The following is a 115,343-nucleotide window of genomic DNA, read 5'->3' on the forward strand; positions in this document are numbered from 1 at the left end:
CCGCGATCGAATTTGGATCCCAATAAATATTGAAACGGGTATGCGCACAGCGCAAGCAAGATAAGGAACAGCAGCCAACGATTGAGCCGCCGAACGAATTGTGGCAATTTCAATATCCTCCTCAGACATACTCCCTTATGTATATCGGCAAATGGTCCCCTTTTCGTTAGTTAACCTGATTCTCAAGTTAGATTCAGTTAGATGAAGTTAGATAATGTCATCCGCATGCTCCAACTGCAATTGTACATTTGCTTGACCCCTATTCCTCTTCATGTATGCGCTGGACTGCAAAAGTACAGTTAACTTTCTTACAATCTCATAAATAATGGTAAAATCTTCGATTTGAGCTGCACAATTGCAGGTGGAGGGCCGAAAAAGCCGGGTTTCAGCAGAAATAACTGCACAATAGCACGATAGAGCTTGTGAGAAACCCAGAATGTAAAAAGAAACAAGTATGATGGGGTATCCGCTTCCGTCGCTGTTGCATCCAAGTCATTAGGGATGAGGCGGTGCGGGGATGGGGTTTCTCAACAACCTGACAATAGCACTTCGCCGTGTTTGTCCGTATGGATATGCGCTCGTCTGCGGCGTCACGGCAGTGAAAGCTGAGCGATTGGGAGAGTGGGCCAAAGGGCCAAATGATACACTCTTTCCCGAAAGGCATAGCGACTCTCGTTTTCGTTTATGCATCCCCATAACGTCTGCGGGCGTCAACCGGCACATAGAAACGGAATGCCAGAATAACAAGCCGAGTCCGAGCAAAGCTCGTTCCGCCAAAGCGGTCAAGCACACTGATTAAAAAAAAATGAACCTTTTCTCCTGCTTAGTTGTTAACTTAATATAGTAGAGCATAGGAAAGGTGGAGGGCCTGTTGACGGACAGGGAATTTTTTGAGCGGTACAACAAAGAAGTGTATAGGACCTGCTACTATATGCTGCGCGATGCGTCAGACGCGGAGGATATATGCCAAGAGGTGTTCATGAAGGCGTTAACCTCCGGCTGGCAGCAGGTGGAGTATCTCAAAACGTGGCTCATGCGCATTACGGTCAACCACTGCTTGAACCATCTGCGCAGACGCAAGACGAGACGGATGAAAGAGAAAATGCTGCTCTTGTTCCAGCGGGAACAGGCGGAGCCGTCCGCGCTCAGCATGGTGGAGCGGCAGGAGACAGAGGACGAATGGAAGCGCCGCATGGCGCAGCTGCCTGATAAAATCAGGGCAGTGGTGACGCTCCGTTACACGAACGATTTCGCTCTTGCGGAAATTGCCGAGATTTTGGAGATCCCGATTGGCACGGTGAAATCCCGTTTGAATAGAGGTTTGAAGCTGATGAAGGTCATGCTGAACGAGCTCGACGATTCAGAACGTCCGGTGGATAACACGGTAATGAATCAGACGATAAGAGGAAAGGAAGGTGCGGAATATGAACAAGGAGACACACGAGGAGAAAGCCCTTGCTCGGCAACTGGGCGATGAAGTCCGCCACACCTACCCGGACTTCGACGCGATGTGGGTAAGGATGGAGGCAGCCAGACAAGAGCAAGAGGCTACCGGGTCTGCTAGGAGGAAGATGTTCCCTCGCGGACGCCGCTTGGCCGTCCTGTCGGCAGTTGCGCTCGTGCTGATCGCGACACCGGTACTGGCTTCCATGTCGGGACAGTGGGATTTTACGTATCGGCCGGGATTGAAGTCGGCGCTGAACCGCGGATTCGGGCAGACGATTGACAAATCGGTCAGGAGCGGCGGCGTTACGTTTACGGTAGATTCTGCAATGTCCGACGACAATGGAACCACGCTGTTATACAGCCTGGATCTGGGTGACAAGGAGCCGCGGGAATGGAGATTCTCGGAGCTGGAATTGCGCAAGGCGGACGGGGAACAAATCGTGCAGATCAATGACATCCAGACCATGAGAATGAATTGGAAAAAAGGATACTACTCCCATGCTTGGGATAAGGAAAATAAACGATATAACGGTTTTTTTGAAACGGCATGGACATTTGACGGCAATGAGACGGAGTTGCAGCTCATCGTACGAGGACTGCAGGCGTACGATTACGAGCGGACAGCGCTTGCTCTGGATCTGTCCCAGACCGGGGTGCAGACGTTCCCGATCCAAGCGGGGGGCATCGACACGGTGAACATCCAGATCTCGCGGGAAGCAGGAGGAAAAGTGCTGCTCAAGTCCTCCTTTACGTATACGGATGAGCGGACAGCGAGTATGGATCTTCCTGAGATCCGGGTGAAGAAGGACGGGAAGAGCATCAAGCGAGCCGGTATTCGATATGATCCCGTACAAGGGGAACACGGCGATTGGACAACGCAAGAACTGTATCAACTTGACGACATCCATCAGCAAGGCGTCACCTTCGAGCTTGCCTACATGGCGCCAGGCCAAAAGATAGATGGCGAGTGGAATGTCGGCACGTTGCGCCTAAGCAAGGAGAAGGCGTTGAATGCATCAGCTACCCGCAGCTTGGACGTGCCGTTCCGAACGACGGATGGAGATGCCGCCGTCCGCAAGCTGTTTATCCGTCCGACCGGTATTCGGGTCGAGATTGAGCATAAGAAAGCATACGGCCGTTTGCCATATAAGAAGGTGTATTTATCCGTTGGCGGCCGGAAGCTGGAAGGGGAAGCAAGAATAGAGGAGGATACGGGCACGGAATCTTATCCTTACACGCAGTCGTATCTGTTTGAAGCTCCGCCGGATCTTCGCCTTACTCCGGACATGCCGATGGAACTGCTGCTGCAGTATGAAGTGGAGCAGAATTGGCATTACGATCAGCCGGTAATGTTAAAAAATATATCCGGCGAGAAGCAAACGCTAACTATGAACATTGGAGGTTATCCGGTCGAGTGGACCTATTACACAAAGAACGGAGACCTATATGTAGAAAGCGAAAGCGCGGATAAACGGTTCGGCGGAATCAATCAAACGTACTATGGTCAGGGGAATCAGCGCATCCCCGGACAAGTCATATTCGATTCTATGACAGGTGCTGGGTTTGATGATAGCCTCAACAAGCGGGTGGACGTCTATCCCGGCTTTGAAGTAACGGAAGCGGAGCTCTATATCTACATGTATTTTGTCAGACATCCCGAACGGGAGTTAACATTGAAGCTACAATGATTTAAAAGCCTTAATCCTGCGAAATTGCAGCGATTAGGGCTTTTTCTTATGACGAGATTACGGATCAGTGAACCAAATTGTGCCTAGCTGTGTTTATAACATAGAGGCTTGCGCCTAAGGGATCCCAAAGCAATACATTGCGGTCTGGCCTTGAACCGAAGATCGATCCAAAACGAAATGCTGGAGAGGGGAAATAGAACATGAAAAACATGACCAAAGCGGCGATTGCCGCGACGAGCTGCCTGCTGCTGTTCAATTCGATGCACATCGCCGCGGAGGCGGCGCCGGCCAACACGGCCAAGGAAGTGACGGTACTGGCCGCAGCGAAGGCACCTTCCGCCGCGGAGAAGAAAAAGGCGGTGGAAGCGGAAAAAGCGAAGTATGCCAAAATGAAAAAAAATCCGGGTGACTATTACATATTGTATGTAAGCGATAAGTCGCTTAATGGCGGCGATCACTTTTCCAACTATCTGAATATGTACAATTTCAAAAGCTATGAAGATTACATGAAAGTAGCATCCAAGCTGAAGACTCCCGTATTGAAGCGTCCGGACGGCTTGCTGGAAGGGTATAAGTTCACCAAAGCCAACATCGAGCCGCCGATTCTGGCCTATGGCGACAAGTATCAGAAAGAAGTGAAAGCGGAGGCCAAAGACAAAGCCGCTTATTTGAAGCTCATCAAATGGACGGAAGCGGGCCAGGTCGATCTCGAATTCAAGAACGGAAAAGATGTCGTGAAGCTCCAATTTAGCCTGATGAGCGCAGAGATCGCGAAGAAGCGCGGCAAGCAGAAAGGTTACCACTTTACTGCGGCCGACGAATTTGATGAAGAGACGAAGAAAAAATCCCCTCAATCCGTTAAAAATATACTGAGCTGGACAGACAACCAATATCAATTTAACATTTCGACGAATCCGGAAAATCCATTGACGAAAGAAGAACTGATCGAGCTTGCGGAAAGCGCTGTCCAGCAGGCAGCCGGAGCGAAAGCCAAGTAACGTTTCCGCGTGGCGCCAGTAAAGGAGAATGAAAACGATGATGCGACTATCCGCCATTGCCCAAAAAGGCCTGCTTCTGCTTGGGGTCGTCGTCTTGCTCAGCGGCTGCTTCGGGTCGAAGCCCGTCTTGGAAGAGCTTGGCGAGGAGGGCAAGGGAACGATAAAGATTCTTTATTATAACGAAGATGATTTTTACCGGGAATACGGAAATGCGTTCAACGTCAAGTTCCCCAATATCGAGTTCGATATTGTGAGCACGAAGGAGCTTATGACCAAAAGGATAAGCGGCGAGGATTTCGATTACCGGAGCGAGCTGGCGAAATGGGTGGACCTCCATAAGCCCGACGTGCTGCTGCTTGGCGGGGACGAGTATGAAGAGTATGCACAGGCGGGCAAGCTGTTCAACCTGGAGCCGATCATCAAGCAGGAGCAGTTCGATGTGGACGGGTACATGCCCGGCTTGATTGACTCGCTGCGGGAGAAGGGGGGAGGGTCGCTTTATGGGCTGACGCCGAATTTCTTCACCAGCGTCATCTTTTATAATGCCGAGCTGTTCGCCGAGCACGGCATCGAGCTGCCCCGCAGCGGCCTCTCCTGGCAAGAGCTGTTCGATCTGGCCGCTCGCTTCAAGGGCGCCGGAACGGCCGACGAACCCGTGTATGGATTGTACGCTGGCGATGGCGATGCGGCGGAACTGCTGGACAGCATCGCCCGGACGCTGAAGCTGCAGAGGTTCGACGCGCAAGGGGAGAGCGTGCTGCTGGAATCGGAGAGATGGAAGCAGGCGTTCCGCATGACTGCGGATGCGGTCCGCAGCCGTACGGTGAAGGTGCTTGGGGCGGGCGAGGCCGCGAGCTATCTCCCGTCCGATGATCTCTTCATCAACGGGCAGGCCGCCATGGTCATTGCGGGTTCAGGCTTGGCCTACAACATTAACGATACATCGTACAGCAAGAAGGCCAAGAAGTTCGAATGGGGCATAGTTCCGGTCCCTGTAGACCCCGCGAATCCCGGAGAATCACCATTTGCGTTTTATCGAGAGACGTTCGCCATATCGGCGGAGTCCCCGAACAAGCGGGCGGCTTGGGAGTTCATCAAGTATGTCGCCGGTCCGGAGAGAGCAAGCTCGGATGCTCAAGGGATGTTGTACCAGCTTCCGACTCGCATCGGCTACGTCAAGGACCTCAACGGGAAAAGCGCGGAACCGTTGTATGCGCTGAAGCCGATGGATCGGAAATATGAGCGCACAGACAAGAAGATTCCCAAGTCTTTTGACGACGTTTATGCGTCCCTGGTGAACGAAGCGCTGCAAGCCGTGATCGATCAGACGAGTTCGGTGGACGAGGCGTTGGCGAATCTGCAGCAGCAGGCGCAAGCGGCGCTTCAGGCGGCCCGCAGCGGCCAGTAGGGACCGTGGATCGAATGTGGACGGGCGGGCTTGCGTTCGCCTGTCTCAATACATAGGGAAGCTTGCGGCAGGCGGGTCTCCGCCGGTAAAGAGGCAAGACCGCCAGCTAAGGGGGAAGGAAGAAGAGATGAGGTTATCAAGGAAATGGAAGATGACGGGGCTGCTGCTTAGTATTGCGATTCTGTTGAATGGTTGCATGGCAGGCAAGCCCGTACAGGACGAGCTGGGGGAGGACGCCACCGGCAGTCTGAAAATTTGGTACCCGGATGTGGAGCCGTTCCATACCAAATATGGGCAAATGTTTGCCGCCAAGTTCCCCGGCATCCAGGTGGACGTGCTGCAGGCGCGAGAATGGATAGAAGAGGCGCGGCAAGGGGATTACGAGGAGGAATTGAAGAGGCTTATCGAATTGCATAAGCCGGATGTGCTGCTGCTGGACCAGGATGAATATGAAGCGCTGGCCCGGGCGGGCAAGCTGTATAATCTGGACCCGGCGATCATGCAGGATCAAGTCGATCTGAGCGGATATATGCCGGGCATGATCGACATGCTGCGGGAGAAGGGGGACGGTTCACTCTATGGGCTGGCTCCATTCATCCGGCCGCGGGTCATGTATTACAATGCGGATTTGTTCAAAGAGAACAGTATCGATCCTCCCTCCAACAAGATGCAATGGCCTGACATGTTCGCGCTGGCGGCACGGTTCGCGAATACCGGGACAGAGGACGCCCCTGTCTATGGCCTGATTGGCAATGAAGCTCACGATGTGCTGTCCCAGGTTGCGTTGACCTTGGATCTGCAATTATTCGATGCGAAAGGCGAGAACGTCGTGCTGCAATCGGAAGGATGGAAGCAGGCCTTCCAGATCGCGGCCGAGGCGATCCGAAGCAAGGCGATCTCGGTCCGTTCCCCGAAGGAAGCGGGCGAGGGCACGGAGGGTTACGGTTATTTTCTCGCCATAAACAAGTTCCTGAACGGCGAAGCGGCGATGTTGATCAGTGATCATTACTTTGTTTCCCAGCTCCGCAGCAAAGCGAAGACCTTCGACTGGGGCATGGTCACGGTTCCGATTAACCCGGCGCGGCCCGATGAATCGACTTCGGTCTACGTGCCCCAGATTCTGGCTATCGCCGCGGATTCTCCCCGCAAGCAGGCGGCTTGGAACCTTATCCGCTTCATCAACGGACCGGAGGTGGCCAAGGCCAGATCGCGCACGGCCGAGAGCGACCTGCCGGCGATACCCGATTATGTCTCCGGCGGCGATAGCGTCGATACGGAGGTGTTTTATATGCTGAAGCCGGCGCCTCAACATAACGAACGCGTGATGAAGCGGGTTCCGGACAGCTTCTATGAGGCGTATTCATTGCTGGCGAATGAAGCGCTGCAATCCGTTACCGATAATAAGCAGTCAGTGGACGAGGCGCTGGCGGAGCTGCAGCAAAAGGCGCAGGTGGAGCTCGAATTGGCCCGCAGGAATAGGTAAGCGACGAATACAGATGGCCAACCGGCGGAGTCTGGTGCATTGTCTGGCGGCAGCAGACCCCTGTGAATAGGGAGAGGAGAATTTTTCGCATGAAAAACATGAGCAAGGCGGCAATTGCGGCATCCGGCTGTTCGGTTCGCTGAATATAGCCGCAGAGGCGGCTTCGCAGCCAACGAAGGCAAAAAGTGCCGTCACGGCGGACTCCAACGCTTCTTCCGTCCAGAACAACAAAAAGCTTGTCGAGGCGGAGACGGCCAAATTAACCAAAGCCAGTAAAAATCCAGGTGATTTTTTTGCCCTGTACGTAAATGATAAATCGTTGAATCCGCAGGATCATATCACCTTCTTTATGACCCCGTACATGTTTGAAAAATACGAGGATTACGGCATAGAATACCGGATTAAGGTCAATCCGGATAATGCATTGGACAAAAAAGACCTCCTAGAGCTCGCTAAAAGCATGATTCAAGAATAGCGGCATGGGCGTCCAGCCGACCAGCCGGCCAGTGACGATTGAGTAAAACGTGAAACAGCCATAGTCCCGTTCCCATGCGGACTATGGCTGTACTGCGCTCCATTGCCGCTATTTTTTCGCTTTGAGCATCTCGAACACTTGCTCCACATCTTTGTCTCCGCGGCCGGAGATGTTGATGATGACGATCTGATTGCCGTCCAGCGCCGGGATGATGCCTTCCGTCTTGGACAGCACCTGGAACGCTTCGAGCACTTCTTCATTCGTCACCGTCACGTATTCCGCGCGGCCCGATTCTTTCAAATCGCTGTGCTCCGGGCCGATGCCGGGATAATCGAGTCCGGCCGCGATGGAGTAGGTTGGCGCCGGATTGCCTTCCTCGTCGAAGAGAACGAGACATTTGAAGCCGTGCAGAACGCCGGGCACGCCTTGCGTCAGCGTCGGGGCTTGTTCCGGCTCCACGCCAATCAGCCGCACCGCAGGCCGAGCACGTTGTTGATTTTGTGGGATCCGGTATGGTTCAAATCCTCGCGTTTCAAATATATTTTCGCGCCCCCAAGCTTCGCGGTCAAATGCTTGGCAAAGGTAAGCGGGCTGTCCCGTCCGACAAATTCACGCAAGTACGTGTTGTATTCTTCGATAAATTCCGGGTCATCCTTGTAATGACAAAAAGCTTGGGCAAGCCGATTCAGCACTGCTTGCAGCTGCGGCGGGACGAAGCTGCCGCCGAATTGGCCGAACACCCGCAAAAGGGTAGAAAGCTCAGCATATGTGTCCGAATCTTAGATGATGCGCGCAACTTATTGGAACATCCGATAGGCGATGTTATAATGAACAGGATGGAAGCGTTATCGTGCTGCTGCGCGACAGATAGGCAGAATGCGCGGCATTACGCGGATTGGCGGATAACCCCGCCTGAACATCGCAGAGAAGGACAGGCTTGGAGAAGGTGAGGGAGAAACAATGAAACTGCTAGGTGCAATTGAAGGCGGAGGTACGAAGTTTGTCGTCGCTGTAGGCACGCCGGATGGACAAATTCAACATATGGAGTCTTTCCCGACGACGACGCCGGAAGAGACCATGAATCGTACCGTTGAATTTTTCAAGGATAAAGGGGTAAGCGCCATTGGCTTCGGATCGTTCGGTCCGGTAGACTTGAACAAGCTAAGCCCGACATACGGTCATATCGCTAAGACGCCGAAGCCGCATTGGAGCGGCTATGATGTCGTCGGCCACCTGAAGCGCCATTTCGACGTTCCGGTAGGATTCGACACAGACGTCAATGGTGCGGCGCTCGGCGAATTAATCTTCGGCGCGGCCAAGGGCTTGAACAGCTGCCTGTACATTACGGTTGGCACGGGCATCGGAGCCGGCGCGGTAGTGGAAGGCAAGCTCGTGCATGGCTTGGTTCACCCGGAGATGGGACACATCATGGTGAAGCGCCATCCCGAAGATACGTATGAAGGCAAATGTCCATATCACAAGGATTGCTTGGAGGGCTTGGCGGCCGGTCCGGCTATTGAAGCGCGTTGGGGCGTGAAAGCATACGAGCTCGGCGACGATCACAAAGCTTGGGACTTCCAAACGTTTTATTTGGCGCAAGCATTGATGAATTATATTTTGACGATCTCCCCTGAGAAGATCATTCTCGGAGGCGGCGTATCGAAGCAGCTTCACCTGTTCCCGCGCATTCGCGAGCAAGTGAAGGAGCTGCTGAACGGCTATGTGCAGCACCCGGCCGTGCTGGAGTGCGGCGACGATTATATCGTTCCGCCGGCGCTGCAAGACCGCGCGGGAATTACGGGCGCTTTGGCGCTTGCGGTACAGGCGTTGGAAGCGAAGTAACAACGAAAAAGAATGGTGGGCAGGGGCTTTTTCTGCTTCACCATTCTTTTTTTGCTGCTTTCTATTATTGCCGTGGAAAAAGGGGCTGTCCTTCAGGGTCATTATAGACCTTTTGGGACAACCCCTTTTGCGCAGCTGTTGAGCCATTACACAGCGCTGCTAGCTGAACGTTTTTGGCGCGGCGGTCGATTCGCGCGCGATGAGCTTCGTCGGCAGCAGCAGTTCCATGAACGGCTCATGCTTGTGTTCCATGCGCCAGAACAGCTGCTCGACTGCCTTCCGGCCGAACAGCTTCAGATCGATGGCCATCGTCGTCGTCATTGGCGTGGCCAAGCGGGATAGCTGTCCGTTGTCGAAGCTGCAAACGGATACGTCATCCGGCACTTGGAAGCCGAGCTGATGCAGCGTCGAATTGACGAGGAATCCAAGGCCGTCGTTCACGCAAAACCAGGCGGTGGGTTGGGTGCTGATGTTTTTCATCGTCTGCAGTATATATTCTGATTGCTCCAGCGCATCCGTCACGATCCAGTCCGAATTGAGTTCAAGCCCCATATCGCTTAGCGCCAGCCGGAACCCTTCCAGCCGTTCGTAGTAGCTCGGCGAAAAGCTGATATTGCCCATATAGCCGATATGCCGGTGTCCGAGCTCGAACAGGTGCTTAACGGCCCCGTACGCGCTGAAACGATTGTTCGTCAGGATGCAGTCGATTGGAATGGCCGGATGATGGTGGTCAATCAGCACGGTCGGAATTCCAGTGGCGATAACCGCGTTCGTGTAAGCCGTGCTTAGGTGTGACAAAATCAGGATGCCTTCCACGTCTTGATTTTCCAAAAACGGCGGCAAAGCAAGCTCCTGTTCCGATTCTTTGTTAATGGATTGGATGAGAAGATGCTTGCCCCGCCTCCTCGTCTCTTGCTCTACGCTCAAATAGATCTCTCCGAAAAAGCTCTTTTGCGCAAACGCAAAATCCGAGGCAATCAAGGCAATATTGCCAGAGGGCTCAGACAAGCGTTTTTTGCGGGCAGAGGGGTACGTATACCCCATTTGTTCCGCCGTCTCCAGAATGAGCCGCCGCGTTTCTTCACTGACCCCATCCTTGCCGGACAGAGCCTGCGATACGGAATTTTTTGATATATGGAGCCGTTCGGCGATATCCTGCATCGTAATTTTCGATTTCATAAGGGCACAGCCCCCTTTCTTTAACGATCTGTATCCACAATGTGTTGGATTATGGGATAGGTTACAAGGTGAATGAACAATACTAACGATGGACTATTGTAAAAACTCGTTATTTTCTATCATGCCTCATATAGAAATTATGCCAGAAATCAAGGAATTACAAAACAACATTACAAATAATATAATAACGTTACAGTTTTAAATAGTAAAGGTGAATTAATATATGGGGATATTGTGAATTCCATAGTTTTACCTGTAATCTCAGATTGACAAGTTATAAAAATTGATTAATAATGTTGTTACAAACGCTTTCAATAATATTGTAATTTTATTTGTAACGTTACATCAACAAATTGTAATGTGCTTATGAAAAGCTAAACCATCTATAGGAGGTCTTTTTCAATGAAAAAGAAACTGTCAATCTTACTTGCGTTAACGATGGTCTTCTCGATCTTGGCCGCTTGCGCCAAAGGCGAGGCGCCAAAGGAGTCCGCGGACGGAGTTACGACCATTGAGTTCTGGGCTGCTCCAAACCCGCCGCAGCAAGCGTACTGGATGGAAATGGCCAAGGAATACGAGGCAGTCAATCCGAAGGTCAAAATCAATGTGAGCGCAATTAAAGAATCGCCAAGCTCGGAAGCGAGCATTCAGGCGGCGATTGCCGGCGGCAGCGCTCCAGCCATTTCGGAGAACATCAACCGCGGCTTCGCAGCCCAACTCGCGAACAGCAAGGCGCTTGTTCCCCTTAATACGCTGCCGCAATTCAATGATATCGTGTCGAGCCGCAATATGACCAATACACTCGAGCCTTGGGAGTTCGCTGACGGCAATCAGTACGTGCTGCCGATTTACTCCAACCCGATGCTGTTCGGCTGGCGCATCGACATCTTGAAGGAGCTTGGTTACAACGAGCCGCCAAAAACGTATAGCGAAATGTTGGACGTGGCGAAGAAGCTGAAAGCGAAATATCCGGACAAATACGTATGGGGCAAAGGCGCAGACCTCGTGGATCCTACCGCTTGGAAACGCTGGTTCGACTTCTTCATGCTGTATAATGCCGCTTCTGACGGCAATAAGTTCATTGAAGGCAACAAGTTTGTCGGGGACGAGGCAGCTGGCGTGAAGATGCTGGAGTTCGTCGACAATCTGCGCAAAGAGAAGGCGATTCTTGCGAAAAACGTAACCGATCCGTTTGAATCGGGCATCGGCATCTTTACGGATCTTGGTCCGTGGACATTCAATTATTGGGCTGAGAAGTTCCCGGAAATGAAGTACAACGAGACGTTCACGCTTGCGCTTCCTCCGGTTCCGGACGGAATGAATCCCGCTGAAGCGAAGACGTTCTCCGATGCGAAGGGGCTCGTTATTTTCTCCAGCGTGCCGAAGGAAGAGCAGGAAGCGGCTGCCGAGTTCATCAAATGGGTGTATTCGGATGCGAAGAACGATGTGAAATGGTTCGAGAAGACGAACCTGCCTCCGGCGCGCGACGATTTGGCTGATCTGCCTGAATTCAAGACTATCATGGAAAAATCGCCTGAGCTTGAGTTATTCGCGAAATCCGTTCCACTCGGAATTCCGGCTATCGACAATGCCCGCTACAATGAATTGCAGACGCTCATCGGACAAGAGGCGTTCAACAAGGTGGTCATGGGTGAAATCGATCCGAAGACCGGATGGGACAACATGAAGAAGGCGATTGAAGGGGAACTTCAATAATGGTCGATAAGAACAACAATCGGTTGGGCTGGTTATTTGCCAGTCCCTACCTGATTTACTCGCTTATTTTCTTTTTGGGTCCGCTTATTTGGTCGTTCTTTCTCGCATTTACGAACTGGGATTTAATTGCCCCGACCTATGACATTGTCGGGTTGAAAAATTTCATGAAGGCCCTGTCTTCACCGGGTGTCCAGTCGGCCTTCTGGGTTACGTACAAGTTCATGCTGGTGTTCGTGCCGCTCGTGACAGTCATGTCGCTGGGGGTGGCCGCGCTGGTGCAGGGGCTGCCTAAGTTCCGTAGTTTATATTTAATCGGCTTTTTCTTGCCTTACCTGTCATCCGGCGTCGTAGCCTCGCTTATCGTGAAGGGCTTCCTGTCCTTCAACAGCCCGGTTAACGCCTTCCTGCGCGACACGTTCGGACTGGACATTAACTGGCTCGGATCGCCGCTGTCGGCGCTGTGTATCGTGGCGCTTATCATCGCCTGGAAATTTACCGGCTACTATGCGCTTATTCTGACTTCCGGTCTCGAAAGCATTGATAAGGAAGTGTATGAGGCCGCTGCGATCGACGGGGTTACGGACCGTCAGCGCTTTTGGAAAATCACGCTTCCGTTGCTGTATCCAGCGCTATATACGACACTCATCCTGTCATTCGGCGTCACCTTCGGCATTTTCACGGAGGTATACCAATTGACGGGCGGAGGACCGAACTTCGCTACGAACACTTGGCAGATGGAGATTTACAACCAGGCGTTCAAGAACTTGCAGGCGGGTTATGCTTCAGCCGTCGCGATAATGGCGTCCGTTGTCACGTTCATTTCTATCTTCGTCATCAAAAAATTGCTGGAAACGTGGGGTAAACGAAATGGTTGGGTCTAAGCAAAACAACAAGCTCCGTTTGACGGTCCGGTATATCGTTGCGACGCTCCTGCTTCTGGTCATGGTCTATCCGTATTTGTACATGGTATTGAACTCGTTCGCGGACTGGTCTGAGGTCGATCGCAAGCTCGTTCCGGCCAGCTTCTCCCTGAAATCGTACGAGTGGCTCTTTACAGGCGGCGAGGCGGGCATTGCGCGTCCATGGCTGAATGCTTTCTTGAACAGCGTCATCGTCTCGGTCGTGTCGACGGCGCTCATGATGCTCTTTGGCGTCATGGTGGCTTACGCATTATCGAAGCTGAATTTTAAAGGGCGGGACACGGTAAACAACTTCGTCTTGTTCCATATGTTCTTTCCGGCGATCATCCTGCTCATCCCGAACTTCCTCGTCATCCAGAAGATTGGCTTATACGATACGTACTGGGCGATGATTATTCCGAAAGCGGTCAGCTTGTGGGCCATCTTTATGTACACGAACTTCTTCAAGGCGATCCCGACGGTGTTCATCGAGGCGGCGAAGCTGGATGGGGCGTCCGACTTCAAGATTTTATATCGCATTATGATGCCGATGTCGCGCTCCATTACGGCGGTTATCTTCCTGTTCCTGCTTATGGAACGCTGGACGGAACTGCTGTGGGACATGATCGTTGTGCGCAGCGATAATATGTTGACGCTGAACGTGCTCTTGTCGCAAATGTTCGGCCCTTACGGGGGTTATCCGGGTCCGCTGTACGCCGCATCGGTGCTGTTGACGCTGCCGATTATTATCATGTTCCTTGTGTTCGGCAAAAAGTTCAAAGAAGGCATGCAGTTCAGCCTTAAATAACCGCAAGCAGTCGGACTAAGCAATGGGAGTGGGGAAAATGGAGGCACCGTGGTGGAAATCCGCCGTGTTCTACGAAATCTACATGCCGAGCTTCTGCGACGGCAACGGTGACGGCATAGGAGACTTCGCCGGCATCGTGTCGAAGCTCGACGAGCTGCGGGAGCTCGGCGTGGACGGCTTGTGGCTGACGCCCTTCTACCTGTCGCCGAAGGTGGACAATGGCTATGATATCGCCGATTATACCGCTATCGATCCGGACTATGGCACGATGGAGGATTTTGAGGCGTTTATTCGTGAAGCGCATGCCCGTGGCATGAAGGTCATTGTCGATCTCGTGCTGAATCATACGTCCGCGGAACACCCGTGGTTCAGAGAGTCCCGCTCTTCGTGGACGAATCCGAAGCGCGACTGGTATATATGGAAGGACCCGGTGAACGGAGGCCCGCCGAATAATTGGGAATCGTTCTTCGGGGGCCCGGCGTGGGAATTCGATGAAGCGACCGGACAATATTATTACCATGCGTTTGCGAAGGAGCAGGTGGACTTGAACTGGACCCATCCTCATGTTCGCACGGCGATGAAAGAGGTCATGGGCTTCTGGCTCGATAAGGGCATCGACGGCTTCCGGCTCGATGTCATTAACTTTTTGAAAGTATCCGGGGCGTTCCCGGACAATCCGTACGATGCGGCGACAGGCGAGCAGCAGCATGCGCACGACAAGGATCAGGTTGGCGTCTTGGACGCGATCGCCGAGATATGCGCGTACGTGCATGAGCGGGAAGGGGCTTTCATGGTTGGCGAGGTAGGCTCGGAAGATATGGACGTATTGCGCCGCTACAGCGGCACAGGACTGCTTGACGTCGTGTTCAACTTCAATCTGGGCAGCCAGGAGACGTTCTCGCTCGATCGTCTCGACACTGAACTGCGGAAGATGGAGGAGGTTCATGCGTCCGATCAAGTGCCGACGTTGTTCTTCAGCAGCCACGACATGCCGCGGCACATTTCCCGGTTCGGGGAAGGCAATCCCGAGCTGGAGGAGAAGCGGGCGAAGCTGATTGCCGCGCTTATGCTGACTGCGAAGGGCGTGCCGTTCCTCTATTACGGCGACGAGATCGGGATGCGCGATTTCGTGGCTGAGACGATCGAGGATATGCGTGACGTTCAGGGACTGACGGCGTATCGGCTGGCGCTCGCGAACGGCCAGTCATCCGAAGAAGCGCTGCGGGCGGCCAATGCGAAGTGCCGGGACAAATCCCGGACGCCCATGCAGTGGACGGACGATACGTATGGAGGCTTCTCGGCGGTTGAGCCATGGATCGGCATGGGACCGCAGCATCGCGTGTTGAACGTGAGGGCGGAGAAGCAGCGACCGGGCTCCATTTATGCCTTCTACCGCGAGCTCATCGCTCTCCGGCGCCGGCATCCGGCGCTGCATGCAGGAGATTATGCGCGGCTCGAACGCCGGGAGGACACCCTGCTGTACGTCAAGCGCGCGGCCGGCGAAGAAGCGCTGGTAACGATCAACTTCGGCGCGAAGCCGCTGACGCTGCCGTCTGGCGGCCTGCTCGCGGGCAAGCCGCGCTTCGCCTTGTCCAATTGCCGGGAATCGGCTGGAAATATCGCATCGTTCATCCTCCGCCCGTACGAAGCGGCCGTCTGGGTAAGCGAGATTAATCAGTGAAGGAGACATGCCCTATATGGAATTGAACAAAGGCAGTGTAAAGACATGCGAAATGCTGTTGCAGGAATATACGGCGCAAAATCCGCTGGCACGGAACGCTGAGAAGCTGGCGTTTGCCGGGGTCGGCGACAAGGATGTATACAATATTACGGCCCCATTTCTAGACGAAGGCGAGCCGGTTATTGCCGGACGCGTAGAATCGCGCGACAGCGAGTATTCCGAAGTTCGTTTCTTCATTGAACGGAACGGCGAGTGGGTGCCGCGTGAAGGAGCGCCGGCATTCGAGCTTCAGGATCCGTTCCAGACGCGCATCGGCGGCGAGCTCGTGCTCGGCGGCGTGCAGATTTATCCGCATCCGACACAGGAGAACGCGCTCATGTGGCGCACGGTGTTCTACAAAGGGAAGAGCATCGCTGAGCTGAAGCCGTTTTTTAAGGGACCGGACGGGATGAAGGATCTGCGGCTTGTGGAGTTGCAGGATGGCGGCATCGGCATCTTTACTCGCCCGCAGGGAGAGAAAGGCGGCCGCGGCAAGATTGGGTTTGCCCGTGTCAAGCGCTTGGAGGACTTATCCATTGAACTGATTGCCCATACGCCCCTGCTTGAAGGACAATTCATAGACGAAGAATGGGGAGGCGCGAACGAGGCGCATCTGCTGGGCAACGGCCGTATTGGCGTCCTTGGCCATATCGCGAGCTTCGATGCGCAAGGCGATCGCCATTACTACCCGATGGCATTCGCCCTTGACCCGGCAACGGGCGCTTATTCCGATATCGAGCTCATTGCCGTTCGGGATCAATTTCTGCCGGGTGCCGCGAAGCGCACCGATCTGGCAGACGTCGTATTCAGCGGCGGCCTTCTGCGCAATGGGGACGGCACGGCGGTGCTGTATGCCGGCATAAGCGATGCGGAGGCGCATCGGCTGACCATTGCGGATCCGTTCCAAAAATTCGAACAGGCATAATCGTGTTTATTATTATACAGCTTAAGGAGTTCACACCATGAATATTTATCGATATGAAGAAAATCCGCTTATTACGCCGGCCGATGTCAAGCCGCACCGTGACGACTTCGAAGTCATCGGCGCGTTCAATGCGGGCGTCACGACTTACAATGGTGAAGTGTTGTTGCTGCTGCGCGTAGCGGAGCGTCCAATCAGCAGCGACCCGAACATCGTGAAGGCGCCTGTGTTCAACCCGGAGACGAAGAAGCTCGATATCATCAAGCTTCGCGTGGACGACGAGCGTTACGATTTCACTGATCCGCGCGTCATCCGCAACAAGTCTCAGAGCGCGACGTTCGAATATTTGACGTCCATCTCATACATCCGTATCGCGCGCAGCAAGGATGGGCATACCTTTACGATCGACGATGCGCCATTTGTATATCCGTCCACGGCATTGGAGACGTTCGGAATTGAAGATCCGCGCGTGACGCAGATCGGCGATACGTATTATATTTATTTCTCCGCGGTGTCCCCGGTCGGGGTCGGAGAAGCGATGGTATCGACGAAGGACTTCGTGAACGTGACGCACCATGGCATGATTTTCAGTCCGGACAACAAGGATGTGCTTATTTTCCCGGAGAAAATCAACGGTAAATATTTTGCGTTGCATCGTCCGACGACGAAAAGCATCGGCAACCCGGAAATATGGATTGCGGAATCGGATAATTTGCTGTATTGGGGCAATCATCAACATCTGCTTGGCTTGCGTCCAGGCATGTGGGACAGCGGACGCATGGGCGGCGGCGCCGTGCCGTTCAAGACGGAGAAGGGCTGGCTTGAGCTGTACCATGGCGCGACAAAGGAGCACCGCTATTGCATGGGCGCCGTTCTGCTGGACTTGAATGATCCGACGAAGGTGATCGCCCGTTCCGAGCGGCCGGTGATGGAGCCGGAAGCGGATTACGAGAAAAACGGCTTCTTTGGCGATGTCGTCTTTTCTTGCGGAGCTGTCGTGGAAGGCGACAAGGTAAAGATGTACTATGGCGTGGCGGATACATCAATGGCCTGCGCCGAGCTTAGCGTCAAGGAAATTTTGGACAGTTTGACATACGTATAGACTGAATATAGAGCAGAGAGACATGGAGACGCCAAGACCGGGAGGTCTTGGCGTCTTCTGGATAGGAGCGCGATATGAGACTGAACGAGAACTGGAAGCTGCGCGACTTCAATATCGGCGAGGCGCGCGATTTGGAGGTGGCTTCCCCCGATTATATCGATTATTTCTGGATGACGGCGAAGGTGCCGGGGGATGTGCATACCACACTCATCGAAAGAGGCATTATCGATGATCCGTTCTATGGTCACAACGATCAGAAATGCCGCTGGGTCGAGGAGAAGGTGTGGTGGTACCGCACCGTATTCATATGGGATGGCGAACGGGAAGACAGTGAACGGATAGAGCTTGTCTTTGAAGGGCTCGATACGTTTGCGACCGTGTATTTGAACGGGGTGGAATTGGGAACGACGGATAACATGTTCATCAGCCATTCGTTCGAGGCGACACGGGAGCTTAAAAAGGGCAAGAACGTGCTGGCGGTCAAAATCGAGCCCGTCCATCTGCATGCCGGGAGCAAGCAGCAATACTATTGGTCAGGCTTCAGCAAAAAGCGGATTTGGACGCGCAAGGCGCAAAGCCATTACGGCTGGGACTGGGGGCCGCGGCTCGTCTGCGCGGGCATCTGGAAGGACGTGCATCTCGTCAAGCGCCGCCAGGCATATATAGACAGCGTATTTTCCCGTACGGCCGAGGTGAAGGACGGAGAGGCAGTCGTGGATGTTGCCGTCGACGTTCGGGCGTTCGATTGCAGCGAAGCATGCGTCGCAGAAATAGAACTGCTGGATGCGGAAGGGGCTCCTGTCGCGGCGCAATCGATCCGGCTCGACCGCGGCCCGGGCTTCGTGCAGGACGGCGCCATCTGTGCGTACGGGCTATCCGGCAACGCGCGTCTTCATGTTCCGAATCCGGCTTTATGGTGGACGCACGATCTGGGCGAACCGTACTTGTACCGCTTGAAGGTGACGCTTCGGAGCGGCGGGGAAGCGGTCGACACGCGGCAGGAACGGTTCGGCATCCGCACGCTGGAATTGATGCAGCGCGACGAGGCAGGGCATCATGCGTTCACGTTCGTGCTCAACGGCGTGAAGCTGTTCGCGAAGGGCGCGAATTGGATTCCGATCGACAGCTTCATTGCGGCTGTTCCGGATGATCGTTATTCGCGGTTAATCCGCATGGCTCAAGAGGCCAATATGAACATGCTGCGCGTCTGGGGCGGCGGCATCTACGAGCGTAACATCTTTTACGACGAGTGCGATCGGCTTGGCCTGCTCGTCTGGCAGGATTTCATGTTCGCCTGCGCGCTCTACCCGGACTATAACCGCAACTTCATGGATAATGTGCGGCGGGAAATCGAGCAGGTCGTCAAACGGCTGCGCAGCCGGACTTGCCTCGCTCTATGGTGCGGAAATAACGAGAACGACTGGCTGTACGAGGCGCTGCATGCGAGCGGTGAAATAGCGCATCCGTTCTATGGCGAGAAGATTTATCACGAGTTGATGCCGGCCCTGCTGGAGGCGCTTGACCCGACGCGTTTGTTCTGGCCGAGCTCGCCATACGGGGGCAACGACCACAATTCGCGTGAGGTTGGCGACACTCACAACTGGCAAGTATGGCACGGCAACATCGAGCCGCGGGTGTTCGGCGCGCCTCAGGTGCAGGACTATAGCGTGGAAGGCTTGTCGTTCAAAAAATTCAAGGGCGATACGACGAAGTTCGCCAGCGAATTCGGCATGCACGCGTCCTCCAACCGCTACACACTGCGGCGCAACATTCCGGAGAGCCAGTTCTTCTGGGGCAGCGGCGAGATGATGTACCGCAATAAGGATATCCATCATCCGAAGGGCATTTTGCTTATGGAAGGATATACAGGCGCGCCCGCAAATATGGAGGAGTATATGAACTACTCCATGCTGACGCAGGCGGAAGGGTTAAAGTACGGCATTGAGCATTACCGCCGCAATAAGCCGGACACGAGCGGGGCTTTGTTCTGGCAGCTGAATGATTGCTGGCCGGGAACAAGCTGGTCGGTCATCGACTACTATGGGCTGCCGAAGGCGGCGTACCATTATGCCCGCAAATTTTTCGCGCCCGTGCTGCTGACGGCGGATCACGATGCCGGTCAAGACCTGCGCCTCTGGGTGCTGAACGACCGCTTGGACGTTTATAAGGACAAGGTGCTGCTGACCGTATACAAGCTGGACGGAACGGTATTATGCAAGCGCGAATTTGATGTATCCGTGGAGCCGAACAGCAAAATGCAGGCCGCCGTGCTGTCCGAAGCGGAACTAACGAACGGAGCCGCTGCGGCTGATGTCGTATGCGTCTTGTCCTCCGGGAATGGCGTCACGGAGGACAACTTTGTTTACTTGCGCGATTACAAGGATATGCGCTTCGACGAGACGAAGCTGCAGGTTGAAGTGGACGAGGCTGCGGCCGTTATGCGGGTAGCGGCTGATCGTGCGGCGCGCATGGTCAAAATCGAGCTCGATGAGGAGTGGCTCGTGTTCAGCGACAACTTCTTCGATTTACTGCCCGGACAGGTTAAGGAAATACGGATTTCGCAGTCCGAAGGGAAGCGGATTCCGTGGGACACGCTGCGCGTGTCTGCCTTGAATGCGGCTGCAGATTTCATCCGGTAACGGGCAGAGAATATGCGGCGCTGTCACGGCGACGCGGCAACATTACATGAAAAGGGATGAGGAGCATGAAGGCAGCGGTTCTCCGCGGGACATTGAGCATGGAATTTACGGAATGGGCCGAGCGCCCGCTTGCCAAGGGGGAGGTTCGGCTCAAGGTAGCCTGCTGCGGCGTTTGCGGCACAGACCAGCATATCTATCACGGCCATCCGGGATCGGCGGAGGTGAAGCCGCCGATCGTGCTCGGACATGAGCTGGCCGGAACGGTCGAGGCTGTGGGTGAGGATGTTAAGGAGTTGCATCCGGGCGACCGGGTCTCGGTCGACCCGAATATCTATTGCGGGTCGTGCGCATATTGCCGCGGCGGCCGCGCCCACCTGTGCGAGCGGCTTCAGGCCATAGGCGTGACAAGGGACGGCGGTATGGGAGAGCTGTGCAATGTGCCCGCCGCCAACTGCTACAAGCTGCCGGAACACGTCGGCTGGGTAGAAGGGGCGATGGTTGAGCCGCTCGGCTGCGTGCTGCATGGATTCAAGAAGCTGGAGCTGCGAGCAAACCAGCACGTGCTCATCGCGGGCGGCGGCTTTATCGGCCAGCTGTTCCTGCAGCTCGTCAAGGCGGCGGGCGTCGCGCGCATTACAGTGAGCGAACCGGCCGCGCACAAGCGCGAGGCGCTGCTGGCGCTCGGCGCACACGCCGTCGTCTCGCCGTTCGACGCCGGCGAAGCGGGCGGACTGCGGAACTCCGCCGATGTCGTCATCGAATGCGTCGGCCGGACTGAATCGGTCGAGTTGGCGGTTGCGGCGGCACGCAAAGGCGGCCAGGTGCTGCTCTTTGGCGTTGCAGCCCCGGAAGCGCGCGCAAGCTTCTCGCCGTTCGAAATTTTCAGCAAGGAGCTGCGCATCATGGGCTCGTTCATCAACCCGTACACGCATGAGGAGGCGATTGCGCTGATCGCGCAAGGGATCGTGCGCATCGAGCCGCTTATCAGCCACCATTTCCGCTTGGACGAGCTGCCGGATGTCATGGCACGTTATTCCGGGCTGAATGTGACCAAAGCGGTCGCGATGCTTGAATAGGGCGAAGCGACCTGTAACTCAGAGCTCAATCGCGTGCATAGCACCAGAACGGATTGGAAATGGTAACAACAGGTTTCTCATCCATTCTGCAAGTCATGCACATAGTTAGGGGTTGAGTTCTATGTTCAAATCGGCTTTCGGCGTGCTGCAGAAGGTCGGCAAGGCGCTGATGCTGCCTGTGGCCATCCTGCCTGCGGCCGGCATTCTGCTCGGCATCGGCAACGCGCTCGGCAATCCAGATCTGATTGCCCGGCTGCCGGCGCTCGGAGGGCCCGTCCTGTCGACGGTATCCAGCGTTATGGAATCGGCGGGCGGCATCGTGTTCGACAATCTCTCCTTGCTGTTCGCCGTCGGAGTAGCCATCGGTCTGGCCGGCGGGGATGGAGTGGCGGGACTTGCTGCCATCGTCGGCTATTTCGTCATGAATGTGACGATGAAAGTGATAATGAATGTGACGCCGGACATGGTGGAGACCAACTTCGCGTATGCCATCGTTCAGGGCGTGCCCACCCTGCAAACGGGCGTCTTCGGCGGCATCATTATCGGTATCACGGCGGCAGCGTTATATAAGCGTTTTTTCACGATTGAGATGCCCTCGTACCTTGGCTTTTTCGCGGGCAAGCGCTTTGTTCCAATTATTACTGCCGTTACATCGCTTCTGATCGGGATCGTGATGGTGTTCATCTGGCCGCCTATCCAGAGCGGACTGAACGCATTCTCCCATTCGCTCATCGATTCGAATCGCGCGCTGGCGGCATTCATCTTCGGCATCTGTGAACGCGCGCTCATTCCATTCGGGCTGCATCATATCTTTTATGCGCCTTTCTGGTTCGAATTCGGGGAATATGTGAACAAAGCGGGCGAGCTCATCCGGGGAGATCAGAAAATCTTTTTCGCCCAACTGAAGGATGGCGTTGAATTGACGGCGGGCACATTCATGACTGGAAAATATCCGTTTATGATGTTCGGCCTGCCTGCTGCTGCGCTCGCCATATATCATGAAGCGCGCCCGGAGAACAAGGCGCTTGTGGCCGGGCTTATGGGATCGGCTGCATTGACGTCGTTCCTGACCGGAATTACGGAGCCGCTTGAGTTTTCCTTCCTGTTCGTGGCGCCGCTTCTCTTTGCTGTACACGTCGTTTTTGCGGGACTTTCGTTCCTGACGATGCACCTGCTCGGCGTCAAAATCGGAATGACGTTCTCCGGCGGCGTCATCGATTATTTGCTGTTCGGCGTGCTCCAGAACCGGACGCCGTATTGGCTCGTCATCCCGGTTGGATTGGTGCTTGCGCTCATTTACTATTTCGGATTCCGCTTCGCCATCCGCACCTTCAATCTCAGAACGCCCGGAAGAGAAGCGGCCGCACCTGCTGCCGCGGCCAAGCAAGGAACGGCGGCGGAAGAGCTGCCGCGCGGCATCCTGACGGCGCTTGGGGGCAAGGGCAACATCGCCTCCTTGGATGCATGCATTACGCGCTTGCGCGTGCAGGTCAAGGATAAGGGCGATGTGGACAAGGACCGGTTGAAAGAGCTGGGCGCATCAGGTGTGCTAGAGGTCGGCAACAATGTGCAGGCGATATTCGGAACCCGCTCAGAGACGATTAAGCATCAAATTCATGAAATCATCAAACAAGAGGACATGGAACTGGATACGGGCGAATCCGATGAAGACAGGGAGCGCGGGAAGCGTCCAGACGGTGATCGCAGCGAGAACGATTAGAGCGGATGCATATGACCGCTCTCTTTTTTTGTCCAAGCGGATAGCGGAGAAAGCCTGCAGTCTGTTTTTGTCATAACGCCATGCGGTTCACGCTCGTCCCTAAAGCCCGGCTCGGGCAAGGGGTTCGGGCATACAGGATCGAGGCGTATCCAGAGCGAATGGTCCTATTCCGATCCTTTGGTTCACTCTGCCCTTCATTCAGAACACTAGCATATTCCTCCTCCTCGCCATGGCGGATATGTTGTTAGGGCCCTGAACAATGCGTCTTAGATCCGCTCTCCCCCGCAGTCAGGAAAGCACGTAGCGGAACTTCCGTGTTGCATGAAGACAACGGAAATGATTATGCAGCTGAAGCCAGATCACGAGCGGTATCAAGAAATGGGGTAGTGCCAACGAAGCTGGCACTACCCGCAAATTAAATAATATTATCTATAAATAAAATTATTCCGCTAAGCTTTCTCCCAATTGTTTTTCCTTCCACATGACCGTAATACCGAGGCCAATGACCATGATGACAGCAGCGAAAAGAAAAGGATAGTGGATGTTTACATCAAATAGTATACCTGCCATCGCTGGCCCGACGATATTGCCTAAGCTCGTATAGGTTGAGTTCATTCCAGCAACAAATCCTTGCTCTTTCCCGGCAGCTTTTGATAAAAATGTCGTCAATGCCGGACGAAGCAAATCAAATGCGAGGAAGATGAAGCAAGTTACCGCCAGCACTGCCAAAAAGCCAGAGATCAGCGTGGATACCACCGCCAATATTGCACCTGTAATTAAACATAATTGGATCAGTTTCTTTTCACCGAGTTTATCTACCATTTTTCCAAACATAAATACTTGCACAACAACGCCGAAGATTGAGCTTATTGTAATAATGACTGCAATGTCCTTCGGCGTGAAGCCGAATTTATGATCAGAAAACAGGCTAAAAACCGTTTCATATGCTGATAAACCGAAAGCGAGCACAAATACAATGATAAATGCGATAAAGTAAAGCGGATGAAGCGATCTTTTTAAATCGCTTATGAAGTTTGTTTGCTTTGCATTGGAAGAAATTTCTGCAAGCTGTTGCTTTGTCAGCTGCTCTTTTAAAATAAATATGGATGAAACGCATGCTAAAAAGGCAATGGCTGCCGCAAAGAAGAAGGGCATGCGCACACCGTATTCCGCAATAAAGCCACCGATGCCAGGTCCTATAATAAAGCCAGTGCTAATGGCGGCAGAAATATAACCCATCGCTTTTGGCCGTTCCTGAACGGATGTAATATCTGCAACATATGCAGTAACACCCGGCATAACGAAGGCGGCACTAATTCCCCCTAGAATCCTTGCTATATAAAGCACCGATACATTCGTGGCCAACCCAAAGATAAGTTCTGAAACAGCGAAAAGGAATAAGCCGATGATGATGATTTTCTTTCTGCCGTAACGGTCAACCCAACGTCCTGCGAGTGGTGACATAAGCAGTTGTGCCACCGCAAATGCGGCAACAAGATAGCCCATCGTTTTGCCAGATAAATGCATGATATTCATAAAAGACGGCATAACGGGGATGATAAGTCCAATTCCTAGAAATGCAATGAATACATTGCTTAGAAGAATAAGTAATACCGTCTTTTGTTCTTTTATTGTTTTCTTCATGTATCAACACTTTCTTTCTGTAAGAATCATTAATGTGAAATACCTCTCCAGAATACGGTCCAAGAGGCTGCTAATTTATCCTTCAGCCTTCGCTCATCATTGCCGCCGTATACAAGCTCCAGCATAATGGAATCGACTACTCCTAAGAAGGCGAAGGTCGGCGTTTTTGCTGCATCTCCGACTATTGCGTCAGCATCGATCCAATCCTGAAATTTGCTTTCCAGTATCGCCTGCACCTTCTCCTCGATATCGATTACTTCCTTTTCGATTGCTTTCGCAAGATGTGCCGGCGGAAAAAAGGACATGCGCAGCCAAAATTTTAACTGCTCATTTTTTTGGAAAAGATCGATTACCAATTGCAGAAATCCGTATAAATCTTTTTCGGGCTGTTGTGAATCAATGTTGCTGAAATATTGAAGCTTTGAAGATAGCTCCGTCTCTTTCGCATCACGTAAAACCTGCAGAAAAAGATCATCCTTCCCTTTGAAATGGGCGTAAATGGATTGCTTTTTCATGCCGACTTCTTCAGCTATTTGAGAAAGGGATGCTCCTTCATAACCATGAATTGTGAAATATTTTAGAGCGGCTTCCTTAATGTCATTGCTTTTCAATAAAATTCACCTCGAATTTAACGAACGTTCGTCAGTTATAGTAACAAATGAAATAAAGATAAGCAAGCGGAAAATAGATTTAGATATCTAAACAACTTATTTTTATGTTACATCCTTTTTATTTTTGTTTTACTGTCACATTTTTGCGTGGATGATTCGTTGTAGAGAGTGATAGGGGGTGAACGGCTTGGATGAAGCTGAACTGCGTTGTTTCGTACGGTCATGGACGTGAGTCCTCCCGGAAGAAAAGGCGGCGACCTATCTGAAATAAGCGATTGGTACGTACGTGTTCGGAGTCGCAATAAAAAAGCCCGGGAAAGCTTCCCGGGCTTTTCAAGTTACAAAGGGGCTATCTCATCCGTTTCACCCGGCGATGACGGATGTCATCATGCCGCCGTCCTCGTGATTCAAAATATGGCAGTGAAACATCCATTCACCTGCTTCATCGAAGCGGAATGCAATATCTACATACTCGCCCAGAGGGACATTGACGGTATCCTTGAACAATTCCCGTGCCGGCGCTTCGCCGTTGAAGGAGAGCACTTGAAAGTGCGTGCCATGCAGATGCATGGGATGCGCCATATGATGGTCATCGTTGTATATCCGCATCGTATAGATGCGTCCGGTCCCGATGCGAATCGGCTCTGTATCGGGAAAGGCCTGCCCGTTAATCAGCCACGCCATGCGATGGTTCATCATGCCGCCCCCCATCTTTCCGCCGCTTTCTTGATTTCCGCTCATCATGCCCGAATCCAGGCGTACCGTAAAGTCAGGCGACTGAGGCGCTTCCGTCAGCAGCGGACGGGGCGCAGGCGCAAGGAACGGCGATGCTGTGATTACCTCCTGTTGACCGTTGTATATGATCGGCAGACGCATGCCGCGGCCGCGGCCGTTGGTCAGCTCGAAGCTGCCCGCGCTGTAGCTGCCACGCAGTTCGGCATCCACACGTTCTCCGGGACTGATAAGGATGGTATCGGATTCAAACGGCTCCGCCAGCGCCGCTCCGTCCAAATGAGTCACGCGGAATGTATGTCCCGGAAGGTTCAGCTTCTGCGAGTTGACGGTGGAAGCATTGACGAACCGCAGCTTCACGAGCTCCCCTTCCTTTAAGGTTAACGCAGGAATGGCAGAGCCGGTCTTGCCGTTTATCGTGTCGAATTCATCGGTCTTCATCTTCCCCGAAGCTTGTCTCTCTTCTAACGTCCAATCATCCAGCACGAGCACGATATCACGATCATATTTCCTGTCGGCTTCTGTCTTAATGACAAGAGGAGCGTATAATCCTTGCTCGACCTGCTCTTCGACTGGACGGTAGTGCGAGTGATACCAGTATGTTCCGGTCTGGCGGATTGTGAATTCATACTCGTGACGGTTGCCGGGCTGCATGTCGATGCCGGGACCGTCCTGCCGAATCGGAACCTGCAAGCCGTGCCAGTGGATGTTGGTGCCGACATCCAACTGATTATTGACGTCCACGGTGACGCGATCCCCCTCTGCAAATACGAGCGGCGGCCCGGGAACTTGTCCGTTATAGCCCCAAATGTTTGCTTCGCGTCCGTCTCCGAACTTGTGCCGCGCCTGTTGTAATGTCAGTGTGATCGGTTTATTTCCTGGCTGCGGATGGTTGGAGGTCAATTCAAAAACACCGAAGTCATCTGCGGTGCCGGAGGATAGGACTAATTGCTCCTTATCGTTCGAGCCGGACGGCGTAATGTTATTATCTGCCGCGCCCGCGTCAGACGAAGCGTTGAACCGCGTCTCCGATCCGTCTGGCTGCCGGGAACAGCCTGATAATAAGGCCAAGATCAGTACGGTTGCAACCGGGATTGTCAGAAGCGGGCGGAGACGATGACATGGTTGAAAATGACGCATATATGGTTCCTCCTTGACGATAGACATTTGACATTTTAGTGCATGAGTGGCTTTTCGTTATATCGCAAACCTTTCACGGGTCGAAAAAGGCATGATCCCACATCCAACAGCAGTATAGGGAGCGGGCTGAAGAATCGCTGTAAGAACAATGTACCAAAGATGTATGTGGATTTTATGTAGGGAGGCAGTTTATTTATGTTTACCTTATATGCATAATTTTTGGTTAACAAACTCTTGTGCTGATTTCGTCATTCCGGTAAAATGAATGAAAGCAATGTCAACCCAGAGTGTGTATACATAGGTTTACGAAAAAGAAGGTGTGCAAGATGAATACGCAAATGAGGCGTGCGTCGGGGACACACAAAGGCTTGTTCGTGTCCTCAACGGGGACGGGCGTTGGAAAGACGGTCGTCACTGCGGGAATTGCGGCTTATTTCCATCAAATTCGGAAGCGGAAGCTCCAGCTGTGGAAGCCGGTGCAAAGTGGCACCACTATAGGAGATCCGGAGGCAGATACGTATCGCTTGCGAATGGGAAGCGGCATGACCGAAATTTCCGAGGATAAGATGGCGACTTGGACGCTGCCCGATCCGTTGGCGCCCTGGATGGCGTTCGAACGTGCGGGTGTTGCCTTTTCGTTCCCGGCATTGCTGGAGGAAGGGCAGAGACGGCTGGAAGAACAGTCATTGCTGTTGATTGAGGGCGCGGGGGGAATCGCGGTGCCTTTCACGCAGCGGGATACGATGGCGGATCTCGCATATGGGCTCCAAGTGCCATTGCTTCTTGTGTCTTCGTCTGGACTAGGGACGGTAAGTCATACAGTTACGGCGGTGCATTATGCCCGCGCACGGGGGATTACCGATGTCGCCGTAGCGTTGAGCGGTCCTAAGGTGATGGCTGAAGCGAGGGAAGCAGAGGAGAACGCACGCATGATTGAAGCTATGGCTGGCGTTCCCGTGCTGGGACTTGTGCCTTGGCTTCCACAACCGGATCGGGCCAGGGTGTCTGAGTCGTCCGCATGGGCGATATGGCGGGAACAGTGGCTGGCTTCGTTTACTAAGATGAACCGATTTACGCAGTGGCTGTTGGAACGCGAATAGAGATATGAAGAAGGAGCGATGAGGATGAGCGACACGACGACAATGGTTGAGACCGATTGGCGTAATTTGGCCATAAAAGCGATTCAGGGAGAGGTTCTCTCCAGGGAAGAGGCGCTGAGCGTGCTGCGCGCAGACGATGAAGAGCTGCTTGCGATCATGGACGCGGCGTACCGGGTGCGCCGGCATTTTTTTGGCAATAAAGTGAAGTTGAATCTGATTATTAACGCGAAGAGCGGATACTGTCCCGAGGACTGCGGATACTGCTCGCAGTCGCGCGTGTCCGACGCTCCGATTGAGAAGTATACGATGCTCGAGAAGGATGTCCTGGTGGACGGCGCGAAGAAAGCGATGGCAATGCAGGCGGGCACTTATTGCATCGTTGCCAGCGGACGCGGCCCGACGCCGCGGGAATTGGATCAGGTCGTGGCTGCAGTAGAGGAGATTAAATCGACGCTGCCGATGAAGATTTGCGCCTGCTTGGGCATTCTCTCGCAGGAGCAAGCCAACCGGTTGAAGCAGGCCGGCGTGGATCGCTACAATCACAACCTTAATACGAGCAAAGACCATTATTCTCATATTACGTCCACGCATACATATACGGATCGCATACATACGGTAGAGACGGCTAAGCACGCGGGGATGTCACCGTGCTCTGGCGTCATTATGGGGATGGGGGAGACGGACGATCAACTCGTCGATGTCGCCTTTTCCTTGCGCGAGCTGGATGCAGATTCGATTCCGATCAACTTTTTGAACCCGATTCCGGGGACGCCGCTTGCGCATTTGAACGATTTGGATCCGCGCCGCTGCTTGAAAGCGATCGCGATGTTCCGGTTCGTCTGCCCGTCGAAGGAAATTCGCGCATCCGGCGGACGCGAAGTGAATCTGGGCATGCTGCAGCCGCTTGCGCTCTATGCAGCCAATTCCGTCTTCGTCGGTGACTACTTGACGACGGAAGGACAGGAAGCGACGGCGGACCATAAGATGATCGAAGATTTAGGATTTGAGATTGAACAATGCGCGCTATAACTAGCGTTATCAATAATTCAGAACGATGGGCGTGGATGAAAGAGGAATTGGATGAGCGGGAGCGGATGGGGCGGCTGCGCCGCTTGTCGACCGCCGTCTGGTTGAATGATGGATGGATCGAACGTGACGGCAAACGGCTCTTGAATTTGGCGTCCAATCATTATTTAGGCCTGTCCCCTTGGGTATCCGGCAAGGAATGGGAAGCGCTGCGCAGTGAGTCGGAAGCTCTGGGCGAGCCGGGAGTTCGAATCGGGGCCGGCGCTTCGCGTCTTATTGTCGGCCATGATCCGCATCATCAGGCGCTGGAGCGGGAGATGGCGGCATTCAAGCAAAGGGAAGCATGCCTTGTCTTTACGAGCGGCTATATGGCCAATGCCGGCGTCATTGCTGCGCTGGTTGGCCGGCATGACGCCGTATTCAGCGACCGCTTGAATCATGCTAGCATCGTGGACGGCATTGTGTTGAGCCGCGCGCATCATGTGCGCTATCCGCACCGGGACTTGAACCGGCTGGAGGCGCAATTGAAAAAGTGGAGCGCCGGCGCAACCGGTGAAGCGGGGCGGGCGCCGCGGAAGCTCATCGTCACCGATTCCGTCTTCAGCATGGATGGGACGGAGGCGCCCTTGGCCGATCTGGTGACGCTGAAGGAGCGATACGGCGCGATGCTTATGGTTGACGAAGCCCACAGCGGCGGCGTGTATGGGCCGGAAGGGCGCGGGATGTGCCATGAGCTTGGGTTGCATGAGCGCGTGGACGTTATTATGGGCACGTACGGGAAGGCGTTCGGAGCGGTTGGGGCTTATATTGCGGCGGATGACATGGTTATCCGTTATTTGGTGAATCGCGCGCGCACGTTCATATATAATACCGGGCTGCCGCCATTCATGGCAGCCCTCATTCGCGCGCGGCTCCGCGAGGTGCGCGCTGCGGATGCGGCGCGGTCCGAGCTGATGCGCAAGGCGGCGCTGTTCCGCGCGCGGCTGCGTGCCGGCGGTCTGGACACCGGCGAGGGCGCCAGCCATATCGTGCCGGTCATGCTGGGCACGGATGAGCGTGCGGTTGCGGTGAGCGCCGCCCTGGCGGAAGCGGGCATCGCCGGCGTGGCGATTCGGCCGCCGACGGTGCCGGAAGGAGCGGCGCGCATCCGTTTTGCGCCGACGCCGCAGCATCGCGACGAGGATTTGCTGCGGGTGGCGGATACGGTCGCCCGCTTGGCGCAATACATCTAGAGTCGGCAAGACTTAGCGTGAGACAGGCACGCCTTGCAGCGCTCCTATCGCGGACAGGCGGCCTTAACTGGAAGCTGACATTGGCTGATAGGAAGATGGCACGAATGACGCGAGACTGACGATGATGGAGATAGGAAGATATGAAAACGATGGACAGACACATAGAGATAAACGGCACAACGGAAGTGAATGGAGACGGTGATGCTTCCGATGCGAAGGATAAGCGTCTGAAGCTATTATGGGTTCATGGCTGGGGGATGTCATCCGAGACTTGGCGGCATCTTGCTGCGGAGCTGCCTGGCTTCGACCACCGCTATGTATCGTATGCTGCCTGCCGGACGATAGAGGAGCTGCGCGGGGCGGTGACCATGCCCTTGCTGCTGGAGCCGGAAGAGGAGTGGCATGCGATAGGCTGGTCGATGGGCGGCATGCTGCTGCTCGAGGCGCTTGACGCATGGATGGCTGGGCCGGATTCCCCAGCCATCCCAGCTATGCGCAGCATCGTCTTCTGCGGGACGACGCTGCGCTTCGTTGACGACACGGGGCAGGCGGGTTGGCCCAGCCGTGTCGTGGGCCGCATGCGCCGCCGCTTGGCGCATGCGGCCGAGGAGACGCTCCGCGCATTCGCGGAACGTCTCCCTTCTGCTGCGGAGCGCGAGGACGCCGGGCTGCGGCGGCTGCTGGCGCAGCGGGTTGCGCGAATGGCGCGCTCTGCGGCAGCGCCTATGGCAGCGGCGGAGCAAGCCGCGCCGTCTGCTTCCGGCGCGCCTGCATTCGCGCCGGAAGGGCTTGACGCCGGTCTCGCCTACCTGCAGCAGGCAGACCTTGCCGCGGCGTGGGCGCGGGTGACGGCGGCACCGGCGGGGCCGCGCCTGCTGTGGCTGCACGGGGCGGACGACACCGTATGCCCGCTTGGCGCGTTGCAGCGGGCGCAAGCGCTGAACGGGCAGCGCAACGCTGCCCGTTTCACGGTGCTGCCGCAGGCAGGCCATGTGCCGTTTCTTACGCAACCAGCCCGCTGGCGAAAGGAGTTGAAGTCGTGGTATGACAACGACATCGGAGACACCGCGCCCCTTCCCGGGCGCAAATGTGAATAAATCGCTCGTGCAGCGCCGGTTCGACAAGCATGCGCACGAGTATGACAGCTATGCCGAAGTGCAGCGCGTCATGGCTTGCGAGCTGGCCGCGCGCATAGCGAAGAGCCATTCCGGAACAGTATCCCGGATTGCGGATATCGGCTGCGGAACAGGTCTGCTGACGCTTGAGCTGCTGCGGCTGTTTCCAGAGGCATCCGCCGCCCTCGTTGATCTGTCGCCGCAAATGATAAAGGCGGCTAGCGCAAAGCTGGAGCAGACCGGTGCGGCTGCACGGCGCTTGGAGCCAGTCGTCGCCGATGCGGAGGCGTGGGTGCAAGAGGAGGATGATCAGAGAGGAAGACGCAGTTGGAACCAAGCTTACGACATGATCGTTTCCAGCGCCGCCTTTCAATGGTTTAACCGTCCGGCGGAGACGGCAGGCGGGCTGCTGCGCCTCCTCGCTCCGGGCGGAGCGCTGGCCTTTGCTACCTTTTTGCCGGGGACGCTGCAGGAGCTGCACCGGTCCTTCGGCGAAGCGGAGTCGGCGCTCGGCTTGGAGCCGGTTGCCCGCGGGCTGGCCTATCCGGCAAAGGAAGATTGGCTTAGGTGGCTGACGGCGCCTGTACGGGATTCCGCATCTGCGTCCGACGATCAGGCTGCGCATACGGCTGCTCCTGCAGATGAGCTATCATGCATAACTGCGCGGCACGCGGCTCGGACGGCGATATCTCAAGAGGCAACCGATAATAGCAAGACATTGCCGCCATCTATAATATGGGAAGAGGCAACCTACCGCTATGCCTTCCCGGATGTTCCTGCGATGCTGCAGCAGGTCCGCCGGGTCGGAGCCGGCAATGCCGCCGCGAGCAATGCCACCGCCGGCCCGTTGAAACGTGCGCTCTATCGGGACATGATAAAGTGCTACTATGACCGTTACCGGCTTCCCGGCGGGCGGATTCCGCTTACCTACAAGGTTGCATACGTCATCGTGAAGCTGCGGCAATAACGAAAGCAAACGGCCGCCCGCACCTGTCAGGGCAGACAGAGTGCGGGCGGCCGTATATATACGGCAGGGCTGCGGTTACAGAAGCGCTTCCACTTGGATTTGCCGCTTCAGCGTCTCGACATCCTCCAGGCGGACCATACCGGCAGATGGCATGAGCGCATTGGCAGATCCGCAGGCGGCGCCCAGCTTCAACCGCTCTTCCGCCGGCAAGCCGCGCTTGTCAGCGACAATCAGACCGGCGACCATGGAATCTCCGCTGCCGACGGCGTTCAAGGCGTCGATGCGCGGGATGCGGACGCGGTATATCCGCTTATCCATGGCCGACAGCGCTCCGCGCTCGCCGAGCGACACGACGATGTTCGGGATGCCCCGCTCCGTCAGCCGGAACAGAGCGGCCTTGATGGCATCCTCCTCTTCCGCGCTGCCGTCCGTAAGCTTCACGACTTCATGCTCGTTAGGCTTGATAAGATAGGGACGTGATGCGATGCCTGCTACCAATGCATCTCCGCTCGTATCGAGCACCGGGATGGCCCCGGCCTCGCGGGCGATGCCGATAAGCTCGGCATAGAGTCCGGGCAGGCATCCTTGCGGCAGACTGCCGGAGAAGACGACATGAGAGGATTGAGAAGCGAGCGTCGCTATTTTCCCCTTCATTTCCCCGATCGCTTCCGCCGGAATGGCAGGCCCGGATTCCAACAGCTCCGTCTGGGTGCCGTGTTCCGGGTCGATCATATTCAAGCAGAGTCTTGATTCGCCCTGCACCGTGACGAAATCGGACGGAATGCCTTCTTGACGCAGCATCTCCGAGATCGCCATTCCATTATAGCCAGCGACGAACCCCGTCGCGATTACGTCTTCACCAAGCGTGCGGATGACGCGAGCCACATTGATGCCTTTGCCCCCGGCAGTCGTATTCATCTGCTCCGCGCGGTACAAGGAATTCAGTTTGAATCCGGGGATGATGTACGTCTTATCAATCGCCGCATTCAAAGTAACGGTTGTAATCATATCGATTCCTCCAACATGAAGCGGGCTGTCGCAGCGGTTAACGAACCGCGTTCGCTTTGCCGATACAGCCGGCCATTTCCATCTTGCTCATCGCCAGCGCTTTCACTGCCTCTTTCGCAGGCACCATATATTTGCGCGGATCGTTTTCGTCGGGATTTGCTGCAAATACGGCTTTAATCGCATCGGAGAATGCAATGCGCAGCTCTGTGGCAACATTCATCTTCGCCATGCCATACTTGACGCAGCGCTTCACTTGTTCTTCCGGAATGCCGGAGCCGCCATGCAGCACGAGCGGAACGCTCACGCCGGAATAAATTCGTTCCAAACGCTCAAACGCAATTTTCGGTTCACCTTTATAAATACCGTGCGCGGTGCCGATAGCCGGAGCTAGCGTAGGAACGCCGGTCGCTTCGACGAATGCAGCGCATTCCTCAGGAACGGCAAGACGCGCATCTTCTTCTTCGACGACGATATCGTCTTCCACGCCGCCGACTTTGCCAAGCTCGGCTTCGATGTTGACGCCTGCGGCGGCAGCCACTTTGACAACTTCCTTCGTGCGGCTAATATTTTCTTCATATGGATGCATGGATGCATCGATCATGACGGATGTATAACCGGCGCGGATACATTTTACAATGAGATCATAATCCGTGCAATGGTCTAGATGAAGCGCGATCGGAATGGAAGAAAGCTTGGCTGCGGTCTGGGCGGCAGATACGATGTATTCCGGTCCCAAGTGCTTTACCGTACCGACCGTCGTTTGCAGAATGAGGGGAGTGTGAGTTTCTTCTGCGGCTTCCACGACCGCCTGCAGCATTTCCAAGGTGTGGACGTTGAAAGCGGTGATGCCAAAGCCTTGGTCGCGAGCCGCTTGCAGCATCGATGTAGAGCTGATGAGATGTCCCATTTGCGTAACCTCCTGCATATTATGATTGAAACAATCAAAATAATGATTTATAATTTCATTAAGATGATTATAAAGGAGGATTTTGCGGAATGTCAAACCAGAATACGCATACGTATCGTGAAATTAGCGATCAGGCTGCAGCTCTGCAGGAAGCATGGATTCAATTGCGGCAACAGCAGGATTGGATTACGAAATATATAGGAAGCGATAAGTATGAGGAGGTTGTCTTTGTCGGCTCCGGTTCTTCGTGGTATCAAGCGATGACGATGGCGGCAACGTACCGGACATGGACGGGACGAAGCGCGGTGGCGCATCCTTCCTCCGAGCTGTTCTTGTTCCGGGAACAGACGGTTGCGCCTTCGAAGAAGACGCTCTTGGTCGGGGTATCGCGTTCAGGTGAATCTCACGAAGTCATCCTCGCGTTGGAGTCGGTCAAGGATCTGCCGCATTGGACCACTTGCGGAATCACGTGCCATCCTGCAAGCAAGATGGCAGCCATGACGGAGTGCCTCGTGTCGCCGCGCGGCGCGGAGAAGAGCACGGTGATGACGAAGTCGCTCAGCAGCATGACCTTCATGATGCAGGCGGCGATTGCTCTTGGCGCAGGACAGGAGACAGCATACAAGGAACTGGAAGCTGTATTGCAATCACATGCCGCGTCCGTTACAATGTCGGATGAAACGGCAAAAGCATGGGTGAACGGAAATTCATTTAATAAAACGATTTATTTGGGAATGGGGGCGCTGTACGGTTTTGCGCTGGAAGCGTGCTTGAAGTTGAAGGAAATGACTTATACGTGGACGGAAGCATACGGTACGCTGGAATTCCGCCACGGTCCGAAGTCAATTGTCGATCCGGACACGCAAATCGTGCTGTTGCTGTCCGAGCAAGCTCGTTCCTATGAGTTGAAGGTTGCTCAAGAAATGAAGCAATATGGCGCCACGGTCGTCATTTTGACCGCACAAGCCGGTGAAGATACGCAATTTGCTGACAAGGTGATTGAGCTTGGTGCCGCACATATAAGCGATGAAGCGCGCGCTGTTTTGTACTTGCCGTTTATTCAATACAACGGTTACTATACGGCGGTGAAACGGGGGCTTAACCCGGACGATCCGCGCAACTTGACCCAATTTGTGTCTATATAACAAGCGTGAAGCGTGGCAAAAAGTGTCTCTATTTGCGTGAATCACATTCAGGATGTTCGTAACTGGCGCTGCTAACGGGGGTTCGTCCCTGCTAGCAGCTCTTGCTTTGCCGGCACGCCGCTTTTGGACCGCGTTCATCATGGGTTCAAGCCTTTTTTGCCTAGCAACAACACAAACGCATCAACCAGCAAGGAGTGATCGAATGAGTGAATCGTTATCCAAAGGCGAGCTGCGCCGACAGCAAATTTTACAGGTGTTAAAACAGAATGGACGCATTACGATCGCGGAGATGATCGACCGTTTTGAATGCTCGGAAGCGACCGCGCGCCGGGATTTGGATTTGTTGGAGCGGAAAGGCGAGCTGATTCGCACGATCGGGGGAGCGATTTTTGAAGGCGCTGGCACGGTGCGCGAAGTTCCGTTCGCAGAGAAGCGCCAACTGCTATGGTTGGAGAAAGAAGCGATTGCGAAGCGCGCTTTGGATTTCATCGAAGAGGGCGACAGCATCTGCCTGACTGGCGGAACGACGACGTTCCTTATCGCGAAGCTGCTGAAGCAGCGCCAAGGGATTACCGTTGTGACCAATGCGGTGAACATCGCGATGGAGCTGTCTGATTGCGAAGGCATCCAGGTTGTCGTCATTGGCGGCGTGATGCGGAGCAACAGCTTTGAACTGTGCGGGCCGCTCGCGGAGCGCACGATCGAGCATCTGAATATCGAGAAGCTGTTCATGGGCATCGACGGCTTCTCCACCGCCAAAGGGATTACGACGTATTCGGAACTGGAAGCGCAGACCGCCCGCATGCTGATGCGTCAAGCGCAGCAGACATTCGCAGTATTCGATTACACCAAGGTCGGCAAAGCTTCCTTGTTCTCCGTAGCTCCCGTCAATGAGCTGACGGCATGCATTACGGACCGGCTGTTGCCTGGGGATATGGCGAAGGAACTGGAACGTGCGGGAGTATCGTGCTATTATGCCAACCTGTAGAACAACGATAACTCATTAAGATTAACGTCATTTGAAACGCCCTTCCGCTTGTCGCGTATGAAGGGTTATACAAAGACTTATCCGGGTATTTGTGTTGCAGTCAGGAACGAATCGGGTATAGAAGGAATAAGACGGAATAAGTGCGATAGGGCGGTATGAATTATAGCCAGAACGCGCATCTTATGGATACCGCATAACTCATTTGCCAATGCACAGATGGCGAGTATATCTAATTTTACCCAGTCGACCGGCTTGCTTGCACATACAATATCCATCATGTTACAATGAGTGGTGAATTTACACTGCAAGTCAGCGTGTTACTAGTACGACTAGGCATGAGCTAAGGCGGCTGTTCACTGGGTGAACTGCATGCTTCAGCTCATGCTTTTTTGCTTTTCCAAAGTTTGGCACGTCTTGGCTGCCTATGATGTCGGCTGATTTATCCCGCTGGAAGTATACAATAACAGAACACTGACAGTAACGGATTATCCATAGGATAACGGTTCATACAAGGAGGAAATTTTGATGTTTGGATTTGGCAAGAAAAAGAAAACGATCTCCATTACAGCGCCCATTACAGGTAAAGCGGTAGCATTGGAGCAAGTTCCCGATCCGGCTTTCGCACAAAAAATTATCGGTGACGGGATCGCTATCGAGCCTGAACAGGGCGTGCTTGTCGCTCCATTTGACGGCCATGTCGTACATTTGATCGATTCGTATCATTCCTTGGTGCTGGCTCATGATTCCGGGCTTGAATTGCTCGTTCATATCGGCGTGAATACGGTCTCGCTGCAAGGCAAACCGTTCAAGCCTCACGTTAAAACCGGCGATAAAGTGAAAAAAGGCCAAACGCTGATCGAGTTTGATATCGCACAAATTAAAGAGGCGGGTCTGCCGGTCATCACTCCTGTTATTGTGGCTAACGGCGATGTCGTCGCTGAACTCAAAGCGAACACAGGCAGCGTAACAGCAAATTCGAATGAACTGATGGAAATTGTTCTGAAATAACGGAAACGTGGGCGCATCGCGCAAGTAAAAATAACAGTAACTTTTATGGAAAGAGGTCATGAACCATGGAAAAGCAATTTACGATTAAAAATCCGCAAGGGATTCACGCTCGTCCGGCGGGCGCGATTATGAAAAAAGCGACAGAATATGCAAATGCCCAAATTATGCTGGAGTTCAACGGCCGCAAAGTTAGCGCGAAAAGCATCACAGGCGTATTGACGCTCGGCATGAAAGCCGGGGACATCATTACCGTATCTGCGGAAGGCGATCAAGCTGCGGAAGCGATCGATGCGGTAGGCGCAGTTCTGGAAACGGTTCTTGACTAATTCATTTTACGGATACATCAGCTCATCGCAAGAAGGATAGAAGGCAGACTGTGCATTTGAAATAAGCATCAACAAAAGGAGTGGAGAAACCGTCATGCTACTTCAAGGAATCGCAGCAGCATCCGGATATGCCATCGGAAAGGCATTCGTCATGCAGGAGCAAGTGACTGCGGTGGAGCGCAAGGACATTGGAACGGACGCCATCGCAGCCGAGGTGGAGCGTCTGCAGAATGCTGTGCAGCAGGCGATGGACGAGCTGGAGCAGGTCAGAGTGAATACGGCAGCGAAGTTGGGTGAGCATCACGCGGAAATCTTCGCCACGCATATTCTTGTCTTGCAGGATGAAGAATTTATCGGTCAGGCGAAGGAAAAGGTACGCCAAGAAGCGGTGAATGCGGAATTCGCGCTTCAAGAAGTGACGCAGCAGCTTGTGGATATATTCACGAGCATGGATAGCGAATATATGCGTGAACGCGCGGCAGACTTCCGCGATGTTAGCCAGCGCGTGCTCGGCTTGCTGTCTGGCACACAGACGGCGAAGCTTAGTGACTTTGATGAGGCGGTGGTCTTGTTCGCCCATGACTTGACCCCATCCGATACGGCGCAGCTGGATCGCGGCAAGGTGGCCGGATTCGCGACCAATATTGGCGGACGCACGTCGCATTCCGCTATTATGGCCCGCTCTATGGAAATTCCGGCGGTCGTAGGCTTGCAGCAGGCGACGGAAAGCGTCAAAACCGGAGACATGATTATGCTGGATGGATCGAGCGGCATCATCTTGATCAATCCAGACGAGGATACATTGAACCTATACCGCGAGAAAAAGCAGAAGTTCGAGAATCGCCGGGAAGAAATGAAGCGGTACAAAGATAAGCCTTCCGTCACCGCGGACGGTCATGAAGTCGAGCTTGTGGCGAATATCGGCAATCCGCAGGATGCGCTAGGCGCCCGCAACAACGGCGCGGAAGGCGTCGGCTTGTACCGTACGGAATTTTTGTATATGGGCCGTGACAATTTTCCGTCGGAAGAAGAGCAATACCATTCTTATGTGACGGTATCCGAGACGCTCGGCTCCGACAAGCCCGTTGTCATCCGCACGCTCGATATCGGCGGCGATAAAGAGCTGCCTTACTTGGAGCTTCCGAAGGAATTGAACCCATTTCTCGGCTATCGCGCCATTCGGCTGTGCCTGGATCGCAAAGAGCTGTTCAAGACGCAGCTTCGCGCTATTTTGCGCGCCAGCGCGCACGGCAACATCAAATTGATGTATCCGATGATATCTGCGATAACCGAGCTTCGCGAAGCGAACGCCATCTTGGCCGAAACGAAAGCGGAACTCGATGAGGAAGGCATTGCCTATAACAAGGAAATGGAAGTCGGCATGATGATCGAGGTGCCTGCGGCTGCGATTATTGCGGATCAATTGGCCAAGGAAGTTGATTTCTTCTCGATTGGCACGAATGATCTCGTTCAATATACGATGGCAGCCGACCGCATGAACGAGCAGGTGTCCCACCTGACGCAGCCGTTCAATCCGGCGGTGCTGCGCTTAATCCGCATGGTTATCGATGCGGCGCACAAAGAAGGCAAGTGGGCCGGCATGTGCGGCGAAATGGCGGGCAATCTGAAGGCGGTGCCTATCCTGCTCGGACTTGGGCTCGACGAATTCAGCATGAGCGCAAGCTCCGTGCTTCCGGTTCGCGTGCTGCTTTCCCGTCTCAACCGGGATGAGATGAAGCAATTGGCCGAAGAAGCCCTCGCGCTGGAAACGGCTGAAGAGATTCAATATCTTGTGGTGAAACGGGTAGCGGCTGTTCAAGAATTGTCTATCTAGCACGTTGCAAGTGAATAATGCAGGCCGAGAAAGGGGATCCCCCCTTTTTCGGCGTTGCAGGCGATGTGTGATGGTTTGACACTAATTCGACAAAAAAGTTGATTATATTCTAAATTTAGACATAATTCTCTTTTTATGTTGACAATGAATGCGGTTCCAACTACAATGGTTCTACAGTTGAACGTGTTAATGCGAAAACGTTTCCATTCACGTTTTATCTTCGCAATTTCATGAGAAAGGAGCTTCACGTTGTCAGACAAGCGTCGCTTTGAAATTATACGGTCATTAAGCAACAATGTCGTATTGGCGAACGATGTGTTGACGAACAAAGAAACCATTCTCATGGGAAAAGGACTCGGATTCGGAGCTAAGCCTCGAGGAGAGCTTGTTCCGGGCGACACCCGCATTGAGAAGACATTTGCTTTAGAGAGTCAGCAGCATCTGTCGCAATATCAGATGCTTTTGGAACAGATTGATCCGGAAGTCATTACCGTTTCCGAACAGATCATTTCCATGGTGTCTGAAACGCTTACGCCGGATTTGAACGAGCATATTCACCTCGCGTTGCCGAGCCATATTGAATATGCGCTTTACCGATTGCGCCACGACATTGCGATTGAGAATCCGTTTTTGTGGGAGATACGCACTTTGAATCCGAAGGAATATGAGCTTGCCGCACAGGCGGCCGGGCTTATTGACCGGACATTCGGGGTGACCGTGCCAGAAGATGAAATCGGATTTTTGACGATACACATCCAATCGGCCGTTGCGCACGTGCCTGTCGGAAATATGGTTCAGTTCAATCATTTGTTGAAGGATCTGGTTGCGCTGATTGAAGAACGGCGGGGAAGCGGCATTCCGAAGGACAGCATTGACTATCTTCGTCTCATTACGCATCTGCGCTTCGCCATTGAGCGAATTCGCAAAGGGGAGCATTCCCGCAATCCGTTCCGGGATAAGCTGAAGGATATGGTTCCCTACGAATTCGAGGTGGCGCAGGATTGCGCTGCGTTAATGGCACGGCAGCTGAAGACGGAAGTAACGGAAGATGAGACGGCGTACATCGCGATGCATCTGTATCGGCTGTTCAATAAAGACGAGTAATTACTTACTTATTACAACCTTATATCAAGCGTGTTACTAGTTCGACTAGGCATGAGCTTGCCGGCAGGAAGCCTCTCCAGATTGGAGGGGCGGCTTGCTGCAAGTTCATGCCTTATTTTTTTGCATCATGAGGAGTTGACATAAGAGGATGTTCAAATCAATTTTCGGTCTGCTGCAAAAGGTGGGCAAGGCAGTGATGCTGCCTGTCGCCATCCTGCCTGCGGCTGGCATTTTGCTTGGCCTCGGCAATGCGTTGCAAAACCCCGACTTGATTGCCAAGCTGCCCGTGCTCGGCAGCCCCGCAATCTCAATGATAACCAGTGTGATGGAGGCGGCGGGCGGGATCGTATTCGACAATCTGTCCCTGCTGTTCGCTGTCGGGGTAGCGATCGGACTTGTTGGCGGAGACGGGGTGGCGGGTCTGGCCGCCATTGTCGGTTATTTCGTCATGAACGTGACGATGAAAGTGATCCTGCACGTCACGCCGGAAATGGCAAAGACGGACTTCTCATACGCTGTCTTGCAGGGCGTGCCTACGCTCCAGACAGGGGTGTTTGGCGGGATTATCATCGGTATTGCGGCTGCCGTGCTATACAAGCGCTTTTTTACGATTGAGATGCCGTCGTATCTCGGCTTCTTCGCTGGCAAGCGCTTCGTGCCGATTATTACGGCTGTGACATCGCTTTTGATAGGGATTGCGATGGTGTTCGTCTGGCCGCCAATTCAGCATGGGCTGAATGCATTTTCACATTCGCTCATCGACTCGAACCGCGCTCTGGCCGCATTTGTCTTCGGCATCGGTGAGCGGGCGCTTATTCCGTTCGGCCTGCATCATATTTTCTATTCGCCGTTCTGGTTCGAATTCAGCGAGTATGTGAACAAGGCGGGAGATCTGGTCCGTGGCGATCAGAAAATCTTTTTCGAACAGTTGAAAGACGGCGTGGAGCTGACGGCAGGCACTTTCATGACGGGGAAATACGTATTCATGATGTTCGGCTTGCCCGCAGCCGCGCTTGCCATGTACCATGAGGCGCGGCCCGAGAAGAAAAAAATCGTTGCCGGGGTGATGGCTTCGGCTGCCTTGACCTCGTTTTTGACAGGAATTACGGAGCCGCTTGAATTCGCATTTCTATTCGTGGCACCGGTATTGTTCGCCGTGCACGTTCTCTTCGCAGGCCTCTCGTTCCTGACGATGCATCTGCTTAACGTAAAGATAGGCATGACGTTCTCGGGCGGCGTCATTGATTACCTGCTGTTCGGCGTGATGCAGAACCGGACGCCGTACTGGATTGTCATTCCCGTCGGTTTGGTGTTTGCCGCCATCTACTACTTCGGTTTTCGCTTCGCGATCCGCAAGTTCAACCTGAGAACGCCGGGACGCGAGCCAGACTCCCAGGAGGAGGACAGTCCGGCGGCAGAAGCGGGCGAATTGCCCCGCGGCATTTTGGACGCGCTCGGCGGCAAGGACAATATCGGATCGCTGGATGCTTGCATTACGCGCCTGCGGGTGCAGGTCAAAGAAAAAGGTGACGTGGACAAGGAGCGGCTGAAACAACTGGGCGCAGCAGGAGTGCTGGAAGTCGGCAATAGCGTGCAGGCGATATTCGGAACCCGATCGGAGACGATTAAGCATCAGATTCACGAAATTATGCAGCGGGATGATGCGTAATCCGCCCAACCCCGCCCGTCTGTATCTCGGGTATATTTTCAGCGCAAGTTCATGAATGTTTGCGTTGTTGCGGTGATGATAGGTTGAAGAATAAAACTTTGGCCTTTTATCCATACTTTACTTAACAATTAAGGAGGAGAACAACACATGTTAGCCTTTTTGCAAAAAATTGGTCGGGCATTGATGCTCCCGGTCGCAACGTTGCCAGCGGCAGCCATTTTGCTTCGCTTCGGCGCGATCGACTATGTGAAAGACTTCCATATGGGAGCAACGGTCGGCGGGTTCCTGAACCAATATGTCGCTCCGTTCCTCGATGCAGGCGGCTCCGCTATATTTGATAACTTGGCCCTTATATTTGCCATTGGGGTAGCCATCGGATTTGCTTCAGACGCGGTGGCCGTATTGGCGGCCGTCATAGCACATATTATTTTACTTAAAGTATTGTCCAAAATTCCGGCGGCGTTTGCGTTCATTCCGGATGATATGAAGCTCGACATGGGCGTTATTGGCGGTATATTGGCCGGTGGTATCGCTGCGTTCCTTTATAACAAATATCATGATATTAAAGTGCCGGATTGGCTTGGCTTCTTCGGCGGCAAGCGCTTTGTCCCGATTGTCACTTCAGCGGTTATGATTCTCATAGCGATCCCGTTCGGGATCGTATGGGGACCGGTTCAACAGGCGCTCGATACATTCGGCAATTGGATTGTTGAGCTTGGGGCGACTGGATCCGGCCTCTTTATGGTAGCGAACCGGCTGCTCATTCCATTCGGCCTGCATCATGTGTTGAATGCAATCGCATGGTTCCAAATCGGCTCCTTTACCGACGCTGCCGGACAAGTATGGCAGGGCGACATTGCCCGTTTCTTCCATGGCGACCCGACGGCAGGATTGTTCATGACCGGGTTTTTCCCAATCATGATGTTCGCATTGCCTGGTGCGGCGCTCGCTATTATTCATGCGGCTAAGCCGGAGAAGCGCAAAATGGTCGCCTCCATCTTCATCGGTACGGCCATCGCGTCCTTCCTGACTGGTATTACGGAGCCTATCGAGTTCGCATTTATGTTCGTTGCTCCGGTACTGTTCGTTGTCCATGCGATATTGGCGGGGGTGTCCGGGTTTGTGACGGCATCGCTTGGCATTAAGCACGGATTCGGGTTCTCCGCAGGCTTTATCGACTATGCGCTGAACTTCCCGTTGGCGACGAAGCCGCTGCTGCTGGTACCGATTGGCCTCGTCTACTTCGTCGTCTACTACTTCCTGTTCCGCTTCCTGATTAAGAAGCTGAACCTGAAGACGCCGGGACGCGAGGATGAGGAGGAGACAGAAGGCGGCGCGGATAACACGGTCAACGCCAACTCCAGCCTGCGTGATAAGGCGGAAAAGGTCGTCGGGCTTATCGGCGGTAAAGATAACATCATTACGAACGAAGCATGTATTACGCGCTTGCGCTTGACGCTGAAGGACGACACCGTCGTCGACGAAGCGGGCTTGAAGGCGCTTGGCGCGGCCGGGATTATGAAGCTTGGCAAAGGCAACGTCCAGGTCGTGTTCGGGACGCAATCCGAGCTGTTGAAGGAAGAAATCAAGAAGCTGTAACCTAAGATTGCTATAATGACAACGGCTCCGTATCCATAAGATGCGGAGCCGTTTTTGTTGCCGTGGGATGTATTCGGTTGCCGATTGGAATGCCGGGAGCAGGGCGTGAGAGTATATTTAGGGCCATTCCAGTAGACTCAGCTCTATTTGACCTTAGAAAACTCAATATTCGAATTGGAAGTGTGCCCTCTGCCATAAAGAGAAGCATTCTGACAAATGGGGAGGGTATTGTACTATTTATTTTTCGCGTACAAGAAATTGTATTTGCCGGCGTGCTTCAACTCATCAGTCAAATGACGTTGCGGAACGGTTGGGAGGGGGCCTATACTCTGGTGATTTTGACTGACATCAGCAGTTAACAGCCACTTGGTTAAATAACGATTCCAGCACCGTCCAAGCGCTCTATGGCGAGGTTGAATGGAAGATGTAAAAGTGGAGGGAAACAGCTCCAACTGCAATTATACAGTTGAGAAATCTCTTTTAACGCCAAGCGTCACGCTAGACTGCAATCATACAGTTCATTTTCGCGAAATCGTATAAATAATGGAAGATAATTGGCGTTGGACTGCACATTTGCAGTTTAAGCGGTGAAAAAAGCAGTATTACTCCAAAATAACTGCACAATTGCAGTTCTCCGTTTTTTCACCTGTCTCGAACAGGTTGCACCCTTCTTAAGCTTGGCTAGATTAAACTAGTTGGCGGCGTATTGCGGAGAGGGGCATATCGTTCGTTGTCAGTTTCCTGTTACTCTCCCCTTCCATCAGTAAAAAGAATTTCCGTCTGTCGCAGGCGCTAGGCGGGGTGTGCACAAAGGGTGGTGTTGCAGTATCTTCTGAGAAGCAATATTGCCACAGAGATATACTCTAAATCAACCCCGTCCAAACGGAGAGATGCCCCTTCTGAACGAGAGGGAGAGTGGAGAAAAGTACCTGGCAGCGTGTCGTAAGCAGCTGGAAATGCAGCTTTCTTTAGTTCATTCATATCGTTACTCTGAGTGCAATGAGCTGCTGCATCAGTGTGTAGTTAGGTTAATTAGGGACACGCCTGTTGATTGCTTTATTATTACTGCCTGCTAGCTTGAAAATTGATCGTTGATAAGGGGACGCCAGTTATAGCGATTTAACTTGGCTTGGATAACAAGCTGCCTCCGCTGGATTTGTCCAATGCTTTCTAGAACGGATCGAGCCTGCGTGTCATTCTATTGGAAATGATCCATTAGGAGCAGGTCAAATTAGCTCAAGACGAAGGAAGTGGGCGGCGATTTGATAGGACATGTTCCAGCGGAATCCTCGAATACTGCGTGTTTTAGGGGAAAAGACTGCGCTATTTCCAATAACATTTTCATTTCCGCTCCGAATCTGCATCGCTCAGGCTGAACGGAAGAGGAACGCAGCCGATTTTTAGTGGTAAATATTAAAGATTTGGTGTACCAATTAAAGATATTGCGCCAAATGGAAAATCCCATCCTTTTCACTGGATAATATAGGGTATACAATGAATTTGCATATCAAATTGTAAGCGCTAACATATTTGTGCGTTCAGATGGTACTTCCTGATGTGAGTTATTAATTATGTGGGAGAGAGGAAGAGGTCACGAATGAAACGATTACAACCGACGGTTATGTCCAAACAACGAATGAAAAGCAGCCTTGCCGTATTCGTAAGCACGGCGATGCTGGCGGGCTCCTTGATGGGGTTTGCCGGTCAAGCGGAAGCTGCGCAGCCGCATTCTTCCTATTGGTATCCGAACACGCTCTTGGAGTGGTCACCGGCAACAGATCGGGATGCCGCCTTCAATAAAGGCAGCGTCAAGCTTGTACAGGATCGCGTGAAAGGTTATAAAGTGAATCCAAATGCGCTGGAGAACCCGAAATTGATGGCGCTCGCATCCATGTACCCGAATACGAGCGGGGTGCCTTCGCAAGGCTCGGAGAAATTCAATACATTTACGTTCGGCTATTGGCAGTATGTGGATAAGCTCATCATGTGGGGCGGCTCCGCGGGCGAGGGCCTGATCGTGCCGCCAAGCGCGGATGTCATCGATGCCGCCCACAAGAATGGCGTGCCCGTTTACGGAACCGTATTTTTCCCGCAAAAAGAACACGGCGGCAAACTCCAATGGCTGCGCGACATGCTGCAGCAGCGTGAGGACGGGTCGTTCCCAACAGCGGACAAATTATTAGAGGCGGCGTCATATTACGGCTTCGACGGCTGGTTCATCAACCAAGAAACGCAAGGAGCCTCGCCGCAAGATGCGCAATTGATGCAGCAGTTTATGAAATATTTGCAGCAGCACAAGCAGCCGGGCATGGAGATCATTTGGTACGACTCCATGATCGACCAAGGCCCCGTCTCTTGGCAAGGCGCGTTGACGGACAGAAACAGAATGTTTTTCCAAGACGGCGGCGAGCGCGTGTCCGATACGATGTTCCTTGATTTCCGCTGGCAGTATTCCGGTTATGCGTTCCAAAACTCTCCATCTGTCGCCCAAAGCTTGAACCGGAGCCCTTATGACCTCTACGCGGGCATCGATGTAGAAGCAAACGGGTACAATGGCACGTTCAACCTGCCTGCTTTGTTCCCGGAAGGCGGCAAAGCGGCGACTTCCTTGGGCATTTATCGCCCGGATTGGGCTTGGAACAGCTCGAAGACCCATGAAGAGTATATGGAGAAAGAGTCGACGTTCTGGTCGGGCTATGAGCATAATCCGGCCGCAACGCCGCCGCGTCCGGGAGCCGGTGATGCAACGAAGTCGAGAACGTGGCGTGGAGCGGCCAACTATTTCGTGGATAAGAGCGTCATAACCGGTCCCGAATTCATCACCCACTTCAATATGGGGAACGGGCATCTGTTCGCCGTGAACGGAGACGTGGTCCGCAGCCGGGATTGGAGCAACCGCAGCCTGCAGGATATCCTGCCGACCTGGCGCTGGATTGCCGAGTCCGAAGGGACGGGACAGGCGCTGCAGCCGTCCTTTGATTATGAGAACGCTTACTATGGCGGCAGCTCGCTCAAGGTATCGGGCGATCTTCGGCCGGATTCGGCTACGCACGTCAAGCTGTACAAGACAGACGTCCGGGTTGAACCGACGATGGTCGTATCGGCTACATATAAGGCCAATGACGAGAACGCGAGAATCCAGATCGGAGTATCCTTCAATGATGCGCCGGAGCAATATGTGTATCTGGATCCGGCATCCGTCGAGCTGGCGGACGGAACGAGTGTCACGGATGCGGTGTATAAGAACAAATGGGTGCGTTCGACCGTGACGTTGGCGACTTATGCGGACCGCACCATTGCGGGGATTTCACTGAAAGTCGATTCGCCGGAACCGATTGACGGCTTGCAGGTGAACATCGGCGAGCTGTCCATTCGCAAAACGGATGCGGCAGCCCCGCAGCTTGGCGCGGTGAACGGTCTTCAAGTGACGGAAGCCGACTTCCGCGACGGCGTTTACGGCGATGCCCGCCTCAAATGGGAAGCGCTGGGGGAAGAGGCGCTTTACTATCAGGTGTATCGTGTCAAGCCGGACGGTGCGCGGGAACTGATTGGCGCGACGGCGAACAATGTGTATTACGTTCCGGAAATGAAGCGCATTGACAAGGAAGCGGCAACGGCGCTGGAGGTCGTGCCGATTAACCGTCACTATGAACAGGGTGAACGCGTATCGGTCTCCCTCGAGTGGCCGGGTTACCCGCAACCAACTGCCGACTTCGAAGCGGATCAGACGTTGATTGCGCCGGGCGACACCGTGAAGTTCGCGGACAAATCGTCCGAGGTGACGGAGAGCTGGCTGTGGAACTTCCCTGGCGGCCATCCGGAATCGAGCGCGGAGCGGAATCCGCAGGTTCGCTACGATCAGGAAGGCGTATATGAGGTGACGCTGACGGCGAAGAACAGCGAGGGCGCAGATTCGATCACGAAGAAGCTGATTACCGTCACTAAGGAAGCGGCTGGCGGCATCGCCGACTTGGCACGGAACAAGAAGACGGATGCGAGCAGCTATGTCAATTCGAATGAAGCTCCTCGATTCGCCGTCGACGGCAATGACCGCACCAAATGGTGCGCGGTGGGCGACGGGCCGCATTGGCTCACCGTTGATCTGGGTGCCGTGCGTCAAGTGAGCGAATTCGTCGTGAAGCATGCGCAGGCCGGCGGAGAAGGGGAAGCGTTCAATACGCGCGCATTCCGGATTCAGCTGAGCTTGGACGGAGTGAATTGGAGCGATGCCGTCGAGGTGAAGGATAATACCCAGGGCGTCAGCAAGCACGCAATTGGCCTGACGAAGGCGCGCTATGCGAAGCTAATCGTCGATAAGCCTACGCAAGGAGGCGATACGGCGGCGCGCATTTATGGCTTCGAGGTGCGCGGCTTGAAGTAGCCGGCAAGAGACGGCGGCGATGGGATGAAAGCGGAATCGGCAGTGGTATTTCAGCGCTATGCTGACATGCAGAAAATAACGATATTGCTGTATAACGAAAGACGCCGGGCTGCATGGCAGCTCCGGCGTCTTTGCGTAATAACCGCTGTGGAATTTTATGCGTTAGCCATGCGGCGGAATGATTCGTGCGCTGCTTCGATCGTGCGCTCGATGTCCTCGGCAGTGTGTTCCGTCGTCAGGAACCATGCCTCATACTTCGATGGCGCAAGGCAGATGCCTTGATCGAGCATGTTGCGGAAGAAGGCAGCGAATGCTTCGCTGTCCGTCTCCTGCGCCTCCGCGTAATTCGTCACCGAATGGTCGCAGAAATGCGTCGAGAACGAGCCGCGGATGCGATTGATGGCGAGCGGTACGCCGTAACGGTCGGCTCCTTCCTGGATGCCTGCGGTCAAGCGGACGGACAGATCCTCCATCCGTTCATACACGCCTTCCTCGCGCAGCACCTCGAGACAGGCGATGCCTGCGGAGATGGAGGCCGGGTTGCCGGCCATCGTGCCCGCCTGGTATGCCGGTCCGAGCGGCGCGACCTGCTCCATAATGTGCTTGCGTCCGCCGTAGGCCCCGATGGGGAGGCCGCCGCCGATAATTTTGCCCATGGCCGTCAAGTCTGGCTCGATGGCGGCAAAGTCAGGGAAGACGCGATATGTCTGCGCCGAACCGTAATGGAAACGGAACGCGCTGATGACTTCGTCGTAGATGACGAGCGCGCCGTACTCGCGGGCCAGCTTGCACAGCCCTTCGAGGAAGCCTGCCTGCGGCATGACCATGCCGAAGTTGCCCACGATAGGCTCGACCATTACGGCAGCTACGTCATCGCCCCAACGCTCCAGCGCCGCCTTCAGGCTATCGAGGTCGTTGAACGGCACGGTGATGACTTCACTTGCGATGCTCGTCGGAATGCCGGCGCTGTCCGGAATGCCCAAGGTGGACGGGCCGGAGCCTGCGGCTACGAGCACGAGATCGGAATGGCCGTGGTAGCAGCCGGCGAACTTGATGACCTTCGTGCGCTTCGTGTAGGCGCGCGCGACACGAATGGTCGTCATGACCGCCTCGGTGCCGGAATTGACGAAGCGGACCTTGTCCATGGACGGGATCGCTTCCTTCAGCATGCGGGCGAGCTTGATTTCGAGCTCGGTCGGCGTGCCGTACAGCGTGCCGTTCTGCGCGGCGCGCACAATGGCTTCGGTTACGTGCGGATGCGCGTGACCGGTAATGATCGGGCCGTAAGCGGCCAGATAGTCGATATATTTGTTGCCGTCAACATCCCAGAAGTAAGCGCCTTGCGCGCGCTCCATAAATACGGGCGCGCCGCCGCCCACCGCTTTGAACGAGCGGGAAGGGCTGTTTACCCCGCCGACGATATGCTCCAGCGCTTGTTCATACAGTTGTTCGGAACGATTTCGGTTCGTAGTCATGTAGACGAATCTCCTTTATTGTTGTTGTCACCGGATGCGGATGCTTTATCATCCAAGGCGTCTTGAATGTACTGCTTCAGCTTGTCCTGATCAATGACTTGCAGCACGGCGGAATTGTTAATGGTCGCGTCAGCGACATTATCCATCGCCGGAAGCTGGTGGCTTGGCCCTATGGAGCTATCATAGCCCAAGGAGGCCAGCTTAATAATGTCGTCCGCCGACAGGTTCGTTTCCACGTAGGGGGCGACCTCTTTAATCAGGTGAGGCAGCTGAATGATGGACCAGGCGGACTTCAATTTGTCCGCAACGGCGGTTAAGAGCTCGCGCTGCCGCTGGGTACGGGCAAAGTCGGACATGGCGTCATATCTGAAGCGGACGTACATAAGCGCGGTTTCTCCGTTCAGCAGCTGCTTGCCCTTTTTCAAGTCGATATCGTATTGATGTTTATCAGCCTTGCTGGTATACTTCATGTTCTTCTCCACTTCGAATTCAACGCCGCCCAAGGCGTCGATAAGCTTGATGAAGCCTTGAAAATCCGTATACACATAATATTGGACGTCAAGTCCGGTAAATTCGCTCGCCGTCTTCATGGCAAGCTCGGGGCCGCCGTAGGCCAGCGCTGCATTCATTCGATCTTTGCCGAATCCGGGAATGTCCACATATGTGTCGCGCAAAATAGAAAAGAGGTTTGCCCGTTTCGACTTCGGATCGAAAGAGGCGAGCAGGATGGAATCTGAACGCGGAACCTCGTCCTTGTCCATTCCTCGCGAGTCGCCGCCCAGCAGTAAAATATTGACGCGCTCTTCGCCCTCCCATTTCGGAGGTTCCACCGCTTTCCGGTCGGGAAGCTTGCTGACGACAGGAGTAAAACGGGACTCCTCGGGCTTCTTCTGCAGGCTGTCCAAGCTGTCGTACATGGCCCAAACGTAATATCCGACACTGCCGACTATAATGACGCTCACCGCGATGAGGGCGCGCTTCCAATACTTTTTCCACATATGTATCGTCCTTTCCGTATCCGGCGGCGAATGAAGGGAATTTCATGGTGTCAGATCCGGCGCATTCATTCAAGTCGTCGTACGTGCTATATTAAATGTTATGGATAATGACCCGCATCTTGTCTATCCAATTATAGAATCTTTACGATGTTGAATCAATTCGCGTCCACGGAGAGCAAGGCCGGGACGTCCAACGCTAACCAAGCAAATCTAGGAAAGGGTGAACCATACAGCAATGAATGCCATAGAAGTACGGGATTTGCGAAAAACGTTCCATGTGCAAAAAAACCGCGAAGGGCTGAAAGGCGCTTTGCTTGACTTATTTAAAAGAGAATATAACGAAGTGATGGCCGTCAAAGACATTTCGTTTACGATACCGCAAGGAGAAATATGCGGATATATCGGAGAGAATGGAGCGGGGAAGTCGACCACAATCAAGATGCTGACCGGCATTCTGGTGCCGACCGCAGGCGAACTCCGTGTAAACGGCTATATTCCGTATGCGGAACGGGAGAAGTTCGTGCGCGGCATCGGTGTCGTCTTCGGACAACGCAGCCAGCTCTGGTGGGATATCGGCGTCATCGAATCGTTCCGCCTCCTGCGCAAGGTGTATCGCGTGTCGGAGGCAGACTTCAAGCGGCGCTTGGATGAGCTGGTGGAGCGGCTGCAGCTGCAGGAGCTCTTGAATCGGCCGGTGCGCAAATTAAGCCTTGGCCAACGGATGCGCTGCGAGCTGGTCGCCTCCTTGCTGCACCAGCCGTCCGTGTTGTTTTTGGATGAACCGACCATCGGTCTGGATATCGTCGTCAAGACAGAGATCAGGGACTTTCTCAAGTCGCTCAATCAAGAGCACGGCACGACCATCTTGCTGACGACGCATGACCTGCAAGATATCGAGGCGCTGTGCACGCGTGTCGTCATGCTGGATGACGGCCGCATCATCTATGACGGCAGCTTGGATACGCTCAAGTCGACGTGGGGCAAGGGGCGCGAGGTCCGCTTCCAATTTGCCAAGCCTATGCGGGCAGGGGATACGGAAGCGCTGACGTCGGGCCTGGATGTCAATTGGACGATGGATTCGCCGTATGAAGCGAGCGTGTTCGTCCCGTTTGCCACGAATGTATCCGAGGTGATCGGGAAGGTCGTGGGCGGCGCCTCCATTTCGGATTTGAAGCTTATCGAGACGAACACCGACGACATCGTGCGGGAAATATACCGGACGGGAAGCGCGGAGGCGCCGGAAGCGCGAATTGCAGAAGATGCTTCCGAGGCTGCCGCGGCCCGGGAAGAGAACGGGAAAGAGAAGGATGCGGTGACTCATGGCTAGCGCATATTTAGAACTGATACGCATTCGATTTCTAATGATGCTCGCTTACCGCGTCAATTATTATTCCGGTATTTTAATCTATACGTTAAGCATTGGAGTGTACTATTTTACATGGCAGGCCATTTATGGGGGACAAGGGACGATTGCGGGCTTTACCGCGGATCAGATGACGACATACATCGCCGTCTCCTGGATGGCGCGCGCCTTTTATTTCAACAACCTCGATCGGGAGATTGCCAATGAAATACGCGACGGAAGCGTAGCGATACAGTTCATCCGGCCTTATAATTACATTGTCGTGAAGATGATGCAGGGATTTGGAGAAGGGCTGTTCCGGCTGCTCTTGTTCATGGCTCCGGGCATGGTCATCGCCTGCATTTTGTTCCCGGTGCAGCTTCCGCATGAACCGAAGCTGTGGCTTGTGTTTGCCTTTATGCTGTTCATGAGCTTTCTCATCAACTCGCAGTTGAACATTATCACCGGCTTGACGGCGTTCTTCGTGGAAAATAACGAAGGCATGATTCGGATGAAGCGGGTCGTGGTCGACCTGTTCTCTGGCGTCATTGTGCCGATATCGTTCTTTCCAGGGTGGCTTATGCTGCTGAACCAATGGTTGCCGTTTCAGGCGATTACGTATTTGCCGAGCTCCGTCTTCACCGGCCGGATCGCAGATAGCCAAATTCTTGCCGTAGTCGGCATCCAATTGCTCTGGTTCGCCATTCTCATTATTCCGATCGTCATCATGTGGCGCGCCGCAAGACAGCGGTTGTTCGTGCAAGGGGGGTAACGGCAGAAGATGTATTATATCGGACTCATCGGCGAATATTTGAAAAACTATATGAAGACGCGCTTAACTTACCGGGCGGACTTCTGGGTGGAAGTCGTGTCGGATCTGCTGTTCCAAGCGACGAACCTGATCTTTATCTTCGTCGTCTTCATGCATACGCCGACGCTAGCGGGCTGGACGCGTGACGAGATGGTGTTCGTCTACGGCTATTTCATGATTCCGTACGGCATATTCAGCTGCTTCTTCAATCTGTGGAACTTCAGCGAAAGATATATTGTAAAAGGGGAGATGGACCGCATCTTGACGCGGCCGGCCCACAACCTGTTTCAAATCTTGCTCGAAAATGTAGATCCGCCGGCGCTCATCGGTTCTGTCGTGGGCGCGCTCATTATGGGCACATGCTGGATGCGGCTGGGGCTCGGCTTCGGCTTGGCGGAGCTGCTGCTGTTGCTGCTGCTTTTGGCAGGTTCGGTGCTTATCTACTTCGGCATATATGCGGCGCTCACTTCGATCTCGTTCTATTCTGATGCGCCGACCGGCATATTGCCGCTCATCTGGAACATTCAGAGCTACGGACGTTATCCGCTGACGATATACAACCGCTTCATTCAAGTGTTGTTGACATGGATACTGCCTTTCGCCTTCGTCGGCATTATTCCGGCTTCGTATTTCATGGCAGGCAAAGGGATGACGCAGTTGGCCCTTCTAACGCCGATTATCGGTTTGCTGTTCCTGACGATTGGCCTCACGATGTGGAATGTGGGCGTAAAACGGTATCGTGGAGCGGGATCGTAGACATTTATACAATTGGAAATAAACACCAAAGCTTTCTTCGTAAAATGGCGGAGAAAGCTTTTTTTTATTCTAGCAAAGAAAACTATTGAAAAAGAATTATTTTCCTTTATATTATATTCATATACATTTTTGTTCAATCCTTCAAGCTTTTATGTTGGTTACTCCCATTTTTTTCGGATTGCGTGAAAATGTAAATCGTCAGACACGGAGGTGATGTTGTCCTTATTACTCGCACATGCGAGAGTATGTCATTCGAAACGAGGAGGAATGAATTTGGTGAAGATGAAAAACAAAAAAGTGCTTTCTCTGGTGATGTCGCTTGCCATGGCGCTCAGCCTGATGACTCCGGTGGCCGGGGCATATGAGAGCCCCCCGTCGAACGGTCAGCCTGACCGCATGCTGCATCTGAGAACAGGCAGCGTGGACCTGCAGGAAGGCTCATGGAACGATGGGCTTATGCAGGAGGAGGGGGAAGCGGAACGTCAATTGTTCGTTGTCCAATTCAATGATGTCATTACAGAGTCATCCAAGCAGCTACTGCTCCAGAATGGAGCGGAAATCGGAGATTACCTTCCCGATTTCGCTTATCTGGTACGTATGAACCCACAGCAAGCCGGCAGCCTCGCCGCACACGAACTCATTTACAACGTCACTCCATATCAAGCCAAGTGGAAGGACGGGACCATTCTTTCTTCAGAACACAGCCAGCCAGACACTTATATTATCTCGGTATTTAGAGGAAGCGAATCCAGCGTAGCCGATATGCTGCAACAGCAAGCGGCTGAATCAGCCATCGTGCATGAAGGCTTCATCGAAGCTGTACTGAGCGATGAACTGATTCCCCAAGTGCTTCAGCATCCAGATGTCACATTTGTCGAACCGAAGCCGGTAGAAGAGGTATACAACGATTTCGTAACCAATCAAGTCGGAGCGTCCACGCCGACCGGCGTATGGAGCAAAGGGCTGACCGGCCAAGGCCAAGTCGTCAGCGTAGCTGACAGCGGCCTGGATTCAGGCAATCTGAGCACGCTGCACAAAGATTTTCAAGGCCAGCTCCATGCTACGCCTGCCCCTAATCCGTCAACCGGAACGTGGTCTGACACGAACGGGCACGGCACTCACGTGGCCGGCTCGGTTCTCGGCAACGGAGCGATGTCGAACGGCAAGTATAGAGGAACCGCGTACGGCGCCAAGCTGCTCTTCCAAGCTATTGGCTGCGGCGGAGACTCCATATGCCCTGGCGATGTGCGGGAATTGTTCGGCACGGCGAAGCAGCAGGGGGCATCCATCCATACGAATTCTTGGGGAGCCCGCTTTAATTATTCATACAATGCGAACTCTTCGCGCGTTGACGAGTTCACGTTTGGCAACAAGGACTTCACGGTATTGTTCGCTGCCGGGAACGATGGGAGCTATAACAACACCATTTCATCTCCTGGCAACGCCAAAAACACGATTACAGTCGGCAATCTGCTGAAAAGCAATCCGAACCAAATCGCCCCTACCTCCAGCAGAGGCTACGCCGTCGACGGCCGGATCAAACCGGATCTCGTCGTAACCGGCTCCAACATTATTTCGACCCGCTCCTCAGCTTCGTCCAGACAGCCTAATCCGAACGAATACTACACGAGCCTATCGGGCACTTCCATGGCAACTCCGGCCGTAGCCGGATCGGCGGCCATCGTCCGCCAATTCTATATCGACAAGAAGAATGTGACTCCATCGTCGGCGCTCATCAAAGCTACGCTCATTAACGGAGCGGATGATGTAGGCTACGGCTGGATGAGCAGAGAGACAGGATGGGGCCGCGTGAACCTGGTCAATTCGCTCTCTCCAACAGACGGCAGACAAGGAGATTTCGTCGATAACAAGACGGGCATCAGTACAGGAGATTCCACATCGTACCGCGTTAAAGCCTCAGCTGGCAAACCTTTGAAAGTCTCTCTGGTGTGGAGCGATTATCAAGGAGCCGTTCAAGCAGGCAAGCAACTGGTTAATGACCTCGATCTTGAAGTAAAAACTCCGAGTGGCGAAATACTTAAAGGCAACTGCTTTGTGCAAAACACGGCAAGCTCTACCTGCTCCAACTATGACCATGTGAACAACGTCGAAAATGTGTATCTGTCGAACGCGGTGACAGGTGAGTATACCGTGACGATCAAAGGGTATAACGTGCCGCAAGGGTCGCAGCCGTATGCTCTGGTCGTATCGGGGAACGCTGCCGAAATTCTCGGCGAAGGCGGACCGGCTCCGGTGGAGCTGAAGGCGCCAGAGCAATTGACCGTAACGGCTCTGACTTACAACACAGTCAGCTTGTCATGGACCGATACGAACGGGACTGGTCAAGGAATTACTTACGAGGTGTACAATCAAGAGGAGAAAATAGGGACTAGTGAAACAACGAGCCATACCGTAACAGGCCTTATTCCCGAGCAAACCTATACGTTTACAGTGAAGGCTGTTGACTTGCAAGGGAACGCGTCTCCGCTGAGCCAATCGGTGACTGCGAAGCTCCCTGCCGAACCAGCCGATTCGTGGAAGGCAAGATACGCCTACAAGCTGAACGATCTGGTGTCATACGAAGGCAACATTTATAAATGCGTGCTGGCACATACATCGCTGGAAGGCTGGGAACCGCCTAACGTGCCGGTGTTATGGTCCCGCGTGCAGCAATAAGCAAACGGACAACGCTCAGCGGACGTCCCTTTTTGAAAACGGATGCTGCAAATGATAAGCTAGAGGCAGCAAAGCGATGGCCATGGCCATCCGAAAGAGGTGTATTCTTATGACGCAATCCGTACAAGTGCAAGTCGGGCAGGCCGTACCTGATTTTACGTTGCCGGCTTCCGGCGGGCAGGACGTCCGCTTAAGCGATTACCGCGGCAAGAAGGTCGTCATTTACTTTTATCCGAAGGATATGACACCGGGCTGCACCCAAGAATCATGCGATTTCCGCGATTACCACGGGGATTTTGCAACACATAACGCCGTAGTGCTCGGCATTAGCCCGGACGATCTGAAATCTCATGCCAAATTCATTGAGAAGCATAGCCTTCCGTTCACTCTGCTCTCCGATACGGAGCACAAGGTGGCCGACCTGTTCGGCGTATGGCAGCTGAAGAAGATGTACGGCCGGGAATATTACGGTATCGTGCGCTCAACCTTCCTTATCGATGAGGAGGGCAAGCTGGCCAAGGAATGGCGCAACGTAAAGGTGAAAGAGCACACGACAGAGGTGCTTGAGGCTGTGCGTACTTTGGGATAACCGAATAATGAATAGGTGGAGCGGCTCAAGGTCTGGAGACTTTGGGCCGCTTTTGCTGAGAGTGAAATCAATTACAGCCCGATCCAATATTTGACGCAAATCAGAATAAAAGAAGCTAAAGAGCTGCTGCTTGCTTCGGATGCGACTCTGGAAGAGATAGCAATACGCGTCGGGTATCCGGACAAGTATTATTTCAGCCGGATTTTAAAAAAACATACGGGAACATCGCCCATTCAATTCAGAAACCGACTTGGCACGGTCGATAAAAATGCAAATCGTCCATTGAGATGGCGCAGAACATCCATTGGCGGCAGAAAGCTGGAGTATTATAGTAACAATGATAATAATAATCGTTATCAATGTTACAGAGAGGGAGATATATCCATGCTTAAAAGCACAAAGATGTTAGCCGCCATCCTGTTCTGTCTGAGCTTGTTTTTGAGCGCTTGCTCGGGAGCTTCGACAACCTCCGGGAGTGTTACGGGAGGCGTTCAAGCAGCACCGGGGCAGGAATCGCAGGCGGGAACGGCTGACAAGACCAGGACCATATCGACGATAAAGGGAGACATCAAGATTCCGGACAAGCCTCAGCGTATCGTCGTCGATCTCTACCTTGGCAGCTTCATCGCATTAAACGTGAAGCCGCTCGGCACCCCGGAGAAGAACTTAAAAAAACCTATTATTCCAATAAGCTCGAAGGAGTAGAATATATCGGGGAATATGAAGCGATCTCGCTTGAGTAAATCGTGGCGCTGCAGCCCGATTTGAAGCCATCTACCAAGCTCTCGGTCGTAAGCTTCCCGCCAAACACGCAACGGAAATAAGGGAACAGCAGTCGGTGGAAGTATCGATGGAAGTCATCCATGAATTTGCAGGCGACTACATTATTTTCACTTCAGACAAGCATACGTAGCGGACTTAAAGTCTGATCCGATCTGGGGAACGTTGGATGCGGTCAAAAACGATCGTGTATATATTTGGAAGAATCGTGGTATTTTGATCCGATTGCGACTTTGTCACAAATGGAGGAGCTCGCCCCATGGTTAGCCGGGGACGGGGAGTAGCTCCAGACCGTTACTCTTCCCGGTATTTTCACTGTGAGTGATAAAGAGCATTTTCCCAATGAGCCGCGAAAACGCGGCTTTTTTATAGCGGGTGTCTGCAAAAGGGGGATAGAACCATTGGACAGATTCCAATGTAACCTGTGGAAACAGATAGACACGCCTGTTTCACTCTACATTATCCAATAGGTTCTATTCATCGCCTTTCTGCTTTTTATTTTCTTTTAACTAAATAAATGATGGCAAATATGGTGAAATAGAAAAATGTGCACGCCATAGAAATATCCTTAATCGTATTATCTCCGGAAAAAATTTGAATAAAAAAATTAATCCCTAAAATGACAACGTGTGCAATGTGAACTTTCGTCACTTTTGCCACGCCGTCTTTCTGCTTTCTATCGTCTTTTAATTTTAAAATGAATACCAATACAAAGAAATATATAATTGCGCACGAAAGGGCAATATCCTTCATTAGTTTATCTCCGACAAAAAATTGAATAAAAACATTAATTGCTAAAATGACAGCGAGGGTGATGTAAGCCTTTGTTATATTCCTCAAAAAAATCACTCCTATCCATAAAATTAATTTCTTGACAATATTATACACCATGATAACATGATAAGTGTATTTAATTTCCTTACAAGAAAGGGTGCGTGGAACAGTGTTCAAAAGCTTTGGAGTCAAGGCAATTTCGCTTGTCACCGCTATTGCTGTCACCGTTTTTTCTTTAGGAAGTGTGGCAAGTGCAACTGCAAGTAATGTCAATACGCCTGTTAGCGGAGAAGGCGTGATTTCAAATGAAAACTTTGTTCAAGCCCAAAAAGTTCTCTCTGCGATTGAAAGAATGCCCGACAGTGTGATTAACAGCGGTCCTGATGCAATCATTGAGTGGTTAAATAAGAATACTGATTTGCAAATTTCCGAGTTTGGAACAAGCGGAGTTGTAGGTTGCGTGTCGGCAGTAGGGTTAGCTTTGGCATCTCTTATTTTTGCGCCTGCAAAGATTACGAAAATAAAAGATGCCATTAAAGCAGCCGGCGGTACTGTGAAATTTGTGAATAAAGTGCTGGAAACCTATAAAGTTGCCAAAGGAATGGGCATCGGCACCATGGAGGCGATAAAAATGGGGTTGCAGGATGCCGCGAAAACTGCCGGGAAGGAAGTTATAACAGCCCTAATGGGAATTTTTGGCGTAGGCAGTGTATATTCCAGTTGCTTTGAATAAAATCAATTCGTACATATAGACCTCACGCGGTGAGGTCTATTACTTTTCTATGTTAGGCAGGATGATTCAATTCCCGCGTTAGCGCCTCTATATTGATTCAGCCCCAAATAAGAACTATTTCCCCTAAATGACACTTATATTAGTTATTTATATGATATGCCATCGTGCAAAGGAAAGCAAACGGTATCCGAACGGCCTTGAGTTTTCAGCATTTATTCAGCTAACGCTCAGTTTGCGCTCAGTTACCTTTAAGGAAGCATTCAGCTAGGGTGAGTATGATGGGAGCAATGAATGGCCCGGACATGTCGCGGGCTGTTCTGTAGAACCGGCAAAGGTGGACTAGACGCGATGAGGAAGTGGATGATCGTATTGGGAATCGTCATTGCAGCAGGGGCGGCTGCAGGATTCTATTTTACCCGGCAACAGACGGAGCAATCGTCTGCTGACCCCGTGCCAACCCGAACGGTACAGGCGACCAGAGGGAGCATAGAAACGAAAGTGTCAGGTTCCGGGATGGTCGGAGTTGCACAAGAGAGCAATGTGAAAGCGGCTTATAAAGGAACAGTCAGCAAAATCAACTTCAAGGTCGGAGACAAGGTGAAGAAAGGACAGACGATCGTTGAGTTCAAAAAAACGGATAATTCCGAGAAGATTAAGCAAACCGAGCTTTCCCTGAAGAAACAGCAATTGCAGATGGAGCAGCTTCAGAAGCAGTATAAGGAAGCGGCGGAGGAAAGCAGGGACTCTATTAGAATCAATATAGAATCGTTAACGCTAGAGATAGAACAAAATGAAACAACGATCGCCAGCTTGCGGAAGGAAGAGGCGGAGAACCATGACGTTGCCGCTCCGGTTGCGGGCACGGTCACGGCGAGCGAGATTGAAGTCGGGGGCGATGTGAACGAGAACACCGTCGTGGCGGTCATCGTCGATTATACCAACCTGGAGTTCACCATGTCGGCGGATGAACTCGATGTGCCGAAAATCAAGGCGGGACAGACGGCGGAAGTGACGCTGAACGCATTCCCGGACAACGTGTTTACAGGAAAAATCAATACGATTGCCAATGAAGGCAAGAGCTCCAACGGCGTTGCGACCTATGAGGTAAAGATTGGCTTATCCAACGCCGCAGGCGTTCTCTCCGGCATGTCCGGCCAAGCGGAAATTGTTACGAATGCGAAGCAGGACGTTGTTCTTGTCCCGGTAGAGGCGGTCGTCGCCATGGGCGGCAAGCATTTCGTCCGGGTGCCTGGCGACGGAGGGGCATCCGCCGGAGCGCCTAACGCCGGAGAGCTGCCGTCGCAACGTGTGGACGATGCGCAGGATGGCGCTCAAGCCGAGCCGGCAGGCGATGGAAGCGACGCTGGCAGCATGGATGGCCGTGCCGCCGCCGGGACGGGCGGTGGAAATGCGGCAGGAGGCAACACAGGAAGCAGCAATAGAAGCGGCACCCGAGGCAATTCCGGCAATAGGGCGGCTGGAAGCAGCGCAGGCAATGAAGCTGCGGCCGGGCAGGAGAATGACGGCGCGATCCGGCGAATGGGCCAGGCTTCTGGCGGAACGCTGAGAGAAGTGACCGTTGGCATCAGCAATGACTCCTATGCCGAAATCATTTCCGGCCTGAGTGAAGGCGACTCCGTAATCCTTGCCGCGCCGCAAGGAAAGGCAGGCGGGTCGACCGAACAAAGACAGCAGATAAGAGGCATGGGAGGCGGCATCATTGGCGGCGGCAGCTTCTCCGGCGGCGCGTTTCCTGCCGGCGGCGGAGGCGGCCGCCGATGAGAGAGCATGCAGCATCAGGGAGTGGCGTCCTGATCTCAATCCGGGACGTGCGGAAATCGTACAGAATGGGTTCAGAGGAAGTGACCATTCTTCGAGGGATCAATCTGGAGATTCGCCAAGGTGATTTTGTCGCGATTATCGGTCCATCCGGCTCAGGCAAATCGACGCTGATGAATGTCATTGGTTGTCTGGATACGCCGAGCTCTGGCAACTATACGCTGGACGGAATGGAAGTGAGCGGATTAAGCGATAACAAGCTGGCGGAAGTCCGCAATCGGAAAATCGGCTTCATCTTTCAAAGCTTTCACCTTCTTCCAAAGCTGAGCGCTGTTGAAAATGTGGAGTTGCCGCTCATTTACCGGGGCTTGTCGAACAAGGAGCGCCGCGAAGCTGCGATCCAGGCGCTGCAGCAGGTAGGTTTGGACGGCAGAATGGGCCATAGGCCGAGCGAGCTCTCAGGCGGACAGCAGCAGCGGGTTGCGATAGCTCGGGCACTGGCCGCTCATCCGCCGATTCTGCTCGCGGATGAACCGACTGGCGCATTGGATACGAGGACCGGCAAGGAAGTGTTGGGACTAATTGAGGAGTTGAATAACGCCGGGCATACGATTGTGTTAATCACCCACGACTTGGAAGTAGCCGCGCGGGCCAAAAGAGTCGTATTCATGAATGACGGCATCTTGACCGAGGAAAGGGGGGACGGGCGTGAAGCTGTCGCAAGGGTTCAGAATGTCATGGCACAGCATTCTGGCCAACAAGCTTAGAACCTTCCTTTCCATGCTAGGGATTTTGATCGGAGTCGCCACGGTAATCTCGCTTGTGGCAATGGGACAAGGCTCTTCCAATGAAGTGGAGAAATCGTTGCAGAGCTTGGGCACGAATATGTTGTCGGTAAACATAATGGGCCGAGGCAGCGTGACGACATTATCCTTGGATGATGCGGTTCACTTGGCCGACGGAATCGAGGATATCGAAGGAGTGGCTCCGATTGTCTCCGGGAATGCAGCCGTAAAATACGGAACGACGGAATCCGCCTCGGTGTCTGTTGAAGGAATTACGCCGGACTATGATACGGTCAAAGATTTCAAGCATCAGAGCGGCCGCTATATCGTCCCGCTGGATGTGTCGAACTATTCCAGAGTGGCGCTGCTAGGCGTCAATACGGCGGCCGACTTGTTCGGCTCCGAGGACCCGACGGGCAAGACAGTGCTGCTTAACGGCGTCCGGTTCAAGGTCGTGGGACTGCTGGAGCCGAAGGGAAGCTCGCTTGGCGGCTCGAACGACGATAAGGTGCTTATTCCGATTACGACGGCGCAGCGGCTGTTCCAATCGGCAGGCATCCGTTCCATCAGCGTTAAGGTGGCCGAGGAGGATAAGATGGCTGCGGTCGTAAGCCAGATTGAAGCGAAGCTGGCGGAATTGTTCCGCGGCAATACGGACAGCTTCAACGTTTTTAATCAACAGGATGTCAAGGATACGATGAGCTCGATATCCAAGACGATGTCGATGATGATGGCGGGCGTTGCCTGCATTTCGCTTGTCATCGGCGGAATCGGGATTATGAACATCATGCTCGTGTCGGTAACCGAACGCACGCGTGAAATCGGCATTCGCAAATCTCTGGGCGCCAAGAAACGGGACATATTAGTTCAATTTTTGATCGAGGCGGTCATTATAAGCGGAATGGGCGGATTGGCCGGAATCGGTCTGGCTTATGCCGCTTGTTATGCCATGACTCATTATTTTGAAATGGCAACTGAAATCAAGGCGAACATTATTATTTACTCTTTTGTGTTTTCGGCGGCAATCGGCATTTTATTCGGTATTTTTCCGGCTAACAAAGCAGCTTCCTTGAAGCCGGTAGACGCTTTGCGGCACGATTGACGGAGGTGCTAGGGGCCATTAGAAGATTAGCCTATCTGTCAGGCCATATGAAAAAGGCGGCCGGGTCATCCGACATGGATGGCTTGGCTGCCTTTTTTGTTTAAGGATGCAATGATTTGCGCCATACCACGTGGAAGGTTGCTGCAGTATCTATCGCCAACTGTTCGGATTCCCATGACTAAGACCAGGCTTATTATGCCAAGCCATATTTTTTTCATTAGTATCTCCTCCATATGGTTATAATATAAACGATAGATATGGAGATCTAATTTGCAAGTTGTGAAGAAGTGATAAAGGAGTTTTGTTTGTTATGAACAAATCTGCATTCATCTATGGCATAATGAACACGACCATATTTATTCCTTATTTTATTTTTATTTCCATGGGGGATCATTACTCTTCCTTGTTAGGCGGCTGGCTCCCGCTTCTATTGTTTTATTCGTTAAAGTATACGGGAACGTATATGCTGAACATATTTGGCACACGAATCCAATCGCGGGAACTGCTCCTCCGGCTTCTGCTTCTGTCCGTAATCGCATGCGGCAGCGGCTTCTTGGCCCCGCTCTCCCCTTATTGGCTTGAGCTGTCTGCTGTGCTGATGGGCTTGTCCTCAAGTCTATTATTGCCGCTCTATACTACGATTCGTTATCATGAACGTTATTATCGTCATCAATACATGAGTACCAAGCATTATATATGGGCCTTTTTCTACGTTATCCTGATGATGGGCTTATTGATAATTACGTTTAGAAGCCTATATCCAAACGTCGCTTTTTTGATTTTCGGGGCTGCTTTGCTTATTTGTTTCCTCGGCCTTCGGGAGCTGCCGCATTATGAGGTCGAAGTGAAGATGGGCTCGTCTTTTAACAAATATTCATTCTTCGCATTCGTGTCACTCAGTGTCCTCTTATTCGCAGCGAAAGGAATCAGACAGACGTCTTACCTAAGCTTTGCCGAGTTGATCTTGATTGGGGTAGCCATCACCGTGGCCATTCTGGCCATTATGCTGCGGAAGCATCAAGTGATGTTGAAGCTTTCTGCCGACATTCGCTACTTTGCGTTCATGCATGGCATGACGATGAACTTTTATATATTGTATGGCACATTTTGCGCATTGTCCCAATATGGTAAATCCTTTTTGATGTACGGAGTCTATGCTCCCTACTTCTTCGGGAATATCTTATCATTGCTTCTTGGAGGAATCGTATTTGGTAAAATAAACAGCCATTACTTGCTGCCTCTATTGGTTGCAGGCTGCATAGCGGGATTACTTCTATCCCTATTCAAGGCTGCCTTACCCATTGGAGGTGTAATGGTTGGCTTGTGCACCTCCAGGCTCGGCATTCTGTTAAATCGTTGGTCCTATGGCTTCAGCAGCTCTCAGAAGGACTCCGGCATACTTACGCGAAGCCGATGGTCCATGCTGGGCAGTGCTGTTGGGCAGATCAGCCTCGTCACGTTTCTTATTGTGATCGGTCTTATGTGTCATCTCCCTGTACACGACACGATACTGGACCTGTCAGGAAGAGAACTCCTTTACAATCAGGGCCTCGGTAATACATTGCGTGCTGCAGCGATCATTATGGTGAGTTGCATTATCGTTCTGTACGGGTATGGATTTTGTAAATATAAAAATTGCCGATTACCTGGAACTTAGAGATGACTCATCACGTTAGTTAAGCGGAGGAGCTTTATCCATTTCTTTTAAAATATCTTCGCCGAAAGCTATAATTTCTTCTTGAGGAACCTTGAGTGTGTCCATTGGGAAATTAATGAGAGATTCAACAAATCGGTTTAAAGTCTCATTTGTCCACCAAAATTCAGTTACAAAAAGAGTTGTTTCTCCTCTTAAACTTGTCGTTCTTATTGAGCACCCCTGATCTGATCTGCGATCACGATGAAGAAATTCAAAATGCAAACATAAATCCCTATCATTGAAATCTTTGAGTACGGCCATAGCAGTCTCCTTTTTAATAGAAAAACAATTAACATTATTATCGCTCTTAGTGAATACGGTCAACACTTGCAACTCCGGTATGTAAAAAGTCACCTATAGTGTATAATTAGACATGCATTTTTCATGCTCGGATCCTGGGAGTCAAAAAGCGACTTTTGAACATGAATTTATAGAATGAATCATTTTATAAAAGTGGGTTGTAAATATGGATAACGAGAAGCAGCGGTTAAGCATAGAGGCCGCAAGATTGTATTACCTTTCAGATTACAGTCAAATGGAAATCGCGACAAGGCTCGGCGTCTCCCGTCCGACCGTGTCCCGATTGCTGCAGCATGCCAAGGAACAGGGCTATGTGCGCATCAACATAGTCGATCCCCTGGAAGATCTGGACGCATTGGGCGACCGGCTTAAACAAAAATATAAGCTGGATACGGTCCTTGTGTGCTATTCGCCTTTGAACGAGTATCAAGAAATTCAGAAGCATATCAGCAAGAAAGCGGCCGATTATTTGCATGAAACGGTTCAGGATGCGGATATTATCGGCGTAACCTGGGGGAGGACGATGCATGCAGTGGCGCTTCAGCTGCAGCAAAAGCAGGTGCGGGGCGTGGAGGTCGTTCAATTAAAGGGCGGCGTAAGCCACTCCCACGTCAATACTTACGCGGCTGAAACGGTGAATTTGTTCGCCGCGGCGTTCCACACCATTGCCCGTTACTTGCCGCTGCCCGTCATATTCGACAGCATCGCCCTCAAGCAGATGGTGGAGAAAGACCGGCACATTCATCGTATCATCCAGTTGGGCAAACAGGCCAATATTGCCGTTTTTACTGTGGGAACGGTGAAAGAAGATGCGCTTCTGTTCCGGCTCGGCTACTTCAGCAAAGAAGAGCAAAAACTGCTCCAAAGCATCGGGGCAGGAGATATAAGCTCCCGTTTCTTTGACGAGGAGGGGAACATATGCAGTGAAGAGATCAATAACCGCACCGTAGGCATTGATCTTCAGGATCTGCGCGATAAGGAGAAATCGATTCTCGTTGCCGGAGGCCAGCGGAAAATCGAAGCGATCAGAGCCGCCCTAGTCGGCAAATATGCGAATATATTGGTGACGGATCAATTCACCGCGCAAGCGTTATTATAATAATCGCCCTGCCGCAGCAGGGAGTGCACCCCTTGGCATAGACATTGAGATCAGCCTTTTCTCAAGCACGTCTATAGCCAAGGGTTTTTTTGTTTCGGTCATGAACGATACGCTGCCAAGCGCTTCTCTCCATTCTCCCACTCGATCAGAAAGGAGCTCTGAACAAAATTTCAGACTGTCATTTACATATGTTCAACACCTGTGTTATGATGTGCATGAAATCAATATTGTGCAGCATAAACAGGTATGACAATAGAGCAGGTAAGGAGTGTGGAGCATGAGCATAGCAGGAATAATTGATCATACGCTTTTGCGGGCGGACGCCACGAAGGAGGACATCGCCAAGCTGACGGAAGAAGCGAAGCGATATAAGTTCGCTTCGGTCTGTGTCAACCCGGCATGGGTAGCTTACTCGGCAGAGCAGCTTGCAGGCACGCAGGTCAACGTATGTACCGTTATCGGTTTTCCGCTGGGTGCCGCCACTACCGCAGTCAAAGCTTATGAGACGAAAGACGCGATTGCCAATGGGGCAGACGAAGTGGACATGGTTATTAACATTGGCGCTTTGAAAGCACAGGATTACGAACTGGTTGAGAAGGACATTAAGGCAATTGTGGAAGCGGCTTCAGGCAAAGCGCTTGTAAAAGTCATTATTGAAGCTTGCCTGCTCACCGATGAGGAGAAGGTGCAGGCTTGTGAATTGGCTGTAAAAGCGGGCGCTGACTTTGTCAAGACATCCACCGGCTTTTCTACAGGCGGAGCGACTCGCGAAGATGTTGCTTTGATGCGCCGCACCGTCGGACAACGCGCAGGTGTCAAAGCTTCCGGAGGAGTCCGGAGCTTGGAAGACATGAACAGCATGATTGAAGCTGGAGCAACGCGGATCGGTGCCAGTTCCGGCGTTCAAATCATGGAGGGCGATCAGTCGTCATCTTCTTATTAATCCATATAAGAGGGTGTTTCAAAAGTCCGTTAGGGACTTTTGAAACACCCCTGCAAGAGGAGGATATGTCGCATGAAAGAACAGTTGATTCAAGAAGCGATTGAAGCGCGCAAGCACGCCTATTCCCCTTATTCCCGCTTTCAGGTCGGCGCCGCAGTGCTGGCAGGCGGAAAAGTGTACCGTGGCTGCAACGTGGAGAACGCGTCCTACGGCTTAACCAATTGTGCCGAACGAACCGCGATCTTCAAGGCCGTCTCCGAGGGAGAGAGCAAGATTGACGCCATTGCCGTGGCGGCGGATACGGAAGGTCCGGTATCTCCATGCGGCGCTTGCCGGCAGGTGCTGGCTGAATTTTGCGATAGTCAGACGAAAATATATTTAACCAATCTTCACGGCAACACTGAGGAATGGACGATGGAGCGCTTGCTGCCGGGAGCTTTTCAGGCGGGAGACATGGACAATAACGAATAGAATCAGCATGATTTCCTTTTTTCATTCAAATGTAAGCGTTTAATATGTTGCCAACGCAAGTTTTTCGCAAGTCAATTTAATCTGCGCATGCTCAAGCATGGGGGGAAGCACGAATGAAATATGTAATCGCTATTTTGGGCGTATTGATCGTTTTCGGGCTCACATACGCCGCCAGCAACGATAAACGCAATATTCGCTATCGTCCGCTGGTGCAAATGGTTATTCTGCAAGTGATATTGGCATTCATTTTGTTGAATACGAGTGTGGGCGAGCTTTTAATCAAGGGATTTTCTTCGGTGTTTGAGTCGTTGCTCGCCTATGCGGCAGATGGAGTGAACTTTGTCTTCGGCGGCATCGCGAACGAAGGGCAGGCTCCGTTTTTCTTGATGGTCCTGCTTCCGATTATATTCATTTCCGCGCTGATAGGCATTTTGCAATACACGAAGATTTTGCCGTTTATCATTAAATATATTGGCCTGGTGCTGAGCAAGGTGAACGGCATGGGCAAGCTGGAATCGTACAATGCGGTGGCATCCGCGATTTTGGGGCAATCTGAAGTATTCATTTCCGTGAAGAAGCAAATTGGCTTGCTGCCAGAGCATCGTTTGTACACGTTGTGCGCTTCTGCGATGTCTACCGTATCGATGTCGATCGTCGGCGCATACATGCTGATGATCAGTCCCAAATATGTCGTCACGGCGCTCGTGCTGAACCTGTTCGGCGGGTTCATCATTGCTTCCGTCCTTAACCCTTACAAAGTGTCGAAAGAAGAAGACATATTGGAGGTTCAGGAGGAACACAAGCAGTCCTTCTTCGAAATGCTTGGCGAATACATTATGGACGGCTTCAAGGTAGCCATTACGGTGGCTGCGATGCTGATTGGTTTTGTAGCGTTGATCGCGCTGGTCAACGGCCTGTTTGACGGATTGTTCGGCATTACATTCCAACAACTGCTGGGATATATTTTTGCGCCGTTTGCGTTCTTGATGGGTGTGCCTTGGAAAGAAGCGGTAGATGCAGGCAGCATTATGGCAACGAAGATGGTAGCCAACGAATTCGTGGCGATGCTGGATCTGTCCAAGCAAGCCGTTCTGTCTGAGCGGGCGACGGGCATTGTATCCGTTTTCCTGGTCTCGTTTGCCAACTTCTCGTCCATTGGCATTATTTCCGGCGCTGTGAAAGGGTTGCATGAGAAGCAAGGCAACGTGGTTGCCCGCTTCGGCCTCAGATTGCTGTATGGCGCCACGCTGGTCAGCGTATTGTCTGCAACGATTGCCGGTTTGTTCCTATAATAAATGAGGAAGGAGAGGATTAGACATGGATTCATTTAAACGCATTCACCTCATTGTGATGGACTCGGTAGGGATTGGAGAAGCCCCGGACGCCGCCCAATTCGATGATATCGGCGCCGACACGCTTGGCCATATCGCGCGCGAACGCGGAGGGCTGAACATGCCGAATATGGCAAGACTGGGCTTGTCCAACATCCGCAGCATTCAAGGCGTGCCTGAAGCAGAGCAGCCGCTCGCTTACCATTGCAAGATGCAGGAGGCTTCCCGCGGCAAGGATACGATGACGGGGCATTGGGAGATGATGGGGCTGTATATCGATACGCCGTTCCGTGTGTTCCCGGACGGGTTCCCGGATGAGCTCATTGAGCGGATAGAAGCGAAGACAGGTCGCAAGGTCATCGGCAACAAAGCGGCAAGCGGCACTGAAATTATCGAAGAGCTCGGAGAGGAGCATATGAAGACCGGTGCTCTCATCGTCTACACTTCTGCCGATTCGGTGCTGCAAATCGCGGCTCACGAGCAGGTCGTGCCCTTGAATGAGCTGTATGATATCTGTACATTTTGCCGGGAAATAACGCTTGATGATCCTTATACGCTCGGCCGGATTATTGCCCGTCCATTCGTAGGCGAACCCGGAAAATTCACCCGGACGCCCAACCGCCATGATTATGCTCTTAAGCCGTTTGGACGCACGACGATGAATGAGCTGAAGGATCAAGGCTATGATGTCATCGCTTTGGGGAAAATTTCCGACATTTATGATGGCGAAGGGATTACGAAAGCGGTAAGAACCGTTTCCAATATGGACGGGATGGATAAGCTGATTGAAGCGCTTGATGAGCCGTTCACGGGCCTCAGCTTTTTGAATCTTGTCGACTTCGATGCGTTGTACGGCCACCGGCGGGATCCGCAAGGATATGGTCAAGCGCTGGAGGAATTCGATGCGCGCTTGCCGGAAGTATTCGCCAAAATGACGGAGCATGATCTCTTGATCATCACTGCCGATCACGGCAATGATCCGACATACAAGGGCACGGATCATACTCGGGAGTATGTGCCGATGCTAGCGTATTCCCCGCGTTTTGCGGCGGAAGGGACGGAGCTGCCGCTTCGTGGAACGTTCGCCGATATCGGCGCCACGATAGCCAATAATTTCGGGGTTGATATGCCGGGATATGGAACCAGTTTTTTGGCGGATTTGAAATAACACCTATTTGGAGGAAACGATCATGAGTGTGCACATTGGAGCGAAGCAGGGCGATATTGCCGACACGATTTTGCTGCCGGGAGATCCGCTGCGGGCAAAGCATATTGCGGAAACTTACTTGGAGGAGGTTGCCTGCTACAATGAGGTCCGCGGTATGCTCGGCTTTACGGGAATGTATAAAGGGAAGCGCGTATCGGTGCAAGGCACGGGGATGGGGATTCCGACGACCAGCATTTACGTGAACGAGCTGATTAACGAATATGGCGTCAAAAACTTGATTCGCGTAGGAACGTGCGGCGCCATGCAGAAGCATGTCCAAGTACGCGATGTCATCCTTGCCCAAGCTTCCTGTACGGATTCCAGCATGAATCGCCATGTTTTCGGCGGGTACGATTTTTCTCCGATTGCCAGCTTTCCGCTGCTGAAGACGGCCTACGAGCACGGAATATCCAAAGGGCTGCAGCTTCATGTCGGCAACATTTTCAGCTCGGATATGTTCTACCGTGACGATAAGTCCATTGTGCAAAAGCTGATGGATTACGGCGTGCTTGGAGTGGAGATGGAAACGACCGCCCTCTATACGCTTGCTGCCAAATACGGTGTCAACGCGCTGACCATCTTGACTGTGAGCGATCATTTGCTTACCGGGGAGGAAACGACGGCAGCAGAGCGGCAAACAACCTTTGGCGAAATGATGGAGGCAGCTCTTGAGACCGCGATTTCCCTTTAAGAGGGTCATATAAGGCAAGTTGGCCCAACCAGCATTTTGCAAAATAAGCTTTTGCAAAATGACTTCCATGCAGACAGTGAGGAGAATAGACGATGAGAATGGTGGATTTGATTGCGAAGAAGCGGGATGGCAAGGAACTGACAACAGAAGAAATCAATTTCATTATTGATGGATATACAAAAGGCGACATTCCCGATTATCAAGTCAGCGCCTTGGCAATGGCCATCTATTTTCAGGATATGAACGAGCGTGAACGGGCCGATTTGACCATGGCCATGGTTCATTCCGGAGACACTATCGACCTGTCGGCGATACAAGGCATCAAGGTAGATAAGCACTCCACCGGAGGCGTAGGCGATACAACCACTCTGGTATTGGCTCCGCTAGTAGCTGCTTTGGATATTCCGGTGGCGAAGATGTCGGGCCGCGGACTCGGCCATACCGGCGGGACGATTGATAAATTGGAAGCGATACAAGGCTTCCACGTGGAAATCAGCAAAGACGAATTCGTGAGCTTGGTAAATGAGCATAAAATCGCTGTTATCGGACAAACCGGCAATCTCACGCCAGCCGACAAAAAGCTGTATGCGTTGCGCGACGTTACGGCAACCGTCAATTCGATAACACTTATTGCGAGCTCAATCATGAGCAAAAAAATCGCGGCAGGATCCGACGCCATCGTGCTGGATGTGAAGACCGGCGCAGGAGCGTTTATGAAGACCGCCGAAGACGCCAAAGAGCTGGCCCATGCAATGGTCAGCATCGGCAATAATGTCGGCCGCAAAACGATGGCGGTCATATCCGATATGAGCCAGCCGCTCGGCAGCGCGATCGGCAACTCCTTGGAAGTGAAAGAGGCCATTGATACGCTCCGAGGTCACGGGCCGAAGGATCTGGAGGAGCTGTGTCTCGCGCTCGGAAGACAGATGGCCTACCTCGCCGGCAAAGCGGCTTCACTGGAAGAAGCCGAGGAGAAGCTGAAAGAAGTCATCCATAACGGCAAAGCGCTGGAGAAATTCAAAGAGTTTATTGCCAATCAGGGCGGAGATTCTTCCGTAGTAGACAATCCGGACAATTTGCCGAAAGCAGCCTATATCATTGAGGTGCCTGCACGGGAAGAAGGCATGGTCGCCGAAATCGTGGCAGATGAAATCGGAACCGCAGCCATGCTTCTCGGAGCGGGACGCGCTACAAAGGAATCGGAAATCGATCTGGCCGTAGGATTGATGCTGAACAAGAAAATCGGAGATAAGGTCAAAGCCGGAGAGTCTCTGGTGACCATTCATGCGAATCGAGAAAACGTGGACGATGTTATCGCGAAGATATACGCGAACATCCGTATTGGCAGCCATGCGGAGGCGCCAGTGCTGATACATGACATCGTGACAGAATAGACGGAACGGTTGTTGCTTAGGCCGAAGCGTAAATAAAGGAGCCGAACGAGAGTCAGGACATGTTTTCCTGCTTCTCTCCGGCTCCTTTTCTGTCTCAATACACCCGATGAATAATATCTTCGAAATCAGGCTCCTCCATATGAACGTCCTCCAGCTCCCCGAACTGCTCCAGCAAGCGCAGCGCCTCCATGGCGCTTAATTGATCGCGGTTGCATTCGACGGTCAGCGTGCGTCCGGCACGGCTGCGGCAACGAAGCGGGGCAGGGACCTCATGCTCGATGCCTTCCTCCTTGCTGTACGTAACGCGGATAATGGTAGGCAGCCCAATCCGGCGGCGGAGCTCGTCAATCGTGCCGTCGAAGCCGAGCCGGCCGTGGTTAATGACGATGACCCGGCTGCACAGCTGCTCGATATCGTCCATGTCGTGCGTCGTCAGCATAATCGTTTTGCCCAGATTCAGGTTGATATCTTTAAGAAACTGGCGGATGTTCCGCTTCGCAATGATATCGAGCCCGATGGTCGGCTCATCCAGGAATAGAATGTCTGGATCATGCAGAAGGGCTGCGGCGATGTCAGCCCGCATCCGTTGCCCGAGCGACAGCTGCCGGACAGGGGTGTCGAGGAATTCATCCAGAGCAAGCAGTTCCCGCAGCTGCCCGAGCCGTGTTCGCTTTGTCGCCGCGTCTATCCCGTACATGGCGGCAAGAATGTCGAAGGAATCGCGGGTCGGCAGATCCCACCACAGCTGTGTCCGCTGTCCGAACAGGACGCCCAGCCGCTTCGTCACCAGCCGGCGCTCCTGATGCGGACTGCGGCCGAAGATGCGAACTTCACCCGAGGTTGGGTGGAGAATGCCGGACAGCATCTTGATCGTCGTCGATTTGCCGGCCCCGTTCGGGCCGATGTAGCCGACGAATTCGCCGGCTTCAATCTGGAAGCTGATGCCGCGTACCGCTTCCTTCACCTGATAGTCTCGGGAAAGCAGGGAGCGCAGCCCTTTGAACGCGCCTTCCTTCGGCGCCGCCCGGCGGAACTGTTTATGCAATTCAGTTACTGTAATCATGGAAGCTTCTCCTCCTGCCGCGTTGGCGGCCCTCATCGTCTTGATTGTGCGTGTGTCATGTTGTGTCCAGTGGCCGAGCGTTCAACTGCCTGTGCTCTGGTATCGCGCAAGTCCGTGCTTCCAAGCCCTTAAGGCAATTGTGAACAACGCCAGCGCCACCAGAATGGATAAGCCGACCAGCCAGATTCCGGCTTCGTGCCGCAAAATATACAACGAAGGCATATAATTGGCGAATCCGACCGGAATGACGCTGAGAAGCAGCCCCTGCATCCACTTCGGATAAATGCTCATCGGATACTGCGCCGCCGTCCGCGCCGCGTCTTCGGTAATGTTCTGCAGTTCTTCGATCCGGGTAATCCAAAATCCAGCCGTTGCCGTCAGCAAGCCGATGGCGAACAGCAGCACCGCTCCCGACAGGATGACGATGATGGTGAGGGGCAGCGCGGTCCAGGTGATCTGGCTAGTCTGCATCATGGCTCCCATGCTAAAGGCAAGAATGGCGATCCCTTGTATGAGCTCGCCAATCTTGATGGAGAAGTTCTGCGACATGAGCGCGAGCAGAACCGGAACGGGACGCAGCAGCAGGCTGTCGAGGCTTCCGGTGACCAAATACGTTTCCAGATGATGCACGTCAGAGGCGAACATCCGGTACAACGCCTTGGATAAAGACAGCACGGCATACAAATATCCGGCTTCCGCCAAGCTCCAGCCTTTGATATGGCCGAACTTGAGCAGTATGACCGCCAGCATGAGAAATTCGACGACATTGATAATCGCAGCCATGATGCTCGAGAACCAGAAGTTGAACTTATATTGCATCCGGCTGCGGATGCTTGCGCGTACGAGAAGAGCATACATGTGAATCCATTTCATCCGCCCTGCACCTCCACTTTGCGCCGCATCATCCCGGTAACGGCGAGACAGGCGGCGGTAAATAGGGCGCACCAAACGAGCGATCCGGCGATCGCGGATGCAGACTCCATCCCGAGGTAAATCCGGGTCGGCACATAATGCAGTAACGGATAGAACGACGCGCGGCTTATCGCGGCGAGCCATGGCGGCAGCCATTCAATCGGGATGAGAAAGCCGGACAACAGCATGCTGAACGCATAGTTGACCCAGTACAGCCAGCGGGATTCGGTCGTCCATAGCGCGGCAGCCCCGATGATATAGTTCAAGCAGATGGAAATGTACGCGGCAAGCGTCAAAGCTACAGCGGTCCACACGTAAGTGAGAATAGATGAGGGGACGTGAAGCGGCAATACGAAGAAATAAAGCGCATAAATCGGAAGAAACTTGTATACGAACTGGTATGCGATCTGTCCCCATTCCTTGCTCATAAGCTGATAGAACAGATGAACGGGACGGACAAGATCGAGGGCAATCTGCCCGGTTCGCACGGACTGCTCCATGCCGAGTCCGTTATTGAGAAAGGCGACGATCCATAAGCTCGCCTGATTGAACGCGACATAGCTTATGATGCCGTTCAATCCGTATTCGCCAAGCGAACGGCCTTCGCCGATGCCTGTCCAGACCGATACGTAGATGAGGCCGAACAGAGCGCTTGCGATGTTGTGCACGAGATGCGCACTCCGGTACTGCAAATTGCTGAGATAGTTCTTGCGGGCCAACGTTAGAAAAAGCATTCAACACCTCCGTCATCATGATGAATTGCGGCAAGCCGACACTTCGATGCAGGGTGAAATGCGCGTAGAGTGAGCGAGGAATATAATACCAAACTCTGCATGGGGAATGCAACAGTTATTTTTGAGAGGTATGGAAGGGAAGCTCTGAAAAGCAGCCGGTTGTCAGTAGTAGAGGCGGGGATGAGCAAGAAAAAGTCTCGAAAATACGACTCATCGTGAATTTAAACTGCAATTGGGCAGTCCAGATCGACAGTGAGAGGCGTTTTTGGCCGTTTAACTGCAAAAGCGGCTAGGCCCCTTAAATCCGGAGTCTGATCCCCCAAAAAGCCTTCTCTCGTAGGATTGCTCGGAATGCCGAGCAATTACATAGCTTTATGAAACATGGATTGATCCTCCAGCGTCATTACCCATTCGGAGAATTTCGCTGGAGGCATCCGTTTTAAGCTCCCATGCATTTTACGGTTATTATAGAAATCCATGTAGCGATCAAGCGCTTCATAGGCCTCCTCAAAGGTCATGAAGTCAACTTTGCTGAATAGGTCGCGTTCCAGCAGACTATGAAATGACTCTATGTACGCATTCATATTGGGAGTTCGTGGCGGGATGCGCTCATGAACCATCCCGAGGCTATCACACGTATCACCAAAAAGCGCACTGACAAACTGTGGCCCGTTATCCGTACGAATCGTAGGGAGCGCTTCATCTGCCTTTATTCGTTTTTCCAACGCACGACATAATGTTTGTACGGCATGCTTGGCCTCGCATTTCGGCCCTCTGTATTGTTCGACGATAACACGATCAAATACGTCAATAATGCTGAGAACGAAAAAGAAACGCCCGCGTCCTGTGACATAACCGTATTTAATGTCCATCTGCCACAATTGGTTTGATCCTGTCACCACTCGATTCTTCGGCAATCTACGTGGATGCTTGGATTTCCTCTCACGCTGTTTTTGGAGAATACCTAGTTCTTTACAAAGTCGATACGATTTCTTTTTGCCTAGTACGAGCTCACGTTCGTTACGGAGACATTGGGCAAGGAGTCTGTAACCGTACACATGCTCTTCTCCTTCAACGAGCTCTAGTAGCCATTCTTTGATCTGTCCGTCACTTACTTTCTCCCCCGTTTTCGTACGAGAAAATCCGGGCTGAGGACGACCTCTCTGTCCGCTTGCGGCGCGTTCTTCGGAGTTGGCCGATCGCTTTCTCCGGTCGTAATACGTTGATTCTGAAAGCCCTATGATTCGCAGAACCCTTGCTGCTGCTTCTCCCCGCTTAATAAACTGGTCTGCTATTTCATATTTTTCGGATAAGCGGGGTTCTTCTTTTTTAGCAACTCTCGCAGAATCTCAATCTCCAGCTCTTTTTCGCCGATAATCTTAACGGCTTTTTCATAATTCACTTCAACTTCCTGGAGTCGTTGAAGTTCCTGTAAATGCTCATCCGTCGTTGGAATTTCATCCGGTCCAATGTCGTCACGATGCTCTCTAATCCACCCCCGAATCGTTTCAGGGTGTATGTTGTACATGCGGGATAATACCCCAACTTTAATGCCAGCTAACGCCTCACGAACTATTTTTAATCGTGTTTCCTCATTCAATCTTTTCCCCATTCCAGATCATCCCCTTTACAAATAGTTTAATTTATTTGAGGGGGAAGACTCCAGTTTAATTAAGGGGCTTTGAAGAAAGTACATTACAAAACTTACGAATTCACTAAAATCAGCGTAATGTAAGGAAATAACGGCAGTTTTGCAGTAAAACAGGCAGTGTTCGGGAAAAACGCTGAATTATACTGCACTTTTGCAGTTGGGCTTTAGATGCCATGTCGCGGTTCGGCGCATCTTGCCTGATACGGGGGCGGTTCGAGCCTCAAAGTCTCTAATCGCCGTCATCGCCGCGCAATGCGACTGCCGGCCTCTCTCTGCCCTTGATTGGCGACAAAGAGGAGGAGGAAGGAAATGGCGATCATACAGCCCGACCACGCCCACGCAAGCGTCGTATTGCCAGCGTCCACGGCAAAATAAATGGCGGTCGGCACGGTCTGCGTGACGCCCGGAATATTGCCGGCAACCATCAGCGTCGCGCCGAACTCGCCAAGCCCGCGCGCAAAGCCGAGGACGCAGGCGGTCGCGATGGAACGCGAGGCAAGCGGAAGCGTGATATGGCGGAACACCTGCCATTCGCCTGCGCCTTCTGCCCGTCCCGCCTGCTCCAGCTCGGGATCGACCGAGGCGAAGCCGACCTTGAGCGATTGATAGACGAGCGGAAAAGAGACGACGACGGCAGCGATGACGCCGCCCGACCAGTGAAAGACGAGCGGGTGGCCAAGCCAAGCTTCGGCCCATTCGCCCAAGCTGCTCCGTCTGCCGAGAAGAACGAGCAGGATGAAGCCCACTACGGTGGGAGGGAGGACGAGCGGAAGCATAAAGGCCGTTTCGAGCAGCGTTTTGCCGCGAAAGCTGCGTCCTTTCAGCATCCAAGCAACGGTGATGCCGAGCCCCATGACGATGAGGCTGGCTGTTATAGTAATTTGCAGAGAGAGCAGCACCGGACTCCAGAACGACACCCTTCCTCCTCCTTTCATGTATCGTGTACTCATGCCAGGTTCAACTCAACTTGGCAAACTAATTGGCAAGATGGAACCCATAGCGCTCAAATATGTGGCCGGCTTCCTCGCCGGACAAATATTGATACCACTCCTGCGCTTCTTTCTGATGGGACGAAGCCTTTACGATTCCAATCGGGTAGACGATCGGCTTATGCATGGAGGAGTCGACCGTGTAGGCGATAAGCGCTTTTTTGGCGGTAATCGCATCCGTACGATAGACGAACCCTGCATCGACGTTGCCTGTTTCCACGTAGGAGAGCACTTGGCGCACGTCTTTCGTCAAGACGAATTTTTCGGCCAACGTCTCCCATAGCTTCGCTTTCTCCAGCGCTTCCTCCGCATAGCTTCCAGCGGGCACGCTCTCTGGCGCCCCAATAGCGATCCGCTTTACTTGCTCCGTATCAAGCGGCTCCAACCCGGTCCACTCTGCTGCTTGATTGCCCGGCACGATGACGACGAGATCGTTCTTCAGTAAGGGGCGATGCCACTTGTCGTCGATCAAGCCGTTTTGCAGCAGCTCGTCCATTTGCTTCTTGCCGGCAGAAATGAATACATCCGTCGGCGCGCCCTGTTCGATCTGCTTTTGCAGTGTCCCCGATGCGCCGAAGTTCATTTGGACCTTCACATTGGGATGGTCTTTCTCATAGGATTGTTTCAGCTCTGTCAGCGCATCCTGCATACTGGCGGCCGCGGAGACGGTTAATTGGACCTCGGACTGTTGCGTGTCCGGGTTCCCTTCGGTTCCAGATCCCGTGTTAGCGCTGCAGCCGCTTGCCAAGAGGGCGGCGAGGGAAAGGATAAGGGTGAGCATTAATCCCAGGCGCATGTTCATCAGGTATGGTTGCCGGCGCTTCTTCTTCGACATCGTTAATTCCTCCCAATTATATACCGCGATTCGTCTATAAAAGCAAAGTCGGCGAAACCAATTGGTGTGTCTGCACACTTTCATTTCCAAACGCAGCATAACTTTATGTTTCATTATAAATAGTTATAACAACTTATAAATAGTGATGTCCAACATTTTTGTGTCGAGATGATTGCGTATTGTCTTGTCAAGCAGACGATCCGGGCGTATGATCGAAGAAAGCGCATACCAAGGAGGTTTGAATGCCCCATTCCATGTCCTATACGGTCCATGAGATCGCACAAATGCTCAAAGTATCCAAGCTGACCGTTTATGATTTGATCAAAAAAGGCGAACTTCGCGCATACCGCGTCGGGAAGCAAATGCGGGTCGATGGCGTTGAGCTGGAAGCATACAAGCAGCGCGGGCAGCGTTGCGAAGGAACGGTTCATTATGGAGAATCGCAGCTTTTCGGCATCCCGGCGGCGGCCCCCTTGCCGTCATCCCAACTGGTTATTACGGGACATGATGCCTGTCTTGAATTGTTGTCCAAGCACATGGAGCGGGAAAGTGCGTTCATCCGCCCGCTGCGTTCGTTTGTCGGCAGTATGGAAGGCTTAATCGCGCTTTTTCGCGGCGAAGCTCACATCGTGAGCACACATCTGTTCGACGGCGATACGGGAGAATACAATCTTCCTTATATCCGCAAATTATTGGTCGGTCTTCCCTATATGGTCATCCATGTAGCTGCGCGTTCGGCCGGACTATATGTCCAGTCAGGCAATCCGAAGGGGATTGCCTCGTGGTCCGATGTGGCCAAGCCGGGCATTAAGCTGGTGAACCGGGAGCGGGGATCCGGCGCGCGCGTGCTGTTGGATGAGCAGCTGCGGATTCTCGGCTTAAAGGGAGATGTCCTGCACGGTTATAGGAACGAGGAGACGACGCATTTGGCCGTCGCAGGACAGGTCGGGAGCGGACAAGCCGATGTCGGGGTCGGCATCGAGAAGGTTGCCTATGCGGTTGGCATCGATTTTGTACCGCTTATGCAGGAAGAGGTTGACCTCGTCGTTCTGAAGCAGCCTGAGCATATGCCGTGGATCGGCAGTCTGCTGCAAGTGCTCCGATCCGCTGCATACCGGGAAGAATTGATGGCGATTCGGGGCTATGATACGAGCCGCACCGGAGAAATTCGCATGGAAGCATAACATGGGGAGCTGGAGATGCTCTCCCAATACGAAAGACCCGACAGAATCCGATCGGGTCTTCTGCTTGTGAATGCGGCAGCGGAACAATCTAGTTGTTTGTCATGTTTTCGGACACCATTCATATAATCTAGCAATACGGCTTCTGAACAAAGCTTTGAAGTCTTTTTGAAGTCTCTCAACATAGGATTGAAATAAGCAGTTATCATACAATGATTATGGGCGATGGAAGAGGAGGAGCAAAAAATGACCGATCACAATCGTAACATGGAGCTTCGCATTTTGGCGGCGCTCTGCGCACTGCTTGTCTTGGCGGGAACCTGGACAGCTTTTGGATGGAAATCTCAAATGGAACAAGTCGCTTACGCTTCCTCGCAACCGATGATGGAAGAACGTACGGCATCGGATATAAAAGCAACGGTGATGCAGATTGACGGCATGGCGCGAACGGCATTGACGGCGAAGGCGGACAAGCCTTCCGGAGAAGCCGCATTAATGCCTGGAGGCGGCAAATCGGCGCCTGCGGCAGCGCCGGCACAGAAAGCTGAGAAGGTCGTTTATTTGACGTTTGACGACGGTCCGAGCTTACATACTGCAGATGTTCTCGACATTTTGGCCAAGGAAAACATAAAAGGCACCTTCTTCGTGCTGGGACAGCAAGCCGAGCGCAATCCGAAGCTGGTCGAGCGGATCGTCAAGGAAGGGCACGCGATCGGCAATCATAGCTATAACCATGAGTATAAGACGCTATACAGCAATTTCAGCAATTTCTGGGACCAAATCAAGCGCACGGGCCGAATCGTAGAGAAAATTATAGGCTATGAGCCGGTATTGGTGCGGGCGCCGGGCGGCACCATTATGAATTTTGACAAGCAGTATTTCGAGTTAATGGATAAAGCGGGATACTTGGTCTACGATTGGCATGTAGACAGTGCGGATTCGAAGCGCCGCGGCGTGCCGGCCAAGGAAATTGCGCAAGCGGTTAAAAAAGGGGCGCTGCTGCCGGAGACGGTCGTGCTGATGCATGATGGGGTGGGGCATGGCGAGACGGTCAAGGCGCTGCCGGATATCATTGCATTTTACAAATCAAAAGGGTACACGTTCAGCGTGCTGTCGCCGGAAGTGAAGCCGGTGCAATTCCACGTCGGTTCCACGGCGCGGTGGAAGCGCACGGCGGTAAGTGCCGCGTGGATTCAAGACAACCTCAAGCCGGTCGCGACTTCAATGGCGGCTCAGGATCCGATGACGTTCACGGTAGAGACGGGTCAAGGTCAAATTCGCTTCGAGCCAGATCAATTCATGAGTTATGAGGATCGGACGTATGTGCCGCTGCGCATGCTTGTCGAGAAGCTGAACGGGACGGTCAATTGGGATGTGGAGTCGGAGCGCGTGAACGTCGAATGGAATCAGATTGCCATTGAATTTGATGTGTTGCAGGGACAAATGATACAGACGATGCCAGACGGGACGGAGCAACCGCACAAGGTCGAGCTTGTCGCGCAAAATAAAATGACGTGGGTGCCGCTGAGGGAAGTGCTGGATGCGTTCCAGGTCAAAATGCTTCATTACGAGCTGGAGCCGGTTCAACCTGATGAGCAGCCAGCCGCTGCTTAGGTCCGCTTAGGTTCGCTTAGGCCACTGCGTCCGAACGAACTGCAAAAGTGCATCTATTGTGGGCGCTCTTTCTGATTTCGGCGTATGCAACTGCAAAAGCGCATCTCATTTCTCGAAAATGGGCTAAAACGGGAAGAAAGTCGTGATTTTAACTGCACTTATGCAGCTCGAACGCTCGAAAAGCACGAATTGAGCCATTTTACATGTATATTTGCAGTACGAGTGCGAGAATTTGAAAAGGGCCGCATTTCAGAACCGAGAAAATGGGATGAAAGTGAGAAAGGAGGAACGGAGCGCAGGAAAAACCTGCGAGAGTACCGGAGTTTCCACATGAATCCGAGTTTCGAAGCTGAAATGCCATCAGTGCCGCCTCGTTATCAAATGAGGCCCTTTTAAACATCCCGAACAATGAGAGTTTGAAAAGGGCCGCATTTCAGAACCGAGAAAATGGGATGAAAGTGAGAAAGGAGGAACGGAGCGCAGGAAAAACCTGCGAGAGTACCGGAGTTTCCACATGAATCCGAGTTTCGAAGCTGAAAGGCTATCAGTATTGCCTCGTTATCAAATGCGGCCCTTTTAAACATCCTCTAGCAGGTTTATAAACTATTATTTTGGGCGAGAATAATGCTAGAACGGCCCGGGACGGTTCACAGTGCGTGCGTAGAAGCGCGGGAATCGTTCCGGGCTTTTTGTTGTTGTCAATTGTTGTCATTTCACAATCTATGAAAATGGATAGGTTTGCAAGGGAGGGAATCACGTGTCCAATAATATGAATTCAAGCGCGGATGGTCTTGCCGCCCGGGATCATGATGTGTGGCTTGCCGCGTTTGCGGAACGGGGCTGGACCTCTTTCATGGAACGATTGGAGCAGGTTGTCGTCGGGAAGCGGGAGGTGGTCCGGCTGGCCGGGCTGGCGATGCTGTCGGGCGGACATATTCTGCTCGAGGATGTGCCGGGCGTCGGCAAGACGCTGCTGGCGCGCGCCTTGGCGCAAGTTGCGGGCGGCAGCTTCCGGCGCATACAGATGACGCCCGACATGATGCCTGCCGATATTACCGGCAGCATGATGTGGGAGCCGGGCGCCGGCGGCTTGCGGTACAGCGAAGGCGCGCTGCATGCGAACGTCGTGCTGGCGGACGAGCTGAACCGGGCACCGGCACGGACGCAGTCCGCGCTGCTGGAGGCGATGGAGGAGGGAACGGTCACGGTGGACGGCACGACGCGCGCGCTGCCGCAGCCGTTCCTCGTTGTTGCGACGCAAAATCCGCTCGCCTTCGAAGGCACGTACCGGATGCCGGAGGCGGAAATGGATCGCTTCGCGATGCGGCTGTCGCTCGGCTATCCGGCGGCGGAGCAGGAGGCGGACATGCTGCTGCGGCAGCAGGCGGGAACGCCGCTGCGCCGTCTGAATCCGCTCTGGTCGCCGGAGGAGTGGCGGTTGTTAATCGAGCGTGTACGCCAAGTCCACCTTGACGTCGTCCTGTGCCGCTACATGGCGGACTTGGCCGCTGCAACGCGCCGTCATCCGGCCCTCAGGCTGGGCGTGAGCCCAAGGGGAACGCTGGCGCTGATGCGGACGGCCCAAGCGCATGCTTGGGTAGAGGGGCGCACGTATGCCGTTCCTGAAGATGTGCAGGCGGTCGCAATGCCAGTGTTGACGCATCGGCTGCTGCTGCAGCGCGAAGCCGCGCTCTCCGGCGTAACGGAGGAAGAGGTGCTGGCCGAGGTGCTGCTGCAGACGGCGGTACCCGGATTCCCGGGCGGTGCGCAAGGCGCGGGCAGACCTGCCAAGCCGGTGCGGCAGCAGGACGAGCGCGGGCGGGCGTCCTTCCGCGAGAGCGGGAACGCCTCTCGAACGCGGCCGGCGCCAGGGGCTGCCGTCCGTAATGCAAGCAGCCGCATCTGGTTCGGAGGGCTGTTCCGATGAAGATCGCGCTGCGTTACGCGTTCACCGCCTTGGGCTGCGGCCTGTTTGCTTGTCTCGGCTTGTACCGCGAGAGCGCGGCCGAGTGCTTCCTCGCCATTCTGCTTGCACTTATGCTGCTGTATGGGCTGTGGATCCGCCGGATAGGGGCCAAGCTGAGATCCGTGCAGGTTGCGCACAAGCCTGCGGGCGAATGGAGCTCCGGGCAGGAAGCGATGAGCTTCAAGATTACGCTGGCCTCTAAGCGGCGTTTGCCCGCGATTTGGCTTATGGCGACGGATGTATGGACGCGCACGGGCGGTGATGGAGGCGCTTGGGTTTGCCACAGGCTGCTGTTCCCCCGCGGCCGGAGAACGGTTGCTTATACGAGTTCCTTCGAGGGCGCCCCGCGCGGCGTCTATCAGTTGGCTCGGACAGAGCTGACGATCGGGGATTGGTTCGGCTGGTTCGGGCAAAAAGTGCCGCTTGCTGCGGAAGAAGCGGACGCGCCGGTATGCGTCATCCCGCCGCCTGCAGCAGCAAGCAGTCTCATTGACACGGCCGGAGCAGCGGGGGCAGCACCTTGGGATATGGAGCCGAACGCGGCAAATGGCAGCGAAGCCGGTGACGATGCGGTTCGAGTGATGGGGCATAGCGCAGCTGGAACGCCAGGCGTGGAGCTGCAGCCTTACCGGGCAGGCGCTTCGCAGCGGGCCATCGACTGGCGCACGTATGCCAAGCGCCGCATCCTCGCCGTCCGCCCGCTAGAATCGGCAACGGCCGCCTGCCTCGATCTCGTGGTCGATGATACCGTATGGCGGACAGGCTCGGACAACAACGATCATTGCGCTGCGGTGCCCGCCGAACGGATCGGGTCCGACGCCATGAGCCGGACCGCCGCCGAGATGGAAGCCGTGCTGTCCGTAGCGGCGACAGCCGTGCGGGAGGCGATGGAGCAGGACGTGCCCGTACGGCTCATATGGCTTAGCGACGGCGCTGCGATAGAAGGGGCATGGAATGCGGTCATTGCGCTTGCGGCGGAGCGTCCCGGCGCGCGCGGCGAGCTTCCATGGCAGCTGGAACAGGGACCGCCGCAGCAGAACCGATTGACGAGCGGGCGAATGACGGCTGTAAGCTTCAGCCGGGATGGGGCTGCCGTCAAGCGGATGCTGGCCTATGCTGGCGCCAGAGAGATTGATCGCTGGCTCATCGGCGAGGAACATCCCGGCGCTGTTCGATCGGGCACACCGGACCGAATGAATTCAGCCGTTAACTTCAACGATCGGCCCTATCGCGCCAAGTTCGATATAACCGGAGCGGAACGCGCCGGGCGAAAAAGAGGTGAGAAAGATGCGCACGCCGAACATGCGGCAACTTTCGAGGGGTAACGGGCTTCAAGCGGGACGTACTGCCGTAGCGCAGCGGGAGCCAGTGCGAAATGGAATGCCGCTGTGGAAGCGCGCGGGGTTTTCCGTGCTGTTGTATGCTTTGTTCGCTGAATGGTTTTATCCGCTGCATCAATTGAGCCAGCAGATTGATTTGAATGACATTCGGCCTTTTTTATGGGCCATAGCCGTTTACTTGGGGATAGGTCTCGTTATCCGCAGCACGGCCGCTTCCCTCATCTGGCGCGGAGCCGTGGCGGTAGGCGTAACCGCATGGATGTTCGGCTCTGTCCGGCATAGCTTTGAAGCGGATTCCGCTAGCGGGGCGTTTTTTTCCTTTTCAGCTATCATGCCGGAAGGTTTATCGCTCATGGCTTCGGCACTTTCATCGGATGTGAGCCTTTGGCTGGAGGGAAAGTGGCTTAGCACGAGCGGGGAGACACGCACGCTTCTGCTGCTTATCGGTTGGGCCATGCTTACGGCCTCGATACAGTCTTTGCTGCTGAGCCGCCGGACGGTGTTGTTTTTTTCCGTCGCAACGCTCTGTTATTTATGCGGCTTTCAATGGGGATTCGGCATGGATGCGGCGGTGCCGATTGTCCGTGTGGCAGGCTGGAGCTTGCTGTTGTCGGCGTGGCTTCATCTGGACGAACGCTTGGCGTTGGAGACGGAACGCAGAGAACGCGGACAGGGAAGCCGATCGTTCCAATGGCTGCTCTCCTCGTTGCTTGCGGCAGCGGCGGTGGTAGGCATAGGTGTCGGACTGCTGAACGCATATGGCTGGACAAATCCGCGCCCGTTGCCTTCGTTGCAGGAATGGACGCAATCGCTGACCGCTTCCTACGGCTCAAGCTTCGATTATTCGGGACAGACAGCGGCTTATGCCGTCGATAAAGGGAAAAGCTCATCTGCGAATTCACAGTCGGGTCTTACGGGATATAGCCGAGATGATACGCAGTTGGGCGGGCCCATTCGGGATGATTCGCGCCTGCTGTTCAAGGCTGCTTCGCCGGAGCCGACGTATTGGCGCGGGGAGAGCAAGTCTGTTTATACCGGACAGGGGTGGACGTCGAAGCCGGAGCAGGCAGAGACATTGGATGCATCGGGAGCGCTGCGGGATGATTCGTCCGCGGCTCTCAAGGGGTGGTCGGAACCGATTACGCAGACGATAACGGAGTCCAGATTCATGCCGGAGCTTCCGCTGTTGTTCGGCGGCAGGGCAGAGAGGCTTCTTTCTTGGTCGGCGAGCGGATCCGCCCCGGATCTGCCGCAAAGCCTGCCCGCGCTGCGCTATCTTCCTGGCGGCGAACGCTATGACGCGGCATCATCTGGAAAAGCGGCTTCCATAACGTATCAATATGAGACGCGCGTATTCCGCTTGGACGAAGAGATGCTCCGGACAGTCTCAGAGAGTTCCGCATCAGGCGAGACCCAATTGCCGCAAGAGGTCGAACGCGTTGAATTGCAGCTTCCCGCCAATTTGCCGGGGCGTGTGCGTGAACTCGGCGCCCGTCTGACTGCCGGGGCAGATACCCAGTACGATAAGGTGCTGCGCATCCAGCAATTTTTGCTGCGGGAATATACGTACACGAAGACGGATACCTCCGTTCCGCCAGAGGGAAGGGACTTCGTCGACCACTTTTTGTTCGATGCCCGCCAAGGGTACTGCAACCACTTCTCGACAGCGATGGCTATTCTGCTGCGCACGCAGGGAATTCCTGCGCGATGGGTAAAAGGCTTCTCCCCGGGCGAAGCGCAATCACCCGGCCATTATGCCGTGCGCGCTTCGGATGCGCATGCGTGGGTGGAAGTGTACTTCCCGACGGTCGGCTGGGTTCCCTTTGAAGCGACTCCATCAATCGGTCTGACAGGCGGGGCCGGTACGGGGACAGCGGACGCCGTTCTGCATTCCTTCGCTCAAGCCTGGACAGAGTCGGAGGAGGGGGGAAATGAGTCACATGAAGCGTTATTAACCTATAACACGCCAGCCGATGTGAAAGAATTGCTTGAGCAATCCCTGCAGCCGCAAGCGCCGCTTACTGGTTGGGAACGGGTGCGGCATGCCGGCTCCGTCGCTGCTCAAGCTTGGCGGAACGGGGTGGAGGCGGTAGGGAAGCACTTCGTCTCGGAATGGGAGACATTGACACGGCTTGGCTCGGAATGGAAGCGGCTGGCCACCGGTGAAGAGGGCCTGTCCGCGCTCGGGGCTTTTCTTCGCTATCTCATTACAAGGATGCCTATATTGATCATCCTCGGCGTATGGATAATTGCCTTGCTGTTGTTCCTAAGCGCCAAACGGTGGCGCAAGGTGGCTCCGCAGCTGCGTCTCCGCCGGCTCGTTCGGGCTCAAGAGCGCCGTTTTCAGAGCGAACGCGTGCAGGAAATGGGCCGCATTGCCTGGCAGCTCATCGAGCGCAAGTATGGCGAGCGCCCATGCGGCATGACATGGAGCGACTATTTGACGATGAAGCGCAATTCGTTGAGCGAGCCCGATCCGATGAACAGTACGCCGCTCGAGCAATTCATTGCGGATTGCAACGCTTTGATCTTTGCCGGTCCGCAGGGAGAACGGGCGGTGAGGCAGCGTTTCCTGGAAGGATGCGCCTTCGTGCTTCGTCAATGCACCTAGCTGAGCCGCTGGAAGCAGCAATCGTTATTTCACGAAGCCGTATGCCGCATGCCGTGGAAAATGACTAGCCTTCCATCGCTAATGCAGACCGCAACCGATTATCGGTGCGGTCTGCTCGTGCGGTTAGCCTTGAGATCTTTTCATTCTTCCGTCCAGCCAGTATAATTTACCATACGAAATCATTCCAAATGCTAACGAATTTGTAATCGGGAGGGGGGCGGAGTATGGCCACCATGAAGGATATTGCAGAACAAGTCGGAGTATCCATTTCAACCGTATCGCGCGTCTTGAATCATGACAACAGCAGGCGCATCAGCGAAGAGACGAAGCACAAAATATGGCAGGCGGCCCAGCAGCTCAATTATCGCACGAGCCTCGCGCCCAGACGGTCGGCAACAACGGGACAACGAGCACAGACCCAATCTTCTGTCAAAACAATCGGCTGCATTTTATCGCTGCCGGATAACAAGTATAACCATCCCTACTATTCCCCGATTCTGCAAGGGATTGAAGCGAAGCTGCTGGAAGAGGGCATTACGCTCGCTTTTCTTCATACACAGGCTGAATTAAAGAGCGACGCCGTGCGGCATGCGCTGCTGCAAGACAGGCCCCCGAACGGCGTCATCTGCGTGGAAGGCATGGATAAAGCGGCCTATCATTGGCTGAAGGAGCGGGTTCCGTTCTTGGTTGGCATCGATGTGGCAGATCCGGATATTCCGGTCATCTCCTATGACCGCTTGAATGCCGCGCGGACGGCCGTGCAGCATCTGTTGAATCACGGGCACCGCCAAATCGGATTTATCGGAGGGGCAGGCTTGTTCGGGCAGCTGGAACGGGAGAAGCGATACCGCGGATACAAGCTCGCTTGCGAAGAGGCCGGGGTCGAAGTTCGACCGGAATGGACGATTGACGCGGCATGGGATGCCGATCGCAGCTATAAGGAAATGCAGCTTCTGCTTCAGCAAAGGCAGCTTCCAACGGCCATGTTCTGCGCCAGCGACATGATGGCCATCGCGGCGATGCGGGCCGTTATCGAGCAAGGGCTGCACATACCGGATGACATGGCGTTCATCGGGATCGATGATATCGAATTTTCCAAATACAGCTCGCCTCCGTTATCTTCGATTCATATCCCGAAGTTCGAGATGGGCTATGCCGCCGCCAAGACGCTGCTGGACAGCATGAGCAATCCATATCCGTTTCCGTTCCGCATGCTGCTGCCGTTTCGCCTCATGAATCGGGAGTCAACGATGAAGCTCCAGTGACCCCTATCATCTGTACAACATAAAAACACCTTGAGCGGACTTGCCGGCCTGGTCATACCCCTGTCAAGTAGACAGATGAAAAAAGCTATGCAGCCAGCGCGTGCCGATACTCAATTGGCGCGCGCTGTTTGAGTTTGGCTTGAAAGCGCTGATAATTATAAAAGTAGATATACTCTTCTACAGCTTGAAGAATCTCAGCTTCTGACGTACACTGGTGAAGATACAACTTCTCTGTTTTGAGATGCGAAAAGAAGGATTCGATGCAGGCGTTATCCAGGCAGGTTGCTTTGCGAGAGTGGCTGCCTTTGACGCTGAATGCTTCCAATCGTGAGTTGTAGGCCTGAGACGTGTACTGGAAGCCCTGATCCGAATGGAGCACGGCTTCCGAAACGTCTCTTTTTCGTGTCCACTGCTCAATCGTATCCAGCACCAGCTTTACGTCGTTTCGCTCGGATAATTGCCAAGCCACAATTTCATTGTTGAACAGATCTTGTATCGCCGACAGGTAATAAAAGCGTGTGCCGTCGGAGATATACGTAATATCGGTGACTAGCTTCTGCTGCGGACCTACAGCATGGAATTGACGCTTCAATCGGTTAGGATACACGACGGAAGGCGTAGAACTAGAACGCTTTCGTTTCTTGCGAATGACGGACTGGATAGATAATTCCTTCATAAGCCGCCATACTTTTTTATGGTTAATACGATAACCAGCCTCCCATAAAGCTGTCATCATACGAGGATATCCAAAATAGGGGTGCGCAAAGTGAATAGCCATCATGTGCTCCTTGATCTCGTGATCCCTTGTTTGTCTTTCGGCCCTTAATGACCGTGTCGCTCGCCACTTGTAATAACTAGCCCTAGGTACCCCCGCAATGGCTAACAAACGCGTAACATCATAGAGATCACGCAGCTCTTCAATCACTTGGTAGTTATCCTGCGAACGGAGCGTGCCTCCTTTACCAGATTTGGATACCGCTTTTTTAAGTAATCGACCTGTGCTTTCAAATAATCCCGTTCTTGTTCCACAGTGTCAAAGGCTGTACGCGGACGTCCCTTAAGAGGATTCGATACCCCTTTACGGATATCGAACGCTTCTCCATGCTGCCACTTCCTTACCCATACTTTTAATTGGGTACAGTTTCTGATTTCTAACTTTTCCGCTACCGTTTTATAGCTGGACTTCCCTTCTAAATACGCTTTGACTGCTGCTAGTTTGAATTCTTCGGTATACTGTTGAAACACTTGTCCCTTTCTAGCCATAGAAAAATCCCCTCCAAGTTCACTCTTGTTCCTCATGATAGCACAAGGTTTTTTTTGAGTGTCTACTTAAAGGGGATAATACCAGCCATCAAGGTGTTTTGTCGATCCGAGGGGAGATGCTGCCCCTGAGCTTATTTATTTGCAGACGGATAATGGATGAGCGTAATGAATCGGATCGGCTTGTCTGTTACATTGGTATAGGTGTGGCTTTGATTAGCCGTGAAGCGCATCGCCATGCTAGGATGGAGCACATAGGTCTCGCCGCCGATAACGACGTGCAGTTCCCCTTCCATGCCCATGATGAATTCATCGACTCCATCGTAGTGCGGCTCGGACGTATAGGAACAACCCGGCTCGATGACGACGCTGTATACTTCGAAGCCCTTGTCCTGTTCAAACGGGAAAATGGGATATGCGCGGTATGCCCCTTCTTCCTCGACGAGCGGCGAGGTGTCTTCCATATGGACTACCGTCACATTCGGTGTCGATTCCTCCATCAGCGTAGCGAAGGAAATGCGCAGTCCGTTCACAATTTTCCATAATACAGAGATGGTCGGATTGGATTCCCCGCGCTCGATTTGCCCGAGCATGCCTTTGCTGACGCCGCTCATTTCAGCGACTTGATCCAAGCTTAAATTCCGCGATTTTCGTATATCCTGAAGGTTCTTTCCGATTTTTTTATGTATCGGTTCGTGCATTGCCGATCTCCTCTCCAACGATTCGTACAGCAGGTTTCCAATAGAATACAAAACACCATGTACAATATAGCGCACAAACGTATAATATATTATACAGATGACTGTTTAAAGTTGGTTTTTCTTTCTATTGTAAAAAAAAATCAAAGGAGGGGCAATCGGTTTATGACAAGAACGATGATCGGCTTGGTGAAAGAAGAACGTAAACCCGGCGCCGTGCTCAAGGAAGTGCCTGTTCCGACTTGCGGTCCCCATGAAGTGCTGGTGCGTGTCAAAGCCTCTTCCATTTGTGGCACGGACGTGCATATTTATAAATGGGACGATTGGGCCGCGCGTACGGTCGTTACTCCCAATGTATTCGGACACGAATTCGCGGGTGTCGTCGAGGCGATTGGCGATGAGGTAACGAATGTCAAGGTAGGCGATTATGTGTCTGGCGAAGGCCATGTCGTATGCGGGGTGTGCAAAGCTTGCCGCACCGGGAATGCGCACGTATGCCGGAATACGAAGAGCTTCGGGATTACGATACCGGGCTGCTTTGCCGAGTATGCGGTCGTGAAGGCGAGCAATATCATTCAAAATGATCCGATGCTGCCGTTCGACATCGCGTGCCTGCAGGATCCGCTCGGCAATGCCGTGCAGGCGGCGTTGTCGGGAGACGTAGTTGGTAAAAGCGTAGCGGTTATCGGGGTCGGTCCGATTGGTCTGATGGCGATTGCCGTGGCGAAAGCGTGCGGCAGCGGCTCCGTCTATGCCGTGGATATTAACCCGTACCGCCTGGCGATGGCCAAGTCGATGGGGGCGGATGTCGTCATCAACAGCCGCGAGGTGCCGATGGCACAGGCGCTGCTGGAAGCGACGAACGGGGAAGGCATCGAGGTCATGCTCGAAATGTCCGGCCATCCGGATGCCATTCGCGACGCTTTGAAAGCGGCTGCAATGGCAGGGCGCGTATCGCTGCTCGGCATCCCGACCAAAGAAGTGCCGCTCGATTTGGCGCAGGACATTATTTTCAAAGGATTGCATATCGAGGGCATTACAGGGCGGCGCATGTTCGATACTTGGTATCAGGTTAAAGGGCTGTTGGGTTGGGGCCGGTTGAATCTGGCTCCGCTCGTGACGCATCATTTCACGCTGAATCAATATGAGGAAGCGTTTGAATTGATGGCTTCCGGGAACTGCGGCAAAATTGTATTTTGGCATGATAAATAACCAATAACGAAGAAACATGACGGAGGTGCTTGAGCATGGCAGGGTTTCAACATATCGAACGGCAGTTGAACGAGCTGAAGCAAGCTGGACGTTATCGTCCGCTTACGGTATGGGAAGGCGGCTCGGATTCGTGGATGACGCTGGATAACGGCCGGCGGGTGCTGCAAATGTCTTCGAACAACTATTTGGGGCTGACACAGCATCCAAGCCTGAAAACGGCGGCTGCCGAAGCGATCGCGACCTATGGTGTCGGCGCAGGCTCGGTGCGTACGATTACCGGTACGCTGGACATTCATGATACGCTGGAACGCCGGTTGGCCGAGTTCAAAGGCACGGAAGCGACGCTCGTATTCCAATCGGGCTTTACAACGAACCAAGGGGTGCTGTCATCCATTCTTGGACCGGATGATGTGGTCATCAGCGACGAGCTCAATCATGCCAGCATTATTGACGGCATACGTCTGACGAAGACGAACAAGCGTATTTACGGGCATAAAAATCTGGATCAGCTGGAAGCGGTGCTGAAGGAATGCGGAGGGTTCCGTCAGCGTCTCGTCGTGACGGACGGCGTCTTCAGCATGGACGGGGACATTGCGCCGCTGCCGCAGATCGTCGAGCTGGCCGAACGCTATGACGCGCTTGTCTACGTAGACGATGCGCATGCCAGCGGCGTGCTTGGCAAGCATGGCAAAGGGTCCACGGACCATTTCGGGCTGCACGGCCGCGTGCATATTCAAGTCGGCACGTTGTCGAAGGCAATCGGCGCCGTGGGCGGTTATGTCGCGAGCTCGCAGGTGCTGAAGGATTACTTGACGCATACGGCACGCTCCTTCCTGTTCAGCACCGCGCTTCCGCCTTCGGTTGCCGCCACTTGCCTGGCTGCGATCGAGGTGCTGCGGAACGAGCCGGAGCTGACGGAACGGCTGTGGAACAATGCGAATTCGTTCCGCGCATCCTTGCAGGCCGCGGGCTTCGACACCGGCGGCAGCGAGACGCCTATCATTCCAATCATCGTTGGCGAGCCGGCGCGCGCGCTGGATTTCTCCCGCCGTCTGCTGGAGGAAGGCATCTGCGCTCAGGGCATTGTCTATCCGACCGTAGCCATGGATAAGGGGCGCGTGCGCCTTATCATCACGGCACAGCATACCGAGGAAGACTTGGCCTTCGCGCTGGGCGCATTAACGAAGGTGGGCAAGGAATTTGGACTGATCTAGTTTACAGGAAATGTTACGGGTACGGCATCGACACGCTTTTCTGCAGCACAGGAGCTGGCAGGAGGGCGTGTTGTTTTTATGCCATTGGAAAATGTACAGTAAAAAGTAGGGATGGAGCGGACAAATGGTATGCAGACTGCATTTCATCCAATGGATTGGGCTATTTTCAGCGAATACTACGGAATAAGTGAAAAAGCATGGGATCTTATTGGACATATTCCAATGAAGCTTAACGCCAAGCGGTTTACGTGTTGTTTTGACTGCATAAAATCCAATGGAACTACTAAAGGGGGGCGTTCAAATCTTCCGCTCTAGTTTTTCTATGCAGAACAGGCGAAGAGCCGAACCGGATGAGTAGCGACGACACATTCATTAACGAAGAATTTCGCCCAACTTATATCGCAACGCTTACTGAACTTAATTTAGATTGGCTCATAAGCAACGTTATTCTGAATTTAGTTTCGTCCAACTTGCAGCGTTCTCTCTGATGGATGGGGAGAGTGTAGCTAACGGGGAAATGACAGAACATATCGCTGCCAACTGGGATTGGATTAACATTTCCCGCAAAAAGAATCATAGCCGTTTACGAGATTGGACAAGTTCCACGTAAGCCGGGATGGAGAAGCTCGTCGATAGAGCGACACTGCACAATCCACTCCCAAATGTGTGCCATTCGGTGGAAACAAGGTCCCGATCTTACTGCAAACGCGCAGGAAATGAACACATTAATTTGGGCCCAAATAATGTGCAAAATATTTTCTGAAATGTGAACATAAACGTATTGACTCCAAAGTTGACCTCGTAATATAATGACCACAAGCCGACACCATAGAGATTTTCCACAGCAATGAATTCCATATCAATGCAAATTCCTTCAGTATTTATACCCAAAATAAAATCAACTATTTGCACAATGTTCAGTCAATCAGCCAAATATAGGCCAAAACCAACCAAAAATCGAGCCCATGCATTCAAGCAGTAATCATGTGCCGCCGGTGTACATTCACCGCAATATGTAAGCGTTTTATTTAGAGAAAAACGCGGCAGATGACTTTCAATATGATGAGGAAAGTAGCAAAACCTATTTACTGTGTTGCTTTAGTTCATTAACTTACTGCATAGACAAAATCCGAAAGGGGAATGCAACATGAAGCAAGTTCGAATTGGAATGATTGGAGCTCGCGGAAGAGGCGGCATCGCCAAGTATTGGCACCAGCCGGACGGCCGCTCGATCGTCGTTGGCGCAGCGGACATTTATCCGGAGAAGCTGGAGGAGTTCAAGCAGGAGATCAATCCTGATGCTTTCGTGACGACTGATTATCGCGAGCTGCTGGCGCGCGAAGACATCGATGCGATCGCGGTCACATCGCCTGACTTCTGTCACGAGGAGCATGCGGTGGCAGCCTTGAAGGCAGGGAAGCACGTGTTCTGCGAGAAGCCGCTTGCCATTACAGTCGATGGCTGCGACAACATTTTGCAAGCATGGCAGGAATCCGGCAAGAAGCTGATGGTTGGCTTCAACATGCGCTACATGAACATGTTTCGCACGATGAAGGAAATTGTCGATTCCGGTGTCATCGGCGACATCAAAGCGGTATGGGTACGCCATTTCGTTGGCTGGGGAGGTTATTTCTACTTCCACGATTGGCACGCGAATTCCAAAAATTCAACCGGGCTGCTGCTCCAAAAGGGTTCTCACGACATTGATATCATCCATTGGATTACCGGCCGTTACGCGACGAAGGTATCGGCGTTCGGCGGACTTGATTTTTACGGCGGAGACAAGCCGAACGATTTAACGTGCCCGGCCTGCAACGAGAAGGAGACGTGCACGGAAGTGAGCCCGGGGCACTTGATTGAATGCGCATTCCGCGAGGAAGTGAACGTGGAAGACAACAATATGGTCATTATGGAGCTGGAAGGCGGCATCAAGGCATCCTACTTGCAGTGCCATTTTACGCCGGATTATCACCGCAATTATACGTTTATCGGCACGGAAGGACGCATGGAGAACAACGAGCTGGAGAACAAGGTGTACGTATGGACACGCAGTTCGAATTCATCGCGCGAGCTTTCCAACCGCGTTTACGAGGTGAAGGAAGCGAAGGGAAGCCACGGCGGGGCGGACCCGAACATCTGCCGGGACTTTGTGGATATGATTCTTGACGGCAAAGAGCCGGTCGCCACACCGTTGGCAGGTCGCATGAGCGTTGCCGTAGGCTGCGCGGCGACAGAATCCATCCGTGCGGGAGGCGGCGTCATTCAGGTGTCACCGACTCCGGACTTATCTGCGCTTCAAGGCATCGGACAATAAACAATTGCGCGTGTTCAAAAAATCAACTTCTAACATAGAGGGGGCGTCTTGACGCTCCTTTTCATATCAATAGATATCCAAATTTTTAAAAAATAAAATTTTTAAAGATCTGGAATTTAACAAATATTTGAAAGAGCTGAAATGAAAAAGGGGGGATCAATATCATGAACAGAGCAGGCGCGGTGGAACAGACTGCCAGCCGCCTACCGGTCCGGAAGAGCAAGGCGAACGGGATATGGCGTTCCATAAAGCGCAACTGGCAGCTGTATGCACTTATTGCACCGGTCGTAATCTATTATATCGTGTTTCACTATTTGCCGATGTATGGCGTTCAAATCGCCTTTAAAGATTTTATCGCCTCGAAAGGAATATGGGATAGTCCATGGGTTGGTTTCAAGCACTTTGAGCGCTTTTTTAACAGCTATTTCTTCGAACGCTTAATTGTGAACACGCTTACAATTAGTCTGTACACGCTTCTTGTCAGCTTCCCTGTGCCGATTATATTGGCGCTCATGCTGAACGAAGTGAAGACGAAATGGTTCAAGAAGACCGTGCAGACGATTACGTATGCGCCGCATTTCCTGTCAGTCGTAGTCGTGGTCGGCATGCTGTTCATTTTTCTCAATCCAAGCACTGGCATTATCAATCACCTTATCGCAGCGTTCGGAGGCGAATCCGCCAGCTTTATGACGGACCCCAAATGGTTCAAGACGCTGTACGTTCTGTCGGACGTGTGGCAGACGATGGGCTGGAGCTCGATTATATACTTGGCCGCACTGTCCGGCGTAGATCACCAGATGCACGAAGCGGCAACGATCGATGGGGCCAGCAAGCTGCAGCGCATCTGGCACATCAACATTCCGACGATTGCTCCGACCATCGTCATTTTGCTCATTCTCAATTTGGGCAGCGTCATGGCGGTTGGCTTCGAGAAAATTTTCCTGATGCAGAACTCGCTTAATTTGGAGAGCTCTGACGTCATTTCGACGTACGTGTACCGCGCCGGTATTTTGGACGCCCAGTACAGCTTCTCCGCAGCCATCGGCCTGTTCAATTCACTCGTCAACTTCGCGCTTCTGGTCGTTGTGAACTTCATAGCGAAACGTGTCAATGAAACGAGCTTATGGTAAAGGGGGAGCAGACATGATAGACCGTTCATTGGGTGACCGCATCTTCGATGTCGTCAATTATATCTTATTATCATTCATTACGATCATTGTGCTGTATCCGCTCCTGTTCGTCATAAGCGCATCGATCAGCAATCCGGAGACCGTGCTGCGCGGAGAGATGTGGCTCATTCCGCGGGGCATTCATTTTGATGCGTATTACACGATTTTTAAAAACAAAGATATTTTGGGCGGTTATGGCAACACGATTTTGTATACGGCCATCGGCACGGCCATCAACCTCGTCATGACGATATGCGCCGCTTATCCGCTTGCGCGCAAGGATTTCTTCGGACGCGGCCTCATCACCGGCATGATCGTGTTCACCATGTTCTTCAGCGGCGGCCTTATTCCCACCTATCTGTTGATTAAAAATTTGCATATGCTCGATTCGCTGTGGGTCATGGTTATCCCGAATGCCGTCGCCGTATGGAACATCATTATTATGCGGACCTTTTTCCAGCAGTCGATACCGGGTGAAATTCAAGAAGCGGCCATGATTGACGGATGCAGCCACATGCAGACGCTGCTTCGCATCGTGCTGCCGTTATCGATGCCGATTATTGCCGTCATGGTATTGTTCTATGCGGTAGGGCATTGGAACTCCTATTTTAACGCCTTGATTTATTTGACGAGCAAAGATAAATTCCCGCTGCAGCTCATTCTGCGGGAAATTCTGATTCAAAGCGACTCCGGGGATATGGTGAAGCTCACCTCGGAATCGGCCATCAAGATGAAGATGAGTGTAGAAGGATTGAAATATGCGGTGCTGGTCGTCGCCAACTTGCCGATGCTCATCTTGTATCCGTTTCTGCAGCGCTATTTTGTGAAGGGTATCATGATCGGGGCTTTAAAAGGGTAATTCTCAATCCTAAAGGGGGAATCGAATCATGTGTGCAAAAAAATGGCTAATGACGACGATGAGCATCGTGCTCAGCTTCTCGCTGCTCGTAACGGCGTGCGGCGGTGGCGGCGAAGGGGCGGACCCGGGCAAGAGCGAGGAGCGGCTTGCAAGCCTGAATCCAGAAGGCATGCCGATTGCCAAAGAGAAAATAACGATGACGGGCTTCGCCGCGAAGCTCTATGCTTCAGCTGATTGGAGCAAGCTCATGCTGTGGGAAGAGTATGAGAAGATGACGAACGTCCATATCGACTGGGAGACGGTGCAGATTGACAGCTTGAAGGAGAAGCGCAACATCAAGCTGGCCGGCGGCGATTATCCGGAAATCTTCTTCGCCTCGGCTTTCGCCAAAAGCGATCTGATTAAGTACGGCAGTCAGGGCACGTTTTTGAAGCTGAACGATCTCATCGATCAGCATGCTCCGAATTTCAAAGCGTTGATGGAAAAATATCCAATCGTCAAAAAGGGCATTATGATGCCGGACGGCAGCATTTACGGCCTGCCGACGGTTTTTGATCCGGAATTCAAATCGCTCTTCTACGGAACGCCGTGGATGAAGCAGGAGTGGCTTGATAAGCTCAATCTGAAGCCGCCGGCCAATTTGGATGAGCTGTACAACGTGCTGAAAGCGATCAAGGAAGGCGATCCGAACGGGAACGGCAAACATGATGAAATTCCGTGGGGCTCCAAAGGCGTCTGGATTATGATCAACTTCTTGAAGGGCTCGTTCGGCTTGAACAAGAATGGTGTCGCGAATCCGCATGTTGATCTCGATCCGGGTACAGGCAAGCTGCGGTTCGTGCCGGCGACGAAGCAGTACAAGGAATTGCTTGAGTATGTAGCCAAGCTGTACCGTGACGGCATGTTCGACAAAGAGACGTTTACGATGAAGGATACGGACATCACTTCCAAGGCGAGCGCGGGTGTGTACGGCTTCTTGGACGGGGTCGATCCGAAGGCGATATACAATCAGGAAGGGTATGTGGGAATGCCGGTGCTTGAGGGGCCGTATGGGGACAAGATGCCGACGAATATCGGTTCTCCGCTTGGCAACATTGGCATGTTCGTACTGACGGACAAGGCCAAAAATCCGGAAGCCGCCATCCGTTGGATGGATCATTTTTATAGCGATGAAGGCGCGAAAATGTTTTTCATGGGCTTTGAGGGCGTCACGTACAAGGTAAATGATAAAGGGGAATATGAGTATGTGGACAGCATTGCGAAAAATCCGGACGGCTTGAATCTGGACCAGGCCGTAAGCCAATATCTCGTATGGCCTGGCGGCTATTATCCGGGCATCGTCAAGCAGCAGTTCTTCAAAGGCGCGGAAGGATTGCCGTCGTCTGTCAAGAACGCCGAAGCGGCGGCGCCGCATTCTATCAACATGGACGACATTTGGCCGGCATTCAACTTCACGCCGGAAGAGCAGGATGAATTAACGACCATTCAGACGGACATTCACACGTTCGTTGACGAGATGCGCGACAAGTTCGCTTCCGGCGCTCTCGGCTTCGATCAATGGGACAGCTACGTGCAGCAGCTGGATAAGATGAATGTGAAGCGTTATCTCGAGATTTACCAAGCTGCATATGATCGTTACTCCACCTCGAAATAACAGCCTCAATTCAGGAGTCTCCAGCTAGACTGGATCGCCAGGGCTTGGCGCGCCGCCATGCAGCATGCGCCGCGCGATGCATCGCCAGCCTCCCGCATTCCCCTTCAATGCGGGAGGCTGCTCCTGAATTGGATGTCCTCGCTTTCTTTCCCGCAGAACACCATGAAGCAGAGCAAAAATAAATAGCCGAAATTCATCATCGCGGACACTCCTGAAAAATAGTATATATCCGCCTCATAAAGTGATTCATAGCATCGCGCATCGCTATAATTCAGCTTCTTATTCGCGGCGGAGACACATATATTACGATAGAGTCGCCCGAAAGCTAATAACGTCATGCTTGTCCAAGTAGAGTGGACGTTATGTTCATAGGATTAAGGCCTCAGAAATTTTGAAATTTGTGGTTTACATAATTTTACTAGAGGTTTATAATAGGGGTCATTATAATTCCAACTGAATTTATAGGAATAATGAGAAAAATTAAAATCGTACGAAACGGGAGGGTCACCATGCAGAAAGTATTGATGACGTTATTATCTTTGACGATGGCCAGCAGCCTGCTGCTTGCAGCTTGCTCGAGCGACAGCTCCGCACCGGCTTCCGAAAGCGGCAACCAGACTGCGCCGGCCGGCAATTCCGGCAGCACGACAGGGACGAATGCCGCTGAATTGCTGTCAGGCCCCATCGCGGCCTCCGACATGTCGAAGCTTCCGGAGCAAGCGAAGAAACGGACAGATACCATTATTGTCGGGCTGACGGATCCAAGCGGCGCGTTTACGCCTTATTTCCATCAGAGCGGCTATGACGGCAACGTGTCCTCCGTACTATATGCTTCGCTCGTGACAGTGGATGACAAGGGTCTTCCGATCCCAGACCTTGCAGAGAGCTGGGACATTTCTGAAGACGGGCTTACATATACGTTCCATTTGCGCAAAGACTTGAAGTTCAGCGACGGTTCCCCGCTGACGGCCGAGGACGTGGCATTCACATGGACGCTGCTCCATGACAAAGGGTACGACGGAGATTCCGAGATTGCGACGGTCCTGAAGATTAAGGGCGGTCAAGATTACAAAGAGGGCAAGGCCCAGTCGATTGCGGGCATTACCGTTACCGATCCGCTCACGATCTCGGCAACCTTGGAGAAGGTCAATGCGAAGGCTTTGTTGACGCTTGGCGATAATGTGCTGTCGAAAGCCTACTACGGGAAAGATTATAAGTTCGGCAATCTGGATTATATTAAAAAGCTGCATGCCACTCCGGTAGGCAATGGGCCTTACAAGCTTGATAAATTCATACCGGGCCAAGAGGTGCGTTTCGCAGCCAACGAATTCTATTACAAAGGCAAACCAAAGACGGAGCATTTCATCTACAAGACGACGGAAGGCGACACATGGCAGTTCATCGAGACGGGGGAGCAGGACTACGGCAGCTTCACGGCGACGCAGGACAATATCGACAAGTTGAAAAAGCTCGGGTTCCTGAACATCGTTCCGTCCACAGGCAGCTCCTACGGCTACTTGCAGTTCAACATAGAGCATGAACATCTCAAGGATAAGAAGGTGCGGCAGGCGCTTACTTACGGCTTGGACCGCAAAACCATTTATGTCGATGCGAACCAAGGCGGCGCTCAGATCGCGAACGTTCCAACGGCGCCTATTTCATGGTCTTATACGGAAGAGGGGATTAACCCGTACAACTATGATCCGGAAAAAGCGAAGACGCTGCTGGATGAAGCAGGATGGACAGAGGGGGCTGGCGGCATTCGGGAGAAGAACGGCCAGAAGCTGACGCTGCACTTTATCGGTTCGAAGAGCAAAGGGACCGACATCTTCATTGCGGTGGCAAAAGAAAATTATGCGGCGATTGGCGTCCAGTTGGAAGCTGAACAATTTGCAGATTTCAACGCGCTGTCGGCCAAGTTCGAAAGCCGTGATTTTGATCTCGTATCCTTCTCAACACCGATGCTGATAGATCCTTCTGACGGCGTATCTTCATTTGCCAACGGAGAAGTGAAAGGCTATGACAATCCCAAAGTGAAGGAACTGTATGACAAAGGCCTGGAGACTACTAATATCGAAGAGCGCAAAAAGATATACAAAGAGCTATACCAAGTCCTCAACGACGATGCGCCTTATATTTTCACCAGCTACCGCAAATCCGTATATGCCTACAATGGCCGTATTGAAGGGTTGAACGTGAGCCCGTTCCGCGGACTTGCCACCAGCCTCCCTGAATGGACGTTGAAGTAATATATCAAGCCCCCGCAACAGATAACTTAAGTCTGCCGGGGGCGAATGACTTCCAAAGGAGCCGATCATGAGTACATATTTGCTGCGAAGATTTTTGTACATGATTTTAATTTTGTTTGCGGCGTCGTTGCTCATTTTTTTGTTGTATGCATTAATGCCGGGCGACTTCGTCTCGAACAACATGAAGCTGACCGCAGAACGCAAAGCCGAGCTGCGGGAAATATACGGCTTGAGCAAGCCTGTGCTGGAGCGCTATTTCAATTGGATGAACAACGCCTTCCACGGCAATTTCGGTTATTCGTTGGCGCAGCAGAAGCCCGTATTGACCTTGTTTAATGAATATATTTGGAATTCATTTTTGCTAGCGGTAACGTCGACCTTCTTCACATGGCTGCTCGCTGTCATTATCGGAGTCATAGCCGCCTATAAGCAATATTCCTGGTTCGACACGCTGGTCATGATCGGCATCTTCGCCGCGATGTCGATTCCGTCGTTCTTTATCGGTCTCTTTTTGATCAAAATGTTCGCTGTCGATCTGAAATGGCTGCCGCCAGGCGGGATGCTGACGACGGGCAGCAATGCGACAGGCATGGAGTTCATTCGTGAGGTCGCCGATCATATGATGCTGCCGGTTATCGTCATGACGCTGCTCGGCGTCGGTTCACTGACCCGTTATTTCCGCAGCAACATGCTCGATGTCATCCGCCAGGATTACATTCGCACCGCCCGCGCCAAAGGCATGCGGGAACGCGTCGTGCTGTACCGGCACGCGTTGAAAAACGCGATGCTGCCCGCCATCACCCTTGTCGGCTTCGAGCTGCCCGGCTTGTTCGGCGGATCGCTCATCATCGAGAAAATATTTAACTGGCCAGGCATCGGTCAATTGTATATGCAGTCCTTCACGGTAAGGGATTACCCGCTGCTGATGGGCTTCACCATGTTTATCGCCGTTTTGACAGTCATCGGCACGCTGTTGTCGGACATCTTATATCATGCTGCCGATCCGCGCGTCAGACTGTAGGAGAGGTTCACTTTTACCCCCAATCTATCCCGGGAGGCAGTTCCAAAAGTGAGCTGAACATGCTTAAGTAGGGAGGTTTCACCATGTCATCCATTTCAGGCAGTGTGACGAAGACGGAAGCTCATCAGGCAGCAGTCACGCCAGTCCGTTCCTCTTTGTGGCGTCAAGCGCTCCACCGCCTCCTCAAAAATAAGCTGGCGATGTCCGGCCTAATCTTTATCGTGTTTATGCTTGTGGCTTGTTTTGCAGGGCCTCTGTTCTCGCCATATGCCGACAACAAAATCAATCCCGCCAACATGAATGCCGCGCCATCGCTCAAGCACTGGCTTGGCACCGATATGCTCGGCAGGGACGTCTTGACCCGTCTGCTGCAGGCGGGCCGCATTTCGCTTACGGTCGGCATTGCATCCATGTGCATTTCCGTAATTATCGGATCCGTTCTTGGAGCCGTGGCCGCTTACTACCGCGGCATTGTCGATCAGGTCATCATGCGGGTGGCCGATCTGCTGCTGACGATTCCAGGCTTGCCGATTTTGTTCATTATGGGCGCCCTGCTCTCGGAGTGGAAAATCCCTTCCGAATACCGCATGTATATCGTCATGCTGATGCTCAGCTTCATCGGCTGGCCGGGACTGGCCCGGCTCGTTCGCAGCCAGATGCTCAGCATCCGCGAGCGTGAATTCATGCAGGCGGCGATCGTGCTTGGCTTGAATGACCGCCGGAAGCTGTTCAATCATATGATTCCGAACATCGTTCCGCTGCTTATCGTCGTCGCTACGCTCAGCATAGGCGGCGCTATTTTAAGCGAGTCCGTGTTGAGCTTCTTTGGTCTTGGCGTCATGCCTCCGACTCCGACGTGGGGGAATATGATTGATGCGGCGAACAATCTGATTGATTTCGAGAAGCATCCTTGGTTGTGGATACCGCCGGGCGTGGCCATCTTTACAACGGTTATCGCCATCAATATTTTTGGCGACGGTTTGCGCGATGTGCTTGATCCAAAACAGAAGAGGTAAGGGAATGACACTGATGAAAAATGTAATCGAGATTGATCATCTCAGCACTTATTTTTATACGGAAGAAGGGGCCGTGAAAGCGGTCAACGATGTCAGCCTGCGCGTTCGCGAGGGAGAAACGGTCTGCATCGTCGGCGAATCCGGCTGCGGGAAAAGCGTGACGGCGATGTCGGTGATGGGGCTCGTTGAGGAGCCGGCCGGCAAAGTGGTGGAGGGCAAGATCCAGTTTGACGGACGGGACCTGCTGTCACTCCATAAAAATGAGCTGCGGCACGTGCGCGGGAACGACATCGCGATGATTTTCCAAGAGCCGATGTCTTCGCTCAACCCGGTGCTTACGATTGGCAAGCAGATTATGGAGCCGTTGATGGAGCACCAGCGCCTGAACAAAAAACAGGCCCGCATGCGGGCGATTGAGCTGATCGAAATGGTCGGCATCTCGCGTCCCGAGCAGATTGCGGACAGCTATCCGCACCAGCTGAGCGGCGGCATGCTGCAGCGGATTATGATTGCCATCGCCATCTCCTGCAATCCGAAGCTGCTTATCGCGGACGAACCGACGACTGCGCTGGATGTGACCATTCAAGCGCAAATCCTCGATATGCTGCGGCAGATTAAGGCAGACTCGAACATGTCCATCCTGCTCATCACGCACGACCTTGGCGTAGTGGCCGAAATCGCGGATTATGTCATCGTGATGTATTCCGGCAAAATTGTGGAAGAAGGCGACGTCGTCGAGCTGTTCGAGCATCCGAAGCACCCTTATACGCAAGGCCTGCTTCGCTCGAAGCCGATTATGGGCGAGCGTCAGGAGGAGCTGTACTCGATTCCGGGGCAGGTTCCAAATCCGCTCGAACTGAAGGAATCGTGCTATTTTCATGACCGATGCGGGCATTGCATGGCGGTCTGCCGGACGAAGCTGCCGCATCTCCGGGAAGTGGCCGCAAGACAGAAAGTGGCCTGCTGGCTGTACGAGGAGGTAGTCGAGCATGTCTGAGCCGTTATTAGAAGTGAACCATCTGAAGAAATACTTTCCGATTACGTCCGGGCTGTTCAACCGCACCGTCGGTTATGTGAAGGCGGTAGATGATATCAGCATTACGCTCCAGCAGGGCGAGACGTTCGGCTTGGTCGGCGAATCCGGCAGCGGCAAGAGCACGGTGGGCCGCACGATTATCCGCCTGACCGACAAGACGGACGGAGAGGTAAAGTTTAAAGGCATCGACCTCTATAATGTGCCGGAAAAGGAGCTGCGAACGCTGAGACCGAAGCTGCAGCTTATTTTCCAAGACCCGTACAGCTCGCTCAATCCGCGGGTTCGGGTGGGGGATGCCATCGCTGAAGCGCTGATTAACCACGGGCTTGCGCCGAAGGAGGAGGTGCGGGATCGAGTGTTGGACGTGCTGAATTCGTGCGGTCTGTCGTCCTATCATATCGATCGCTTTCCGCATGAATTCTCGGGCGGGCAGCGCCAGCGCATCGGCATTGCGCGGGCGCTTATACTGGATCCCGATCTCATCATCGCGGATGAGCCGGTATCCGCCCTCGACGTGTCGATTCAGGCGCAGATTATCAATCTGTTCCGCAAGCTGCAGACGACGCGCGGGCTGACGTATTTATTCATCTCCCATGATCTGAGCGTCGTGGAGCATCTATGCAACCGCATCGGCGTCATGTATCTCGGCACGATGATGGAGACGGCTTCGCGAGACGAGCTGTTCGCCAATCCGCTCCATCCGTACACAAAAGCGCTGCTGTCAGCGGTGCCGATCCCCGTGCCGAGGCTGAAGCGGGAGCGGATCGTGCTGAAGGGCGACATCCCGAATCCGGCGAATCCGCCCGCGGGCTGCAAGTTCCATACGCGCTGCCCGTTCGCCACGGACATCTGCCACGAGCAGGTGCCGGTGTTCCGCCATATGGGCGGGGATCACCATGTGGCTTGCCATCTTGTCTGAACTCAACATGCCCCGAATCCGAGCAATTGGTCGGGGCATGCCACGAACTGCGTTTGTACAGTTGTTTTTACGGAATACCGCCCTTTTTGGCGTTTAAACTGCAAATATGCAGTTCAAAATGATGAAATTACCATTATTTATGATGTTGTGCAAAGTTGAAATGTACTTTTGCAGTCCAGCGTGGCGAAAGGCGAAAAAAGGAATTTTCAAATGCATATTTGCAGTTCAAGACGCTCTGGCGTAACTATTAATCATCCTCAAGCCAAGCTATAACAACGGCAGAATCTCTGACCATACCACATCTAGTATGCCCTGCATATTGTCTTCCTGGCTGTTGATGGCGATCACCGCATCCCGATTGGGAACGACGATGCAGAGCTGCCCGTTTGCCCCGTCGGCGCGATAGGCACCATGCGAGCACATCCAAAATTGGCATCCGTAGCCTTGGCACCAATCCGCACTGCCCTGCGTATCGATCTGCTTGCTCGTTGCGAACGTGAGCCATTCCGCAGGGATTAGCTGCTCCCCCTCCCATTTTCCCTTCTGCAGAAGCAACTGTCCGAATCGGCTCAATTCCTCGGTGCTGATCTTTAATCCCGCGCATCCGAGCGTTACGCCAAGTGGAGAGGTTTCCCATGTCACATTTTCAATTCCCAGAGGATTAAACAAGCGTGGAGTCAAATAATCTTTCACCGTTTGACCGACGGCGGCCTGCACTAATGCAGACATCATAAAGGTATCGCCGCTGCTGTATGTAAAATTTTGTCCCGGAGCTCTGTCCAAAGGCAACGACATATAATATTTGGCCCAGTCCTTTTCTTGTAACGACGCTCTTTCTTCGGCCCACAGCGGCGGAGAATCATGGCCGGAGGACATGCGAAGCAGGTCGTACAATTTTACGTCGCCAGGCTGGAGGGCAGGATCGCCTGCCGTTCTCTCCTGAACATATTCCGAAAAAAAATCTCTGAGTTTCGTTTCCAGCGTCAGCTTACCTTCCTCGATCGCCAGTCCGACAGCCATGCAGGTAAAGGACTTGCTGATGGAATGCTGCAAACGTCGGACGTCTGCGGTGACATCCCGCTTTCCGAGAAGATTTCCTCTTTGCAGCACACGAACGGAGAGGACGTTTAATTTTTTGCCGGTTATCTGATTGACAAACCCGGTTAATATATCAGGCATAATCCTGTCCTTCTTTCTTCTTTGTTAGAGATTGCTATAAAAATACCCCTTTTGACCCGGGTTAAAGCAGTAAGTAAAGCGCAAATATTGAATAGAAACGTTTTTATAATAAGCGTTTACATTATAATTCATAATATTAATATCCTCTTAATTATAAGTCAATGAAAGACTAGCAAGCGCTTTCTATAATCCTTCTTTCTTAATAAAAGGATATATTTATATAAAATATGATGCGAATGTGAATTTTTTAACCTCTAAAGGTTCTTTTATGGAAAAAAGTTATTGACAGGTTCTAGCAACGAGATCTATGATTTAGTCGAAACGATTCGAATAAATCGCTTTCAATTTGGAATATGTGTTCTTTTACAGTTCTTCGAAGATCAGAGGCAGAACACTAAGAAGGTTATGATCGAGGTGAAAAATCAAAGTAAAGAGGCTGCAACATGTTCGGAAAGATTCAGCATAATGTGAGTGGCGTTGGAAGGAATCTTGAGCTTTGCTCCGGGCGGCTAGTCGCGCAACTTGAAATTATTGAAAATGAAAGGGATTACATATGGCGCATGTAACGATAGAAACCGGATCGAATACGTTAAGAATGACAACAAGCATCCACGTGATCTCTCCCTGTGAATCCAACACTCCGTCAAACAGCACGCTCTACCTGCTGCACGGCGCCGGCGACAATGCAAGCACGTGGCAGCGGTTGACGACGATTGAACTGTATGCGCAAAAATACGGGTGTACGGTCATTATGCCGGAGGCGAACCGGAGTTATTACACGGATATGGAGTACGGTTTGGATTATTTTTATTACATTACCCAGGAACTCCCGGAGTTTTGCGGGCGTCTGCTTCATATGAATACCAATCCAAACAAGACATATGTAGCGGGACTGTCTATGGGGGGATACGGCGCTTTGAAATGCGCCCTGACTTATCCCGATAGGTATGCCAAGGCTGTATCCCTTTCCGGGGTGACCGATATTCAGCGGCGTCTTCAAGACCCTGGGATGCCTCCGGGAATGATCAAGGAGATGCAAGCTGTGTTTGGCACAGAGCTGCAAGTAAAGCCTGAACAGGACCTCTATGCTTTGACAGCACAGCGGCTGGAAGAAAGGAAAGCGCTGCCTTCCATCCTCTGTTGCTGCGGAACCAGCGATCCGTTTATTGAGATGAACCGCAAGTTTGCCGCCTATATGCAGCAAACTCCATTTCATTTCCGGTACGTGGAAGGACCGGGCACTCATGACTGGCTCTTCTGGGAGGAGCATTTGAAGACGGCATTTGACTTCCTGTTTAACGAAAAGACTCAGGGAGAGAGAGGAGATGCAATTTGAAACCCGCAGCCTTGGGGCCTAACAGAAACCTGAAAGGACGTTCGAAATTCGGCACACTCTTTACTGAAATTTGGAAGAACAGAATGGTTTATACGCTGCTCCTTCCCGGACTGATATGGCTGCTGATATTCGCATATCTGCCTATGGGCGGCCTCTCTCTGGCCTTCAAGGATTATAAAGCGAATTTGGGAATCTGGGGCAGCCCGTGGGTCGGATTCGAAAATTTCAAGTACGTGTTTCGTGATCCTGCTTTTATCGACGCGTTATGGAGAACGTTGTATATCAATATCATCAAACTGTTCATTCAGTTCCCGTTCCCAATTCTGCTCGCGTTGATGCTGAACGAGCTTAGGATGCGGCGGGCGAAAAAGCTGTTCCAGACGGTGTTCACTTTTCCGCATTTTCTATCCTGGATTATCGTCTCTGGAGTCGTCATTAATGTGCTCGCTTATGACGGACTCGTGAATAGCGCTTTGGCGCTTCTTGGACTGCCGACGATCAACTTCCTGGGATCGGAGAGCACGTTCGTTCCGATGCTGCTGCTCACGGACATTTGGAAATCGACCGGATGGGGCGCGATCATCTATCTGGCCGCGATTTCCGGGATTGATCAGGACCAATACGAGTCGTCTCAGATTGACGGCGCAACGCGCCTGCAGCAGATGTTCCAGATTACGCTGCCCAACATCCTTCCTACCGTCACGATTATGTTCATTCTTTCGGTTGGCGGCCTGATGTCGTCGGGCTTCGATCAGATTTTCAACTTGGCGAATGCGGCAACCAAGAATGTGTCGGAAGTATTGGATGTGTACATTTATCGAATCACCTTCCAGTCTTCGACTGACTTCTCGTTTTCAACGGCGGTCAGCCTGTTCCGTTCTCTCGTGAATATGATTCTGCTGCTTCTTGCTGACAGAGTTGCCAAAATGCTGGGCGGAGACGGTCTATTCCGATAAGAGAGGAGTGCAATGGATGAGCAAGAAAGCTGAAAAACGGCCTAAGTTCCGTATGGGGAAAATGTCTGTCCTCGATTATTTCATTTTTATCATCCTGCTTGCGGTCGCGTTAATGATTCTCATTCCGTTCTGGAATGTCATTATGATCTCGTTCTCGACGCCGAAAGAATACGCCGATAACCCGCTGATGATGTTTCCGAAACATCCGACCTTGGATTCCTACAAAGCGCTGTTTGCGGACGGAAGTATTCTAACGGGATATTGGAATACACTCAAGCTTCTCCTTGCGGGGCTGCCGCTGAGTTTGTTTTTAACGAGCAGCATGGCCTACGGACTCAGCAGAAGAAAATTTCCGGGGAAGAAAATCATTTTCTTTCTGGTGCTGTTCACGATGATTTTCAACGGCGGTATCGTGCCGCTTTATCTGATTATGAAATCGATTCATCTTACAGGCACGCTGTGGTCTGTCATCCTCGCCGGAAGCTTCAGCGCATTCAACATGATTCTGATGATGAATTACTTCTACAGTCTGCCTGAATCGCTAATGGAATCCGCACGGCTGGACGGAGCAGGCGAATGGCGAATTATGTTCTCCGTTGTCCTTCCGCTGGCTGCTCCGATTATGGCGACAATTACGCTATTCTATGGTGTTGCTTACTGGAACAGCTGGTACGATGCGATGATTTTCCTCCGCAAGGCGGAGCAACTGCCTTTGCAGAACGTATTGCGAACCATTATTGTCGAGTCGTCAACCAACGCTTCCAACGCATCGAGCGTGGATGCGGTCGGCAAACAAGCTTTCTCGACGGGGATGAAGATGGCTGCGGTCTTTGTGACGATGGTGCCTATTATGTGCTTCTTCCCTCTGCTGCAAAAGCATTTCGCTAAAGGGGTGTTAACAGGGGCTATTAAGACCTGATTCATGCAAATAGATTTTTGTAATAAAAATCTAATGAGGCAGTTCAAAAAAGGGGCGAAAAAACATGGAAACGCACAAAAAGCTGTCGGTAAAATCTGTTCTGGCCATCGCATTGTGTCTGATCATGCTGATGGTGACAGCGTGCTCGAAGCAAGAAGCGCAGGGCGGCAATGAGCAAGACGATACCGGAAATTACAAGGACAAGCTGAAAATTTCCGTGGCAAGCACCATCCAGCTCAAAGACGGCCAACTGGACAACGAGTTCCATAAGCACTGGATGGATAAATTCAATTTGGAATGGGACTACAACTTTATCGAATGGGATTCCTGGGCCGAGAAGCTCCGGTTATGGATCAATTCCGGCGACCTGCCTGATGTCGCGAGCTGGAACTACATTCACGGCGACGCGATGAACTATATCGATCAAGGACTGCTCTACAAATTCCCGGACGACTGGAAGGAGCGCTGGCCGAACGTGGCTGCCGCCTACAAGCTGACAGGTCTGGGTGACAAGCTGGAAGAGCTGTCAGGAGGCACCTACATTTTGCCGAGACCGGTGTATTACGAGAATAAGCCTGCCGATCCGCTCGTCAACCAGATTGGCGTTATCGCGCTGCGCAAAGACTGGGCAAATGCAGTAGGCTTCGAATTGAAAGACGTGTATACGACAAGCGAGCTGATGACATTCGCCAATCTGGTCAAGGAGAAGGACCCAGGCAAAGTGGGAGCGAACCTGGTGCCGATCTCTTACAATGCGGCCGATGCGCTGACGAACATCATTATGCCGAACAGCGAGCATTCCAGAGTCGAGTCCGCTTTCTACAAAGGCGAGGATGGACAATACCACTGGGGACCTGCCGACGAAGAAACACTTGCCGGTCTGAAGCTGATGCAAAAAGCATACAAGGATGGTCTGCTCAATCCCGAGTTCTATACTTGGAAAAATAACGAAGGCAGTGACAATTTCAGAGTAAAAGGTGTGGCCGCGGTTACCAGCCTTGGCGGTCTAGCATCTTACAGACAAGACATGGACAAGGCAATGGAGAAAAATCTGGGTGCAGACAGTGACGAGCTCGTTCATACGGCAATCGTGCTTGGCGACGATGGCAAATACCGCAACCTTGAGCAGGTCAATTTCTGGTCGGCGCTCATCTTCTCGCCCAACATCAGCACGGAGAAATTTGAACGCATTATGGATTTATTGGATTATTCGACAAGCAAGGATGGACAGATGTTGTTGAATATGGGCTTTGAAGGCAAGGACTGGAAGTACGGTGACAACAAAGAACTCGTAAGCCTGCTGCCGGAAGGCACATCGCTGGATGACAAATACCCGAGCCGTTTCGAGGGGCTTTATCTGCTTGGTGACGACTTCAGTATGATCAACCCGGCGATCAAAAAGGAATACCGTGACAGAGCGGTTCTCCACTATCAAAACAAAGCCAAGCTCGGCAAAGAAGGCGGCAAGCTTGCCGAATACGACTGGACGGTTCAACTGTATGACTCCAAAGTGAAAAATCAGGCTACATTTGACTATGAGACGGAGTATACGAACCTGATTCTGCAAAGCGGGGATTTGGAAGCAAACTGGAAAAAATGGGTCGACAGCAAAAAGTCGCTTGTAGAACCGGTTCTGGAGGAACTAAACAATCAAAAGTAATTGAGTATTCAGCTGCAATGTAAGTTGGCCTGAGGCGCTCGCCAGCGGTCCGAGTCCATTGAACCCGGTGTGCAGGATATTCCGATGCAGCCGGGTTCTTCACTTTGGCGCTGTACTCTTCTGAATGAGGAATTTGCACAACTTCTGAAGCCAAGGCTTCTATCCGTTTTCCGCGCAACAAACGGGCGTGTTCACAGCCATCCGCACATCATAGCGGGTTTGTGCAAGTTCCTGAGAAAGGAGAAGGAAACTGGAGGTTATTACATCATAAAATCAATGATTCTCTTATAAATAAAGCAGTGGAGGAAATGACATGGACAATCAGCAATTAACTGCCATGGTACAACGAATGACATTGGAAGAGAAAGTCGCTCAATTGCTGCAGCTTACCGCCCATTTTCATGAAGGTGCAGGGAGTGAAGGGCTAGTTACGGGTCCGATGGAAGAAATGGGGATTACCGGGCAAATGGTCACAGCCAGCGGATCCGTGCTCGGTCTGTCGGGAGCGCAAGCGATCATTGACGCACAAAAGGCATATTTGAGCAAAAACCGCCTCGGTATCCCGCTGCTGTTCATGGCGGATGTGGTGCATGGGTTTAAGACCATTTTCCCGATTCCGCTTGCGATCGGCTGCTCATGGGACGTAGAGCTGGCGGAGAAGAGCGCGGAGGTTGCCGCCAGAGAATCTGCGGTATCAGGCATACACGTTACGTTTGCGCCGATGGTTGACCTGGTGCGCGATCCGCGTTGGGGAAGAGTGATGGAAACGACCGGGGAGGACCCTTATCTGAACAGCCTCTTCTCGCGGGCGTTCGTTCGCGGATATCAGGGAGGCAACCTGAAGGGGGATACAGAACGCCTTGCCGCATGCGTCAAGCATTTTGCCGCTTATGGTGCGCCTGAAGGAGGGCGTGATTACAATACGGTCGATATGTCTGAAAGAAATTTGCGCGAATATTATTTGCCGGCCTATAAGGCGGCGCTGGACGAGGGCTGTGCAATGGTGATGACTTCATTTAATACCGTTGACGGCATTCCGGCCACAGGCAACGAGAAGCTTATGCGCGGCATACTGCGCGATGAGTGGAACTTTGATGGCGTCCTCATCTCCGACTGGGCGTCAATCCGGGAAATGATCGCGCACGGCGCGGCTGAGGATGATTGCGAAGCCGCTTACCGGGCCATCCGTGCGGGGGTGGACATGGAGATGATGACCCCATGTTATGTGCAGCACCTGCCGCAGCTCGTCCACAGCGGCCGTGTTGATGAAGCGCTCATTGACGAAGCCGTTCTGCGGATTCTGCGTCTCAAAGACAAGCTTGGTCTTTTTGACAATCCGCTGCGCGGGGCGGACCCTGAACGTGAACGTGAAGTGCTCTTCTGCGAGGAGCATCGCAAAGTTTCCTACGAGCTGGCGGCTAAATCCTGCGTTCTGCTCAAAAACAACGGCATTCTTCCGCTGCAACAGGAGTCCAAGGTGGCGTTGATCGGTCCGTTTGCGCAAAGCGAAGACATTCTTGGCTGGTGGTCTTGTGTCGGCGTTAAGGAAGATGCCGTTAAGCTGGGCACTGCGCTAGAAGAGCGCCTGCAAAGCGGACAGCTGCGCACCGCTCCCGGATGCGGCATTGACAGCATGACACAGGAGCAATTGGAGGCTGCGCTGGAAACGGCCCAGAGTGCGGACATCATTGTGCTTGCTCTTGGGGAAGAGTCCGGCATGAGCGGTGAAGGCGGTTCCCGGACGGATATTCGTCTGCCGGAGGCACAGCTTGAATTGGTCAAGCAGGTGAAGAACATGGGGAAACCGATGGCCGCCGTCATTTTCAACGGCCGTCCGCTCGATTTACACGGCATATACGATGAGGCGGATGCGGTGCTGGAAGCTTGGTTCCCGGGCAGCGAGGGCGGAGCGGCTGTGGCAGATATATTGCTCGGCAGCGTGAATCCGTCCGCGCGGCTTGCCATGTCGTTCCCGCAATCGGTAGGGCAGGTGCCTGTCTATTACAACCATCTCAATACAGGCCGTCCTCTAGATCCTCACAAAACGGGAGAACGCTATGTATCGAAGTATATAGACAGCCCGAATGAGCCGCTGCTTCCGTTCGGATTCGGTCTTTCATATACGACGTTCCAATACAGCGAGCTGGCACTCTCAAGCAGCGAGATGACGCCGGAACAGCCGCTTGTCATCAGCGTCAAAGTCACGAACACGGGCGCAAGAGCCGGGGTGGAGACGGTACAGCTTTATCTCCGCGATGTGGCAGGCGATGTCGTTCGTCCGCTTCGTGAACTCAAAGGATATGTGAAGCTTGAGCTTGCACCGGGGGAAACCGGTATCGCCTCCTTTATTCTGACGGAGGAGCAACTTCGATATCATCATTCCGATATCAGCTTTACAAGCGATCCGGGAACTTTCCAAGTGTATGTCGGGCCGAACAGCCGGGACACGCTGGAGCATTCGTTTAAGTTGGTCCGATCAAATTAACAGGCGTACTTCAATAGACATTTATGGTGCGGGCTAGGAGGAAGGAGCATACACATGACAACAATTACGAAATCAAAGCTTCACGTTCAAGCTGGCGATCTGTGCTTTACCTTTTGGGAGAGCGGAGACTTGTATCAGGCCGCAAGCGGCCACACGATGATTAATCAACTGATGACAAGCCCCATTGACGGGTCTATGAATAATCTTTATTTGCGTATTCACGGAGAATCCGGCATCCGGTTTTTCCCGCTGCTGGGCATTCATTCGGGCAGCATGGTTAGCTCAGGCGGTGGACGTCTCATATGGGAAGGCGCTGCCGAAGGCGTCGAATACCGGGTGACCTTTGCGCCTGCGAAGGAGGGCGTCTGGTTCTGGGACGTGGTGACGCGCGGGGATGGCGTTAAGATCGACGTTATCTATGGCCAGGATATCGGCATCGCTGATACGGGATCCGTGCGCAGCAATGAAGCTTACCTGTCACAATATATTGATCATACGGTATTCGAGGACGATGTGAACGGCTATGTCGTCTGCTCGCGCCAAAACCAGCCGCAGGCAGGAGCATTCCCTTACATACAGCAAGGATCGCTGACCCGTGCTGTTGGCTATTCAACCGACGGATTCCAGTTTTTCGGTTTATCCTACAAAGAAACAAATATGCCGGCATGTCTGGGTGAGGCCCGGCTCGCAAATGAAGTATACCAGTACGAGTTCGCTTACACCGCGCTACAATCGGAGCTTGTCTCTTTAAGCGGCGAAGCCCGCTTTGTGTTTTATGGCCTCTTCCAAGGCGATCATGCGGCGGCGGTTACGGAGCTGGAATACACGGACAAGATTAAAATAGCCTGGGAGGCTTATGAGGCGCAGGACAAAGAAGAAACGCTGCAAAAGCTGTCACCGGTCTGCTTCAAAAAATCGATCGGACACCCGCTTCGCGCCCTTTCCATGACGGAAGAAGAAGTGAGTTTGCGGTTTCCGGGCCCCGTTAGATATCAGGAAGAGCGTGACAACGGCAGGCTGTTGGCCTTCTTCACGGATACCTACGAGCATGTCGTGCTTAAAGAAAAGGAAATGCTCGTGGAGCGTCCGCACGGACACATCCTAATGAGCGGAAACAATGTGAAGCTGGGGGCACAAGTCATGACGACCACCTCCTATATGTACGGCCTTTTTAATTCTCATGTGGTGGTCGGCAACACGAACTTCAATAAAATGATGAGCAATGCCCGCAGCTCGCTTAACGTGCCGAAGACAGCCGGACAGCGTATTTACGTGGAACAGGGCGGCAAGTTTCAACTGCTCGCCATGCCTTCGCTATTTGAAATCGGATTTAACTATGCGCGCTGGTATTACAAAACGGAAGAAGATATACTGATCATCACGAACTTCACCACTGTGGATACGCCTGAAGTGCGCCTGAACGTGCGTTCGGAGAGCGGTCGATCCTACAGGTATCTGGTGACGAATCAAGTCACGATGAATGTAAATGAGTATGAACTTCCGGTACACATGACGAATGACAATGGCAAGCTGACCTTTTACGGGGAGCGGGAGTCGCTTCGTGCAGGGGCTTATCCGAATCTCCAGTACCGTATGTGGGTGGATGGAGCCCGTGTTACAGTAGGCGATGAAACGGC

General features: G+C 52.9%; 92 protein-coding genes and 2 pseudogenes (2 of these 94 only partly in view). 71 read left to right on the forward strand and 23 right to left on the reverse strand.

Annotated features, from left to right (window positions below):
- Positions 1-107 carry the beginning of a C39 family peptidase gene (locus JSQ80_RS13845; RefSeq protein WP_206095681.1) on the reverse strand. Its footprint begins 1,267 nt before the window's first position, so the window shows 107 of its 1,374 coding nt (coding positions 1-107); the start codon lies at positions 105-107; its stop codon lies beyond the left edge, outside the window.
- A 764-nt stretch (positions 108-871) separates the two neighbouring features.
- Here JSQ80_RS13845 and JSQ80_RS13850 point away from each other — a divergent pair.
- From JSQ80_RS13850 to JSQ80_RS13870, 5 genes are all read left to right on the forward strand, one after another.
- The gene (locus JSQ80_RS13850; RefSeq protein WP_087433229.1) at positions 872-1,477 is read left to right on the forward strand and encodes an RNA polymerase sigma factor; all 606 of its coding nucleotides are present in this window, start codon (positions 872-874) and stop codon (positions 1,475-1,477) included.
- On the forward strand, positions 1,425-3,134 hold the full coding sequence (locus JSQ80_RS13855) for a DUF4179 domain-containing protein (RefSeq protein WP_206095682.1): 1,710 nt from the start codon (positions 1,425-1,427) through the stop codon (positions 3,132-3,134). Before JSQ80_RS13850 ends, JSQ80_RS13855 begins: the two co-directional genes overlap by 53 nt.
- Positions 3,135-3,334: 200 nt before the next feature.
- Positions 3,335-4,132, forward strand: coding sequence for a hypothetical protein (locus tag JSQ80_RS13860; RefSeq protein WP_240463661.1), 798 nt, complete (start codon positions 3,335-3,337; stop codon positions 4,130-4,132).
- Positions 4,133-4,169: 37 nt separating this feature from the next.
- The gene (locus JSQ80_RS13865) at positions 4,170-5,540 is read left to right on the forward strand and encodes an ABC transporter substrate-binding protein (protein ID WP_206095683.1); all 1,371 of its coding nucleotides are present in this window, start codon (positions 4,170-4,172) and stop codon (positions 5,538-5,540) included.
- A gap of 127 nt (positions 5,541-5,667) precedes the next feature.
- Complete coding sequence (locus JSQ80_RS13870; protein WP_206095684.1) at positions 5,668-7,023, forward strand: ABC transporter substrate-binding protein; 1,356 nt, start codon at positions 5,668-5,670, stop codon at positions 7,021-7,023.
- A gap of 583 nt (positions 7,024-7,606) precedes the next feature.
- Here the strand turns inward: JSQ80_RS13870 and JSQ80_RS13875 are convergent.
- Positions 7,607-8,244: pseudogene (locus JSQ80_RS13875) on the reverse strand (hypothetical protein).
- A 214-nt stretch (positions 8,245-8,458) separates the two neighbouring features.
- On the opposite strand from JSQ80_RS13875, the gene JSQ80_RS13880 reads away from it, so the two are divergent.
- Entirely contained in the window at positions 8,459-9,340 is an 882-nt protein-coding gene (locus JSQ80_RS13880) for an ROK family protein (protein ID WP_272491126.1), read from the forward strand.
- Between the two features lie 159 nt (positions 9,341-9,499).
- On the opposite strand, the gene JSQ80_RS13885 is transcribed toward JSQ80_RS13880, so the two are convergent.
- Positions 9,500-10,519, reverse strand: a complete 1,020-nt coding sequence (locus JSQ80_RS13885) for a LacI family DNA-binding transcriptional regulator (RefSeq protein WP_206095685.1) — start codon at positions 10,517-10,519, stop codon at positions 9,500-9,502.
- A 402-nt stretch (positions 10,520-10,921) separates the two neighbouring features.
- Here JSQ80_RS13885 and JSQ80_RS13890 point away from each other — a divergent pair, with 402 nt between their 5' ends.
- The 9 genes from JSQ80_RS13890 to ptsG (JSQ80_RS13930) all read left to right on the forward strand — a co-directional run bounded on the left by JSQ80_RS13890 (position 10,922) and on the right by ptsG (JSQ80_RS13930) (position 23,121).
- A complete protein-coding gene (locus JSQ80_RS13890) occupies positions 10,922-12,235 on the forward strand; it encodes an ABC transporter substrate-binding protein (RefSeq protein WP_206095686.1) in 1,314 nt (437 codons plus the stop codon).
- Positions 12,235-13,116 carry a carbohydrate ABC transporter permease gene (locus tag JSQ80_RS13895; RefSeq protein WP_087433222.1) on the forward strand — a complete coding sequence of 294 codons (882 nt, stop codon included), beginning with the start codon at positions 12,235-12,237 and terminating at the stop codon, positions 13,114-13,116. Before JSQ80_RS13890 ends, JSQ80_RS13895 begins: the two co-directional genes overlap by 1 nt.
- Positions 13,103-13,942 (forward strand): carbohydrate ABC transporter permease, encoded by an 840-nt coding sequence (locus JSQ80_RS13900; protein ID WP_087433221.1) that lies wholly within the window; start codon positions 13,103-13,105, stop codon positions 13,940-13,942. The genes JSQ80_RS13895 and JSQ80_RS13900 overlap by 14 nt, the downstream gene beginning before the upstream one ends.
- A gap of 37 nt (positions 13,943-13,979) precedes the next feature.
- On the forward strand, positions 13,980-15,623 hold the full coding sequence (locus JSQ80_RS13905) for an alpha-glucosidase (RefSeq protein WP_240463662.1): 1,644 nt from the start codon (positions 13,980-13,982) through the stop codon (positions 15,621-15,623).
- Between the two features lie 16 nt (positions 15,624-15,639).
- Positions 15,640-16,587, forward strand: coding sequence for an MTP-1 family protein (locus JSQ80_RS13910; protein WP_206095687.1), 948 nt, complete (start codon positions 15,640-15,642; stop codon positions 16,585-16,587).
- 37 nt (positions 16,588-16,624) lie between these two features.
- Positions 16,625-17,686 (forward strand): BtaManbiosPhlase, encoded by a 1,062-nt coding sequence (locus JSQ80_RS13915; RefSeq protein WP_206095688.1) that lies wholly within the window; start codon positions 16,625-16,627, stop codon positions 17,684-17,686.
- A gap of 74 nt (positions 17,687-17,760) precedes the next feature.
- Positions 17,761-20,325, forward strand: coding sequence for a beta-mannosidase (locus JSQ80_RS13920; RefSeq protein WP_206095689.1), 2,565 nt, complete (start codon positions 17,761-17,763; stop codon positions 20,323-20,325).
- A gap of 65 nt (positions 20,326-20,390) precedes the next feature.
- Positions 20,391-21,401: a zinc-dependent alcohol dehydrogenase family protein gene (locus JSQ80_RS13925; RefSeq protein WP_206095690.1), complete on the forward strand. Its 1,011-nt coding sequence runs from the start codon at positions 20,391-20,393 to the stop codon at positions 21,399-21,401.
- A gap of 121 nt (positions 21,402-21,522) precedes the next feature.
- The gene (gene ptsG, locus JSQ80_RS13930) at positions 21,523-23,121 is read left to right on the forward strand and encodes a glucose-specific PTS transporter subunit IIBC (RefSeq protein ID WP_206095691.1); all 1,599 of its coding nucleotides are present in this window, start codon (positions 21,523-21,525) and stop codon (positions 23,119-23,121) included.
- Positions 23,122-23,562: 441 nt separating this feature from the next.
- Here the strand turns inward: ptsG (JSQ80_RS13930) and JSQ80_RS13935 are convergent, their stop codons facing one another.
- The 3 genes from JSQ80_RS13935 to JSQ80_RS13945 all read right to left on the reverse strand — a co-directional run bounded on the left by JSQ80_RS13935 (position 23,563) and on the right by JSQ80_RS13945 (position 27,248).
- Positions 23,563-24,765, reverse strand: coding sequence for an MFS transporter (locus JSQ80_RS13935; protein WP_206095692.1), 1,203 nt, complete (start codon positions 24,763-24,765; stop codon positions 23,563-23,565).
- Positions 24,766-24,794: 29 nt separating this feature from the next.
- Positions 24,795-25,376: a TetR/AcrR family transcriptional regulator gene (locus JSQ80_RS13940; protein ID WP_206095693.1), complete on the reverse strand. Its 582-nt coding sequence runs from the start codon at positions 25,374-25,376 to the stop codon at positions 24,795-24,797.
- A 363-nt stretch (positions 25,377-25,739) separates the two neighbouring features.
- Positions 25,740-27,248 (reverse strand): multicopper oxidase family protein, encoded by a 1,509-nt coding sequence (locus tag JSQ80_RS13945; protein ID WP_206095694.1) that lies wholly within the window; start codon positions 27,246-27,248, stop codon positions 25,740-25,742.
- 326 nt (positions 27,249-27,574) lie between these two features.
- Here JSQ80_RS13945 and bioD point away from each other — a divergent pair, with 326 nt between their 5' ends.
- The 5 genes from bioD to JSQ80_RS13970 all read left to right on the forward strand — a co-directional run bounded on the left by bioD (position 27,575) and on the right by JSQ80_RS13970 (position 32,688).
- Positions 27,575-28,348, forward strand: coding sequence for a dethiobiotin synthase (bioD, locus tag JSQ80_RS13950; protein ID WP_206095695.1), 774 nt, complete (start codon positions 27,575-27,577; stop codon positions 28,346-28,348).
- A gap of 24 nt (positions 28,349-28,372) precedes the next feature.
- Positions 28,373-29,377 carry a biotin synthase BioB gene (bioB, locus tag JSQ80_RS13955; RefSeq protein WP_176392927.1) on the forward strand — a complete coding sequence of 335 codons (1,005 nt, stop codon included), beginning with the start codon at positions 28,373-28,375 and terminating at the stop codon, positions 29,375-29,377.
- Positions 29,378-29,412: 35 nt separating this feature from the next.
- Positions 29,413-30,606, forward strand: coding sequence for an aminotransferase class I/II-fold pyridoxal phosphate-dependent enzyme (locus JSQ80_RS13960; RefSeq protein ID WP_240463663.1), 1,194 nt, complete (start codon positions 29,413-29,415; stop codon positions 30,604-30,606).
- A 149-nt stretch (positions 30,607-30,755) separates the two neighbouring features.
- Positions 30,756-31,703 carry an alpha/beta fold hydrolase gene (locus JSQ80_RS13965; RefSeq protein WP_206095696.1) on the forward strand — a complete coding sequence of 316 codons (948 nt, stop codon included), beginning with the start codon at positions 30,756-30,758 and terminating at the stop codon, positions 31,701-31,703.
- Positions 31,651-32,688 (forward strand): methyltransferase, encoded by a 1,038-nt coding sequence (locus JSQ80_RS13970; protein ID WP_206095697.1) that lies wholly within the window; start codon positions 31,651-31,653, stop codon positions 32,686-32,688. The genes JSQ80_RS13965 and JSQ80_RS13970 overlap by 53 nt, the downstream gene beginning before the upstream one ends.
- Before the next feature lie 75 nt (positions 32,689-32,763).
- Here the strand turns inward: JSQ80_RS13970 and pfkB are convergent, their stop codons facing one another.
- Both pfkB and JSQ80_RS13980 read right to left on the reverse strand, forming a co-directional pair.
- Positions 32,764-33,696: a 1-phosphofructokinase gene (pfkB, locus tag JSQ80_RS13975; RefSeq protein WP_206095698.1), complete on the reverse strand. Its 933-nt coding sequence runs from the start codon at positions 33,694-33,696 to the stop codon at positions 32,764-32,766.
- A 37-nt stretch (positions 33,697-33,733) separates the two neighbouring features.
- Positions 33,734-34,603 carry a class II fructose-bisphosphate aldolase gene (locus JSQ80_RS13980; RefSeq protein ID WP_206095699.1) on the reverse strand — a complete coding sequence of 290 codons (870 nt, stop codon included), beginning with the start codon at positions 34,601-34,603 and terminating at the stop codon, positions 33,734-33,736.
- An 89-nt stretch (positions 34,604-34,692) separates the two neighbouring features.
- Between JSQ80_RS13980 and JSQ80_RS13985 the strand changes: the two genes are divergently transcribed.
- The 9 genes from JSQ80_RS13985 (at position 34,693) to JSQ80_RS14025 (ending at position 48,657) form a co-directional block, all read left to right on the forward strand.
- Positions 34,693-35,748 (forward strand): SIS domain-containing protein, encoded by a 1,056-nt coding sequence (locus JSQ80_RS13985; RefSeq protein ID WP_206095700.1) that lies wholly within the window; start codon positions 34,693-34,695, stop codon positions 35,746-35,748.
- 202 nt (positions 35,749-35,950) lie between these two features.
- Entirely contained in the window at positions 35,951-36,736 is a 786-nt protein-coding gene (locus JSQ80_RS13990) for a DeoR/GlpR family DNA-binding transcription regulator (RefSeq protein ID WP_206095701.1), read from the forward strand.
- A 525-nt stretch (positions 36,737-37,261) separates the two neighbouring features.
- A complete protein-coding gene (locus tag JSQ80_RS13995) occupies positions 37,262-37,744 on the forward strand; it encodes a PTS sugar transporter subunit IIA (RefSeq protein WP_087435341.1) in 483 nt (160 codons plus the stop codon).
- Positions 37,745-37,809: 65 nt separating this feature from the next.
- Positions 37,810-38,070 carry an HPr family phosphocarrier protein gene (locus JSQ80_RS14000; protein ID WP_087435340.1) on the forward strand — a complete coding sequence of 87 codons (261 nt, stop codon included), beginning with the start codon at positions 37,810-37,812 and terminating at the stop codon, positions 38,068-38,070.
- A gap of 94 nt (positions 38,071-38,164) precedes the next feature.
- Positions 38,165-39,904 carry a phosphoenolpyruvate--protein phosphotransferase gene (gene ptsP / locus JSQ80_RS14005; protein WP_206095702.1) on the forward strand — a complete coding sequence of 580 codons (1,740 nt, stop codon included), beginning with the start codon at positions 38,165-38,167 and terminating at the stop codon, positions 39,902-39,904.
- Between the two features lie 249 nt (positions 39,905-40,153).
- Entirely contained in the window at positions 40,154-41,008 is an 855-nt protein-coding gene (locus JSQ80_RS14010; protein WP_087435338.1) for a PRD domain-containing protein, read from the forward strand.
- A 148-nt stretch (positions 41,009-41,156) separates the two neighbouring features.
- A complete protein-coding gene (gene ptsG / locus JSQ80_RS14015; protein ID WP_206095703.1) occupies positions 41,157-42,677 on the forward strand; it encodes a glucose-specific PTS transporter subunit IIBC in 1,521 nt (506 codons plus the stop codon).
- A gap of 147 nt (positions 42,678-42,824) precedes the next feature.
- Positions 42,825-44,276: a PTS transporter subunit EIIC gene (locus JSQ80_RS14020; RefSeq protein ID WP_206095704.1), complete on the forward strand. Its 1,452-nt coding sequence runs from the start codon at positions 42,825-42,827 to the stop codon at positions 44,274-44,276.
- Between the two features lie 1,597 nt (positions 44,277-45,873).
- Positions 45,874-48,657: an endo-beta-N-acetylglucosaminidase gene (locus JSQ80_RS14025; protein ID WP_206095705.1), complete on the forward strand. Its 2,784-nt coding sequence runs from the start codon at positions 45,874-45,876 to the stop codon at positions 48,655-48,657.
- Positions 48,658-48,812: 155 nt separating this feature from the next.
- Here the strand turns inward: JSQ80_RS14025 and JSQ80_RS14030 are convergent, their stop codons facing one another.
- Together JSQ80_RS14030 and JSQ80_RS14035 are read right to left on the reverse strand one after the other, a co-directional pair.
- On the reverse strand, positions 48,813-50,132 hold the full coding sequence (locus JSQ80_RS14030) for a glutamate-1-semialdehyde 2,1-aminomutase (RefSeq protein ID WP_206095706.1): 1,320 nt from the start codon (positions 50,130-50,132) through the stop codon (positions 48,813-48,815).
- Complete coding sequence (locus JSQ80_RS14035) at positions 50,129-51,130, reverse strand: LCP family protein (RefSeq protein ID WP_087435332.1); 1,002 nt, start codon at positions 51,128-51,130, stop codon at positions 50,129-50,131. Before JSQ80_RS14035 ends, JSQ80_RS14030 begins: the two co-directional genes overlap by 4 nt.
- 235 nt (positions 51,131-51,365) lie before the next feature.
- Between JSQ80_RS14035 and JSQ80_RS14040 the strand changes: the two genes are divergently transcribed.
- From JSQ80_RS14040 to JSQ80_RS29100, 7 genes and pseudogenes are all read left to right on the forward strand, one after another.
- Positions 51,366-52,457: an ABC transporter ATP-binding protein gene (locus tag JSQ80_RS14040; RefSeq protein ID WP_206095707.1), complete on the forward strand. Its 1,092-nt coding sequence runs from the start codon at positions 51,366-51,368 to the stop codon at positions 52,455-52,457.
- A complete protein-coding gene (locus tag JSQ80_RS14045; protein ID WP_087435330.1) occupies positions 52,450-53,244 on the forward strand; it encodes an ABC transporter permease in 795 nt (264 codons plus the stop codon). The genes JSQ80_RS14040 and JSQ80_RS14045 overlap by 8 nt, the downstream gene beginning before the upstream one ends.
- Before the next feature lie 9 nt (positions 53,245-53,253).
- Positions 53,254-54,039 (forward strand): ABC transporter permease, encoded by a 786-nt coding sequence (locus JSQ80_RS14050; RefSeq protein WP_206095708.1) that lies wholly within the window; start codon positions 53,254-53,256, stop codon positions 54,037-54,039.
- A 267-nt stretch (positions 54,040-54,306) separates the two neighbouring features.
- A complete protein-coding gene (locus tag JSQ80_RS14055; RefSeq protein WP_240463664.1) occupies positions 54,307-56,715 on the forward strand; it encodes a S8 family serine peptidase in 2,409 nt (802 codons plus the stop codon).
- A gap of 109 nt (positions 56,716-56,824) precedes the next feature.
- Positions 56,825-57,304 (forward strand): thioredoxin-dependent thiol peroxidase, encoded by a 480-nt coding sequence (bcp, locus tag JSQ80_RS14060; protein ID WP_206095710.1) that lies wholly within the window; start codon positions 56,825-56,827, stop codon positions 57,302-57,304.
- 15 nt (positions 57,305-57,319) lie between these two features.
- Positions 57,320-57,499, forward strand: a pseudogene (locus tag JSQ80_RS29745) (helix-turn-helix domain-containing protein); the annotation flags it as partial.
- A 189-nt stretch (positions 57,500-57,688) separates the two neighbouring features.
- Positions 57,689-58,009: an ABC transporter substrate-binding protein gene (locus JSQ80_RS29100; protein WP_240464307.1), complete on the forward strand. Its 321-nt coding sequence runs from the start codon at positions 57,689-57,691 to the stop codon at positions 58,007-58,009.
- 570 nt (positions 58,010-58,579) lie between these two features.
- On the opposite strand, the gene JSQ80_RS14070 is transcribed toward JSQ80_RS29100, so the two are convergent.
- Positions 58,580-58,924 carry a hypothetical protein gene (locus JSQ80_RS14070; protein WP_206095712.1) on the reverse strand — a complete coding sequence of 115 codons (345 nt, stop codon included), beginning with the start codon at positions 58,922-58,924 and terminating at the stop codon, positions 58,580-58,582.
- Between the two features lie 103 nt (positions 58,925-59,027).
- On the opposite strand from JSQ80_RS14070, the gene JSQ80_RS14075 reads away from it, so the two are divergent.
- The 4 genes from JSQ80_RS14075 to JSQ80_RS14090 all read left to right on the forward strand — a co-directional run bounded on the left by JSQ80_RS14075 (position 59,028) and on the right by JSQ80_RS14090 (position 63,257).
- Positions 59,028-59,591, forward strand: coding sequence for a hypothetical protein (locus JSQ80_RS14075; protein WP_240463665.1), 564 nt, complete (start codon positions 59,028-59,030; stop codon positions 59,589-59,591).
- A gap of 348 nt (positions 59,592-59,939) precedes the next feature.
- On the forward strand, positions 59,940-61,373 hold the full coding sequence (locus JSQ80_RS14080) for an efflux RND transporter periplasmic adaptor subunit (RefSeq protein WP_206095713.1): 1,434 nt from the start codon (positions 59,940-59,942) through the stop codon (positions 61,371-61,373).
- Positions 61,370-62,137, forward strand: coding sequence for an ABC transporter ATP-binding protein (locus JSQ80_RS14085; protein ID WP_206095714.1), 768 nt, complete (start codon positions 61,370-61,372; stop codon positions 62,135-62,137). Before JSQ80_RS14080 ends, JSQ80_RS14085 begins: the two co-directional genes overlap by 4 nt.
- Positions 62,079-63,257 carry an ABC transporter permease gene (locus JSQ80_RS14090; RefSeq protein ID WP_418888874.1) on the forward strand — a complete coding sequence of 393 codons (1,179 nt, stop codon included), beginning with the start codon at positions 62,079-62,081 and terminating at the stop codon, positions 63,255-63,257. The genes JSQ80_RS14085 and JSQ80_RS14090 overlap by 59 nt, the downstream gene beginning before the upstream one ends.
- 65 nt (positions 63,258-63,322) lie before the next feature.
- On the opposite strand, the gene JSQ80_RS14095 is transcribed toward JSQ80_RS14090, so the two are convergent.
- On the reverse strand, positions 63,323-63,475 hold the full coding sequence (locus JSQ80_RS14095) for a hypothetical protein (RefSeq protein WP_206095715.1): 153 nt from the start codon (positions 63,473-63,475) through the stop codon (positions 63,323-63,325).
- A 92-nt stretch (positions 63,476-63,567) separates the two neighbouring features.
- Between JSQ80_RS14095 and JSQ80_RS14100 the strand changes: the two genes are divergently transcribed.
- A complete protein-coding gene (locus JSQ80_RS14100) occupies positions 63,568-64,914 on the forward strand; it encodes a hypothetical protein (protein WP_206095716.1) in 1,347 nt (448 codons plus the stop codon).
- 15 nt (positions 64,915-64,929) lie between these two features.
- Here JSQ80_RS14100 and JSQ80_RS14105 read toward each other — a convergent pair whose 3' ends face one another.
- Positions 64,930-65,214 (reverse strand): hypothetical protein, encoded by a 285-nt coding sequence (locus JSQ80_RS14105; protein ID WP_206095717.1) that lies wholly within the window; start codon positions 65,212-65,214, stop codon positions 64,930-64,932.
- A 205-nt stretch (positions 65,215-65,419) separates the two neighbouring features.
- Between JSQ80_RS14105 and JSQ80_RS14110 the strand changes: the two genes are divergently transcribed.
- The 7 genes from JSQ80_RS14110 to JSQ80_RS14140 all read left to right on the forward strand — a co-directional run bounded on the left by JSQ80_RS14110 (position 65,420) and on the right by JSQ80_RS14140 (position 72,389).
- Positions 65,420-66,352, forward strand: a complete 933-nt coding sequence (locus tag JSQ80_RS14110; RefSeq protein WP_206095718.1) for a sugar-binding transcriptional regulator — start codon at positions 65,420-65,422, stop codon at positions 66,350-66,352.
- A gap of 277 nt (positions 66,353-66,629) precedes the next feature.
- Positions 66,630-67,295, forward strand: coding sequence for a deoxyribose-phosphate aldolase (gene deoC / locus JSQ80_RS14115; protein WP_206095719.1), 666 nt, complete (start codon positions 66,630-66,632; stop codon positions 67,293-67,295).
- 72 nt (positions 67,296-67,367) lie between these two features.
- Positions 67,368-67,766 carry a cytidine deaminase gene (locus JSQ80_RS14120; protein WP_206095720.1) on the forward strand — a complete coding sequence of 133 codons (399 nt, stop codon included), beginning with the start codon at positions 67,368-67,370 and terminating at the stop codon, positions 67,764-67,766.
- 113 nt (positions 67,767-67,879) lie between these two features.
- Entirely contained in the window at positions 67,880-69,058 is a 1,179-nt protein-coding gene (locus tag JSQ80_RS14125) for a NupC/NupG family nucleoside CNT transporter (protein ID WP_019421314.1), read from the forward strand.
- Between the two features lie 25 nt (positions 69,059-69,083).
- On the forward strand, positions 69,084-70,265 hold the full coding sequence (gene deoB / locus JSQ80_RS14130) for a phosphopentomutase (protein ID WP_206095721.1): 1,182 nt from the start codon (positions 69,084-69,086) through the stop codon (positions 70,263-70,265).
- A 22-nt stretch (positions 70,266-70,287) separates the two neighbouring features.
- Entirely contained in the window at positions 70,288-70,995 is a 708-nt protein-coding gene (gene deoD / locus JSQ80_RS14135; RefSeq protein WP_087435312.1) for a purine-nucleoside phosphorylase, read from the forward strand.
- 92 nt (positions 70,996-71,087) lie between these two features.
- Complete coding sequence (locus JSQ80_RS14140) at positions 71,088-72,389, forward strand: pyrimidine-nucleoside phosphorylase (RefSeq protein WP_206095722.1); 1,302 nt, start codon at positions 71,088-71,090, stop codon at positions 72,387-72,389.
- Positions 72,390-72,483: 94 nt separating this feature from the next.
- Here JSQ80_RS14140 and JSQ80_RS14145 read toward each other — a convergent pair whose 3' ends face one another.
- The 7 genes from JSQ80_RS14145 to modA all read right to left on the reverse strand — a co-directional run bounded on the left by JSQ80_RS14145 (position 72,484) and on the right by modA (position 78,573).
- A complete protein-coding gene (locus JSQ80_RS14145) occupies positions 72,484-73,452 on the reverse strand; it encodes an ABC transporter ATP-binding protein (protein ID WP_206095723.1) in 969 nt (322 codons plus the stop codon).
- Positions 73,453-73,533: 81 nt separating this feature from the next.
- On the reverse strand, positions 73,534-74,325 hold the full coding sequence (locus JSQ80_RS14150; protein ID WP_087435309.1) for an ABC transporter permease: 792 nt from the start codon (positions 74,323-74,325) through the stop codon (positions 73,534-73,536).
- Positions 74,322-75,098, reverse strand: coding sequence for an ABC transporter permease (locus JSQ80_RS14155; RefSeq protein ID WP_206095724.1), 777 nt, complete (start codon positions 75,096-75,098; stop codon positions 74,322-74,324). The genes JSQ80_RS14150 and JSQ80_RS14155 overlap by 4 nt, the downstream gene beginning before the upstream one ends.
- 362 nt (positions 75,099-75,460) lie before the next feature.
- Positions 75,461-76,393, reverse strand: a complete 933-nt coding sequence (locus JSQ80_RS14160; RefSeq protein WP_206097605.1) for an IS3 family transposase — start codon at positions 76,391-76,393, stop codon at positions 75,461-75,463.
- A complete protein-coding gene (locus tag JSQ80_RS14165) occupies positions 76,390-76,710 on the reverse strand; it encodes a helix-turn-helix domain-containing protein (protein ID WP_206094059.1) in 321 nt (106 codons plus the stop codon). The genes JSQ80_RS14160 and JSQ80_RS14165 overlap by 4 nt, the downstream gene beginning before the upstream one ends.
- 278 nt (positions 76,711-76,988) lie before the next feature.
- Positions 76,989-77,666 carry a molybdate ABC transporter permease subunit gene (modB, locus tag JSQ80_RS14170; RefSeq protein ID WP_336245737.1) on the reverse strand — a complete coding sequence of 226 codons (678 nt, stop codon included), beginning with the start codon at positions 77,664-77,666 and terminating at the stop codon, positions 76,989-76,991.
- Positions 77,667-77,724: 58 nt separating this feature from the next.
- Positions 77,725-78,573 carry a molybdate ABC transporter substrate-binding protein gene (gene modA / locus JSQ80_RS14175; RefSeq protein WP_206095726.1) on the reverse strand — a complete coding sequence of 283 codons (849 nt, stop codon included), beginning with the start codon at positions 78,571-78,573 and terminating at the stop codon, positions 77,725-77,727.
- 242 nt (positions 78,574-78,815) lie between these two features.
- Here modA and JSQ80_RS14180 point away from each other — a divergent pair, with 242 nt between their 5' ends.
- From JSQ80_RS14180 to JSQ80_RS14205, 6 genes are all read left to right on the forward strand, one after another.
- Positions 78,816-79,757, forward strand: a complete 942-nt coding sequence (locus tag JSQ80_RS14180) for a helix-turn-helix transcriptional regulator (protein WP_087434304.1) — start codon at positions 78,816-78,818, stop codon at positions 79,755-79,757.
- A gap of 243 nt (positions 79,758-80,000) precedes the next feature.
- On the forward strand, positions 80,001-81,368 hold the full coding sequence (locus tag JSQ80_RS14185) for a polysaccharide deacetylase family protein (protein WP_206095727.1): 1,368 nt from the start codon (positions 80,001-80,003) through the stop codon (positions 81,366-81,368).
- A 757-nt stretch (positions 81,369-82,125) separates the two neighbouring features.
- Positions 82,126-83,295, forward strand: a complete 1,170-nt coding sequence (locus JSQ80_RS14190; protein ID WP_087434302.1) for an AAA family ATPase — start codon at positions 82,126-82,128, stop codon at positions 83,293-83,295.
- Positions 83,292-84,659, forward strand: coding sequence for a DUF58 domain-containing protein (locus JSQ80_RS14195; protein ID WP_206095728.1), 1,368 nt, complete (start codon positions 83,292-83,294; stop codon positions 84,657-84,659). The genes JSQ80_RS14190 and JSQ80_RS14195 overlap by 4 nt, the downstream gene beginning before the upstream one ends.
- Positions 84,622-87,285 (forward strand): transglutaminase-like domain-containing protein, encoded by a 2,664-nt coding sequence (locus tag JSQ80_RS14200; RefSeq protein WP_206095729.1) that lies wholly within the window; start codon positions 84,622-84,624, stop codon positions 87,283-87,285. The genes JSQ80_RS14195 and JSQ80_RS14200 overlap by 38 nt, the downstream gene beginning before the upstream one ends.
- Before the next feature lie 224 nt (positions 87,286-87,509).
- Entirely contained in the window at positions 87,510-88,550 is a 1,041-nt protein-coding gene (locus JSQ80_RS14205) for a LacI family DNA-binding transcriptional regulator (protein WP_206095730.1), read from the forward strand.
- An 85-nt stretch (positions 88,551-88,635) separates the two neighbouring features.
- On the opposite strand, the gene JSQ80_RS14210 is transcribed toward JSQ80_RS14205, so the two are convergent.
- Positions 88,636-89,813, reverse strand: a protein-coding gene (locus JSQ80_RS14210) for an IS3 family transposase (protein WP_206095731.1) whose coding sequence is annotated in 2 segments (ribosomal slippage) — positions 88,636-89,525 and positions 89,525-89,813 — 1,179 coding nt in all. Because the reading frame shifts where the segments join, the coding sequence is not laid out codon by codon here.
- 131 nt (positions 89,814-89,944) lie between these two features.
- Complete coding sequence (locus JSQ80_RS14215; protein WP_087434298.1) at positions 89,945-90,511, reverse strand: helix-turn-helix domain-containing protein; 567 nt, start codon at positions 90,509-90,511, stop codon at positions 89,945-89,947.
- 162 nt (positions 90,512-90,673) lie between these two features.
- On the opposite strand from JSQ80_RS14215, the gene tdh reads away from it, so the two are divergent.
- The 11 genes from tdh to JSQ80_RS14270 all read left to right on the forward strand — a co-directional run bounded on the left by tdh (position 90,674) and on the right by JSQ80_RS14270 (position 105,171).
- On the forward strand, positions 90,674-91,720 hold the full coding sequence (tdh, locus tag JSQ80_RS14220; protein ID WP_206095732.1) for an L-threonine 3-dehydrogenase: 1,047 nt from the start codon (positions 90,674-90,676) through the stop codon (positions 91,718-91,720).
- Positions 91,721-91,755: 35 nt separating this feature from the next.
- On the forward strand, positions 91,756-92,934 hold the full coding sequence (locus tag JSQ80_RS14225) for a glycine C-acetyltransferase (protein ID WP_206095733.1): 1,179 nt from the start codon (positions 91,756-91,758) through the stop codon (positions 92,932-92,934).
- 1,147 nt (positions 92,935-94,081) lie between these two features.
- The gene (locus JSQ80_RS14230) at positions 94,082-95,248 is read left to right on the forward strand and encodes a Gfo/Idh/MocA family protein (protein ID WP_087434295.1); all 1,167 of its coding nucleotides are present in this window, start codon (positions 94,082-94,084) and stop codon (positions 95,246-95,248) included.
- A 164-nt stretch (positions 95,249-95,412) separates the two neighbouring features.
- Entirely contained in the window at positions 95,413-96,378 is a 966-nt protein-coding gene (locus JSQ80_RS14235; RefSeq protein WP_206095734.1) for an ABC transporter permease, read from the forward strand.
- Positions 96,379-96,391: 13 nt separating this feature from the next.
- Positions 96,392-97,276, forward strand: a complete 885-nt coding sequence (locus tag JSQ80_RS14240; RefSeq protein ID WP_206095735.1) for a carbohydrate ABC transporter permease — start codon at positions 96,392-96,394, stop codon at positions 97,274-97,276.
- Positions 97,277-97,304: 28 nt separating this feature from the next.
- Positions 97,305-98,930, forward strand: coding sequence for an extracellular solute-binding protein (locus JSQ80_RS14245; RefSeq protein ID WP_206095736.1), 1,626 nt, complete (start codon positions 97,305-97,307; stop codon positions 98,928-98,930).
- Positions 98,931-99,439: 509 nt separating this feature from the next.
- A complete protein-coding gene (locus tag JSQ80_RS14250; protein ID WP_206095737.1) occupies positions 99,440-101,179 on the forward strand; it encodes an ABC transporter substrate-binding protein in 1,740 nt (579 codons plus the stop codon).
- A 67-nt stretch (positions 101,180-101,246) separates the two neighbouring features.
- Positions 101,247-102,200 carry an ABC transporter permease gene (locus JSQ80_RS14255; RefSeq protein WP_087434289.1) on the forward strand — a complete coding sequence of 318 codons (954 nt, stop codon included), beginning with the start codon at positions 101,247-101,249 and terminating at the stop codon, positions 102,198-102,200.
- A gap of 83 nt (positions 102,201-102,283) precedes the next feature.
- Entirely contained in the window at positions 102,284-103,216 is a 933-nt protein-coding gene (gene opp4C, locus JSQ80_RS14260; protein WP_087434288.1) for an oligopeptide ABC transporter permease, read from the forward strand.
- Positions 103,217-103,229: 13 nt separating this feature from the next.
- Entirely contained in the window at positions 103,230-104,213 is a 984-nt protein-coding gene (locus tag JSQ80_RS14265) for an ABC transporter ATP-binding protein (protein ID WP_087434308.1), read from the forward strand.
- Positions 104,206-105,171: an ABC transporter ATP-binding protein gene (locus JSQ80_RS14270; protein WP_206095738.1), complete on the forward strand. Its 966-nt coding sequence runs from the start codon at positions 104,206-104,208 to the stop codon at positions 105,169-105,171. The genes JSQ80_RS14265 and JSQ80_RS14270 overlap by 8 nt, the downstream gene beginning before the upstream one ends.
- Before the next feature lie 267 nt (positions 105,172-105,438).
- Here the strand turns inward: JSQ80_RS14270 and JSQ80_RS14275 are convergent, their stop codons facing one another.
- Positions 105,439-106,350: a serine hydrolase domain-containing protein gene (locus JSQ80_RS14275; protein WP_206095739.1), complete on the reverse strand. Its 912-nt coding sequence runs from the start codon at positions 106,348-106,350 to the stop codon at positions 105,439-105,441.
- Between the two features lie 553 nt (positions 106,351-106,903).
- Here JSQ80_RS14275 and JSQ80_RS14280 point away from each other — a divergent pair.
- From JSQ80_RS14280 to JSQ80_RS14305, 6 genes are all read left to right on the forward strand, one after another.
- Positions 106,904-107,686: an alpha/beta hydrolase gene (locus JSQ80_RS14280; protein WP_087434285.1), complete on the forward strand. Its 783-nt coding sequence runs from the start codon at positions 106,904-106,906 to the stop codon at positions 107,684-107,686.
- The gene (locus JSQ80_RS14285) at positions 107,683-108,642 is read left to right on the forward strand and encodes an ABC transporter permease (protein WP_087434284.1); all 960 of its coding nucleotides are present in this window, start codon (positions 107,683-107,685) and stop codon (positions 108,640-108,642) included. The genes JSQ80_RS14280 and JSQ80_RS14285 overlap by 4 nt, the downstream gene beginning before the upstream one ends.
- 16 nt (positions 108,643-108,658) lie before the next feature.
- Entirely contained in the window at positions 108,659-109,561 is a 903-nt protein-coding gene (locus JSQ80_RS14290) for a carbohydrate ABC transporter permease (RefSeq protein ID WP_206095740.1), read from the forward strand.
- A 64-nt stretch (positions 109,562-109,625) separates the two neighbouring features.
- On the forward strand, positions 109,626-111,221 hold the full coding sequence (locus tag JSQ80_RS14295; protein ID WP_206095741.1) for a type 2 periplasmic-binding domain-containing protein: 1,596 nt from the start codon (positions 109,626-109,628) through the stop codon (positions 111,219-111,221).
- Positions 111,222-111,534: 313 nt separating this feature from the next.
- A complete protein-coding gene (locus JSQ80_RS14300) occupies positions 111,535-113,706 on the forward strand; it encodes a glycoside hydrolase family 3 N-terminal domain-containing protein (RefSeq protein WP_206095742.1) in 2,172 nt (723 codons plus the stop codon).
- 54 nt (positions 113,707-113,760) lie between these two features.
- Positions 113,761-115,343: the 5' portion of a GH36-type glycosyl hydrolase domain-containing protein gene (locus JSQ80_RS14305; protein WP_206095743.1), read on the forward strand. It continues 1,774 nt past the right edge of the window; the window shows 1,583 of its 3,357 coding nt (coding positions 1-1,583); its start codon is at positions 113,761-113,763; its stop codon lies beyond the right edge, outside the window.

The sequence above is a fragment of the Paenibacillus apiarius genome, assembly GCF_017052585.1.
Lineage (GTDB): Bacteria > Bacillota > Bacilli > Paenibacillales > Paenibacillaceae > Paenibacillus_B > Paenibacillus_B apiarius.

What these genes read in the sequence shown, in the direction of transcription:
- JSQ80_RS13855 (WP_206095682.1), top strand. Translation starts at nt 1,425, where the DNA reads ATGAACAAGGAGACACACGAGGAGAAAGCCCTTGCTCGGCAACTGGGC.
- JSQ80_RS13860 (WP_240463661.1), top strand. Translation starts at nt 3,335, where the DNA reads ATGAAAAACATGACCAAAGCGGCGATTGCCGCGACGAGCTGCCTGCTG.
- JSQ80_RS13865 (WP_206095683.1), top strand. Translation starts at nt 4,170, where the DNA reads ATGATGCGACTATCCGCCATTGCCCAAAAAGGCCTGCTTCTGCTTGGG.
- JSQ80_RS13870 (WP_206095684.1), top strand. Translation starts at nt 5,668, where the DNA reads ATGAGGTTATCAAGGAAATGGAAGATGACGGGGCTGCTGCTTAGTATT.
- JSQ80_RS13880 (WP_272491126.1), top strand. Translation starts at nt 8,459, where the DNA reads ATGAAACTGCTAGGTGCAATTGAAGGCGGAGGTACGAAGTTTGTCGTC.
- JSQ80_RS13885 (WP_206095685.1), bottom strand. Translation starts at nt 10,519, where the DNA reads ATGAAATCGAAAATTACGATGCAGGATATCGCCGAACGGCTCCATATA.
- JSQ80_RS13890 (WP_206095686.1), top strand. Translation starts at nt 10,922, where the DNA reads ATGAAAAAGAAACTGTCAATCTTACTTGCGTTAACGATGGTCTTCTCG.
- JSQ80_RS13895 (WP_087433222.1), top strand. Translation starts at nt 12,235, where the DNA reads ATGGTCGATAAGAACAACAATCGGTTGGGCTGGTTATTTGCCAGTCCC.
- JSQ80_RS13900 (WP_087433221.1), top strand. Translation starts at nt 13,103, where the DNA reads ATGGTTGGGTCTAAGCAAAACAACAAGCTCCGTTTGACGGTCCGGTAT.
- JSQ80_RS13905 (WP_240463662.1), top strand. Translation starts at nt 13,980, where the DNA reads ATGGAGGCACCGTGGTGGAAATCCGCCGTGTTCTACGAAATCTACATG.
- JSQ80_RS13910 (WP_206095687.1), top strand. Translation starts at nt 15,640, where the DNA reads ATGGAATTGAACAAAGGCAGTGTAAAGACATGCGAAATGCTGTTGCAG.
- JSQ80_RS13915 (WP_206095688.1), top strand. Translation starts at nt 16,625, where the DNA reads ATGAATATTTATCGATATGAAGAAAATCCGCTTATTACGCCGGCCGAT.
- JSQ80_RS13920 (WP_206095689.1), top strand. Translation starts at nt 17,761, where the DNA reads ATGAGACTGAACGAGAACTGGAAGCTGCGCGACTTCAATATCGGCGAG.
- JSQ80_RS13925 (WP_206095690.1), top strand. Translation starts at nt 20,391, where the DNA reads ATGAAGGCAGCGGTTCTCCGCGGGACATTGAGCATGGAATTTACGGAA.
- ptsG (WP_206095691.1), top strand. Translation starts at nt 21,523, where the DNA reads ATGTTCAAATCGGCTTTCGGCGTGCTGCAGAAGGTCGGCAAGGCGCTG.
- JSQ80_RS13935 (WP_206095692.1), bottom strand. Translation starts at nt 24,765, where the DNA reads ATGAAGAAAACAATAAAAGAACAAAAGACGGTATTACTTATTCTTCTA.
- JSQ80_RS13945 (WP_206095694.1), bottom strand. Translation starts at nt 27,248, where the DNA reads ATGCGTCATTTTCAACCATGTCATCGTCTCCGCCCGCTTCTGACAATC.
- bioD (WP_206095695.1), top strand. Translation starts at nt 27,575, where the DNA reads ATGAATACGCAAATGAGGCGTGCGTCGGGGACACACAAAGGCTTGTTC.
- bioB (WP_176392927.1), top strand. Translation starts at nt 28,373, where the DNA reads ATGAGCGACACGACGACAATGGTTGAGACCGATTGGCGTAATTTGGCC.
- JSQ80_RS13960 (WP_240463663.1), top strand. Translation starts at nt 29,413, where the DNA reads ATGAAAGAGGAATTGGATGAGCGGGAGCGGATGGGGCGGCTGCGCCGC.
- JSQ80_RS13965 (WP_206095696.1), top strand. Translation starts at nt 30,756, where the DNA reads ATGGACAGACACATAGAGATAAACGGCACAACGGAAGTGAATGGAGAC.
- JSQ80_RS13970 (WP_206095697.1), top strand. Translation starts at nt 31,651, where the DNA reads ATGACAACGACATCGGAGACACCGCGCCCCTTCCCGGGCGCAAATGTG.
- pfkB (WP_206095698.1), bottom strand. Translation starts at nt 33,696, where the DNA reads ATGATTACAACCGTTACTTTGAATGCGGCGATTGATAAGACGTACATC.
- JSQ80_RS13980 (WP_206095699.1), bottom strand. Translation starts at nt 34,603, where the DNA reads ATGGGACATCTCATCAGCTCTACATCGATGCTGCAAGCGGCTCGCGAC.
- JSQ80_RS13985 (WP_206095700.1), top strand. Translation starts at nt 34,693, where the DNA reads ATGTCAAACCAGAATACGCATACGTATCGTGAAATTAGCGATCAGGCT.
- JSQ80_RS13990 (WP_206095701.1), top strand. Translation starts at nt 35,951, where the DNA reads ATGAGTGAATCGTTATCCAAAGGCGAGCTGCGCCGACAGCAAATTTTA.
- JSQ80_RS13995 (WP_087435341.1), top strand. Translation starts at nt 37,262, where the DNA reads ATGTTTGGATTTGGCAAGAAAAAGAAAACGATCTCCATTACAGCGCCC.
- JSQ80_RS14000 (WP_087435340.1), top strand. Translation starts at nt 37,810, where the DNA reads ATGGAAAAGCAATTTACGATTAAAAATCCGCAAGGGATTCACGCTCGT.
- ptsP (WP_206095702.1), top strand. Translation starts at nt 38,165, where the DNA reads ATGCTACTTCAAGGAATCGCAGCAGCATCCGGATATGCCATCGGAAAG.
- ptsG (WP_206095703.1), top strand. Translation starts at nt 41,157, where the DNA reads ATGTTCAAATCAATTTTCGGTCTGCTGCAAAAGGTGGGCAAGGCAGTG.
- JSQ80_RS14020 (WP_206095704.1), top strand. Translation starts at nt 42,825, where the DNA reads ATGTTAGCCTTTTTGCAAAAAATTGGTCGGGCATTGATGCTCCCGGTC.
- JSQ80_RS14025 (WP_206095705.1), top strand. Translation starts at nt 45,874, where the DNA reads ATGAAACGATTACAACCGACGGTTATGTCCAAACAACGAATGAAAAGC.
- JSQ80_RS14030 (WP_206095706.1), bottom strand. Translation starts at nt 50,132, where the DNA reads ATGACTACGAACCGAAATCGTTCCGAACAACTGTATGAACAAGCGCTG.
- JSQ80_RS14035 (WP_087435332.1), bottom strand. Translation starts at nt 51,130, where the DNA reads ATGTGGAAAAAGTATTGGAAGCGCGCCCTCATCGCGGTGAGCGTCATT.
- JSQ80_RS14040 (WP_206095707.1), top strand. Translation starts at nt 51,366, where the DNA reads ATGAATGCCATAGAAGTACGGGATTTGCGAAAAACGTTCCATGTGCAA.
- JSQ80_RS14045 (WP_087435330.1), top strand. Translation starts at nt 52,450, where the DNA reads ATGGCTAGCGCATATTTAGAACTGATACGCATTCGATTTCTAATGATG.
- JSQ80_RS14050 (WP_206095708.1), top strand. Translation starts at nt 53,254, where the DNA reads ATGTATTATATCGGACTCATCGGCGAATATTTGAAAAACTATATGAAG.
- JSQ80_RS14055 (WP_240463664.1), top strand. Translation starts at nt 54,307, where the DNA reads ATGAATTTGGTGAAGATGAAAAACAAAAAAGTGCTTTCTCTGGTGATG.
- bcp (WP_206095710.1), top strand. Translation starts at nt 56,825, where the DNA reads ATGACGCAATCCGTACAAGTGCAAGTCGGGCAGGCCGTACCTGATTTT.
- JSQ80_RS29100 (WP_240464307.1), top strand. Translation starts at nt 57,689, where the DNA reads ATGCTTAAAAGCACAAAGATGTTAGCCGCCATCCTGTTCTGTCTGAGC.
- JSQ80_RS14080 (WP_206095713.1), top strand. Translation starts at nt 59,940, where the DNA reads ATGAGGAAGTGGATGATCGTATTGGGAATCGTCATTGCAGCAGGGGCG.
- JSQ80_RS14085 (WP_206095714.1), top strand. Translation starts at nt 61,370, where the DNA reads ATGAGAGAGCATGCAGCATCAGGGAGTGGCGTCCTGATCTCAATCCGG.
- JSQ80_RS14095 (WP_206095715.1), bottom strand. Translation starts at nt 63,475, where the DNA reads ATGAAAAAAATATGGCTTGGCATAATAAGCCTGGTCTTAGTCATGGGA.
- JSQ80_RS14100 (WP_206095716.1), top strand. Translation starts at nt 63,568, where the DNA reads ATGAACAAATCTGCATTCATCTATGGCATAATGAACACGACCATATTT.
- JSQ80_RS14105 (WP_206095717.1), bottom strand. Translation starts at nt 65,214, where the DNA reads ATGGCCGTACTCAAAGATTTCAATGATAGGGATTTATGTTTGCATTTT.
- JSQ80_RS14110 (WP_206095718.1), top strand. Translation starts at nt 65,420, where the DNA reads ATGGATAACGAGAAGCAGCGGTTAAGCATAGAGGCCGCAAGATTGTAT.
- deoC (WP_206095719.1), top strand. Translation starts at nt 66,630, where the DNA reads ATGAGCATAGCAGGAATAATTGATCATACGCTTTTGCGGGCGGACGCC.
- JSQ80_RS14120 (WP_206095720.1), top strand. Translation starts at nt 67,368, where the DNA reads ATGAAAGAACAGTTGATTCAAGAAGCGATTGAAGCGCGCAAGCACGCC.
- JSQ80_RS14125 (WP_019421314.1), top strand. Translation starts at nt 67,880, where the DNA reads ATGAAATATGTAATCGCTATTTTGGGCGTATTGATCGTTTTCGGGCTC.
- deoB (WP_206095721.1), top strand. Translation starts at nt 69,084, where the DNA reads ATGGATTCATTTAAACGCATTCACCTCATTGTGATGGACTCGGTAGGG.
- deoD (WP_087435312.1), top strand. Translation starts at nt 70,288, where the DNA reads ATGAGTGTGCACATTGGAGCGAAGCAGGGCGATATTGCCGACACGATT.
- JSQ80_RS14140 (WP_206095722.1), top strand. Translation starts at nt 71,088, where the DNA reads ATGAGAATGGTGGATTTGATTGCGAAGAAGCGGGATGGCAAGGAACTG.
- JSQ80_RS14145 (WP_206095723.1), bottom strand. Translation starts at nt 73,452, where the DNA reads ATGATTACAGTAACTGAATTGCATAAACAGTTCCGCCGGGCGGCGCCG.
- JSQ80_RS14150 (WP_087435309.1), bottom strand. Translation starts at nt 74,325, where the DNA reads ATGAAATGGATTCACATGTATGCTCTTCTCGTACGCGCAAGCATCCGC.
- JSQ80_RS14155 (WP_206095724.1), bottom strand. Translation starts at nt 75,098, where the DNA reads ATGCTTTTTCTAACGTTGGCCCGCAAGAACTATCTCAGCAATTTGCAG.
- JSQ80_RS14165 (WP_206094059.1), bottom strand. Translation starts at nt 76,710, where the DNA reads ATGGGGAAAAGATTGAATGAGGAAACACGATTAAAAATAGTTCGTGAG.
- modA (WP_206095726.1), bottom strand. Translation starts at nt 78,573, where the DNA reads ATGTCGAAGAAGAAGCGCCGGCAACCATACCTGATGAACATGCGCCTG.
- JSQ80_RS14180 (WP_087434304.1), top strand. Translation starts at nt 78,816, where the DNA reads ATGCCCCATTCCATGTCCTATACGGTCCATGAGATCGCACAAATGCTC.
- JSQ80_RS14185 (WP_206095727.1), top strand. Translation starts at nt 80,001, where the DNA reads ATGACCGATCACAATCGTAACATGGAGCTTCGCATTTTGGCGGCGCTC.
- JSQ80_RS14195 (WP_206095728.1), top strand. Translation starts at nt 83,292, where the DNA reads ATGAAGATCGCGCTGCGTTACGCGTTCACCGCCTTGGGCTGCGGCCTG.
- JSQ80_RS14200 (WP_206095729.1), top strand. Translation starts at nt 84,622, where the DNA reads ATGCGCACGCCGAACATGCGGCAACTTTCGAGGGGTAACGGGCTTCAA.
- JSQ80_RS14205 (WP_206095730.1), top strand. Translation starts at nt 87,510, where the DNA reads ATGGCCACCATGAAGGATATTGCAGAACAAGTCGGAGTATCCATTTCA.
- JSQ80_RS14215 (WP_087434298.1), bottom strand. Translation starts at nt 90,511, where the DNA reads ATGCACGAACCGATACATAAAAAAATCGGAAAGAACCTTCAGGATATA.
- tdh (WP_206095732.1), top strand. Translation starts at nt 90,674, where the DNA reads ATGACAAGAACGATGATCGGCTTGGTGAAAGAAGAACGTAAACCCGGC.
- JSQ80_RS14225 (WP_206095733.1), top strand. Translation starts at nt 91,756, where the DNA reads ATGGCAGGGTTTCAACATATCGAACGGCAGTTGAACGAGCTGAAGCAA.
- JSQ80_RS14230 (WP_087434295.1), top strand. Translation starts at nt 94,082, where the DNA reads ATGAAGCAAGTTCGAATTGGAATGATTGGAGCTCGCGGAAGAGGCGGC.
- JSQ80_RS14235 (WP_206095734.1), top strand. Translation starts at nt 95,413, where the DNA reads ATGAACAGAGCAGGCGCGGTGGAACAGACTGCCAGCCGCCTACCGGTC.
- JSQ80_RS14240 (WP_206095735.1), top strand. Translation starts at nt 96,392, where the DNA reads ATGATAGACCGTTCATTGGGTGACCGCATCTTCGATGTCGTCAATTAT.
- JSQ80_RS14245 (WP_206095736.1), top strand. Translation starts at nt 97,305, where the DNA reads ATGTGTGCAAAAAAATGGCTAATGACGACGATGAGCATCGTGCTCAGC.
- JSQ80_RS14250 (WP_206095737.1), top strand. Translation starts at nt 99,440, where the DNA reads ATGCAGAAAGTATTGATGACGTTATTATCTTTGACGATGGCCAGCAGC.
- JSQ80_RS14255 (WP_087434289.1), top strand. Translation starts at nt 101,247, where the DNA reads ATGAGTACATATTTGCTGCGAAGATTTTTGTACATGATTTTAATTTTG.
- opp4C (WP_087434288.1), top strand. Translation starts at nt 102,284, where the DNA reads ATGTCATCCATTTCAGGCAGTGTGACGAAGACGGAAGCTCATCAGGCA.
- JSQ80_RS14265 (WP_087434308.1), top strand. Translation starts at nt 103,230, where the DNA reads ATGAAAAATGTAATCGAGATTGATCATCTCAGCACTTATTTTTATACG.
- JSQ80_RS14270 (WP_206095738.1), top strand. Translation starts at nt 104,206, where the DNA reads ATGTCTGAGCCGTTATTAGAAGTGAACCATCTGAAGAAATACTTTCCG.
- JSQ80_RS14275 (WP_206095739.1), bottom strand. Translation starts at nt 106,350, where the DNA reads ATGCCTGATATATTAACCGGGTTTGTCAATCAGATAACCGGCAAAAAA.
- JSQ80_RS14280 (WP_087434285.1), top strand. Translation starts at nt 106,904, where the DNA reads ATGGCGCATGTAACGATAGAAACCGGATCGAATACGTTAAGAATGACA.
- JSQ80_RS14290 (WP_206095740.1), top strand. Translation starts at nt 108,659, where the DNA reads ATGAGCAAGAAAGCTGAAAAACGGCCTAAGTTCCGTATGGGGAAAATG.
- JSQ80_RS14295 (WP_206095741.1), top strand. Translation starts at nt 109,626, where the DNA reads ATGGAAACGCACAAAAAGCTGTCGGTAAAATCTGTTCTGGCCATCGCA.
- JSQ80_RS14300 (WP_206095742.1), top strand. Translation starts at nt 111,535, where the DNA reads ATGGACAATCAGCAATTAACTGCCATGGTACAACGAATGACATTGGAA.